General features: G+C 39.7%; 109 protein-coding genes, 1 tRNA gene, 1 other RNA gene and 1 pseudogene (2 of these 112 cut by a window edge). 60 read left to right on the forward strand and 52 right to left on the reverse strand.

Annotated elements, in window-relative coordinates:
* Both GJS41_RS07575 and glpE read left to right on the forward strand, forming a co-directional pair.
* On the forward strand, positions 1–593 hold the 3' portion of the coding sequence (locus GJS41_RS07575) for a rhomboid family intramembrane serine protease (RefSeq protein ID WP_154246673.1). It extends 10 nt beyond the left edge of the window; the window shows 593 of its 603 coding nt (coding positions 11–603); its start codon lies beyond the left edge, outside the window; the stop codon is at positions 591–593.
* Positions 593–907 (forward strand): thiosulfate sulfurtransferase GlpE, encoded by a 315-nt coding sequence (glpE, locus tag GJS41_RS07580; protein ID WP_154246674.1) that lies wholly within the window; start codon positions 593–595, stop codon positions 905–907. Before GJS41_RS07575 ends, glpE begins: the two co-directional genes overlap by 1 nt.
* Here glpE and GJS41_RS07585 read toward each other — a convergent pair.
* Positions 883–1,110 (reverse strand): DUF2007 domain-containing protein, encoded by a 228-nt coding sequence (locus GJS41_RS07585; RefSeq protein WP_154246675.1) that lies wholly within the window; start codon positions 1,108–1,110, stop codon positions 883–885. The two genes, glpE and GJS41_RS07585, sit on opposite strands and share 25 nt — an antisense overlap.
* A 94-nt stretch (positions 1,111–1,204) precedes the next feature.
* On the opposite strand from GJS41_RS07585, the gene GJS41_RS07590 reads away from it, so the two are divergent.
* Both GJS41_RS07590 and ubiA read left to right on the forward strand, forming a co-directional pair.
* The gene (locus tag GJS41_RS07590) at positions 1,205–1,738 is read left to right on the forward strand and encodes a chorismate lyase (protein WP_370515656.1); all 534 of its coding nucleotides are present in this window, start codon (positions 1,205–1,207) and stop codon (positions 1,736–1,738) included.
* Entirely contained in the window at positions 1,729–2,622 is an 894-nt protein-coding gene (ubiA, locus tag GJS41_RS07595) for a 4-hydroxybenzoate octaprenyltransferase (protein ID WP_370515679.1), read from the forward strand. The genes GJS41_RS07590 and ubiA overlap by 10 nt, the downstream gene beginning before the upstream one ends.
* Here ubiA and plsB read toward each other — a convergent pair.
* From plsB to GJS41_RS07610, 3 genes are read right to left on the reverse strand one after another with little or no spacing between them, the layout of a single operon-like run.
* Complete coding sequence (plsB, locus tag GJS41_RS07600; RefSeq protein WP_154246677.1) at positions 2,619–5,111, reverse strand: glycerol-3-phosphate 1-O-acyltransferase PlsB; 2,493 nt, start codon at positions 5,109–5,111, stop codon at positions 2,619–2,621. The two genes, ubiA and plsB, sit on opposite strands and share 4 nt — an antisense overlap.
* A 9-nt stretch (positions 5,112–5,120) precedes the next feature.
* Positions 5,121–6,368, reverse strand: coding sequence for a pyridoxal-dependent decarboxylase, exosortase A system-associated (locus GJS41_RS07605; RefSeq protein WP_227551268.1), 1,248 nt, complete (start codon positions 6,366–6,368; stop codon positions 5,121–5,123).
* A 5-nt stretch (positions 6,369–6,373) separates the two neighbouring features.
* Positions 6,374–7,942, reverse strand: a complete 1,569-nt coding sequence (locus tag GJS41_RS07610) for an acyl-CoA ligase (AMP-forming), exosortase A system-associated (protein ID WP_154246678.1) — start codon at positions 7,940–7,942, stop codon at positions 6,374–6,376.
* 114 nt (positions 7,943–8,056) lie between these two features.
* Here GJS41_RS07610 and GJS41_RS07615 point away from each other — a divergent pair, with 114 nt between their 5' ends.
* The 5 genes from GJS41_RS07615 to GJS41_RS07635 all read left to right on the forward strand — a co-directional run bounded on the left by GJS41_RS07615 (position 8,057) and on the right by GJS41_RS07635 (position 11,699).
* Positions 8,057–9,193 (forward strand): VanZ family protein, encoded by a 1,137-nt coding sequence (locus GJS41_RS07615; protein ID WP_154246679.1) that lies wholly within the window; start codon positions 8,057–8,059, stop codon positions 9,191–9,193.
* Positions 9,194–9,311: 118 nt separating this feature from the next.
* A complete protein-coding gene (gene rpe, locus GJS41_RS07620) occupies positions 9,312–9,983 on the forward strand; it encodes a ribulose-phosphate 3-epimerase (RefSeq protein WP_154246680.1) in 672 nt (223 codons plus the stop codon).
* A 9-nt stretch (positions 9,984–9,992) separates the two neighbouring features.
* The gene (locus GJS41_RS11660) at positions 9,993–10,946 is read left to right on the forward strand and encodes an aminodeoxychorismate/anthranilate synthase component II (protein ID WP_154246681.1); all 954 of its coding nucleotides are present in this window, start codon (positions 9,993–9,995) and stop codon (positions 10,944–10,946) included.
* A gap of 97 nt (positions 10,947–11,043) precedes the next feature.
* The gene (locus tag GJS41_RS07630) at positions 11,044–11,481 is read left to right on the forward strand and encodes a hypothetical protein (RefSeq protein ID WP_154246682.1); all 438 of its coding nucleotides are present in this window, start codon (positions 11,044–11,046) and stop codon (positions 11,479–11,481) included.
* Positions 11,482–11,483: 2 nt separating this feature from the next.
* Complete coding sequence (locus GJS41_RS07635) at positions 11,484–11,699, forward strand: helix-turn-helix transcriptional regulator (protein ID WP_154246683.1); 216 nt, start codon at positions 11,484–11,486, stop codon at positions 11,697–11,699.
* Positions 11,700–11,767: 68 nt separating this feature from the next.
* On the opposite strand, the gene crp is transcribed toward GJS41_RS07635, so the two are convergent.
* Positions 11,768–12,403, reverse strand: a complete 636-nt coding sequence (gene crp, locus GJS41_RS07640; protein WP_154246684.1) for a cAMP-activated global transcriptional regulator CRP — start codon at positions 12,401–12,403, stop codon at positions 11,768–11,770.
* A gap of 129 nt (positions 12,404–12,532) precedes the next feature.
* On the opposite strand from crp, the gene GJS41_RS07645 reads away from it, so the two are divergent.
* Both GJS41_RS07645 and GJS41_RS07650 read left to right on the forward strand, forming a co-directional pair.
* Complete coding sequence (locus GJS41_RS07645) at positions 12,533–12,931, forward strand: OsmC family protein (RefSeq protein ID WP_154246685.1); 399 nt, start codon at positions 12,533–12,535, stop codon at positions 12,929–12,931.
* A 21-nt stretch (positions 12,932–12,952) separates the two neighbouring features.
* Entirely contained in the window at positions 12,953–13,369 is a 417-nt protein-coding gene (locus tag GJS41_RS07650; RefSeq protein WP_154246686.1) for a VOC family protein, read from the forward strand.
* A gap of 91 nt (positions 13,370–13,460) precedes the next feature.
* Here GJS41_RS07650 and aroE read toward each other — a convergent pair whose 3' ends face one another.
* Together aroE and GJS41_RS07660 are read right to left on the reverse strand one after the other, a co-directional pair.
* Positions 13,461–14,237, reverse strand: coding sequence for a shikimate dehydrogenase (aroE, locus tag GJS41_RS07655; RefSeq protein WP_154246687.1), 777 nt, complete (start codon positions 14,235–14,237; stop codon positions 13,461–13,463).
* A gap of 4 nt (positions 14,238–14,241) precedes the next feature.
* The gene (locus GJS41_RS07660; RefSeq protein WP_154246688.1) at positions 14,242–15,612 is read right to left on the reverse strand and encodes a Na+/H+ antiporter NhaC family protein; all 1,371 of its coding nucleotides are present in this window, start codon (positions 15,610–15,612) and stop codon (positions 14,242–14,244) included.
* 56 nt (positions 15,613–15,668) lie between these two features.
* On the opposite strand from GJS41_RS07660, the gene GJS41_RS07665 reads away from it, so the two are divergent.
* Entirely contained in the window at positions 15,669–15,872 is a 204-nt protein-coding gene (locus GJS41_RS07665) for a YheV family putative zinc ribbon protein (protein ID WP_154246689.1), read from the forward strand.
* Between the two features lie 23 nt (positions 15,873–15,895).
* Here GJS41_RS07665 and GJS41_RS07670 read toward each other — a convergent pair whose 3' ends face one another.
* From GJS41_RS07670 to cyaY, 7 genes are all read right to left on the reverse strand, one after another.
* Complete coding sequence (locus tag GJS41_RS07670) at positions 15,896–17,086, reverse strand: heme biosynthesis HemY N-terminal domain-containing protein (protein WP_154246690.1); 1,191 nt, start codon at positions 17,084–17,086, stop codon at positions 15,896–15,898.
* A complete protein-coding gene (locus tag GJS41_RS07675) occupies positions 17,086–19,200 on the reverse strand; it encodes a uroporphyrinogen-III C-methyltransferase (RefSeq protein WP_154246691.1) in 2,115 nt (704 codons plus the stop codon). The genes GJS41_RS07670 and GJS41_RS07675 overlap by 1 nt, the downstream gene beginning before the upstream one ends.
* Before the next feature lie 2 nt (positions 19,201–19,202).
* Complete coding sequence (hemC, locus tag GJS41_RS07680) at positions 19,203–20,132, reverse strand: hydroxymethylbilane synthase (protein WP_154246692.1); 930 nt, start codon at positions 20,130–20,132, stop codon at positions 19,203–19,205.
* A 94-nt stretch (positions 20,133–20,226) separates the two neighbouring features.
* Positions 20,227–20,925, reverse strand: coding sequence for a LytTR family DNA-binding domain-containing protein (locus GJS41_RS07685; RefSeq protein ID WP_154246693.1), 699 nt, complete (start codon positions 20,923–20,925; stop codon positions 20,227–20,229).
* 10 nt (positions 20,926–20,935) lie between these two features.
* The gene (locus tag GJS41_RS07690; protein ID WP_154246694.1) at positions 20,936–21,976 is read right to left on the reverse strand and encodes a sensor histidine kinase; all 1,041 of its coding nucleotides are present in this window, start codon (positions 21,974–21,976) and stop codon (positions 20,936–20,938) included.
* A gap of 49 nt (positions 21,977–22,025) precedes the next feature.
* A complete protein-coding gene (locus tag GJS41_RS07695; RefSeq protein WP_154246695.1) occupies positions 22,026–22,703 on the reverse strand; it encodes an alpha/beta hydrolase in 678 nt (225 codons plus the stop codon).
* A gap of 67 nt (positions 22,704–22,770) precedes the next feature.
* The gene (cyaY, locus tag GJS41_RS07700; RefSeq protein WP_154246696.1) at positions 22,771–23,106 is read right to left on the reverse strand and encodes an iron donor protein CyaY; all 336 of its coding nucleotides are present in this window, start codon (positions 23,104–23,106) and stop codon (positions 22,771–22,773) included.
* Positions 23,107–23,232: 126 nt separating this feature from the next.
* Between cyaY and GJS41_RS07705 the strand changes: the two genes are divergently transcribed.
* The 7 genes from GJS41_RS07705 to GJS41_RS07735 all read left to right on the forward strand — a co-directional run bounded on the left by GJS41_RS07705 (position 23,233) and on the right by GJS41_RS07735 (position 27,613).
* The gene (locus GJS41_RS07705) at positions 23,233–23,367 is read left to right on the forward strand and encodes a lipoprotein (RefSeq protein ID WP_154246697.1); all 135 of its coding nucleotides are present in this window, start codon (positions 23,233–23,235) and stop codon (positions 23,365–23,367) included.
* Positions 23,368–23,369: 2 nt separating this feature from the next.
* Positions 23,370–24,212, forward strand: a complete 843-nt coding sequence (gene dapF / locus GJS41_RS07710) for a diaminopimelate epimerase (protein ID WP_154246698.1) — start codon at positions 23,370–23,372, stop codon at positions 24,210–24,212.
* Entirely contained in the window at positions 24,209–24,886 is a 678-nt protein-coding gene (locus tag GJS41_RS07715; RefSeq protein ID WP_154246699.1) for a DUF484 family protein, read from the forward strand. Before dapF ends, GJS41_RS07715 begins: the two co-directional genes overlap by 4 nt.
* 45 nt (positions 24,887–24,931) lie before the next feature.
* Positions 24,932–25,831: a tyrosine recombinase XerC gene (xerC, locus tag GJS41_RS07720; protein ID WP_154246700.1), complete on the forward strand. Its 900-nt coding sequence runs from the start codon at positions 24,932–24,934 to the stop codon at positions 25,829–25,831.
* On the forward strand, positions 25,828–26,484 hold the full coding sequence (locus GJS41_RS07725; RefSeq protein ID WP_154246701.1) for an HAD-IA family hydrolase: 657 nt from the start codon (positions 25,828–25,830) through the stop codon (positions 26,482–26,484). Before xerC ends, GJS41_RS07725 begins: the two co-directional genes overlap by 4 nt.
* 82 nt (positions 26,485–26,566) lie before the next feature.
* Positions 26,567–27,010: a YHS domain-containing (seleno)protein gene (locus GJS41_RS07730; protein WP_154246702.1), complete on the forward strand. Its 444-nt coding sequence runs from the start codon at positions 26,567–26,569 to the stop codon at positions 27,008–27,010.
* A gap of 72 nt (positions 27,011–27,082) precedes the next feature.
* Positions 27,083–27,613 carry a YHS domain-containing (seleno)protein gene (locus tag GJS41_RS07735; protein WP_154246703.1) on the forward strand — a complete coding sequence of 177 codons (531 nt, stop codon included), beginning with the start codon at positions 27,083–27,085 and terminating at the stop codon, positions 27,611–27,613.
* 10 nt (positions 27,614–27,623) lie between these two features.
* On the opposite strand, the gene GJS41_RS07740 is transcribed toward GJS41_RS07735, so the two are convergent.
* Together GJS41_RS07740 and GJS41_RS07745 are read right to left on the reverse strand one after the other, a co-directional pair.
* Entirely contained in the window at positions 27,624–28,577 is a 954-nt protein-coding gene (locus GJS41_RS07740) for a D-2-hydroxyacid dehydrogenase (protein WP_154246704.1), read from the reverse strand.
* 6 nt (positions 28,578–28,583) lie between these two features.
* Positions 28,584–29,330, reverse strand: coding sequence for a 2-keto-4-pentenoate hydratase (locus GJS41_RS07745; protein WP_154246705.1), 747 nt, complete (start codon positions 29,328–29,330; stop codon positions 28,584–28,586).
* Positions 29,331–29,371: 41 nt separating this feature from the next.
* On the opposite strand from GJS41_RS07745, the gene uvrD reads away from it, so the two are divergent.
* From uvrD to GJS41_RS07760, 3 genes are all read left to right on the forward strand, one after another.
* On the forward strand, positions 29,372–31,546 hold the full coding sequence (gene uvrD, locus GJS41_RS07750; RefSeq protein WP_154246706.1) for a DNA helicase II: 2,175 nt from the start codon (positions 29,372–29,374) through the stop codon (positions 31,544–31,546).
* Positions 31,547–31,842: 296 nt separating this feature from the next.
* Positions 31,843–33,651 carry a S8 family serine peptidase gene (locus GJS41_RS07755; protein WP_154246707.1) on the forward strand — a complete coding sequence of 603 codons (1,809 nt, stop codon included), beginning with the start codon at positions 31,843–31,845 and terminating at the stop codon, positions 33,649–33,651.
* 204 nt (positions 33,652–33,855) lie between these two features.
* Complete coding sequence (locus tag GJS41_RS07760) at positions 33,856–34,974, forward strand: S8 family serine peptidase (RefSeq protein ID WP_154246708.1); 1,119 nt, start codon at positions 33,856–33,858, stop codon at positions 34,972–34,974.
* Positions 34,975–35,042: 68 nt separating this feature from the next.
* Here GJS41_RS07760 and GJS41_RS07765 read toward each other — a convergent pair whose 3' ends face one another.
* Positions 35,043–35,750, reverse strand: coding sequence for a 2OG-Fe(II) oxygenase (locus GJS41_RS07765; protein ID WP_154246709.1), 708 nt, complete (start codon positions 35,748–35,750; stop codon positions 35,043–35,045).
* A gap of 90 nt (positions 35,751–35,840) precedes the next feature.
* On the opposite strand from GJS41_RS07765, the gene GJS41_RS07770 reads away from it, so the two are divergent.
* Complete coding sequence (locus GJS41_RS07770) at positions 35,841–36,959, forward strand: TRAP transporter substrate-binding protein (protein WP_370515657.1); 1,119 nt, start codon at positions 35,841–35,843, stop codon at positions 36,957–36,959.
* 233 nt (positions 36,960–37,192) lie between these two features.
* Here the strand turns inward: GJS41_RS07770 and murI are convergent, their stop codons facing one another.
* From murI to GJS41_RS07785, 3 genes are read right to left on the reverse strand one after another with little or no spacing between them, the layout of a single operon-like run.
* Entirely contained in the window at positions 37,193–37,984 is a 792-nt protein-coding gene (gene murI, locus GJS41_RS07775) for a glutamate racemase (RefSeq protein ID WP_154246710.1), read from the reverse strand.
* The gene (locus tag GJS41_RS07780) at positions 37,985–39,370 is read right to left on the reverse strand and encodes a TRAP transporter large permease subunit (protein WP_154246711.1); all 1,386 of its coding nucleotides are present in this window, start codon (positions 39,368–39,370) and stop codon (positions 37,985–37,987) included.
* Positions 39,363–39,947, reverse strand: a complete 585-nt coding sequence (locus GJS41_RS07785; protein WP_154246712.1) for a TRAP transporter small permease subunit — start codon at positions 39,945–39,947, stop codon at positions 39,363–39,365. Before GJS41_RS07785 ends, GJS41_RS07780 begins: the two co-directional genes overlap by 8 nt.
* Positions 39,948–40,357: 410 nt before the next feature.
* Here GJS41_RS07785 and GJS41_RS07790 point away from each other — a divergent pair, with 410 nt between their 5' ends.
* The gene (locus tag GJS41_RS07790) at positions 40,358–42,016 is read left to right on the forward strand and encodes a serine hydrolase (RefSeq protein WP_154246713.1); all 1,659 of its coding nucleotides are present in this window, start codon (positions 40,358–40,360) and stop codon (positions 42,014–42,016) included.
* 50 nt (positions 42,017–42,066) lie between these two features.
* Here the strand turns inward: GJS41_RS07790 and GJS41_RS07795 are convergent, their stop codons facing one another.
* The gene (locus tag GJS41_RS07795; protein ID WP_154246714.1) at positions 42,067–44,955 is read right to left on the reverse strand and encodes a DUF2339 domain-containing protein; all 2,889 of its coding nucleotides are present in this window, start codon (positions 44,953–44,955) and stop codon (positions 42,067–42,069) included.
* Positions 44,956–45,047: 92 nt separating this feature from the next.
* Positions 45,048–46,616 carry a YdiU family protein gene (locus tag GJS41_RS07800; protein ID WP_154246715.1) on the reverse strand — a complete coding sequence of 523 codons (1,569 nt, stop codon included), beginning with the start codon at positions 46,614–46,616 and terminating at the stop codon, positions 45,048–45,050.
* A gap of 86 nt (positions 46,617–46,702) precedes the next feature.
* Here GJS41_RS07800 and GJS41_RS07805 point away from each other — a divergent pair, with 86 nt between their 5' ends.
* From GJS41_RS07805 to polA, 3 genes are all read left to right on the forward strand, one after another.
* Positions 46,703–48,166, forward strand: a complete 1,464-nt coding sequence (locus GJS41_RS07805; protein ID WP_154246716.1) for an NAD(P)/FAD-dependent oxidoreductase — start codon at positions 46,703–46,705, stop codon at positions 48,164–48,166.
* 13 nt (positions 48,167–48,179) lie between these two features.
* The gene (locus tag GJS41_RS07810; protein ID WP_154246717.1) at positions 48,180–49,061 is read left to right on the forward strand and encodes an alpha/beta hydrolase; all 882 of its coding nucleotides are present in this window, start codon (positions 48,180–48,182) and stop codon (positions 49,059–49,061) included.
* A gap of 112 nt (positions 49,062–49,173) precedes the next feature.
* Entirely contained in the window at positions 49,174–51,915 is a 2,742-nt protein-coding gene (gene polA / locus GJS41_RS07815) for a DNA polymerase I (protein ID WP_154246718.1), read from the forward strand.
* A gap of 269 nt (positions 51,916–52,184) precedes the next feature.
* Here the strand turns inward: polA and GJS41_RS07820 are convergent, their stop codons facing one another.
* Together GJS41_RS07820 and yihA are read right to left on the reverse strand one after the other, a co-directional pair.
* A complete protein-coding gene (locus tag GJS41_RS07820) occupies positions 52,185–52,598 on the reverse strand; it encodes an MmcQ/YjbR family DNA-binding protein (protein ID WP_154246719.1) in 414 nt (137 codons plus the stop codon).
* Positions 52,599–52,607: 9 nt separating this feature from the next.
* Complete coding sequence (gene yihA / locus GJS41_RS07825) at positions 52,608–53,210, reverse strand: ribosome biogenesis GTP-binding protein YihA/YsxC (protein ID WP_154246720.1); 603 nt, start codon at positions 53,208–53,210, stop codon at positions 52,608–52,610.
* Between the two features lie 139 nt (positions 53,211–53,349).
* Between yihA and GJS41_RS07830 the strand changes: the two genes are divergently transcribed.
* The 7 genes from GJS41_RS07830 to fba all read left to right on the forward strand — a co-directional run bounded on the left by GJS41_RS07830 (position 53,350) and on the right by fba (position 64,994).
* Positions 53,350–53,976 (forward strand): c-type cytochrome, encoded by a 627-nt coding sequence (locus GJS41_RS07830; protein WP_154246721.1) that lies wholly within the window; start codon positions 53,350–53,352, stop codon positions 53,974–53,976.
* A 123-nt stretch (positions 53,977–54,099) separates the two neighbouring features.
* Positions 54,100–54,678 (forward strand): DsbA family protein, encoded by a 579-nt coding sequence (locus GJS41_RS07835; RefSeq protein WP_154246722.1) that lies wholly within the window; start codon positions 54,100–54,102, stop codon positions 54,676–54,678.
* Positions 54,679–54,784: 106 nt separating this feature from the next.
* Complete coding sequence (locus tag GJS41_RS07840) at positions 54,785–59,356, forward strand: EAL domain-containing protein (RefSeq protein WP_154246723.1); 4,572 nt, start codon at positions 54,785–54,787, stop codon at positions 59,354–59,356.
* Between the two features lie 142 nt (positions 59,357–59,498).
* Positions 59,499–61,511, forward strand: coding sequence for a transketolase (gene tkt, locus GJS41_RS07845; protein ID WP_154246724.1), 2,013 nt, complete (start codon positions 59,499–59,501; stop codon positions 61,509–61,511).
* 55 nt (positions 61,512–61,566) lie between these two features.
* The gene (gene gap, locus GJS41_RS07850; protein ID WP_154246725.1) at positions 61,567–62,568 is read left to right on the forward strand and encodes a type I glyceraldehyde-3-phosphate dehydrogenase; all 1,002 of its coding nucleotides are present in this window, start codon (positions 61,567–61,569) and stop codon (positions 62,566–62,568) included.
* A 131-nt stretch (positions 62,569–62,699) separates the two neighbouring features.
* The gene (locus tag GJS41_RS07855) at positions 62,700–63,896 is read left to right on the forward strand and encodes a phosphoglycerate kinase (protein WP_154246726.1); all 1,197 of its coding nucleotides are present in this window, start codon (positions 62,700–62,702) and stop codon (positions 63,894–63,896) included.
* 33 nt (positions 63,897–63,929) lie between these two features.
* On the forward strand, positions 63,930–64,994 hold the full coding sequence (gene fba, locus GJS41_RS07860) for a class II fructose-bisphosphate aldolase (protein WP_154246727.1): 1,065 nt from the start codon (positions 63,930–63,932) through the stop codon (positions 64,992–64,994).
* A gap of 43 nt (positions 64,995–65,037) precedes the next feature.
* On the opposite strand, the gene GJS41_RS07865 is transcribed toward fba, so the two are convergent.
* Together GJS41_RS07865 and serA are read right to left on the reverse strand one after the other, a co-directional pair.
* Positions 65,038–65,430, reverse strand: a complete 393-nt coding sequence (locus tag GJS41_RS07865; protein ID WP_154246728.1) for a hypothetical protein — start codon at positions 65,428–65,430, stop codon at positions 65,038–65,040.
* An 11-nt stretch (positions 65,431–65,441) separates the two neighbouring features.
* Complete coding sequence (gene serA, locus GJS41_RS07870) at positions 65,442–66,674, reverse strand: phosphoglycerate dehydrogenase (protein WP_154246729.1); 1,233 nt, start codon at positions 66,672–66,674, stop codon at positions 65,442–65,444.
* A gap of 184 nt (positions 66,675–66,858) precedes the next feature.
* On the opposite strand from serA, the gene GJS41_RS07875 reads away from it, so the two are divergent.
* The 4 genes from GJS41_RS07875 (at position 66,859) to GJS41_RS07890 (ending at position 70,539) form a co-directional block, all read left to right on the forward strand.
* Positions 66,859–67,122, forward strand: coding sequence for an acyl carrier protein (locus GJS41_RS07875; RefSeq protein WP_154246730.1), 264 nt, complete (start codon positions 66,859–66,861; stop codon positions 67,120–67,122).
* 109 nt (positions 67,123–67,231) lie between these two features.
* Positions 67,232–68,698 carry an XrtA/PEP-CTERM system histidine kinase PrsK gene (prsK, locus tag GJS41_RS07880; protein WP_154246731.1) on the forward strand — a complete coding sequence of 489 codons (1,467 nt, stop codon included), beginning with the start codon at positions 67,232–67,234 and terminating at the stop codon, positions 68,696–68,698.
* A gap of 25 nt (positions 68,699–68,723) precedes the next feature.
* A complete protein-coding gene (gene prsR, locus GJS41_RS07885) occupies positions 68,724–70,076 on the forward strand; it encodes a PEP-CTERM-box response regulator transcription factor (RefSeq protein ID WP_154246732.1) in 1,353 nt (450 codons plus the stop codon).
* On the forward strand, positions 70,060–70,539 hold the full coding sequence (locus tag GJS41_RS07890) for a hypothetical protein (RefSeq protein WP_154246733.1): 480 nt from the start codon (positions 70,060–70,062) through the stop codon (positions 70,537–70,539). The genes prsR and GJS41_RS07890 overlap by 17 nt, the downstream gene beginning before the upstream one ends.
* 36 nt (positions 70,540–70,575) lie before the next feature.
* On the opposite strand, the gene rpiA is transcribed toward GJS41_RS07890, so the two are convergent.
* From rpiA to GJS41_RS07915, 5 genes are all read right to left on the reverse strand, one after another.
* A complete protein-coding gene (rpiA, locus tag GJS41_RS07895) occupies positions 70,576–71,247 on the reverse strand; it encodes a ribose-5-phosphate isomerase RpiA (RefSeq protein WP_370515680.1) in 672 nt (223 codons plus the stop codon).
* Positions 71,248–71,296: 49 nt separating this feature from the next.
* Positions 71,297–71,905, reverse strand: a complete 609-nt coding sequence (locus GJS41_RS07900) for a 5-formyltetrahydrofolate cyclo-ligase (protein ID WP_154246735.1) — start codon at positions 71,903–71,905, stop codon at positions 71,297–71,299.
* A gap of 3 nt (positions 71,906–71,908) precedes the next feature.
* Positions 71,909–72,089: non-coding RNA, 6S RNA (gene ssrS, locus GJS41_RS07905), on the reverse strand.
* A gap of 18 nt (positions 72,090–72,107) precedes the next feature.
* Positions 72,108–72,434 carry a cell division protein ZapA gene (locus GJS41_RS07910; protein WP_154246736.1) on the reverse strand — a complete coding sequence of 109 codons (327 nt, stop codon included), beginning with the start codon at positions 72,432–72,434 and terminating at the stop codon, positions 72,108–72,110.
* 15 nt (positions 72,435–72,449) lie between these two features.
* Positions 72,450–72,659 carry a TIGR02449 family protein gene (locus GJS41_RS07915; RefSeq protein ID WP_227551269.1) on the reverse strand — a complete coding sequence of 70 codons (210 nt, stop codon included), beginning with the start codon at positions 72,657–72,659 and terminating at the stop codon, positions 72,450–72,452.
* A 164-nt stretch (positions 72,660–72,823) separates the two neighbouring features.
* Between GJS41_RS07915 and GJS41_RS07920 the strand changes: the two genes are divergently transcribed.
* The 12 genes from GJS41_RS07920 to GJS41_RS07975 all read left to right on the forward strand — a co-directional run bounded on the left by GJS41_RS07920 (position 72,824) and on the right by GJS41_RS07975 (position 88,669).
* Positions 72,824–73,378 carry a UPF0149 family protein gene (locus GJS41_RS07920; RefSeq protein WP_227551270.1) on the forward strand — a complete coding sequence of 185 codons (555 nt, stop codon included), beginning with the start codon at positions 72,824–72,826 and terminating at the stop codon, positions 73,376–73,378.
* A gap of 9 nt (positions 73,379–73,387) precedes the next feature.
* On the forward strand, positions 73,388–74,692 hold the full coding sequence (locus GJS41_RS07925) for an aminopeptidase P N-terminal domain-containing protein (RefSeq protein WP_195758357.1): 1,305 nt from the start codon (positions 73,388–73,390) through the stop codon (positions 74,690–74,692).
* Between the two features lie 11 nt (positions 74,693–74,703).
* The gene (ubiH, locus tag GJS41_RS07930; protein ID WP_154246737.1) at positions 74,704–75,903 is read left to right on the forward strand and encodes a 2-octaprenyl-6-methoxyphenyl hydroxylase; all 1,200 of its coding nucleotides are present in this window, start codon (positions 74,704–74,706) and stop codon (positions 75,901–75,903) included.
* Positions 75,900–77,081 (forward strand): UbiH/UbiF/VisC/COQ6 family ubiquinone biosynthesis hydroxylase, encoded by a 1,182-nt coding sequence (locus GJS41_RS07935; RefSeq protein WP_154246738.1) that lies wholly within the window; start codon positions 75,900–75,902, stop codon positions 77,079–77,081. Before ubiH ends, GJS41_RS07935 begins: the two co-directional genes overlap by 4 nt.
* Positions 77,082–77,215: 134 nt before the next feature.
* Positions 77,216–79,498, forward strand: a complete 2,283-nt coding sequence (locus GJS41_RS07940; protein ID WP_154246739.1) for a PKD domain-containing protein — start codon at positions 77,216–77,218, stop codon at positions 79,496–79,498.
* A gap of 11 nt (positions 79,499–79,509) precedes the next feature.
* Positions 79,510–79,845 carry a hypothetical protein gene (locus GJS41_RS07945; protein ID WP_154246740.1) on the forward strand — a complete coding sequence of 112 codons (336 nt, stop codon included), beginning with the start codon at positions 79,510–79,512 and terminating at the stop codon, positions 79,843–79,845.
* Between the two features lie 148 nt (positions 79,846–79,993).
* Positions 79,994–81,049 (forward strand): extracellular solute-binding protein, encoded by a 1,056-nt coding sequence (locus tag GJS41_RS07950; protein ID WP_370515658.1) that lies wholly within the window; start codon positions 79,994–79,996, stop codon positions 81,047–81,049.
* 3 nt (positions 81,050–81,052) lie between these two features.
* Positions 81,053–82,696 carry an iron ABC transporter permease gene (locus GJS41_RS07955; protein ID WP_154246741.1) on the forward strand — a complete coding sequence of 548 codons (1,644 nt, stop codon included), beginning with the start codon at positions 81,053–81,055 and terminating at the stop codon, positions 82,694–82,696.
* A gap of 91 nt (positions 82,697–82,787) precedes the next feature.
* Positions 82,788–83,894, forward strand: coding sequence for a glycine cleavage system aminomethyltransferase GcvT (gene gcvT / locus GJS41_RS07960; protein ID WP_154246742.1), 1,107 nt, complete (start codon positions 82,788–82,790; stop codon positions 83,892–83,894).
* A gap of 171 nt (positions 83,895–84,065) precedes the next feature.
* A complete protein-coding gene (gcvH, locus tag GJS41_RS07965) occupies positions 84,066–84,455 on the forward strand; it encodes a glycine cleavage system protein GcvH (RefSeq protein WP_154246743.1) in 390 nt (129 codons plus the stop codon).
* A 174-nt stretch (positions 84,456–84,629) separates the two neighbouring features.
* Complete coding sequence (gene gcvP, locus GJS41_RS07970; RefSeq protein WP_154246744.1) at positions 84,630–87,497, forward strand: aminomethyl-transferring glycine dehydrogenase; 2,868 nt, start codon at positions 84,630–84,632, stop codon at positions 87,495–87,497.
* Between the two features lie 77 nt (positions 87,498–87,574).
* The gene (locus GJS41_RS07975) at positions 87,575–88,669 is read left to right on the forward strand and encodes a hypothetical protein (protein WP_154246745.1); all 1,095 of its coding nucleotides are present in this window, start codon (positions 87,575–87,577) and stop codon (positions 88,667–88,669) included.
* A gap of 17 nt (positions 88,670–88,686) precedes the next feature.
* On the opposite strand, the gene mutH is transcribed toward GJS41_RS07975, so the two are convergent.
* A complete protein-coding gene (gene mutH / locus GJS41_RS07980; protein WP_154246746.1) occupies positions 88,687–89,343 on the reverse strand; it encodes a DNA mismatch repair endonuclease MutH in 657 nt (218 codons plus the stop codon).
* A gap of 72 nt (positions 89,344–89,415) precedes the next feature.
* Between mutH and rppH the strand changes: the two genes are divergently transcribed.
* Positions 89,416–90,072, forward strand: coding sequence for an RNA pyrophosphohydrolase (rppH, locus tag GJS41_RS07985; RefSeq protein WP_154246747.1), 657 nt, complete (start codon positions 89,416–89,418; stop codon positions 90,070–90,072).
* A gap of 68 nt (positions 90,073–90,140) precedes the next feature.
* Here rppH and GJS41_RS07990 read toward each other — a convergent pair whose 3' ends face one another.
* The 3 genes and pseudogenes from GJS41_RS07990 to GJS41_RS08000 all read right to left on the reverse strand — a co-directional run bounded on the left by GJS41_RS07990 (position 90,141) and on the right by GJS41_RS08000 (position 92,201).
* Entirely contained in the window at positions 90,141–90,749 is a 609-nt protein-coding gene (locus GJS41_RS07990; protein WP_154246748.1) for a carbonic anhydrase, read from the reverse strand.
* Between the two features lie 45 nt (positions 90,750–90,794).
* Positions 90,795–91,394, reverse strand: a pseudogene (locus GJS41_RS07995) (DUF938 domain-containing protein).
* 12 nt (positions 91,395–91,406) lie between these two features.
* On the reverse strand, positions 91,407–92,201 hold the full coding sequence (locus GJS41_RS08000; RefSeq protein ID WP_154246749.1) for an NRDE family protein: 795 nt from the start codon (positions 92,199–92,201) through the stop codon (positions 91,407–91,409).
* A 14-nt stretch (positions 92,202–92,215) separates the two neighbouring features.
* On the opposite strand from GJS41_RS08000, the gene GJS41_RS08005 reads away from it, so the two are divergent.
* The 5 genes from GJS41_RS08005 (at position 92,216) to GJS41_RS08025 (ending at position 95,717) form a co-directional block, all read left to right on the forward strand.
* Positions 92,216–93,034, forward strand: coding sequence for a sulfite exporter TauE/SafE family protein (locus tag GJS41_RS08005; RefSeq protein WP_154246750.1), 819 nt, complete (start codon positions 92,216–92,218; stop codon positions 93,032–93,034).
* 9 nt (positions 93,035–93,043) lie between these two features.
* A complete protein-coding gene (gene lgt, locus GJS41_RS08010; RefSeq protein WP_154246751.1) occupies positions 93,044–93,862 on the forward strand; it encodes a prolipoprotein diacylglyceryl transferase in 819 nt (272 codons plus the stop codon).
* 86 nt (positions 93,863–93,948) lie between these two features.
* Positions 93,949–94,743 (forward strand): thymidylate synthase, encoded by a 795-nt coding sequence (locus GJS41_RS08015; RefSeq protein ID WP_154246752.1) that lies wholly within the window; start codon positions 93,949–93,951, stop codon positions 94,741–94,743.
* 25 nt (positions 94,744–94,768) lie between these two features.
* On the forward strand, positions 94,769–95,290 hold the full coding sequence (gene folA / locus GJS41_RS08020) for a type 3 dihydrofolate reductase (protein WP_154246753.1): 522 nt from the start codon (positions 94,769–94,771) through the stop codon (positions 95,288–95,290).
* Between the two features lie 106 nt (positions 95,291–95,396).
* Positions 95,397–95,717, forward strand: coding sequence for a heavy metal-binding domain-containing protein (locus tag GJS41_RS08025; RefSeq protein WP_154246754.1), 321 nt, complete (start codon positions 95,397–95,399; stop codon positions 95,715–95,717).
* A 618-nt stretch (positions 95,718–96,335) separates the two neighbouring features.
* Here the strand turns inward: GJS41_RS08025 and GJS41_RS08030 are convergent.
* The 3 genes from GJS41_RS08030 to GJS41_RS08040 all read right to left on the reverse strand — a co-directional run bounded on the left by GJS41_RS08030 (position 96,336) and on the right by GJS41_RS08040 (position 99,528).
* Positions 96,336–96,908 carry a class GN sortase gene (locus tag GJS41_RS08030; protein ID WP_154246755.1) on the reverse strand — a complete coding sequence of 191 codons (573 nt, stop codon included), beginning with the start codon at positions 96,906–96,908 and terminating at the stop codon, positions 96,336–96,338.
* A 13-nt stretch (positions 96,909–96,921) separates the two neighbouring features.
* A complete protein-coding gene (locus GJS41_RS08035; RefSeq protein WP_154246756.1) occupies positions 96,922–98,928 on the reverse strand; it encodes a marine proteobacterial sortase target protein in 2,007 nt (668 codons plus the stop codon).
* A 192-nt stretch (positions 98,929–99,120) separates the two neighbouring features.
* A complete protein-coding gene (locus GJS41_RS08040; RefSeq protein WP_154246757.1) occupies positions 99,121–99,528 on the reverse strand; it encodes a YccF domain-containing protein in 408 nt (135 codons plus the stop codon).
* Between the two features lie 116 nt (positions 99,529–99,644).
* On the opposite strand from GJS41_RS08040, the gene GJS41_RS08045 reads away from it, so the two are divergent.
* Positions 99,645–100,502: an aspartoacylase gene (locus GJS41_RS08045; RefSeq protein WP_154246758.1), complete on the forward strand. Its 858-nt coding sequence runs from the start codon at positions 99,645–99,647 to the stop codon at positions 100,500–100,502.
* A gap of 40 nt (positions 100,503–100,542) precedes the next feature.
* Here the strand turns inward: GJS41_RS08045 and GJS41_RS08050 are convergent.
* From GJS41_RS08050 to GJS41_RS08065, 4 genes are all read right to left on the reverse strand, one after another.
* Positions 100,543–100,618 (reverse strand) — tRNA-Phe (locus GJS41_RS08050).
* Positions 100,619–100,687: 69 nt separating this feature from the next.
* Positions 100,688–100,957: an oxidative damage protection protein gene (locus GJS41_RS08055; protein ID WP_154246759.1), complete on the reverse strand. Its 270-nt coding sequence runs from the start codon at positions 100,955–100,957 to the stop codon at positions 100,688–100,690.
* A gap of 4 nt (positions 100,958–100,961) precedes the next feature.
* A complete protein-coding gene (gene mutY, locus GJS41_RS08060; RefSeq protein WP_370515659.1) occupies positions 100,962–101,990 on the reverse strand; it encodes an A/G-specific adenine glycosylase in 1,029 nt (342 codons plus the stop codon).
* 6 nt (positions 101,991–101,996) lie between these two features.
* Positions 101,997–103,826: an SLC13 family permease gene (locus tag GJS41_RS08065; RefSeq protein WP_154246760.1), complete on the reverse strand. Its 1,830-nt coding sequence runs from the start codon at positions 103,824–103,826 to the stop codon at positions 101,997–101,999.
* A gap of 198 nt (positions 103,827–104,024) precedes the next feature.
* On the opposite strand from GJS41_RS08065, the gene trmB reads away from it, so the two are divergent.
* Positions 104,025–104,750 (forward strand): tRNA (guanosine(46)-N7)-methyltransferase TrmB, encoded by a 726-nt coding sequence (trmB, locus tag GJS41_RS08070; protein WP_370515660.1) that lies wholly within the window; start codon positions 104,025–104,027, stop codon positions 104,748–104,750.
* 167 nt (positions 104,751–104,917) lie between these two features.
* Here trmB and GJS41_RS08075 read toward each other — a convergent pair whose 3' ends face one another.
* From GJS41_RS08075 to GJS41_RS08115, 9 genes are all read right to left on the reverse strand, one after another.
* Positions 104,918–105,358, reverse strand: coding sequence for an SRPBCC domain-containing protein (locus GJS41_RS08075; protein ID WP_154246762.1), 441 nt, complete (start codon positions 105,356–105,358; stop codon positions 104,918–104,920).
* Positions 105,359–105,386: 28 nt separating this feature from the next.
* Positions 105,387–106,580 carry a radical SAM family heme chaperone HemW gene (gene hemW / locus GJS41_RS08080; protein WP_154246763.1) on the reverse strand — a complete coding sequence of 398 codons (1,194 nt, stop codon included), beginning with the start codon at positions 106,578–106,580 and terminating at the stop codon, positions 105,387–105,389.
* 10 nt (positions 106,581–106,590) lie between these two features.
* Positions 106,591–107,208 (reverse strand): RdgB/HAM1 family non-canonical purine NTP pyrophosphatase, encoded by a 618-nt coding sequence (rdgB, locus tag GJS41_RS08085; RefSeq protein ID WP_154246764.1) that lies wholly within the window; start codon positions 107,206–107,208, stop codon positions 106,591–106,593.
* A 118-nt stretch (positions 107,209–107,326) separates the two neighbouring features.
* A complete protein-coding gene (locus GJS41_RS08090) occupies positions 107,327–108,055 on the reverse strand; it encodes a spondin domain-containing protein (RefSeq protein WP_154246765.1) in 729 nt (242 codons plus the stop codon).
* 22 nt (positions 108,056–108,077) lie between these two features.
* A complete protein-coding gene (locus GJS41_RS08095; RefSeq protein WP_154246766.1) occupies positions 108,078–108,788 on the reverse strand; it encodes a spondin domain-containing protein in 711 nt (236 codons plus the stop codon).
* A 175-nt stretch (positions 108,789–108,963) separates the two neighbouring features.
* Positions 108,964–109,404: a DUF4426 domain-containing protein gene (locus tag GJS41_RS08100; RefSeq protein ID WP_154246767.1), complete on the reverse strand. Its 441-nt coding sequence runs from the start codon at positions 109,402–109,404 to the stop codon at positions 108,964–108,966.
* Between the two features lie 53 nt (positions 109,405–109,457).
* Positions 109,458–110,027, reverse strand: coding sequence for a YggT family protein (locus GJS41_RS08105; protein ID WP_154246768.1), 570 nt, complete (start codon positions 110,025–110,027; stop codon positions 109,458–109,460).
* 16 nt (positions 110,028–110,043) lie between these two features.
* On the reverse strand, positions 110,044–110,913 hold the full coding sequence (proC, locus tag GJS41_RS08110; RefSeq protein WP_370515661.1) for a pyrroline-5-carboxylate reductase: 870 nt from the start codon (positions 110,911–110,913) through the stop codon (positions 110,044–110,046).
* Positions 110,906–111,604: a YggS family pyridoxal phosphate-dependent enzyme gene (locus tag GJS41_RS08115; RefSeq protein ID WP_154246769.1), complete on the reverse strand. Its 699-nt coding sequence runs from the start codon at positions 111,602–111,604 to the stop codon at positions 110,906–110,908. The genes proC and GJS41_RS08115 overlap by 8 nt, the downstream gene beginning before the upstream one ends.
* A gap of 35 nt (positions 111,605–111,639) precedes the next feature.
* On the opposite strand from GJS41_RS08115, the gene GJS41_RS08120 reads away from it, so the two are divergent.
* Together GJS41_RS08120 and GJS41_RS08125 are read left to right on the forward strand one after the other, a co-directional pair.
* A complete protein-coding gene (locus GJS41_RS08120; protein WP_154246770.1) occupies positions 111,640–112,674 on the forward strand; it encodes a type IV pilus twitching motility protein PilT in 1,035 nt (344 codons plus the stop codon).
* Positions 112,675–112,686: 12 nt separating this feature from the next.
* Positions 112,687–113,826, forward strand: coding sequence for a PilT/PilU family type 4a pilus ATPase (locus tag GJS41_RS08125; protein WP_154246771.1), 1,140 nt, complete (start codon positions 112,687–112,689; stop codon positions 113,824–113,826).
* A 31-nt stretch (positions 113,827–113,857) separates the two neighbouring features.
* On the opposite strand, the gene GJS41_RS08130 is transcribed toward GJS41_RS08125, so the two are convergent.
* A protein-coding gene (locus GJS41_RS08130) for an EAL domain-containing protein (RefSeq protein WP_154246772.1) crosses the window boundary here: on the reverse strand, positions 113,858–115,343 show its 3' portion. 722 nt of this gene lie beyond the right edge of the window; the window shows 1,486 of its 2,208 coding nt (coding positions 723–2,208); its start codon lies off the right edge, out of view — the gene reads right to left on this strand; the stop codon is at positions 113,858–113,860.

Here is a 115,343-nt window from a genome sequence, read left to right on the forward strand (position 1 = left end):
GGCAACATTTTTTAAATAGAGCAGGTAAGGTCACCATAGCCTTAGTGGCTATTAGCGTGATTGTGAGTTTGCTCACTTGGTGGGGAACCAATCAGCACACCTATTGGGTTTATTTCGATTGGCAGCTCATTACCCAAGGACAAATCTGGCGTTTAGTTTCGCCAATATTCCTACATTTTATGATTGCAGGATTACCGATTCACTTATTATTTAATATGATGTGGTTATGGGACTTGGGAGGCTCGATAGAAAAAGCCAAAGGCGCTAATTATTTATTAGCGGTTGTATTAATTACAGGCGTTGGCTCTAATTTAGCCCAGTATTTTAGTTCTAGTTTATTCGGCAATGGTTTCAGCTTCTTTGGTGGTATGTCTGGAGTTGTTTATGGATTGCTGGGTTTTATTTTTGTCCGTCGTCGTTTTGACCCTTTTTTCCCTTTGCGTTTAAATGATGCCATTATGAACTTTATGCTCATTTGGTTAGTGTTAGGGTTTACAGGGCTAGTGGGGAGTGTCGCTAATGCGGCGCATTTATCTGGTTTAATTATTGGTGCTGGCTTAGGTTACTTAACGGCAAAAACAAAGCGGTTCTAATGTTTAAACATATTTCAGTAGCAGATACCGCAGAAAAATTAAAACAAAAAGCAGTCACAATTGCGGATATTCGCGATCCCCAATCGTTTAAAGCAGGCCATATTGCTGAGTCATTTAATATCAATAATCAAAATGCAGCAGAGTTTATTGAGCAGCAAGAAAAATCAAAACCTTTGATAGTCGTTTGTTACCACGGCCATAGCAGTCAACCAGCCGCACAGTATTTTGCCAGTCAAGGCTTTACAGAGGTTTACAGCCTCGATGGCGGCTTTGAGGTTTGGAAATTAACTCAAGCAGTTGAAGAGTCTTCTTGAGAGAATTTTTCGTTTAGAATTTGTTGAGCTTCCTCTAATGAATCAGCGTTAACCATTAGCGGAACTTCGCCAAGGGCGAAAGAGTAAGTAGAGTGGAAATGTTCGTGCATAACATTAGCCCGAATACCGTTATTCTCGAGAAGCCCTTTAGCAATATGTGCAAGCATAGTATTTGGGAAAGTTGCTACTGTTGAAAGTCCCATGGTATATCCTTTAGAATTTATTAATGCTAATTAAAGCAATTTAGCCATTAGTAAATGATAAAAGCAATCAAATAACAATTCATGGTAATTATTTGTGAACAAGTGGCAGAAAACATCTGACGAAGTTATCAAAACCTTACCCTACTCGGTCGCCGAGTGGTTATTAGAGTATGGCTCCTTAACTGAAAAATTAGAAGCTCGCATTGGGCAAAAAATTAATATTAAGGTACTACAAGAGTCAGTTTCGGAAGCGAATAGCAAAGAAGCCGAATTACTAAGTCTTGAGCGCGGTAACGAAATTTGGACAAGAGAAGTGTTGCTTTATGGTTCTGAAAATCCATGGATTTACGCTAAAACAATAGTGCCCATGAATAGCGCTTTTTTAATCGAGTCTTTAGGTGATAAGCCGCTTGGAAGTATTTTATTTTCTGAAAAAGAACTGCAAAGGCAAATGTTACGTGTGCGACAGTTAGATCATAAGCATCATTTATTTCAGTGTGCTAAAACTAATTGTGATTTTGAAATTGAAAAGCTTTGGGCTAGACGCTCTTTATGGCAGAATTCAAAGCACAAGGAGCTAGAGCTTTTAGTCTCAGAAGTATTCTTGCCAGACTCACCATTATATTAGGCATAATAAAAACAAAAATGAAGCAGACAAAATTTTATAGCTATTTTCAATTAATGCGCCTGGATAAGCCCATCGGGATCTACCTGTTGCTTTGGCCAACTCTGTGGGCTTTGTGGATCGCGGCAGAAGGAATTCCAGAATCTTGGACGCTTTTGGTATTTTGCTTAGGGGTTTTGATTATGCGTTCAGCAGGATGCATTATTAACGATTATGCTGATAGAGATTTTGATGCACATGTAACAAGGACTAAACAACGTCCTTTAGCACAAAATAAAATCAGTACAAAAGGCGCCTTGCTTTTATTTTCAATATTAATTGGAATCGCTTTTGCTTTAGTCTTAACGCTCAATAGCCTAACGATTAAATTAAGTTTTATCGCTGCAATGCTCGCTTCTTTTTATCCTTTTATGAAACGCTATACATACTTTCCGCAAATGATACTGGGTGCGGCCTTTGCATGGTCTATTCCCATGGCTTTTGCTGCAGTACAAAATCAAGTGCCATTAATAAGCTGGATAATATATCTTTCGACACTCTTGTGGGTGTTGGCATACGATACTTTATATGGAATGGTCGATAGAGATGACGATTTAAAACTAGGCTTAAAATCAACCGCAATTTTATTTGGTGATGCTGATTTAGTGATTGTTACTTGGATCCAGGGGCTATTTCTTGCAGGAATGTTTTTACTGGCGCAACAATTAGAGCTTGGAATCTACTACTATATAGGCTGGGCAGTAGCGGTAGCTTTAGTTGCATGGCAACTGTATCAATGCCGCTCTCGAAAAACAGAAGTATATTTCAAATCATTTTTACAGAATAATTATGTAGGGCTGGTATTATTTCTAGGAATAGCAGCCCATTACTATTTCGAACAAATTTAATCTTCAGAAACAGCTTCAGGAGAAGCATGCTTTAAACTTCTGGCAGCTAGCTGTAAACCCTGCTGTACAGGAATAGATAAAATTTCCATCAGTTTTTGATGCAGTTGATGAGATTTATCGGTGGCTTTAATACCCATGCCTTCTTGATGAATGATATAACCCTCTTCTTTTAAGACCTTAACTTGATTCTTAAATAGATTTTTGTCAGAAAATTCTGGAGCATTAATGCCATAAAGCGCAGAAATACGTTGTGCCAGTTTTTGGCTTTCTTGCTCGAGTTGGACTCGACGTAAGGTGGTTTTATCAGCAAAAGATTCAAGGATCGTTAAAGTTATTGCATAACGCTGTAGTGCTGGCTGAATAGCTTCTGATAAAAGGATTAGGCGTGTCCACTGCGGTGTATCAGCATGCGGAACGCAGTAATTTTTTGCGCCCATATTTAAAAGACCTTGATCGAGCATAGTCTCTAGTAAAAGCTCAACTCGCTCAGCTAATTCGTTTTTATGCCAATGTATATAGAGTTCTTTTTGCAAGAAAGGATAAAAAGCTTCTACATAGCTAATAATTTTTTCTTTAGAGATATGATTATGACGCTGGAATAAAGAGGCAATCAAGGATGGGATAGCAAAAAGATGCAAAATGTTATTACTATAATAAGTCGAAAGTATTCGCTCATCGCCTTCGATGGAAATAACATTACCGGCTGGGTCATTAGTTTCGTATGCCATACCTAATTTTATGGCGGTGCTCACCAGTTCTTCAGCACTTTCAGAGGCTAAATTAGTGTATGAGCTATAAGGCGCTGCAGTAAGCAACGCTAGTAAGGCATTAAGTTGTGCGATTAATTCGGCTTTGTCCATGGCTTGTCTGGGTGTGCCCAATAAAGCCATGCTGACAAGACAGACACTGTTGACACTTACAGCGGCGTTAATTCTTCGGTTAATTTCATCGCCTAAATGCAGCATTTGAGAATTAACCCAATCGGCTTTTTTATCTGAATTTAGGTACTCACGCCAATCATTAACGTTTTGATCTAAGTAATCATTCAATTTAAGCGGTTCACCAAAATTCAAATAAACCTTACCGTAAAAACGTTTTAAAGCTTTGCGAACGCCTAACAGTTGACCAAAAGACTCTTGCTTCTTTTCTTGGCCGCGCAATTCTCCCACATAGCTTTTACCCTCAAACATTTTTTCATAGCCAATATATACGGGTACGAAAACAATAGGTTTACGAATGCCTCGCAACATACCTTGCACGGTCATTCCAAGCATCCCAGTTTTAGGCGACAACAAACGGCCTGTTCTACTTCGACCGCCTTCTTGGAAATATTCCACAGGAATACCTTTATTGAGTAAACGGTAAAGATATTCATTGAACACAGTAGAATAAAGTTTATTTCCTTTAAAGGAACGTCTTAAGAAAAAAGCACCACCTTTACGCAAAATAGATCCAATTGGCCAGAAGTTTAAATTAACGCCAGCAGCAATGTGCGGAGGTGCTAAGCCTTCGCGGTAAAGTTGATACGAAAGCAAAAGGTAATCGGTATGGCTACGATGGCAAGGAACATAGATCAATTCGTGTTCTTGCGCTAGTTCGCGAATATTTTTTATGTTATTAACTTCGATGCCAGTGTAAATCTTGTCCCAAAGACGACTTAAAGCAGACGATAGAAAGCGGATCATTCGCGGACTATAGCTAGCGGCGATTTCTTTAACGTATTTTTCGGCATCGGTTTTTACTTTAGCAATACTTTTATTAGTTCGAGACGCTTCTTCAATAATGACATTCTGTACGTCATTCGATGCAACGATACCAGCAACCAACCCTCGACGGTTTTCACTACGAGGTCCCATAGATGCAACCCAATGACGATTAAAATAAACGCGAAGGATACGAGAAATTTTATGCGAAGTCTTAGAAGTGTCTTGAGTAAGATTTACGGCTTTAGAATTTAGACGGATAGGCTTGCCATATTGGATAAAGCATTGTCGCCCCAAAAACAGAATAATAAGTAACTTACCTAAACGACCTGTTTCTTCCATATTTGAAATAAAATAGCGTAAAAAGGATTTTTCTTTGCCAGGATTACGCCCCCAATAAATGGAAACAGGGACTAACTTATAATTTTTATTCGGATTTTGCTTTTGCTGATCTAATAGATTGGCAATATAGGCTTTGTGTTCGGTGAGTTTACGCTTATAACTGAACCATTTAGGTCGATTATTGATAAATAAACAGGCACCAGACTCCGGTGACTGTTGATCATTGTAATGTGCAGCAGGTAACTTTAAATCTTTAGTCTTTTGCTTAAGAATTTTTATTGTAGAGATAGATTTTGTTCGAAGCACATACACAATATGATCATCTGCATCCAATGAAAACTCTTGCTTTGGATCCGCTGGAACATGATGTGCTTTGACTAGCCAATTAAAAGGGGCTTTAAATAGCGATAATGTAAAACGACTAATAGTATCTGCTAATGACATAAAGTTCTCTTAAAGTAATAATTCGATAGGATGCGAGTGACTTAGAAAGTCACGTGGGCTGGCAGTATAACCGTAGGCACCGGATTGATGAACCGCGATTAAATCGCCAATAGTCGCATGTGGTAATTCCATTTTACTGGCAAGTATATCTAAAGGAGTGCATAAAGGCCCGACTACATCGACCAGTTGCGTATCGGAAGAATCCATTTTATTAGCGACGACAACAGGATAATTCTTTCTGATGATTTGTCCAAAATTACCAGAAGCAGCAAGATGATGATGTAAGCCGCCATTGGTAATTAGATAAGTTTTATCACGCGATGTTTTTTTATCAGTGACTTCACATACATAGAGTCCAGCATTGCCAACAATATAACGACCCAGTTCCAATATAATTTCACAATCGTTAGTGATGTCTTGGTATTCGTTAAAAAGCTTTTTAAGATTATCAGAAATTTCGGTTAGCTCTAGATGTTTATCCCCTGGAAAGTAAGGAATGCCTAAGCCGCCGCCAATGTTCAAATGCTCGAGTGTAAACCCGTATTGCTTATGTAATCGTTGTACTAAGGCAAAAATATTATCGTGAGCAGAAATTATAGATTGCGGATTAAGGTTTTGTGAGCCGGTAAAAATGTGCAAACCTATCAACTGTAGATGTGGGTCTTCTAATAAAGTAAAAACAGGACCCAGCTGCTCTACATCTATACCAAATTGCTGTGAGCCACCACCCATCTTCATGCCCGAAGATTTAAGTTCAAAATCTGGATTGATTCGAAGTGCGATATTGGCTATGGCATTAGTAGCTTCAGCAATATTTTTTATTCGTTCAAGCTCTGTTAATGACTCAACATTGATAGTAATGCCGCTGGCAATTGCCATCGCTAATTCTTGCGGATTCTTAGCAGGGCCAGCGAAACTGATTTTTTCTGCCGGCATATCGCTTGCTAAAGCAATATTTAATTCTTTACCGGAAGCCACATCTAAACCATCAACTAAATTAGCAATATAAGAAACTAATTGCGGCATTGGATTAGCTTTTATCGCATAATGTAAACTAACTTGCGGGAAATATTTCTTTAAGCGGTCGATATTCGTTTTAATTGCTTCTTTGGAATAAATATAAAAAGGAGTTTGCCCTGCGATAGTGGCAATTGTACTGATGCTACAGCCGGCAATATTGATTTCATTATCTCGTACAGCAAATTGTGTCATGCTGGCATGCTTGATTTGCTTTTTAGGTTTTTTTAAATCACTCATTAAAATTATTGTTCCAAGTGTTTAAACTGTTGCTTCAGTTGCTTGCGATCAATTTTACCATTAGGATTGCGCGGTAATTTTTTGACCAGCTCAATGTATTTAGGCTGCATAAAGTTTGGTAAATTTTTCATGCAGTATTTTTTGATGCTAGCTTCTTCAATTTGTGCGTCAGCATTAATTACTAACATGACAGCTTGACCTAGTTGGTCATCGGCGATGCCTAAAGCTGCAACTTCTTTAATGCCATCCATTAAAAATAGAGTGTCTTCGAGCTCGCTAGGACTTATGCGATAACCTGAGCATTTTATCATATCATCTGCTCTGCCGATAAAGTATAAAAAGCCATCTTTATCACGGCGCACCTGATCGCCTGACCAAACTGCAAGCTCTGTTAGATAATTAGATGATTTACCGATAGGTCTAAAACGCTTGGCAGTTTTTTCAGGTGCATTCCAATAGCCTAAACTGACATGACTGCCTCTATGAACTAACTCGCCGGGCTCTTCATCATCGCAAACAGATCCATCTTCCCTTAGTACTAGAATTTCAGCATTAGGAATGGCTTTACCGATCGAATCAGGTCGTTTTTCAATTTCATTAGGATCTAAATAGGTAGAACGAAACGCTTCTGTCAGTCCATACATTAAATACGGACTGGTGCCTGGCAACTCTTTTTGTAAAGCGGTTAAGGTCGCTTTGGGCATAGCGCCGCCACTATTGGTAATGTAGCGTAGGCTTTGCTGACAGGACTCCGGCCATTCCAATTGCGCCAATTGAAACCATAAAGGCGGCACTGCGGCTAACCCAGTGACATGATGCTTTTCTACTTGGCGGATAACGTCTCTTGGCAGCAGATATTCCATTAAAATTACGGTTGCACCCACTAAGAGGCTGGTAGTAATTTGGCTTAAACCATAATCGAAACTTAAAGGCAGCACTGCAAGTATAATGTCGTCACTCGTGTTTTTTAAATAAGAGCTAACGCTTTGCGCACCAGCGATTAAGTTACGGTGAGAGAGACAAACACCTTTAGGATTTCCAGTTGAGCCAGAGGTATAAAGAATCGCTGCTAAATCTTGATCGATACGTTGGCGGCGTGCCAGTGTCTTAGAGTCATCATTCAGTAAACTATTCCAAAAAGAAATAGAAAGATGTTTAACTAAATCTGTATCGAACTTGTCATCTACTAAAACCAAATGCTTTAGCTCTTTAGCATTGCTATATATCTCAGCTAATTGTTTACTCCGCGGCCCACTGGTAACCAAAAGTTCTACATTACAATCTTGTAGAATATAGCTGACTTGATGTGGTTTTAATAAAGGATTGACTGGAACAAAAACCAAGCCGGCACGACTAGCGGCAAGTTTACTGACTACGGCTTCAATTTGTTTCGGCAGATAAATGGCAATGCGACTACCAGCGGCAAGCCCTAATTGAATTAACCGATCCGCGAAGATTGAGACTTGTTGCTCAAGAGTTTGGTAATCGAGTTGTTGCTTATTATCATTTAGCGCAACTTTTTGCGGAAATTGCAAAGCAGTTTGCGTTAGAATTTTATCTAGCTGACTATACATCCGTTATTATAGCATCTATAAACTTTGCTGATATTGTAGCTTTTTCAATCAGTTGCGTCAGCTTTATAGGCTAAAACTCTAATAATTATTAAAGTAAGGATTTAAGGATATCCGATGCGACTTATTTGGTTGACCGTTATCATTCTCATTGCCTATGGCTCGCTGTATCCGTTTAACTTTGATTTTAACCGCTCATTGCCAACTGATTTAGTCGCCTGGTTGCAGAATTGGGAACAAAGAACCATCCGCAGTGATTTGATCGCCAATATTTTGCTTTTTATTCCATTTGGGTTTTTAGGAGCTTTAAATATACAGCAAGATGGGCGACGTTCACCGCTTTTGTCAGCAATATGGTTGGTTTTTATGGGTGTTGGCTTCGCATTGTCATTGCAGATTTTACAGTTTTATTTGCCCTCTAGAGTGCCTCATGCAGCCGATGCGCTGGTTAATAGCATTGGGATCTTGTTAGGAATTTCGGTAGCAGCCTATACCAATAGCCAGCGTATTCGACGCTTGATCCCACAGCAATTCCAATTCCATTTAACTCCGGCACTGTTGGTTTTATGTTTATGGTTAGGCTGGGCATTTTTCCCTTATATTCCAGTTTTTGAAACAAAACAAATCGGTATAGGCATAGAGTCCGTTTATAACAGCCAATGGTATTGGCAGGACTGGTTGAAATTTATTCTCTTCTGGTTAATGTTTTATCTGAGTTTTAGCCGCGTTATGAATCGAGATTATTCAATCAATGTTTTGCTTGTTGTAACCATTTTTATTTTAGCAATAAAGCTCAGCATGTTTTGGAGTCAAATCGGTTGGAGTGAAATTAGTGCCGTACCTTTGGCGGTAATTTTACATCGAAGCCTCTCTGGTCAATTTAAGTTTATGATGATTGCCTTATTAGCAGCGTTAATCTTGTTATTAGAATTTGTATTTCCTTTTCAGTGGATCACAGATCTTGGAACCTTAAATACGATCCAATGGATCCCGTTCAAGAAATTCTTAGGCGGTAGCACCTGGTTTCATTTGAGTAATTTATTCCAATATTCTTTGCTGGTGACTTCTTTGGGTTATGCGTTAGCACGTTGGTTTAGCAGCTATCGCTTGGCATTTCTATTTGTGATGTTACTGATCTTGCTGTTAAGTACTTTACAGTTATTCTTACAGGGTCAATCACCAGATGTGACCGACTGGATTTTAGCCCTAGTGTTAATGACCTTCTTGGAAAGAGTAGATTCTATTAGGCGCTAGTTTCTACTCATGTAATTTCTGCGATGCCTTATTACCGAAGCACAGCTAGATAGGCTGTTATATAAATCCGGCATTGGGTACAATAGAAACAATTATCGACAAAGTGGTACGAATTCTTATGAAAGATCTTCTAATTGCACCATCAATTTTATCAGCTGACTTTGCACGTTTAGGCGAAGAGGTGGAAAATGTTCTGGCTGCGGGCGCAGATTGGGTGCACTTTGATGTAATGGACAATCACTATGTTCCAAATCTAACTATTGGTCCAATGGTATGCCAAGCTTTACGTGATTATGGAATTAAAGCCCCAATTGATGTGCATTTGATGGTAAAGCCTGTGGATCGAATTATTCCAGACTTTGCTAAAGCGGGCGCCACTTATATTAGCTTCCATCCTGAAGCCACTGAGCATCTTGATCGAACCATCGGTTTGATTAAAGAGCAGGGTTGTAAGGCAGGCCTTGTGCTTAATCCAGCAACGCCACTTGATTGCTTAGAATATGTGATGGATAAATTGGACTTAATTTTATTGATGTCAGTGAATCCAGGTTTCGGCGGGCAGAAATTTATCCCTTCGACTTTAGAGAAAGCCAAGAAAGTACGTAAGCTTATCGATGAATCAGGTTACGACATTCGTCTTGAAATTGACGGCGGAGTCAAAGTAGATAACATTGGCGAAATTGCAGCTTGTGGGGTTGATACTTTCGTAGCGGGTTCGGCAATTTTTAATACTGACGACTACCAAGCGACTATTAGCCAGATGAAACAAAATGCTAAGGCGAGTCGTTAATTTTAAGCGATGCGCAAACTAGTATGGCTACTAGCCATCTTATTAACCTTCGGGCTCATTGCTCATTATTTTAATGATCAAACCGCTATAAAAAACTGCCTAGAACAAGCGGGCAGTTTCAATTATCAAACTGACTTTTGTTCACTTAAAGAAACTTATCAAGGCTCTGATAGTTTTATTCTCAATCACTTGCCCTTTGTTTTAATGTGGCTGATCGCAACGGTTATTGCGGTCATGAGTGTAGTAATGGGTATTGTTAAAACGCCTGTGGAATATGAAGAGTTTTTAAAGAAAAAGTTAAATAAAGATTTGCTCGCGGAGACTTTAGGCGAAAAAAAACGGCTGTTAATGATCGATAATTACGATTCGTTTACCTATAACTTGCTCCAGTATTTTGGTGAGATCGGCTTAGAGTTAGAGCGGCAACCTAAAGATGGGATGTATAGTTTAGAGCTTATTGTTAAGCGTAATGATGAAATAACACTCGAACAAATAGCAGAATTAGATCCTGATTATCTAGTGATATCGCCGGGACCTTGCACCCCGAATGAATCTGGTATTAGTTTAGAAATCCTAAAAAAATATGCAGGAATAAAGCCAATACTCGGAGTTTGCTTAGGGCATCAAGCGATGGCTCAAGTTTATGGTGCAACTATTATTCGTGCGGAAAAAGTGATGCACGGAAAAACTTCCGATATTTATCACAATGGACAAGGTGTCTTTAAAGATGTACCAAATCCATTCAAAGCAACACGCTACCATTCTTTGATCATTGAGCAAACAAGTTTGCCAAATGAATTTGAGATTACTGCTTGGACGCAGGACTCAGTAGGGAATCTTGAATATATTATGGGTATTCAGCATAAAGACTTATCAATGCAAGGAGTCCAGTTTCATCCAGAGTCGATACTTTCTGAGAGTGGACACCAAATCTTACGCAATTTCTTAAGCAGAACTGCCTAGTCTCAGTATAGCCTCAAAACTCAATGTTAAAAATTTTTGACATTGATTGGTTGATTAATGCATAATGATGTTAAATATTATTAACATCGAGATTTATATGACCTTTAATGAAAAATCTGCTTGGGTGATGGTTTTAGCACTTCTAATCGGAACTGGGATATTGGCGTTCCTGATCAACGGTACTATGGAGTACCATTCACAAATACCTTCTGAAGCTAGTAGGATGATTGTTCTTGGTCCATTCGTGGTGTTTATTATTGCTCTAATCTTTATGTCGATATTTGGTCATATTGTTATAGCTTTATTTGCTCCAAAAGATGCCAATAGCAGCGATGATGAAAGAGACAAGTTAGTAAAGTTACAGGCGTCAAAATATTCGGCGATAGTTCTTGGTGTAATGCTTAATCTATTGCTCGTGAGTTACTTTATTTGGGATTTCAATGGTCTGCTTTTTTATGGAATATTGGTTTCTTTAATCGTTAGCCAGCTAACAGAATATATCCTTCAATTAATTTTTTATAAAAGAGTCCTGTAAATATGACAAAGCGCTTTCCAATTAATAATAAGGTGCGTGAGCTTAGAGAACAGCATGGACAGCTCTCTCAATCGGAACTGGGTAAAATTGTGGGAGTCACTCGGCAAACCATTGCAGCAATAGAGCAAAGACGATACTCACCGTCACTGGAGGTTTCTTTTAAGATTGCTAATTATTTTAATTGCGACATTGGAGAAGTGTTTCAATGGGAAGAATAAAAAAGCCTGAGATTAACTCAGGCTTTAAAGGATTTGTATTTTCTACAAAAAAAGGAAAATAAAAAAAGCTATCGTGCCCCAAAGATGACCATGGTTTTACCTTTGACATGAATATGACCTTGCTCTTCCAGTGCTTTTAAAACTCGGCCAACCATTTCACGAGAACAACCAACAATACGACTTAGTTCTTGACGAGTGATTTTAATCTGCATACCGTCTGGATGAGTCATAGCATCTGGCTCTTTAGCAAGTTCAAGTAAAGCATGTGCCACACGTCCAGTAACATCTAAGAAAGCTAAATCACCTACTTTACGACTGGTTTTTTGTAACCGTATAGCTAGTTGAGTGGATAGCTTAAACAAGATATCTGGATTATCTTTAGTGATTTGACGGAAGCGCTCATAACTGATTTCTGCGACTTCACACTCAGTCTTGGTACGAACCCAGGCGGTACGATCATGCTCATCAGTGAATAAGCCCATTTCACCAAAAAAATCACCAGGATTTAAATAAGCTAAAACTAATTCGCGTCCTTCGTCATCTTCAATTAATACTGAAACTGAGCCTTCTAATAAGAAGTACAAAGTATTGGATGAATCACCAGCATAAATTAAAGTGCTTTTAGCAGGGAAGCGTCTTCGCTGACAGCTGTCTAAGAAGCTTAAAATAGTTTCATCTTGCGCCAAGTGAAAAGGTAAAGGCATCTAACAATCCCGAATTATGATATTTATGCATTAAATACTAATCTTCTACCTGACCAAAAGCAAATTAACGATTAAACTATAAGTCTTGATATATTAACTGGGTCACAAAAAGACCGTTGGGTGAGATAGATGAAAGTAACTGTTGATTGGATAGAAGGTTTAAATTTTGTTGGCGCCAATGAAAAAGGACAAAGAGTAACTTTTGGTGGTGAAGGCGACTATGTTTCACCTATGGAAACTTTGTTGATGTCGGTTGGTGCCTGTGCTTCTATTGATGTGGTGATGATTTTAGAGAAAGCTCGTCAGAAAGTTACAGGCTGTCGCTGTAAATTAGAAGGAGGCCGTGCTGAAGAGCCACCAAGAAGCTTTACCGGACTTAATTTACACTTTGTGGTTGCGGGTAGTGATTTATCAGTAAAGCATGTGACTAAAGCTATAGACCTATCAGTAGAAAAATATTGTTCAGTGATGCACTCTTTAGATAAAGAAATGCCAGTGAGCACTAGTTTTGAAATAGTACCGGTGTAATTAGCGGAATATAACAGAGGGATGAGTAATTTGAAAAGACCTGACAATCATTTAGGCATGCGTCATTTGGCACTATTTGTCGAAGAGTTTGAAGCTACTGAAAATTTTTATGTGGAGCTGCTGGGAATGGAGGTTGAATGGCGACCGGATGAAGATAATGCTTACTTGACTTCAAAAGGTCATGACAACTTAGCGCTGCATCGTAAACGGTCAGAACTGGATACCTCTGGTGGTCAAAAGCTCGATCATTTGGGTTTTATTATGAATACAGCAGAAGAAGTTTATGAATGGTATGAATTTTTGAAGATTAATGACGTGGAAATTTTTACCAAGCCAAGATTGCACCGCGATGGTGCTACGAGTTTCTATTGTGCGGATCCGGATGGGAATCGAGTGCAAATGATTCACCACCCTCCAATATCGAGTAAGAGCTCCTAATTGTTAACAATACTTTATATATTGTTATTTAAATATGCTCATCTATAGTTATAGGGTTTGCAGTAGATATTTCTATATTGCTTTAAGGCGATTAGTTGAATTTAATCTTTGAAGTATCCGGATGTTTCCCTGTCCATAACCCAAAAGATTCAGCTCCTTGTTCGATGAGCATGCCGAGGCCATTTATTTGTTGAGTGGTAAATTGTTTGGCATTAGCTAAAAAGATTTCTGCTTTTTCACCATAGTTTAAATCATAAGATTTAGCATCAAGATCAAAGTAAATATCTTTTAAATAATGCTCACCATTTTTGCTTACCGAATTAACCACTAAATCGATATGATCTTCTTTTTCATAAACTTTAATATGACCAAGATGCTTTAGATCTTCTGCTAGTTGCTGCGCTTTAGATTGAGTTCGATTGATCAAATAAACTTCAAAACCATCGAGTAATAAAGAAGAGGCGATACAGCGGGCGACAGCGCCAGCACCAAGCAAAACAGCGCGCTTATTATTAAAATCGATTTGCTTATTATAAAGATCTCGAAGAAAGCCCATACCGTCAGTGCTATCACCAAGAATACCATCTTTAGTCATAACTAAGGTGTTAACACTGTTGGCATCTTCCGCACGCTGAGTGATCATATGGGCATAATCGAGTGCCTGAAGTTTAAATGGCGCAGTAACGTTTAACCCTTTACCGCCGCCTTGAAAAAAATCATTCAAAACACGATTGAAGCCTTTGCTAGTGGCACAGATTTTTGAATAACGAATATCCAAAGCAAATTGTTTAGCAAACTGTTGATGTAGGTTTGGCGACAGACTGTGGGAAATAGGATTGCCGATAACCCCATATCGTAATTTGCTCATAGGCCTACCCAATCACACCAGCTATTAGATAAAAGACAATGGTGATTGAGCCAGCGAATAAGGCATAAGGCAATTGAGTTTTAACATGCTCTAATAAGTCACAACCTGCGGCCAGAGAAGAGATCACGGTGGTATCGGAAATGGGTGAAGCATGATCGCCAAACACGGCTCCGCCCAAGACAGCACCTAACAGTAAACTCGGATCGATACCAAGTTGTAAAGCAATAGGCATAACGATACCGATTAAGATGCCAAATGTGCCCCAAGAAGTACCGGTGGTAAAAGCAATAAATCCAGCGAGCACAAAGGTTAAAGCTGGAATAGACCAAACCGGTAAATTATCACTGATGGCTGAGGCGACAAACTCGCCAGTTCCTAATGCTTTCATAGCAGAAGATAAAACAAAGGCAAGTAACACTAGGGTCACTAAGGGCAAAAGTTTACCCATACCGGTAAAGCACTCTTCAGTTAATTGCTCGGTGGTTTTATTTCCATTAAAACGAAGTAATACAACAGCTACTAAAATCGCGATAATAATCGCCCATAGTACTGAAGAGGAACCTGAGCCTTGGGTAATGTTGCCATTACCTGTGATATACATAAAAATTAATATGCTCGCTATCATGGTCACTAAAGGGATCATCATAAACCGCTTTTTTGTAGCACTGATACTTTCCGCAGGAATGCTGGTTTCAACAGCTTTAAGTTCTGCGGTTTTCATAGGACCATAAACTTTAGTGCTAATGACAGTATAGAAAACAATGGCTAAAGTAATTAAGGCGTAAAAGTTAAAGGGAATACTGCCAAAGACAACCGCATTAGCATTTTCAACAGGAGTGTCGCTAACATAACCAAGAATTGCGGCTCCCCAACCATTGATTAAAATTAAAACACTAATAGGCGCGCAAGTAGAGTCGATAATATAAGCTAAACGAGCGCGACTCATCTTGAAACGATCGAATAAGCTTTGCGAAGAAACACCGGCGGTCAAAACGCTCATATTGGTATCGATAAAAATACTAGAGCCTAAGATCGCAGGAAGCAAACCAGCACGTCTTTGGTTATGTACATATTTTTTTGAGGTCAACCAGTGTACTAAAGCGCCAACACCACCCGATTGCTGGATCAGATGAATCAAAGCACCGATTAATAAACTAAATAATAAGACCTTAGTGCTATAGCCACTCGAGAAAATACCGACAGTTCTATCAACCATTTGCACAAAAGCACTGAAAGGATTGCCGGCTGTCAGCAATAACTCAGCAGAGAAGATAGCAACAACGAGTGCTAAAATAACGTGGCGTTTCCAGATAGCAATGATAATTGCTAAAATAGGTGGCAAGATAGTGAGCCAGCCGAGTTCTGATAGTGGCATAATGTTATCGAATTATTGGAATAAGCAAACCATAAATCAAAGCTAAACTAATTACAATGACGATAGAGCAAAGTAAAAAAAAACAATTTATTGCCGGAGCAAAATGCCCCCAATGCGGTGAAATGGATGCATTGGTTTTTTATCGTGAAAAGGATAAGCCGGTGCGCGAATGTGTTGAGTGTGACTTTATTGAAGTTCTAACCGAAGAAGAAAAAGAGCAGCCTGATGCCGCTCTTAATATAAAAATTATTGAATTGTGATAGTTGTAATTAGAAACCAATAATTAAGAGTTTGCAGCTAATTTTAAACCTTTCTGATAGGTTTCCTGTGCATTTATTGGATGGCCAGATTGCTCATAAGATTGAGCTAAAGCGTAAAAAGCTTTTGCACTGGCTGAAATTTCGATGCTTTGCTCTAGATAATTGCTGGCTTTGCCCCAAAGTTTTGATTTTAGAGATAAGTACCCAAGGCAATACAAAAGCTCCGCATTTGCAGGATTAGCCTTTAACCATTGCTCGGCGTGACTTAGTAGTTTACTCGGATTGTTACTATTAATAGTGGCATATAGTGAAACTAGCTCGTTATCCCATTCCTGCTTTAGACTTTGCTTAATGGTTTGCTCGGCTAAATCGGTTTGTTCATCTTCTAATAAAGCAGTGACATACACTTTGACTATACATGGATCTTTTTTCAAAGAGCGATGTAGCTCTTCCCATAGACCAAATATCTTACCATTGCCTTTAGTTTCAGAAGATTTTGCGCGATTAAAGCGTTGTCGCCAAGCTTCTAATTCAAGCTTCTGAAAATATTCTTCATCAAAAACACCATGTTTTTTTATCTTAGGCAAGATTTCTATAATGGCTTTCCAATCGTTAAGGTTTACGTAAACTTTGTGCAGTAATTTCAATACAAAAGGATGGTTTGCATTAATGGTTTTAAGATGATTTAACCCAGCCAATGCGCTTTCGTATTCTTTACTGCCAATTTGCAACTCAACTTGTGTAAGGCCAACCGCCATTTGAGCTTCGGGTTCGGAGTTGGCGGCTAATTTTAAATAATGGTCGCGCTGTTTAATATCTCCTTGATATTGGGCAGCCCTAGCAGCGCCGAGGTAATTAATAAGTTTGGTATTGTTAGCCGAAGCGCTTTTACTAAGTAAACCTTCTGCCGTTTTCCAATGACCCTCAGATAAGGCAATCATGCCATCGATAGTTTGTTGACGCGCTTTTAAAGATTTTCTACCACCAAACCAACCTAGGGTTTTATTGCTAGTGGTCAGTAAATAACGAATTAAAATCCAACCTAGCCATAAAACTAATGCGGCGATAATTAATACCGTAACTGCAAAATAGTTTTGGAACTCGATAGCAGTTTTGTCAAATAAAATATAAGTAGAACCTTTTATGTTTCTAACAAATGGAACCGATAGTAAACCAATGAAAAGGCCTGCCAATAAATACCAACGCAATTTCATTATTGTTCTCCGTCCTTTTTAGAGTCATCAGACGTTTTTTCTAAACGCTCTAAAGTGTTTTTTATCTTAGCGTCGATATTACCGCTTTCACCTATTTCATCGTCTTCTACAATATCAGTGGCGGTTGATGCAGCAGGAGATTCTAATGGTGAGCTTTGTAGCCATTGATTTAATCGTTCTTGATTATTCGATTTAATAAAATCCAACGATTGAAATTTATTCGGAAGTTGCACAGATACTTTGGCTTTAGCCAACTGTTGCAATTGTTCTTGAACAAAATTGGAAGCGCTATCTTTTTGATAGTATTCATTAATCCAGCTGGCCACTTCAGCGATAGAGCGATCATAACTTTGCTGTTGATGACGCAATGCTGATAGTTGAGCAGTTTGCAGACTTAACAAAATATTCTGCTGTAATAAATCCGATTGTTGTGGGCTAATAAATGGTTTAACGGATTGGTCGTAACTATGCACTTTGTAATAGTCACTAAAAGTATTTTTAATATTGCCTTTAAAAGTTTGCCATGCAGAATCTTCGGTGATTTCGGTTTCGATGAACTCGCTGGAAGCTGCCTCTTCAAATTTTACGCTGGCTAAGGTTAGGTCTTTAAGTTGTGACTGAATCGTATCCAGTTTAACTAAAATACCGTCGATGTCGATGCTAACATTTGATTTGATTTGCCCAATGTCTTGACTAATGGCGCGGCGTAAACCTAGCAAATTAGTATCACCACTGGCTAATATTTGTTGGTCAGCGGCTTCTAATAAAGCAATGATTGAAGCAGTATCGTCAGAGTAGTGGACTTTTTGGGCAGCTTGTCTAATTAAATATTCAGCTTCGGCAACTTGCCAGTCACGAGCTTGAGTCGCAGCGTCCGCACTTAAAGATTGGAATTTACGCTGACTGGCGACCAATTGCTGTTGTAATGATTCTACCTGCCTTGCTAACTCTTGCTTTAGTTCGTCATTGGATGCACTTTGCTGATTATTTGAGTTGAGTAGATTCTCAATTTGTAGGCTTTGAGATTTAAGCTGTTTTTCGAGAGCCACAATACGGCTGAGTTCATTATTAGTTTCAGTGTTGCTAGCAGTGCCACTAAAATAATCTTGATTCCATAACCAATAGCCGCCATAACCTATTGCTGCTAACAACAATAACCAAAAAACGGTTTTCAGCATGCCGCCTTTTTTTGCAGGTTTCTGATTGTTATCTTGTTCCTGATCAAGCTCTAGGGCTTCGATGATTTCATTTTCGTGTTGATCCGATTCACTCATGGTATCACTCTGCTGTGTAAGGTTTTGTTCTGTAAAGTTGGCTTGAATAATATTGTCGTTAGCCTGAAGCTGTAAACGCCAATTGATCGCTGCTTCCAACATGTCTTCATTCGAAGCACTGGCGGCAACTAAAGTATTTTTGATTCCAAGCTCTTTAGCGCTATGCTCTATTCTGCTACTTGCACAAATAAACACAACCGATTGTAGCAAAGAATTTTCAGTTGTTTGCATTTGTGGCGTTTGTTGCAAAGACAGTTGATGGGCACTTAAACTCAACAATTGCTCGCTGGTAGCCAATACTGCTGTCTTAGTAGGATTGTTAATTGAAGGAAATGTTTGTGCAATGGCAACTCGTTGGTAGACTTCCAGTCGCTTAACGGTATGTTCAATGGCAAGTTCTGCTTCAAGAAGTTTTCTGCCTTGATTACCACAAACTAACAGAATATTCGCTGGTTGCTTTGAATCGAGCAAGCTTGAAAGTAACTCTAAAATACCTTCGCTATCCGCAGTGAGAGGAGTTTTGGATTCTAAATTAAAACCCGAGATAACCTTTTGAGTAGCTTTGCCTACGGCAATAATGCCTGATCGTTTAATTGTTGAAACTTGCTGTTTGTCGAGTGGCTGCAAGAAAAATTGCGCAGCTTGTTGGCTTATGAAAATAATGTAGTCGTAACATTCTTTCTCATTGAGCCAGTTAGATAGATCTGGAGTATCATTTTCAACAAATTCGATTAAGGGGCAGTTTTCGACATGAAATTGATTGGCGATAAGTTGATCGCAAAGTTCGTCGGCATAAGGTTGTGGCCTAGTGACTATGATCAATTCATCGCAATCAGACATGGTTACTGCTCGTCAATATAAGCTTGCATCAATTGATGTGCGCCTTGAACCACCAATTTTTCAGCAGCTTGATTACCCAAAGTGACGGCTTCCTGCTTATGACCGCTGGCTTCAGCCCATATCATACTATTATCACTCGCGCCCACTAGAGCTTTTAATTGCATATGATCGTTATCTAAAGTCGCAAAAGCAGCGACAGGAACCTGGCAACTTGCCTCGAGAGTTTCGGTAATGCGGCGCTCAGCTAATACTCTTAATTGGGTATCGCTATCGTTCAATGGCGCTAGAATCCGATCAAGTGCTGGGTCATTGCTTCGGGCTTCAATACCAACGGCTCCTTGCCCTGGAGCGGGTAGCATTTGTTCAGGACTGATGCTAGAAGCAATTCGCTCTGATAGTTTTAAGCGCTTAAGCCCAGCTGAAGCAAGAATAATGGCATCGTATTCACCGTTATCGAGTTTAGATAGGCGGGTACCTACATTTCCGCGTAAATCTTTAATTAACAGATCGGGTCTTAGCGCCAGAATTTGTATTTTACGGCGCATGCTAGAAGTACCAACAATCGCGCCAACAGGCAATTCATCTATATTATTATAGCGATTAGAAACAAAAGCATCGGTTGGATCTTCTCGCGGGCAGATGACTTTTAATTCTAGTCCTTCTGGAAATTTATAGGGGACATCTTTCATTGAATGAACCGCGATATCGGCTCGACCATCTAACATGGCCTGCTCAAGTTCTTTAACGAATAGTCCTTTACCACCGATTTTAGTAAGGGGTGTGCCAAGAATTTTGTCACCTTGAGTGGTCATAGGTACCAGCTCAACTTTAAGCTCGGGGTGGTGTTTTTTGAGTTCTGATTGAACGTATTCTGCTTGCCATAACGCTAACGGGCTTTGGCGGGTTGCGATGCGTAAAGTGTTGGTACTCATGTATTACTTTTGAGTGATATTCAATAAGCAAATCTTATCATAAATAAAGCCTTTAATGCCTGCTGATCTATTGAATTAATTCAACAATCAAAAGTTAGACTTTAAGGAAATTGCGTATATCGGCCTGGTGGCGTCGACTAACTTCGGGTTTGTTGTCAGTTTCATTGAGTAAAGCCAGCATGGTTTGTCGATGCTGCTCTACTCCTTGTAGAAATTTTGGATTGATAAGACTTGAGCGATGTATGCGCAAAAAAATGTTAGGGTAGGCATGTTCAAAATCTTTAAGGCTGTCATTGGTTAGGTAAGTTCTTTCTTTGGTATGTATTTCGGTATATTTTTGATCTGCATGTAACCAGATAATGTCCTGAATATTTAGCCGATAAGTGGATTGGCCATCTTTGATGCTATAAAAAGTAGTCGTTTCAGGGATTAGTTTTTGTACGGCTTTTTGTAAGCGTTCGCGTCTGATCGGTTTTAGCAGGTAGTCAGTAGCATTGACGTCAAAGGCTTCTAGTGCATACTCGTCATAGGCAGTGGTGAAGATGATTTTTACCGCTGGATATTGCTCGGAAAGCCAGTTGGCCAATTGAATACCATTCATACTAGGCATCGAAATATCTAAAAATACTAAATCTGGCTGTTGCGCTTGTATTTCCTTGATGGCGGTTTCTGCATTCTCAGCCTCGCCGATGGCATTGAGTATATCAATCGAACTAATAAGACGTTGTAAACGTTGGCGAGCAGGAGCCTCATCATCGACAATTAAAACGGATAGCTGGTTTAAGTGATGCATAAGATCCTTCTTACTCGAAATTAAAACTGGCTTTTTTAGGCACTTTTATAATGCAGTAAAAAGTGTCTGCTGATTGATGATAGTTTAATTCTGCACGACCTTGATAGAGCACTTCTAAGCGTTGACGAATATTCTTTAAGGCCAATGAATTGCCCTTATGAATAGACTCGGTAGAACTAGGCAACGGATTGGTAATTTCAAGTTGAATATGCTGTTTGGTACTTAAACCTTTAATTAAAATTTTGCCGCCATCGGTGCGATTTTGCACCCCATGATAAACGGCATTTTCAATAATGGGCTGCAATAATAAAGGTGGAAAAGGTACTGAGTCGCGAATAGTATCCGTTTGCCACTCATACTCAAGCCTTTCTCCAAGTCGCTGCTTCTCTAGCTGTAAGTACTGATTACAAAGCTGTTTTTCATCTGCAAATGGGATCAATTTATCGGAACGTTGCATACTGGCACGAAAAATATCCGCTAAATCTAAAATAGATTCTTCGGTTTTTTGCGAGTCCACGGGCGCTAGATTGGCCAAAGTATTTAAGCTATTGAATAAAAAATGTGGGCGTATTCGCGATTGTAATGCTTGTACCCTGGCTTCCGCTTCTGCTTGAATTTTTAACTGATTGTATTGCTGTAAGTAGTAGTAGCGGAAAAAAATACTACTGACGATAAAGGCAATAGCGGTATTTCTAAACAGAGTCCAAAGATTAATTTCACCAGTGAGATAAGTCATCAGGAGCAAGCTGTATATAATCGCAACTAACACGGTAGTGATAAGAGCGACTAAAGAAAACTGTTGTAAATTAAGTTCGGCAAAACGTTTTTTTATGAGGCATAAAATACCGACGCTGGTTAAAGCGGTCCATAAATTAAACAGTGCAAAGCTGGATAGGTTTAGCCAAAAGCTAAGGCGCCAATTATCAATAACCAATGCCATGAGCAAGGCTAATAACAAGCAAGCAATAACAGTGAGATACAAAATGCTCACCTGACAAAAATCAGGGAGCTCTGACATGGTAGGTAAAACTTTGGTGGTATCCTTGCTCATTTGGCTAATAGTCGCTGATTTGAAGCAAAAAAGCCAATAAAATCAAGACTCAATCAGTTAATTGACGCTGAATGTATTGACTAACTGCGGTGATTTCAGGGGGGCAAACCGCATGTGGCATTGGATAGTCTTGCCATAAAACTTGAAAACCACTATCCGTTAGCGTTTTAGCGCTAAATTGAGCGCGCTGCATAGGCACCACTGGATCTTGTGAGCCATGAGCCATAAAAATAGGAGTGGCAAGGTTGGCGTCAGCTTTCTCTTCAGCTAAGTGATCAGCCATGGTTAGGTAGGTAGATAAAGCAATCACTCCAGCGATTTTAAAGTCTAAGCGAGTGGCCAAGTGTAACGTCACTGCGCCGCCTTGAGAAAAGCCTGCTAAGATAATTTTATCTGCAGGAATACCGTTATCCAGTTCTGCTTGGATGAACTCCATTATAAAGCCTGCTGACTGTTTGACTCCTTTTTGGTCTTCTCTTTGCGCCAAATCGGCATTACGAATGTCGTACCACGCTCGCATAGGATAACCATTGTTAATGGTTACTGGAATAATCGGGGCATGCGGAAAGATAAATTTGATCCCTAAAGATTCAGGCAGTTGTAGCTGTGGCACAATCGGTTCGAAATCATGACCATCGGCACCAAGACCGTGCAACCAAATAACAGTCGCTTTGTGCTCCGATTTAGGTTCAAGGATAACGCTGTCTAATAATTTAGATTCTGACATAGGCATAGTTACTTCTAGAGTTTAGTGGTTACGGTAATAGATATTAAAGGTAAAGCTCAGACGAGCTTTAATAATCAAACTGGAAGTTAGCTTTAATACCAGTTTGCTCAGTAAAGACACGGTTAAATAGGTCATGCAAAGACTCATGATCACGATCGCTATACCAATCATCATTTTTCCAATCTAGGTGATAGCCACCACTTTTAGCAGCTAACCATAATTGCTGAACAGGGGCTTGGCGATTGAGGATTAATTTGCCGCCTGCACCTAAACTGATAGTTAGAATCCCGGAGCTGGTTTCATAGTCCAAATCCATATCGGTCTCTTGAATCAATGCTTCTATCGCATCTTCAATAACTAATAAGGTGTCGTCAATTTTTTGATTAAATTCGCTCGAGTTCATTGGCTGTATAAGTCTCAGGCTTAATTGGGTAAGGTTTTAATCCTTAGATTGTAAACTTATCTTGCAGATATTGCCAAGCTGATGCAAGATATTGAGCATTCAAATTAAGCGAATTGCTGGCCTGTTATGAAAAAAATCCAACGTCTTGGATCTGGCATTATCATTGCCTGTTTTGTGACCACTATTTTAGCCGCATGCGGACAAAAAGGTCCGCTTCGCCAACCTGAACCTGCTCCACAAGCAGTCACAGAGCGTCGATAAAGATGTTATTGCACTTTAGTAAGATGCACGGGCTTGGCAATGACTTCATGGTCATCGATGGTATTAATCAATCGGTTTTCTTAAATCAGGCACAAATTAGCCGCTTAAGTCACCGAAATTTTGGGATTGGTTTTGATCAATTAATATTGATTGAGGCGCCACAACATCCTGAAACAGACTTTCACTTTAGAATTTTTAATTCAGATGGTAGTGAGTCAGGACATTGTGGCAACGGGGCTCGGTGTGTGGCGAAGTATGTTCGCCAGCGCGGTTTAAGCTGGAAAAAACAATTACGTTTATCCACTAATACCGCAACCATGCAAGCCGAGCTTGAAGATAATGGTTTAGTCTCTATTAACATGGGAGCCCCAAAATTTGAGCCAGAGCAAATTCCGTTAAGGTATGCGCAAAAAGCACTGAGTTATGGGCTGGAAGTTGAAGGTGTACGCTATCAAACTGCGGCTCTGTCTATGGGCAATCCGCATGGTGTGATAACAGTGCCAGATATTGAAAAGGCGACGGTCGAAAAAACTGGACCAGCTTTAAGTCAGCATAGCTATTTTCCTGAGCAGGCAAACATTGGTTTCATGCAAATTATGGATAGGGAAACTATCAAGCTCAGAGTGTTTGAACGTGGAGTTGGCGAGACGCTAGCATGCGGAACCGGTGCTTGTGCAGCAATGGTGGTGAGTAGACTACAAAACTTAACGGAAAAGCGGGTGAAAGTAATACTACCAGGTGGTAGCCTATGGATAGAGTGGGGGGGCACTAGTCAAAATCATAGCGATGAAGTAAAAATGACTGGGCCGGCGAAATGGGTATTTGAGGGGCAAATTGAACTATGAATCCGGATAAGAGACTTCCGAGAAATGGCATCATTGAACAAAAAGTTGTCGAGTATTTAGAAAAAAACCCTGATTTTTTTCATTACCATGATGAGTTGCTCAATAAAATTAAGTTGAACCACAATGTTTATGGTTCTGTATCTTTGGTAGAAAAGCAAATTTTGAATTTGCGAGAGCGTGAGCAGCAGTTAAAAGCACAGTTAAAGGTGTTGATGCAAACGGCAAATGACAATAGCGAGCTCTTGTTAAGAGCCAGCAATCTATCAGTAAAGTTGATTTCTGCTCGCTCAGAACAGGAATTGGTAGATTCACTACAACATCAAATGATCAATGGTTTTGGTTTAGATGCATGTCGTATTTGGTTGTTTGATCCTAGTGGTACTTTAAATCACGTTAACTACGGTGAGTTAGCAACCATTCAACAATTATCCGATCAAAGGTTTATTACTGAAGAGCCTGCTTGTGGTCGAGTCACAGATAGTAGCGTACAAATTTTTGATGGCGAAAAGTCCATAGAGTCATATGCCCTAATTCCGTTAGGAGAAGGCGCGCAAATGGGAATTATAGCTTTAGGATCTAAGGATGCTAATTTATTTACTGCCGATTTAGGGACCTTGTTCCTTCGCTTGATTGGCGATGTGATGTATTCTTGTATGGAGAAATACCAAGAATAGCGAGAGTTGAAAGTACCGAGAATCAATCGAGGCAATACTAAAAGTATGCAAAATGATATTGATGCCTATTTAGATTATTTAAGTCATCAGAGGCATTACTCCGAGCATACGATTTCTAATTACAGGCGACAATTAATGCGTTTACAAGATTTTTGTGAACGTAAATCCTTAGTCAAATATTCTTCAATTCAATCGCAAGACATGCGTATGCTGGTGGCAGAAACTCACAGGAAAGGAGCTTCTGCGCCAACTATTGCTTTAATGCTATCTGCTATTCGTAAGTTTTTTGATTATCTGATTGCTAATAAAATAACTCTGGATAACCCTGCTAAAGGGGTTCGTGGCCCAAAAAAGGCAAAGCGTTTGCCGCGAAATATAGATGTAGATTCATTGAGTCAATTGCTCGATACAATGCCAACGAATACAGTGTTAGAAATTCGAGATAAAGCCATTATGGAATTGTTTTACAGCTCTGGAATTCGCTTAAGTGAATTGGTGGGAGTTGATCTGGCTGATTTGGATATAGCAAATACAGAATTGAGGGTATTAGGTAAGGGTAAAAAAGAACGACAGGTCCCTGTAGGTGCCACTGCCATTAAAGCCATCAAAAGTTGGTTGAAAGAGCGCTTTACTTTACTCAAAGATGAGTCGCAGCAAGCCTTGTTTTTAAATAAAAATGGCGATAGGTTTGGCCAACGTGGCATCCAACAAAGGTTAGCTCACTGGGGAAAAGCTTTAGGGTTAAATGATCGATTGCACCCGCATAAGCTTCGCCATTCTTGTGCAACCCATGTCTTAGAGTCATCAAGTGATTTAAGAGGAGTACAAGAGCTGTTAGGTCACGCCAGTATTGCCACCACCCAGGTGTACACACATTTAGATTTTCAGCATTTAGCCAAGACTTATGATGCTGCTCATCCGCGAGCCAAGAAGAAGAAAGAATGACTAGCACAATAGAATCAATCGAGTGGCATCAAATAAAAGTTATCAGCTTTGACCTCGATGATACGCTATGGGATAACTCTGGAGTTATAGAAAAGTGTTTAGCAGAGTCGTATCAATACCTCTGTCAGCGCGAGCCTTTAATTAAGAAGCACTTTACGATTGATTCAATGGAGCGAATTACCGAGCAATTAATAGAACTGGAACAGCCTGAATATGAAAATATGACGGTTTTACGAAAAGCAGTAATTAAGCAGGTACTGCAAGAAGTTAATGGCGACATATCTTTAGTGAATCCTGCCTTTGCAATTTTTTATCATTGGCGTAATCAAATAGTAATTCCAGAAACAACACACCGAGTACTAGAGTATTTAGCCAGGAAATATACTTTGGTGGCGACTAGCAATGGTAACTCGAATTTAAAAAAAGTTGGGCTAAGTGATTATTTTGATCGGCACTTGATCGCAGGTATTCATGGTCGGGCTAAGCCCTCGGCGGAAATGCTCAGTAACTTATTAGAACATTACCAAATAGATGGGGGGCAGTTAGTACATATTGGCGATAGCATTTTAACCGATGTAATGAGTGCAAAAGCGGCTGGGGTTCAATCATTAGAAATGAGCATTAAAGAAGTACCTCAATTGTTGGAAATTTAAAAATTTGTAAACTGAGAACTGACGTTGTAACAAAGCTCAAAACTATGTTTCTATTACACGAAGCTTATATTTAGGAATTATTATGAAAAAATTATTAGTTATATTTACCTTGTTATTTTCAACTTCTGTAATGGCCAAAGAAGATGCGGTTTATTCGAGTTTTTTTGGTGGTGCCATTGATGGCTATGATGCTGTTGCTTATTTCACGGAAGGTAAGGCGGTAGAGGGCAGTAAAAAAATTACTTTTGAGTATAAAGGTGCTAAGTGGCGATTTGCTTCAGAAGAGAATCGAGAATTATTCAAGGCTAATCCGGAAAAATATGAACCGCAGTATGGCGGCTACTGTGCTTTTGCAATGTCTGCCGATCGATTCGTATCGGTTGATGGAGAGGCTTGGCATATCGAAGATGGCAAACTTTATTTGAACTACAGTAAGTCGGTACAAAAACATTGGTTGGAAGATAAGGCTGCGCTTATTCTAGAAGCAGACGATAATTGGAAAAACTATTGGCAAGAAAACCAATAATTTTAAAAGGCTATGTAACATAGCCTTTTTTATTGACTCAATTATGTATTAGTAAATGAGAGGTCATTAAAAATGAAATATGTAATTGGTTTATTGTTAGTTTTATTTTCTGTAGAAGCGTTTGCAAAAGATCGCTTTTATCAAGGGCGCAGTTCAGGCGCTATTCGTGGCTATGATGTTGTGGCTTATTATACTCAAAGTGATGCGGTACGTGGTAGTAAGAAAATTACTCATAAGTATGGCGGCGCTGAGTGGCGCTTTGCCTCGGAAGAGAATCGTGATTTGTTTAAAGCGGATCCGGAAAAATATGTGCCACAATACGGTGGTTATTGTGCAAAAGCCATGTCTGGCGATCGTTTTTTAAAAATTGATCCTAAAGCTTGGACCATCATTGATGATAAGTTGTATTTAAATTACAGTTCAAGAACTCGTGCCACCTGGAGAACGGAGCAAGGAGATTTGATCGCGCAAGCTGATGGCTATTGGGAGAATCACCTAGTAGAAACTTTTGGCGAAACTCCAAAGGCATCTGAGCCCGCTAAAGCGATTGCAACTGAAAAAGTGAAAACAGCGGAGCCAAAACTTCAGCAACTAGTTAATTAAATTTAATGAGCTAAATGATAGCCTCAAGTTGAAGTTTGATTTTAGCTATTAAACGTTGTTTAGCTTCTTGTGAAGCCCAAGCAATGTGTGGAGTGACTACCAGATTAGACAAATCTTTTACTAGCAACGGATTGTCTTTTTCTGGAGGTTCTTGAGATAGGACGTCCAATGCCGCTCCAGCAATGATTTTTTTCTCTAAAGCGCTAGCTAAATCTTCTTCATTAATAATTGGACCTCTGGCTGTATTTATTAAATATCCAGAGGTTTTCATTTTCTGCAAAAAACCACTATCGACCATCTGATAAGTATCATCAGATAAAGGGCAATTGAGGCTAATAAAGTCGGCTTGTTTGATAGCATCTTCCAATGAAACTTGATTGTCACGCTTTGGACGATTTGGCAATTGAGCGAACTGCACATTCATTTGAAATGCTTGTGCCATTTTAGCTAAATTTTTGCCAATATTACCTTGCCCAATAATCAATAAATTTTTGCCAGCAACTTCTATAGTCGGGTAATTGGTTAAAGTGAAAACGCGGCTTGTTTGCCAAGCTCCAGATTTGACTAATGCATTATGCTCAATGGTGCGAGTCGCAAAATTCAGAATAAATTGGAAGGCCAACTGAGCGACGGTAAAGCTTGAATAGTCTTCGACGTTGAGTGCTGTAATACCTAATTCTTTACAGGCCTCTAAATCTACATTATTCATTCCAGTTGCTGTTAGTTGAATGATTTTTAACTCAGGTAATTGCTCTAACAAGGCTTTGTCTAAGATCACTTTATTGGTGATGATAACTTGCGCATCTTTACAGCGCTCTAGGCGTTGTTCCGGAGAGGTTAAAGGATAAGCTTTAAAGTGGGTAAATAAATTGGCCATTGGCGACAGGTCAACAAATCCTGGATCGCTTTCATTCCCTTGCCAGTTGCCCAAAGTATCGGCGTCTAAAAGAACTGCTGTCGTCATGAATAATTACCTAATAGAAAAAGAGAGTTGGCCTAATGGACCAAAATCGGCATCGTACTGGCCAACTTGTGCTGGGATCATGCTGCCCAAAGCGCCAGTGATTAAAATATCCCCTTTTTTAATACTATAGCCTGATTTTATTAATCGATTCAGCAGCCACTGCAAAGCGATTAATTGATCACCCATGGCATCTGTAGCCTGACCTTGAATTAAGGTTTGTCCGTTGCGTAATAATTGGGTTTGAATAGCATTTAATTGAATATCGCCAAGCGGCTGTTGTCTACCAATTAATATTTGGTTAGTAGCAACATTGGTTTTTATTAATGTTAATCCTGTTACTTTGCTTAGATCAGGATAGGCTAAATTTGGTAATTCAATCACTGGAAAAACTGTGTCGATAATCTTGTGAAGCTGTTCAGGTTTATTGATCGAATGGTTTAAATCAGAATTAAGGGTAAAGCCAATTTCTGTTTCCAACATAAGTTTTTGGTAATGAGCTAATTGGTAGGCTTGTCGGTTAGTGGACAAACCCGATTTGAATAAAACACCGGCTACTGGCTCAGTAACACCAAACTTAGCTTGCCCTACTTTTGAGGTGAGCCCTGCTTTATAGCCAATAATGGTTTTATTAGAGTTTTCGACTAATGATTTTTGTTGGACATAAGCTAGTGAAATAGAATCTTGATTTTCAAATTTAATAACTGAAGAACAAGAAAATAACGAAAAAGCTAATAATGCTGTCAGTTTTTTCATAGAATAGTTAACACTGAATATTTTTAATAAGCATAACTCAAATGGATGCCGCTAGCATACTCGATTCCTTAAACGATCCGCAAAAAGAAGCGGTTACTGCGCCGAACAAGGCTTTGCTAGTTTTAGCGGGAGCAGGCTCTGGTAAAACTCGGGTATTGGTGCATAGAATCGCGTGGCTGGTTCAGGTGGAGCATGTTTCTGCTCATAGCGTCTTGGCAGTAACTTTTACTAATAAAGCCGCGCACGAAATGCGTGGACGAGTTGAAGATATGCTAGCAATGCCTGCCAGAGGAATGTGGATAGGTACTTTTCATTCGATTGCTCATCGCTTGTTACGTGCTCATTACAAAGATGCTGGTTTACCCGAAGGGTTTCAGATCCTTGACTCACAAGATCAATTACGAGTAATTAAGCGAGTTATGAAAGAGCTTAATTTAGATGATAATGAATGGCCACCAAAGCAAGCCCAATGGTATATCAATGCTAAAAAAGATGAGGGATTAAGGCCGGGCAGTATTCATCATCATGGTGACTTTTTTATTAGCACTATGGTTAAGATCTATTATGCTTATGAAGAAGCTTGCAAAACGGCTGGTTTAGTCGATTTTAATGAGCTGTTGCTAAGAGCCTATGAGCTGTGGGCAAATAACCCAACTTTATTGAAGCATTACCAAGATCGTTTTCAGCATATATTAGTCGACGAATTTCAAGATACTAACCATATTCAATATGCCTGGATCAGGCTACTGACCAATGATAACAATCGGATAACGATAGTGGGTGATGATGATCAATCGATTTACGGTTGGCGTGGTGCCAAGATAGAAAACATTCGGCAATTTGAAAACGATTTTCCAGATTGCAAAGTTTCTCGACTTGAGCAGAACTATCGTTCTACCTCTACCATTTTGCAGGCGGCCAATGCCGTTATTGCTAATAATAATGATCGCATGGGTAAAAATCTTTGGACGGAAGGAAATCAAGGTGATCCTATTTGTTTATATGCAGCCTTTAATGAGCAAGAAGAAGCGCGCTTTATCGCTTCACGAATTCAGGACTGGGTAGAGCAGGGTGAATCCTATAACGATATTGCTATTTTATATCGCTCAAATGCTCAATCGAGAATTTTAGAGGAAGCCATGCTGCTCAAAGGTATTCCTTACAGAATTTATGGCGGTTTGCGATTCTTCGAACGTGCAGAAGTTAAAGATACCTTGGCGTATTTACGTTTAATGACTAATCGCGATGATGATGCTTCTTTTGAGCGAGTAGTGAATCAACCAGCGCGTGGCTTAGGGCAAAAATCTGTGGATTCGGTTCGAGAAGTTGCACGTGCAGAGCAAATTTCGTTATGGCAGGCCGCTACCAAAATGGTAAGTGAGCAGTTGTTAACTCCAAGAGCAAGAAATGCTCTGGAGGGATTTATTAAGTTAGTAGATGAGCTGGACTCGGATACGCAAGAACTAGAGCTAGGAGAACAAACCGAAATTGTGATTGAGCATTCTGGCTTGCTTGAAATGTATTCCAAAGAAAAAGGTGAAAAAGGACAGGCGCGCAAAGAAAACCTGCAAGAATTGGTCAATGCTGCTAGAGAATTTGATCCCGATGAAATGGTACCAGAAGAACTTCCTGATATGAGTGAATTAACCGCATTCTTATCGCATGCTTCATTGGAAGCTGGAGATAATCAAGCGGAAGAGTATCAAGAGTCGGTTCAGATGATGACTTTACACTCAGCAAAGGGCTTGGAATTTCCTTTAGTCTTTATCGCCGGTGTTGAAGAGAAATTATTTCCACACCAGATGTCAGTTGATGAGCCCGGTGGATTAGAAGAAGAAAGGAGGCTCGCATACGTTGGCATTACCCGAGCTATGAAGCAGCTTTATTTAACCTACGCGGAGAAGCGTCGCTTATTTGGCCGGGAGTCTTACCCCCAAGTATCACGATTTGTACGTGAAATACCTTCAGAACTCCTGACCGAAGTGCGTCTTAATACTCAGGTGCAAAGACCGGTGTTTGTTAAGGAATCACCTATCCGCAAGAAAGGCCCGGAGGGTTTCTATTTAGGGCAATTGGTAAAACACCCAAAGTTTGGCAAGGGTATCATCATTAATTATGAAGGCGATGGCCCCCAAGCCTCGGTCCAGATTAATTTTGAAAGCGAAGGCTTGAAAAAATTAATGGTGGCTTATGCAAAGTTAGAACCTATCAATTAAATTGTGTAAGAATATAAAAAAATCCGACCCTAAAAAAATTATTTAACGATTTCAAATACTGGTCAAAACTCCGACCAGATGATTCCATATTTTTTAACTAATTGATTTGTATTAAGTTTTTATATTAGAAAAAATAATGCTTCGAATTATTAAAAATAATGATTGATTTTTATGTAATGAATTGTAAAAATCAAAGCGTGATGTAGATCACAGGTCAGACCTCATTGCTATAAAGCTTAGAAGTTTTATAGCAATGAGGTTTTTTATATAACAATATTTCATTCGTTGGGGTAACTATGAAATTTAAAATGAAATTAGCATGTGCTGCTTCTTTATTAGCACTAGGCACAGCTGCTCATGCAGAGCGTATGATCGTAACGCACGATGGTAGTAATGGTAATGGTCTTAAAAATGGCCACAGCGTAAAAGCTGAAGGTAATGGCTGGTTCGCGGTTGAACTGGATGAAAATGGCAAAAGCGCAATGCGTGGCAAGAAAGGCTTCAAGAATATGGAAGTTGACGCAAAGCGTTTTCCAATGAGCTTTTCTGATAGCGCCGGCAATCCTAACAGTGTTCAGGTTCTTCCTTACAACTACTTGCAAGTTGAAGGCGACCAATTAACATTAGACAGAAATGCTGGCATGAAGGTTTGTGTTATCGATTCTGGTTTAGCGCGTGATAATGGCGAAACTGGTGGTCGTAACAACGATTTCGATTTCTCAAGAATTACGGGTGACAACGATTCAGGTACGGGCGATTGGTTCCGTGACGGTGGTGCTCACGGTACTCACGTAGCGGGTACTATCGGTGCAGCAGACAATGGCGTAGGTATTATTGGTGTTGCTCCTGGTGTTGACATGCACATCATCAAAGTATTCAACGCAGCAGGTTATGGTTACTCTTCAGATTTAGCTAAAGCGGTTAACCTATGTGGTGCAGCTGGCGCAAACATCATCAATATGTCACTGGGTGGCGGTGGTGCTAACTCTACAGAAGAAAATGCAATCCAAAACTTCGTAGACAATGGCGGTATCGTGTTAGTAGCCGCAGGTAACGACGGTAACACTACTCGTTCTTACCCAGCAGGTTATGAAGCTTCTATGATGGTTGGTGGCGTAAACAAAGACAACGAGAAATACGCAGCTTCTCAGTTCCCTTCGTGTGAACAGACTTCTGGTCGTGGCAAAAACCGTACAACCGTAACTAACGAAAGAATTTGTGTAGAGATTTCTGCAGGTGGCCAAGACGTATTATCTACAGTACCTTCGGGCACTGGCGTTTCTGCAGGATTGACAGTAGATGGTACACCGGTATCAGTTGCTTCTACCTCAAATACTGGTAGCGTAACCGCTGATACATTCTTTATGGGTACAGCAGAAGCTACTAACTCTGGGGCGAATGGTAAAGTTTGTATCATTGACCGCGGTAACATTTCTTTTGCAGATAAAATCAACAACTGTGCAAATTCTGGCGGTGTTGGAGCAGTAGTAATCAATAATGTAGCTGGCGAAGGTCCTGTAAACATGGACATCACTGGGGCAGAAGGTACAGTTCCAGCAGTAGGCGCAGCATTTGAAGATCGTGCAGCTATCGTAGGTGCAGCTTCGGCAACTATTGAAAGCGGTGCTGGCGACTATGCAGTATTCTCAGGTACTTCAATGGCGACACCAACGGTTGCAGGTACAGCAGCATTAGTATGGTCAAATCACCCAACTTGTACAGGTGAAGAGATTCGTGAAGCACTAAAAGCGGCAGCGCAAGATGTTGGCCCAGCTGGTCGTGACGTAGACTTCGGATATGGTATTGCTAAAGCAAAAGCCACTAGCGATTACCTAACTGCTAATGGCTGTAATGGTGGTCCGGTTGACCCTCCAGGTGGAGACGCTACTTTAACTGGCAACACTTCTAAAGGTGGTCGCCAAGCTAATATTAGCTGGAGTGGTTTGAATGGTTCTAGCGTTGACGTATTCATCAACGGTAGTAACAACGGTTCAACTGCGAATGATGGCTCAGCTTCTTACAGCGTATCTAAAGGTTCTTCAAATACCTTTAAAGTATGTGAGTCTGGTTCTACAACGGCATGTACTAACGAAATAACTCTATAAGTAATAAAAATTAGAGTAAGAACCCCGCTTTATGCGGGGTTTTTTTTAGGAATGACTAAAGCGGATAAAAATTATAATGGTGTCCTGGTTTGACCATTAATTTTATTAATGAGTTTGAATTGTTCTGAACTGAAGAAATTGGTATAAAGTTAATGCTCATGTTTCATGAGAAATAACAATTCATTAATACATATGGGGTAGGAAATGAAATTAACATTAGTAGCCGGTGCAGTTTCACTGGCGGTAGCCAATGTGGCTATGGCAGATAAACCAACATTCGGTGGCGACACTGATTTGTTAAATGTACAGAATCGTTGTATCGTTCAATTGCAAGACAGCATCGACGGTAATCAAGTAAAAGGCTTAGCCAATGCATTAACAAGACGCGGTAATGCGTCTGTTCGCGATGTCTATAAGCATTCAATAAAAGGATTCACCGCTAATATGCCATGCCATGCGGCACAAAAAGCTTTTGGTGATGACGCTAGCGTTAAAGCCATGTATCCAGATGGCATAGTAACCGCTTCCTTCAAAGGTAAGCCTGGCGGCGGCGATGGCGGTGGCGGAGGCCAGCAAGTTTCTTACGGTACCACTCGAGTTGGCGGCACTGTAAATGGAGTTGGTAAAACAGCTTGGATTGTAGACTCCGGGATTGATTTAGATCACCCTGATTTAAATGTTGATGCAAGCCAAGGTTTCGTAGCCTCTGGAATTAAGGGTGGTATGGAAGATCAAAATGGTCACGGTACCCATGTTGCTGGAACAGTAGCTGCTATTGATAATGGTATTGGTGCATTGGGTGTAGCGCAGGGTGCTACGGTAGTACCGATTCGGGTTTTAAATCGTCGTGGTTCTGGCTCTTACTCAGGTATTATTGCGGGAGTTGATCATGTTGCGGCAAGAGCCGGATCAGGTGATTGCGTGAACATGAGTTTAGGCGGACCAGCAGACGGAGCTGTTAATGCCGCGGTTGAGGCTGCAGCGAGAAGTACTAATGCGCACTTTGTGATTGCAGCAGGTAATGATGCTCGCAACGCAAGTGGTTTCTCACCAGCAAGTGCCAATGGTAATAATGTTTATACCATCGCTGCAATGGGGCAAGGTGATACTTGGGCATCGTACTCTAACTATGGTAATGATGTTGATTATGCAGCACCAGGTTCGAGTATTTTCTCATTATGGAAAAGCGGTGGCACTAACACTATTTCAGGTACTTCAATGGCATCTCCGCATGCTTGTGCAGTATTGATGATGGGAAGTTCAAGAACCGATGGCTCAGTGAGTGATGGCCGAGGCGGTTCTTATCCAATTATTGTGCTTTAAATATAGCGCTTAAATATAGCTAGAAAAAAAGCGCTCTTTAAGAGCGCTTTTTTATGGTAGAGAAATGATTATTTCGATTCGCCGTACATATCTTGCGCACGGTTATATAAGACCCAGCTAGTAAAAATGTATTTGTCATTAGATACAGGTTTTTGACCACGATGAGTATGGGTAAAATCACCCGGGAAAATGACCAGGGAACCTTGTTTTGGTTTGCTTTTAAATTTTTGGTAAAAGAATTCAGTTTCACCACCTTCGTCAACATCATTCAAATAAAACATCCAGACTAAAGTTCTATGCAATGAATCTTGATGTGGATCTGTTGGGTGCGGGTAATGCTCAGAATGCCAATGAAAATAACCGCCTTCACCTTTATGATACTTTTGTAGATTTACAGAGCCTAGGCGATAAACAGCGCCGATAAAATTACCTAAAGCTTCGTCATCCATTTGCTCAACATCAACATAACTTAATTGCTCCATACCACCGTCTTGGTTTTGATACATAAGCGAAACAGCGCCAGCTAAAAGGAAAGGATTTTGTCGAACATAATGAATCAAGCCTTTTAATACAACTTGCTTAACATGTTGCATCTCATCATTCCACTCGTCAGGGAAGTTGGTGCAAGTTAAATCTAAGCTGTTCTTTTTGATTTTATCAACACCTTGGCCAGTCTCACCTTGATGTTTGTTTGAACTTTTCTCAAATTTATCGATGCAGGCACGACAAAATTCTGGCGACAAAGCATTCTCGTAAATATTGATGAAACTAGACATTGAAAAGCCTTTTATAAATTTGTAATAATTTGCCATAGCCTATTATAGTAGGTACATTGTTGCCAGTAGTTTTTGAGGGATATTTGACCCGTGAAAAGAAGAAAATTTATAAACACCTTAGGTCTTTCGGCTGCTGCAGTGGGATTGACAGCTTGTGGTCAAGGTGAGCAACAAGAACAAACTAAAGTTAACAAAACTTCTACTAAGAAAAATTATAAAGGTAAAGTTATTGAATGGACCATGGTTACCACCTGGCCAAAAAACTTTGCTGGTTTAGGTGAAGGAGCTGAATATTTAGCGCAGTTAATTAATAGTATGAGTGGCGGTCGCATGCAGGTGAAAGTCTATGGCGCGGGGGAGCTAGTGCCAGCTTTGCAAGCATTTGAATCGGTAGCAATTGGTGCTGCGCATATGGGACATGGCGCAGCCTATTATTGGCGCGGTAAACTTAATATGGCCCCTTTCTTTGCTGCAGTGCCTTTCGGTTTAAATGCGCAAGAAATGAATGGCTGGCTATTGCATGGCGGCGGTCTAGAGTTATGGCGAGAGCTGTATGAGCCAGTAGGTTTAATACCTGAGCCTGCCGGTAATACTGGCGTGCAAATGGCGGGTTGGTTTAACAAAGAAATTAATTCTTTAGGCGATGTGAAGGGGTTAAAAATGCGTATTCCTGGCTTAGGCGGTGAAGTGTGGAAGCGCGCTGGAGGCATCCCAGTATTAATGCCAGGTTCAGAAGTTTTTACCTCACTAGAGACCGGTGTGATAGATGCTGCTGAATGGGTTGGGCCTTATAACGATTTAGCCTTTGGTCTATTTAAGGCAGCGAAATATTATTATCATCCAGGTTGGCATGAGCCAGGAACTACTTTAGAAGCCATTATTAATAAAAAGGCCTATGAAGAGCTCCCTGAAGATTTACAGCAAATTGTGACTAATGCCTGCCGTACTGCTAACGCTGATATGCTTTCACAATTTACAGCGCGTAATAATGAAGCGTTACAAACCTTAGTGGAGAAGCATGGCGTTATATTAAAAGAATTGCCGCAGGATGTGCTAAACGAATTAGCGACGATTTCTGATGCAATGCTGGCTGAGCAAGCTAAAACCGATTTAGATAAAAGAATTTTAAATTCATTTATTAAGTTTAGAGATGAGGCGCGTCAATGGCATAAAATTTCTGAACAAAGCTATTATGGTGCTCGAAGTTAATGCTGCTATTTTGGATAACACTGGTTTTGTTTATTATAGTTTTATCGGTTGGAAATTATTTATATTTTAATCGTGTATTACCCGCAATTAATAAAACATCTGAAATAATGCCTAGAGAGCAAGGTAAACAAATTGAAAATTATTTAAATACATTAGCAGCGGAGCAAAGCAAAGGCTTGGCTTATGTATTTCTTAAATATTATCAGCACATTCAATCGCTAATGGGGTTGCTTTTAATCTGCAATATAATTTACATGAGTGTTTTTTAATAATAAATCGGAAAATACACTTGGTAATGTTTTTGAGTTAGAGCTGGAAAAAAAAGCATCCGATTCATGAGCGTGTAAATTTAATAGACCTAGCTCGGTTAAGACGCGAGTAGCTTGCAATGAAACAGCATTGGCATTATCTATAATAGTTAATGGGTGTTGGCCAGCAACTAATTTAATGGTCTCGCTTAAAAAAGGATAGTGTGTACAGCCTAAAACTAAGGTATCAATATTATTATCTAGCATTGGCAATAAGTATTGCTCGATTAAGCCAATGGTTCTTAAAGAATCGAGTTCACCTTTTTCAACCTGTTCAACAAATCCTTCGCAAGCCGATTGGTAAATAGTTTTATCTTTCGCGAAACGTTTTAACAAGGAGCGGTAGCGCTCACTATTTAAAGTATGTTGTGTTGCAAAAACACCAATGGTATTAGTTGTTGTGATCTGAGCAGCCGGCTTTATCGCAGGTTCAATAGCAATGATAGGGATATCATATTCAGCCCTTAACCATTCTGCCATTAATGCGGTGGCAGTGTTGCAAGCAACCACCATCGCCTTAGCATTTTTTTGAATGAAAAAATCAGCAATAAATAAGCAGCGCTGTTTTAATATTTTTTCATCCAGTTCACCATAAGGCGCGTATTGAGAGTCTGCAAAGTAGAGTAAATTTTCATTAGGCAAGTGTTGTTTGATAACCTTGAAAATAGAAAGGCCACCTACACCTGAATCAAAAATACCTATAGGTTGTTTGGACATCTAGCTCATCACCATAGGAAGCCAAGTGGCAAGAGAGGGCCAGGCAGCGATTAAAATTAAAACTAAGATTTGAATAATAATAAAAGGAATAACGCCCCGATAAATATGCTGGGTGGTCACTTCTGGTGGGGCAACTCCGCGTAGATAAAATAGGGCAAAACCAAACGGAGGTGTTAGAAATGACGTTTGTAAATTAATCGCAATTAATACCCCTAACCAAATAGGGTCTGCACCCATTAATAATAAAACCGGCCCCACTATAGGCACTATCACAAAAGTAATTTCGATAAAGTCTAAAATAAAACCGAGTAAGAACATAACGATCATGACGATCAATAGTGCTGTAAAGAGTCCGCCGGGGAGCTGGCTAAAGAAATGATGAATCATCTCATCACCACCTAACAAGCGAAAGACTAAAGAAAAAATTGAAGCGCCAATTAAAATCAAAAAGACCATGCTAGTGGTTTTAACAGTGCTGCGCATAACATCCTGTAATCGTGAAAGAGAAAATTGCTTGCGGCCAATGGCTAATAAAATTGCGCCTAAAGCGCCAATAGCTGCTGCTTCAGTTGGGGTCGCATAACCCTTCAAAATGGAACCTAGTACAGCGACGATGAGTATCAACGGCAAGCTTAAATTTTTAAGCGCAGCGATATAAATTTGGCGAGTGCTTATCGATTCGTCTTGCTTAATTGCTGGCGCCCGTTCTGGGTGACGCCAAGCAGTGAAAGCCACATAAATCATGTAAGAAATAACCAGTAGCATGCCTGGAATGATTGCGCCCATAAATAGATCGCCAATAGAGGCTACTTGGTCGGTTTTCAGCCCTTGTCCTTTAGCTTCAGTCATGGCGTTAGCTAGTACATCGCCAAGCAGGACTAAGACAATTGAGGGTGGAATAATTTGTCCTAAAGTACCAGAAGCACAAATAACACCAGTGGATAACTCTGGCTGATAACCGCGTTTTAACATAGCGGGTAAGGACAATAAGCCCATGGTGACAACTGTAGCGCCGACAATACCAGTGCTGGCAGCGAGCAACATGCCAACTAATGTTACAGCAATGCCCATGCCGCCGCGCAACTTACCAAATAAGGTAGCCATCGACTCTAAGAGATTTTCGGCAATTTTAGCCCGCTCTAGCATCAGTCCCATAAAGATAAAGAGTGGAATAGCGATTAAGGTGCCGCGCTCCATTATTTTGAATAAACGGCCACCTAAGAAATTAAAGCGGGTAGGCTCGATCACTCCTAAGAAAACGCCAAGTGCGGCGAATAGTAATGAAACCCCGGCTAGACTGATGGCTACTGGGTAGCCAAATAAAAGCACCAAACAAACAGTGGCGAATAATAATAGCGGCAAGATATCAATCAATAGTTCAAACATGACCTTGCTCCTGAATATTAGTTTGGGTGCTAGTATGCGAGCGCTTATGCGGGTTATCGGCTTGGTCTAATAAAAATAATAGGTTCCGTAAGGCATTGGCAAAACCTTGTATGAAAAGACTTAGCGGCAAAATAAGTAATAAACCCATCAGTACATATAGGAAGGGGATTCCGCCAGGATCATTAGAACCGGTTTTTAACGCCCAGTTAAAAATGACTGTATGGTAAGAGTAGTAATAGATAAACCAAGACACTGGCGTTAATAGAAATAGAAATCCTAAGATTTCAACCCAAGATTTTTTTCTAGGGCTAAATTTTTGGTAAAAGACATCAACTCGTACATGCTCATCATGCTTTAATGTATAAGCAGCCCCAAGCATAAAGACGATGGCGTGCATATAAGTTACTGACTCTTTAAGTGAAATGGCACTAAGGTCGAAGCCATGACGCAAAACCAGAACCGTTACAATGGTTAGCACCATAAACAGTGTTAACCAAGCAATGATTTTGCCAGCCCATTCGATTATCCAATCAATGGTAGTAATAAGCGCTTTAAGAATAAGAAAAAGTGTTTGCATTATGATTGTTTAGGAAATGCACAAAGAGGCTTTTCCACAGGTTGAAAGTGCACAGGAGCATATTTTGACTTCATAAGGAGCTTTCAGTTGATTTTCTAACCATTTGTTTTTAAAGGCTTTATTTGCTATTTAACAAGGCTCCAGGGTGCATTCTTTCCTTCAGACTCCAATTATTAGTAATTTTTTAAATTTTTTATCACAGAGTTATCCACAGAAATTGTGTCTGTGTGGATAATCCATTGATCATGGACTCCCAAGATACTGAAAAAAGGGTAAATGATCCAATGAATTGCACTATATCGAGAACAAACCACTGAAAACATCTTTTGAAACATTTTTGGTGGGGAATAGGGAATTTCTTTAATACTTTTTCGTTATTATTAATAACAGTTAACGAGAAGGATACAACAATGAAAAGAAAATTATTATCAATATTGCTAGTCACAACCTTATCTTCGGTTTCGTATGCCGATGGCAGCTTGAGCACAGAATCGTCTGATAAACAAAGTTCAGTAAGTACAATCACTAATAACTATAAGCAACTAGATCAATACTTTGAAGTTTTGGCAGAAAAAGAGAGGGTACTTGGATCTTTCGCAATTTATCAAAATGGCAAAAATATTTACAGCAAAAATTATTTAGCGGTAGATGGCAAAGTAAAAGAAGAGGAGCTTGGCCATCGATATAAAATAGGCTCTATAACAAAAACTTTTACTGCAACGTTAGTTTTGCAATTAATTGAAGAGGGCAAGCTGACGTTAGATACTAAACTGGCAAAGTTTTTTCCTGAAATAAAAAATGCAGATAAAATTACCATTGAAATGATGCTCAACCATCATTCAGGGATTTTTAACTATACCAATCATGAAGAGTTTTTAAGTTATTACCAGCAGACTCAGTCAAATAAAGAAATGGTAGAGAGGATTAAGACTTATGAACCTGTGTTTGAACCTGGTGAGCGTGGTGAATACAGCAACAGCAATTATTTATTGCTAGGTTATATTCTAGAGGTAATTACCGGCAAAGATTATGGCGTTTTAGTTGCCGAAAAAATAGCGAAACCCTTAAATTTAAAAGCTACCTATTTAGAAGAAAAAACAGAACCTGAAAATAATGAAGTCTTTTCGTATCAAAAGTCAGGAAGTTTGGTTGCAACAGAGCAATGGAATATGTCTACAGCTGATGCAGCTGGAGCAATAGTATCAACAACGCATGATTTAAATCTATTTTTTAAAGGTTTGTTTGATGGGAAATTAATCTCTAAAGAATTATTGAATAAAATGATTGAAGTTACAGATACTTATGGTTATGGAATTTTCAAGAGGACGATTGAGATAGATGATAAAGAGTACGTAGGTTATTGGCATAACGGACGTATTGAAAGGTTCTCTTCAGGTATGATGTACTTTCCGGAGCAAAAAATTGGTGTAGCCAGCTTATTAAATGCGGATCTGTATGATGGCAGTAAAATTTTTAGAAGTATGACTAACGCTGCATTTGGTAAAGAGATAGCGATTCCTGAATTTAAAGTTATTAAATTGACTGAAAAAGAATTGCAGCAATATGTTGGAGATTACAGTAGCGATACACACCCTTTAGGGATCAAAGTCATGGTTGAAGATAAGCAGTTAAAGGCTCAAGCTGATGGTCAAGGTGCTTTTCCATTGACAGGAATTGATAAGGATAAATTTGAGTTTTCTGCTGCAGGAATTGAAATAGAGTTTGATCCTAGTAGCAAGCAGTTTGTAATTAAGCAAGGAGGCCGTGCAGACATCTTTGTGGAAAAATCTAAAAAAAGATCTGAGAAAAATTTTAACGTGCCCGAAGATACTTTGAAATTGTATGTTGGAGTTTATAAATCAGATGATTTTCCTTTAGATATTGAAGTTTTTATAAAGGATGAAAAATTTCAAGCACAAGCTACAGGTCAGCCTGCTTTTCCGTTAACGGCTGTATCTGAAACAGAGTTTAAGTTTAAATTAGCAGGCATAAGCATAAAATTTGATGCAGAAAAAAATCAGCTCGCAATAACTCAGCATGGTAATACTAATATCATGACGAAAGAATAAGCGATAAAAATAATGCAAAAAAAGGCCTCTTTATTGAGGCCTTTACTTTCCTACACTTTTTCCTGCTCGCGTTCTTTCTCTGGGGGCAGTGGCACGAAATAACCAATCGCCAACATAATGGTACCAACAATCAAGAAAGATAAAATGCGGGCTAGCGTACCAGAGTCAGCCATATCAAACATAATGAGTTTGAGTAATATTGCTACTAACAAAGCTGCCCCTGTGAACCAAAAAGTTCGAGATTGTTTAGCTTTTGCAAAATACATGACAACAATTGCTAATAGTGACCAGATAATCGTTAATGTTAGTAAAAAATTCGGTGACTGCATCAGATCAATTATAGTAAAAGGTGTTTCTGTATAATGATGATAGCTACGTGCTACTAGCATATTTATACTGATAAACAATGCTGCTGGTAAAACATACTTGATCGGGGGGGATTTAATGGATCGCACAAGATTATTATCGGGAGCGGAGGTAATCACTTTATATATGAGGGTCATGATAACGATATGACTAATATCAAGCGGATTCAAGATGCTCACAAAGAGTAAATTTTCAGGATGTATAACACTAAAGGTGCTAACAAGTAGCCATAAACCAACATAGGCCATTAAAATCTTAGAAGAAATATTAAAAGGCATTCTTCCAACGTCATCTATTGTAAGCTTTTGACTTTTTAGATGACATAAATACAAGCACGCAGCAGGAATCAGCCCAAACATAATTGGATACCAATCACCATTAACGGATAGGTGTCGGGCAAAAGCAGCTATCACCCAGCTGATAATAAATGAAGTGGCGACAATTAGCATGATCAAAAATAATTGATAGAAATTATTATCGATTAATTTAAGATTAACAGATACCTGGCAGAAATAATAACCACAAAAAATTGCAATTGGGAACGAGATATAGCCAATATGCATTAAGGGATTTTGATAGGGATCATTAACGAATAGAGCAACACTTACTACGGCCACTAGCGGGATAATGGCAAGTGATACATTACTGAGCTGTTGCCAGTTAATGGCACGAGCGGAAAAAAAATAAATGCTTGAAAGTGCAGCAACAAAAAGGGTAAAGCCGTTAAGTAGAATAGCAGTCTCGTTGATGCTTTGAAGCTCAAAAAATCCTAGTAGAGCTATAAAGAAGCTGAAGAATATCAGTAACAGCAAGGAAATTAATGCCGCGTTTTGCTGAATAATATCGCTTTGCTCTCCATCGGCTTTGTGAACAATGACGTTGTGATAAAAATAACCAATGGTTAGAGCTGAAACTGTCAGTATTAGCCCACTGAGAAAGCTGGCATTTAGGAATGGATTAACTACTAAATATTGAGAGTAATTTTCAAAATATAAGACAGTAGATAAAGCAATCAGTACTAGCCCGGCTAACTTAGGAAGCCACTCTTTTTGACGTAGACCGAGCCAAGTCAGGCCCACAGCTTCTAATGACCATAAGATCGAGGTAATGTCTTGTTCAAACAAATAGAAAACAAAGATGGAAAAGAAAATAACGCCTATCGCGATATAAGAGGTTAATAGATTTTTACCTTCTGGTTCAGATTTATTCTTAAGATTATAGATAACAAAGCTGGCAATGAAATAACAAATTGACCAACCAAGAGCTGAATAAGTATTGCCATTAATAAAATCTCGAACCAAGTAGAGCTGTAATAAAAAACTGATGGTCGGTAAGGCAAACACTAAACTCGTTTGGACAATTGGTTTTTCTGGAGCGTACTTTTTGCGTAGAAACAGAATGGGAATGCTGAGATAAAGTATAAAGTGGAATAACAGAAAAGGTTCTGTAGTTGAAAAGTATTCCAGCTGGTAAGACTTATAGCCCCACAAGCTACCGATCACGAAAGTAAAAATAAAACCCAACCAGCATAAATATCGCCATGATTTGAATAGGCTAATAATTAATATTCCAACATTTAGAACAGCATAGTAACTAAATAGTTTTATGTAAGCATTGCTACCACTAGAGGTGAGAATTGGGGCTAAGAAGCCGCCAAAAACCGCAATGATGGCTAGAGACGGAGAGTCTTGCTTGATGGCAAGTAGTGCGCCAACTATGGCAATTATTAACAGTAAGGTAAAAGTAACGGGTAGCGGGATTAAAGAATAAAGTCCACTGGCAGCATAGCTGGTTAAATACAGGACACCAATACTTAAGCCTTGAATTATTAGTCCATATTGACGATTTTTTTTGGTTAATTTTATTCCCCAAATCAATAAACCGACCGAAACTAATGCAACACATATTAGACGCCATTCGATTGGAAAATAATTTTGCTCAGCAGCATATTTTAATAGAAAAGCAACACCAAAGAATAAAACGATACTGGCTACTTTAACAATGGGGTTCCCTTCTGAGAAAAATCTTTTCACAAAGCCAATAACTGCAGGTTGTTCAGCTTGTTTGCTAGGTTTTGTCGGCGCGGTTTCTTTTTGTTTATTAGGATCTGATTGATGGGACGCGGCACCTAGATTGTTATTCAATTCATTCTCGAAATGAACTGTAGAATTGGTTTTGGGCGTTACTTGCTGTGACTTAAGCGGTATTGGTGCTGGTGACCCCTGATCGTAGTCTACAGAAATATCAAAGGAAGCCTCCTTCTCTTCGGTAGGGCTTTCTAGCTCTGTAACTTTAGAGGGTAACTCTGAATGAAGAGGTTGAGGAATTTGCTCAGGTTGCGTGTTTAGAGGAGGGGTTTGATTAATATCAAATTGGTGCCTTTCATAATGTTGACTTAGGGTTTTGAATTGTTTGTCTAAAGTTGAGTGTTTTTTTGACAGTTCTTCATAACGTTGCTTTAACTGAATCAGCATTCCAGTGATAAAGCCTAACGCGCTGCCGAAAATTGCCCCTGGGATATAGCCTATAGAGGCTCCGATAAAAAGACCAATTAATATAAAAATTATTATCATTGTTGTTAATCCGCTGATTCGTTAAATTAAGAATAAAGCAGAACGCTTAGAATATCTAAAAAAGTTTCACATTGAGCTCTAAAGGTTTTTGCTTAAGAGCTACAACTGAGCATTGAACAGCCTGCTTTATGGCGTGCCCATTCGGGACGTTTTTGATAATAATCTTGGTATTGAGGCTGTTCAGCGTAAGGGTTGCGCATTATCTCTAGCAGTATTTCTATTTCCGAGCAATCACCAGCATCGGCTTTATCAATCGCAACTTGCGATAAAAAATTACGTAATAAATATTTTGGGTTAGTTCTATTCATTAAAGCTATTTTTTCAGCCTCGGTAATTGAGTTTTGTTGCAAGCGAGCGCTATAAGCAAAAAACCATTGATTGCGGGCTTTTAAATAATCATTAGATAGAGACTGAGGATTATAGTAAGCGGATTCTGTAAGTGAATTAACCGAGTCTAATTGGCCGTCAAACTTTGCTAGTTCCCGATAGAAAATGGTCATATCCGTTTCTGCCATGGCGAGTAGCTTTTCGAGATCTTTAAACAAGCTGGAATCTTGTTCTGAAACAGTATCAAGCCCAAGCTTATGGGCCATCATGTTTTGCCATTGATCTTCATAATATTGTGGAAATTGATTTAAAATATCTTCTAAAGGTTTCGTATCTTCTATTAAAGGATAAATGGCTTCTGCGAGTTTGACTAGATTCCAATGAGCTATATAAGGTTGATTGGCATAACGATAGCGCTTGCCTTGTGCGTCAGTGGTATTCGGCGTCCAGTCGGGATCAAAATTATCTAAGAAACCATAAGGCCCATAATCAATGGTTAAACCATGAATAGACATATTGTCGGTATTCATCACGCCATGCACAAAGCCCACTCTTTGCCAGTGCACAATCATATCAGCAGTATTATGACAGATTGCACTAAACCAGGTGATATAAGTCTCTTTAGTAATAGAGCCTGATTGCGGTATCAGGTGTGAAAAATAGTTGCGAATAGTAAAGTCAGCGAGCTGCTTTAAAAGATCCAACTCTTGGTAGGCGGCATGGATTTGGAAATTGCCAAAACGGATAAAGGAAGGCGCCACGCGGCAAACAATAGCGCCAATTTCTTTTTCTGGATGGCCATCATAAAACATATCGCGGGTAACGCTATCGCCACTGGCCATCAGTGACAAAGCACGAGTCGTTGGGATCCCTAAGTGGTGCATGGCTTCGCTACATAAGTATTCACGAACTGAAGAGCGTAAAACGGCAAAACCATCACCTGCGCGAGAGTAAGGCGTCGGGCCAGCTCCTTTGAGTTGCAGCTCTAAAGGTTGGTTATTGACGACTAGATTACCAAGGTTTATGGCGCGCCCATCACCCAGTTGTCCTGCCCAGTTACCAAATTGATGCCCCGCATAGCGCATGGCAAAAGGTATTGAATTTTCTGCCAGCTTTGCGCCAGCTAAAATAGCTTGCCATTCTGCTGATAAAGAATTGGAAGTATTGATTTGTAGTAAATCTGCCACTTCCTTTGAATAGCTTAATAGCTTAGGAGCTTTTGGTTGCACTGGATGACAATAAGAAAAATTGGCTGCACTAACCTGCCGTATGAAATTTTCTGATTCTGTATCAGCGGTTAATTCTTTAGTAAATAAGTCAGAAAAAACAGGCATATGGCTGGTGATTTATAAAAATTAATCCTAGTATAACCTAAGAAAATCAATAAGTAGTGATAGATAATAAAGAGAATGGCAAATCAATGAAAAAATTTGAAAGCTTAATTATCGGCAGTGGCTTTAGTGGGATCGGGTTAGCGATTAAGCTAAAGCAGGCTGATCGACATGATTTTGTCATTCTAGAAAAAGCCGACTCTGTAGCTGGCGTTTGGAGGGATAACAGTTATCCGGGCGCAGCTTGCGATGTTCCTTCGCATCTATACTCTTTTTCATTTGAACCAAATCCAAATTGGTCACGTCGATACTCGCCTCAATCTGAAATCAAAAATTACTTAGAAAATTGTGTAGTGAAGCATCAACTAAAGAAACATATAGAATTTAAGCATGAAGTGGTTAGTGCCAAGTTTGATCAGGATAAGGGCGTCTGGGATGTGATCACAAAATGCGGCACTCAATACCAAGCGACATATCTGATACCTGCTATGGGGCAGTTGAGTTTACCAGCTATTCCGTCCATTGACGGTCTAGAAAACTTTAAAGGTGATAGTTTTCATACTGTCCATTGGCCTGATGATTACGACTTTACCGATAAAAGCGTAGCAATGATTGGAACAGGGGCTAGCGCAATCCAATTAGTTCCTGAAATAGTTAAAGAAGCTAAACAGGTACATTTATTGCAACGAACCGCGCCTTATATTTTGTATAAATCGGATAAAGAATATAGTCCAAGCCAGATAAAAAGATTTAACCGTTGGCCTTGGCTTTTAAAACTATCCCGACTATCGGTTTATCTTATCCATGAATTTAGATCGATTGCTTTTGGTGGTCAGCAATGGATGCGGAAACTGCCGCAGCTGCAATGGAAAATGCAAATGCAGAAAATAATCAAAGACCCTGCTTTGAGGAAAAAGTTAACCCCTAATTACCAGATAGCCTGCAAAAGAGTGTTAATTAGTGATAACTATTATGCTGCGCTGAATTTACCCAATGTTAGGCTAAGTACAGAAACTATCGATACTCTTAGTAATGATGGCATAAACACCAGCGATGGCGAGTCGATAAAAGTGGATACGATTATCTATGCCACGGGATTCAGGACTGAAGATTTTTTAGCTCCTTTGAATATTCAAGGCTTAGGGAATAAAGATTTGAATCAAAGTTGGAGGGATGGAGCTGAAGCTTATTTAGGCATGGCTATTAGCGGCTTTCCCAATATGCTAATGATGTACGGCCCTAATACCAATAGTGGTCATAATTCAATCATTTATACTTTAGAAGGGCAAATGGATTATATCTTGCAGTATATGAACTCTAAAGAAAAGTCCGCTGCTGACTACTTGGATGTTAAAGCTACAAGCCAAAAAAACTTTAATAGCAAAATCCAAAAGAAGCTCAAAAGTACTGTTTGGAATACTGGCGGTTGCAATAGTTGGTATCTCACCAAAGAAGGTAAAAATACCAGTAATTGGCCGGGTTTTAGTTTTCTATATCGCAAGGCAGTGAAGAAATTCAATTTATCGGATTATGATGCTAAAAAAAGCAAATGAATAAGAGTAGCTGATGAAATTAAATTTACCTGCCAATCTATTAAGAAATATAAACCGCTTGGTTTCCTATACTATTTTAAATAATTGGATGCCGATCATTATTCAGCGAGGCGTATTAAATCTGTTAGGTGGATTTGCTCCTATACCTAATGGGTTGATTTGTAAAAAAATCGAAATGGGTTTAACCAAAGGTAGAAACTTTACTCCAAAAGAAACATCTGATTCAGTTATTCTTTATTTTCATGGTGGTGGCTATGCCATTGGCTCATCGCGCTCGCACAGAGATCTTTGCTCGCATCTGTCGGATTATGCGAGCGCAGAATTAATTAGCGTTGATTATAGGCGAGCACCAGAAAATCCTTATCCTACGGCATTAGAAGATTTTGAAAGCGCCTATCAATGGCTGTTGGGAAATTATCCAGAACATAAAATTATTCTGGCAGGTGATTCCGCAGGTGCGGGAATAGTAGTAAATGGCTTACAAAAAATCTGTGGTAAAGTTAAAAATACGCCAGTGGCTTTGTATTTAATTTCGCCTTGGCTGGATATTGAAAAAAATTACAGTCACACAGATTGGAAAAAATCCAAAGATCCTTTATTGAAACCACAATGGCTACATCGATTGGCTAAGCTATATATGGCTGGCAATAAAACCGCCAACCCTTTAGAGCAATCGTTTGAGCAATTTCCTAGAACCTTAATTCAAGCGGGTGAACAAGAAATACTATTAAAGGATAGTCAGCAACTGTTTGCTAAGTTAGAAGCAGATGGTGTAGATGTAGATCTACATATTGAAGAACAGCTTTGGCATGTGCATCAATTCAATCCTTCATTATCAAAAGCCGCCAGATCATCTTTAGAGCGATCGGCAGACTTTATTAAAGCGCTCAATTAAGAGAGCGCTTACTCTTGGTAATTGAAAAGCGACTACTCTATAGAGGTTTAAATTGTGCCAAACTTAAAGCATGAGTTACACTAAGCCTAATCAATAAAAAAGAATTTATGTAATGTCAGATAAAAAGTCCCCATTTATCCTAGTCGATGGCTCTTCATACCTTTTTCGAGCTTTCCATGTGCCTCAATTACAACGTATGACCAACTCGAAGGGCATGATGACTGGCGCTGTGTTTGGCGTTATCAATATGCTGAAGAGTTTAATCAATGAATATCAACCAAGCCATATGGCGGTAGTGTTTGATGCTAAGGGTAAGACTTTCCGGAATGAACTTTATCCAGAATATAAAGCGAATCGCCCACCCATGCCTGAAGAATTGCGGGAACAGATAGCCCCTATCCATGAGATTGTAAAAGCTATGGGCCTGCCGTTATTGGTGATTGATGGAGTCGAAGCGGATGATGTGATTGGGACTTTGGCCGATCAAGCCAGCCGATCTGGCATAGAAACTATCATTTCTACCGGCGATAAAGATATGGCACAACTGGTGACAGAGCATGTAACCCTGATTAATACCATGGATAAGAATAACCCTATTACTGATCGGGAAAGAGTGATCGAAAAATTTGGAGTAAAGCCTGAGCAGATTATCGATTACTTAGCGTTGGTAGGCGATAAGGTCGACAATATTCCTGGGGTTGATAAGTGTGGTCCGAAAACTGCGGTTAAATGGTTAGCTGAATACGAGAGTATGCAGGGTGTTATCGATAACGCAGATAAAGTAGGCGGAAAAATTGGCGAAAATTTACGCTCGGCGTTAGAGCAGTTGCCGCTTTCTTATGAACTAGCGACCATAAAGTTAGATTGTGAGTTAGAAAAAACTCCGCAGGAATTGCAGATCGAAGAGCCTGATTTTGAAGAGTTAAAAGCGCTTTATGGCGATATGGAGTTTAAGCGTTGGTTAACTGAGGTGCTACAGGCAAAAGGTGAGCAAAGCGATGAAAGTGCTGCAGAAGAAAATAGCCTGCAAATTGATCGTTCAAAATATGAAACAATTTTTGATAAAGAGCATTTTGCCAAATGGTTACAAAAGTTAACGAAGGCCGAACTGTTTGCTTTTGATACCGAAACTACCAGCTTGGATTATGTGGAAGCAGAATTGGTCGGTATGTCTTTTGCCTTTGAGAATGATAAAGGCGAGACAGAAGCAGCTTACTTACCTGTGGCCCACAGTTATATGGGCGCTCCAGAACAGCTAGAGCGAGACTGGGTTTTATCAGAAATGAAACTACTACTGGAAAGCGAAGAGCATAAAAAAGTGGGGCAAAATTTAAAATATGATAAAAGTGTTTTAGATAAATACCAAATTAAACTTGGCGGGATAGAATTTGATACCATGCTGGAGTCATACTGTTTAAATAGCGTAGCTTCTCGTCATGATATGGATACTTTGGCACTGCATCATTTAAACCATGCCAATATTAAGTTCGAAGAAATTGCAGGTAAGGGTAAAGCCCAATTAACCTTTGATCAAATCGATCTAGAACAGGCCTCTCCTTATGCCGCAGAAGACGCCGATATCACTTTAAAGCTGCATCAAAAATTATGGCCAGAATTAAAAGCAGCAGAAGGTCCGAAGCAAATTTTTGAAGAAATTGAAATGCCGCTATTAAAAGTCTTGTCTGATATCGAATTGAATGGCGTATTAGTTGACGGCAATTTATTGGGCGAAAAAAGCCATCAGTTTGGAGAGCGGTTAGTTGAGTTAGAACGTGAAGCTTATGAGATTGCTGGCGAAGAATTTAATTTAGGTTCGCCAAAACAATTACAAGCGATCTTTTTTGAAAAGCTAGGTTTGCCAATCATTAAGAAAACGCCAAAAGGACAACCGTCTACCGCTGAAGAAGTGCTGCATGAACTGGCTTTAGACTATCCATTACCAAAATTGATTTTAGAGCATCGAAGCTTGTCTAAACTAAAGTCTACTTATACCGATAAACTGCCAAAGATGATCAATGCCACTACAGGTAGAGTGCATACCTCTTATCATCAGGCGGTGGCTGCCACAGGCCGTTTGTCTTCTAAAGATCCTAATTTGCAAAATATCCCTATTAAAACCAAAGAAGGGCGTTCCATAAGAACTGCTTTTGTCGCTCCTCAGGGTTATCAAATTTTAGCGGCGGATTATTCGCAAATCGAATTAAGAATTATGGCCCATTTATCGCAAGACGCAGGTCTACTTAATGCATTTGCCAATGATTTAGATGTGCACTCGGCAACGGCAGCTGAAGTTTTTGATGTTGCAATTGATGAGGTAACGACAAACCAAAGGCGGAATGCTAAAGCAATTAACTTTGGTTTGATTTATGGCATGTCAGCGTTTGGTTTAGCAAAACAAATCGATACCGATCGCAATACTGCTCAGGATTACATCAATACTTATTTTGCACGTTATCCTGGGGTAGAAACTTATATGGAATCTACTAAGGAAAAGGCAGCTGAGCTTGGTTATGTTGAAACTTTATTTGGCCGTCGTTTGTACTTGCCTGAAATAAACTCAAAGAACGGGCTGCGTCGAAAAGGCGCTGAGCGAACGGCAATTAATGCACCAATGCAAGGTAGCGCAGCTGACATTATTAAATTAGCAATGCTCAAGGTTGGTGAGTGGTTACAAGCACAACAAGGTATCAAGATGATTATGCAGGTGCATGATGAATTAGTATTTGAAGTTAGAGATGATTTGATCGAAATGGCGAAAGAAAAGATCCCAGCTATCATGGGTTCAGTCGTTCAATTATCAGTACCATTGATCGCTGATGTTGGGGTAGGTGACAACTGGGATCAAGCACATTAAACCCGATCTGCAAAAGGAAAGATGAGAGTAAAGTCTTGATTTTACAATGGTGATACAACTCTTTACAAAAGTCTTACAAAAAATTTGAAACGTTTTTCCAGGTTGAACAGTCAGTATATATAAGGGCAATGAATGCCCTTCCCGCGACTCCCTCCTTCTTGCGGGTATTACAGTTTGACCTCCCCAAGTCGACTGTCTTTTTAGGGGCTCTTTTTGAGCCCCTTTTTTAATTCATGTAAATAATCTTTATTAGCAGTCGGTAATCGAGTTTAAAGATATAAATCTTCTTTGCTGTAATGTAGTTCCAGTAGTTCGCGTTCTGATTTTTTAAGACTTCTGACAATCAATGAGTAGGAATGGTTAATCATGTTCTCGATTTCTGCATTGGGAATTGAGCCATCGAGTATCACGGTGTTCCAATGAGTGCGGTTCATATGGTAGCCCGGAATTACTGCAGGAAAGATAGAGCGAAGAGCATCCGCGTGATCGGGTTTGCATTTTAAGTTCATGCACCAATGACCAGCCATTTTACCTTGGGTATTTTTTTCGTTGCCAGTTCCAAGCGCTAAGGTTGCAAACATTTTGCCCTTGATTTTGAAAACCGCAACTTCAGGACCGAATGGAAAATCTTCTATCGCTTCGGGTTTACTAAGGATGAATTGCTTGGCTTGTTGACGATTCATATTTAACAACTATTCCAACATGGGTGGCTCATACCAATTATCCAATTTAGCAAAAAGCTGATCGAGACCATCGCGCTTAAGAGAAGAGAAGGTTTGTACGCTAGCCTTGGGATGAATAGTCTTGAGCTGTTTTTTGCATTGCATCAAGGCTTTAGACTTAGCACCAGATTTTAATTTATCTGCTTTACTCAATAAGCAATGTACCGGTAAGGCTACACTTGAAGCCCATTCTAACATTTGTACATCAGTATCTTTTAAAAAATGGCGAATATCCATGAGCAGGACTAGGCCATGCAAGCACTTGCGAGTGCGGAGATATTTGCCAAGTTCAGCTTGCCACTGCTCTTTCATGGCTTGCGGAACCTTGGCGTAGCCATAACCAGGTAAGTCAATTAAGCGTCTACCTTCATCTAATGTGAATACATTAATTAGCTGGGTACGACCAGGCGTCTTACTGGTTCTAGCTAGGCTTTTTTGTTGAGTCAGGGTGTTAAGTGCACTGGACTTGCCGGCATTTGAACGACCGGCAAATGCGACTTCAATTCCAATGTCTTCTGGAAGTTGATGAAGTTTTGCTGCGCCTAAAAGGTATTTAGCTTGCTGGTAATTCATATGAGTCATTTTTTGAAGTCAAAGATGGCATTTTACTGGTTAGTTCCCTATAATTCACCGAACTTTTGTATTTTCCTCAAGATTTTTGGTCATTCAAGCAATAAAAGCTTGGCCGTTTTTGTGTTTTTGAAGGTGTGTAATGAAAAAAGTAGCATTTTTAGCTTTATTATTAGGTTCGAATTTAGTGCTTTCTAGCTCAGTAGTAGCTGGCGATGCGACTGCAGGTGCACAAAAAGCTGCACAATGTGCCGCTTGTCATGGTAAAGATGGCAATAGCGTTAACTCTGATTGGCCAAAATTAGCAGGTCAAAATGAAAAATATCTAGTGAAACAAATCAAGGATTTCCGTTTAGGCGCTAAAGAAGCAGGCAAAGGTCGAACTGGCGCTCAAATGGCAGCTTTGTGGGGCAATGTTAGTGAAGAAGATGCAGCTGACATTTCGGCATTCTTTGCAGCCCAACAGACCCAACTTGGTGGTGTTGATGAAGAATTTTTAGCGCTCGGCAAAAGACTTTATTTCCAAGGTGATGCTGAGCGTGGCGTACCAGCTTGTGCGGCTTGTCATGGCGCTACAGGTCAAGGTTTGAATGCTGCTGGTTACCCTTCGGTTTCTGGCCAATTTCCTGAGTATGCAGCTAAGCAATTAAAAGCTTTTGCTTCAGGCACGCGTAATAATGACGACAATGCAGTAATGCGTGATATAGCTGTTCGTATGTCGGATAAGCAAATTGAAGCAGTGGCAAACTTTATGCTAGGTTTGCATTAATAGTTATTGAATTTACGTATTATTCTTTCAAAAGGTAGCCTAAGGTTACCTTTTTTTATGCAATAATATTTTTTGATAACCATATAGTGTATTGATAATTTGGATTCTTGAGAGACAAAAAGTATGGAATTGAATAAAGCTATTGTCGGCCTAATTGTATTTGCCTCGACATTATTTTCTGGAGTAATAATTGGGGCAACATATTGGGAGCTAACACCTGAAAATGAGGTAAAAGAAAGTGATAACCTTTATTTTACCTGGTTAGGCTGTGATTCGTGCCTAATGATCGAGCAGGAGATAGATGATTCCGATTATAAAACGTTACCCTTGATTGCCCGTAGTGATTGGCGACCAGCTGCAAAAATATTACTAGCTTTGCAATTATTGGCTGTGGAGCTTGAGTTACAACAGAAATTTAGACAATTGCTATTGGATAAGAAACTAGATCCAACTGATTTGAGTGCGATGACTGCAGCATTGGTTGAGCTCGGGGTTAACAAGGAAGACTTAGATAGCACTTTAAAATCTAAAGAGCTGTTTACCGCTGTGCAGCGATCACAAGAGTTGGCACGCTATTATCAAGTTAAGTATGTGCCGACATTTATTGTAAACGGAAAGTTTGCAACAGATGCTAAAAGCAACAAAAGCATTAAAAAATTAAAGGCCACATTGGCGACATTACAGACGAAGCAAATTAAATAATTGGTTTTTAATTAAAAAGCTTGTATATACCTTTGATTTTTATTGGAAATTGTTTAAAACTGTATAGCCTACCAAACAGAATAATAACCCTAATCAAAGAGGATTGATGAAGGCTCTATTGTTTTCACCCATCGTGCGTGCTGCGCTAATGTTTTTGTTGCTAGTTGGTATGGGCTGGCAGAGCACTTATTCTGTTTATGCTCAATCGGGTTCGTTGAAGGTCTTTGAGATCGAAAGCGAGCTGTCACACAGTATCATTACAGATATTATTCAAGATAATAAAGGCTATATTTGGGCTGGAACTGCTGCCGGGTTGAATCGTTATGATGGTCATAGTAGCCAACAATTCTTTAAACGCACTGACAATTTAAGCTCTGATGATATTAGGATATTAGAAACAGATTCTTACGGGAATGTTTGGATTGGGACCGATAATGGGTTGAATGTTTATTGGCAAGAACAAGGCGTGTTTGAAAGTTTTTTTCATAATCCAGCAAATCAGCAATCCATTAAAGGAAATCAGATTCTAAGTATAGCAAAAGCTTATACTGGAGACATGTGGATTGGGACTGAAAATGGAGTTTCATATTTTCAAGCAGATACTAAGAACTTCTTACCAATAGAGTTAACCAATGCTATTGATATTCCTTTAGCGAATAAAGAAGTTTCAGCACTGATCAATACTAAAAGTCACACTTTATTAGGCACTAGTGGTGGCAAAATAGCGATTTTAAATGATAAAGGTTATTTTCAACAGATCGATAATAAGAATGTTATCGGTAACATCAAGCAATTTGCACAAAAATCCGAAACAGAAGTTTATGTTCTAAGTAATAGCGGTTTATATGTATGGAATATTTCTGAGCAAGAATTGAGTTTAGTGGATGTTGCCAGTTATGGGATTGATGAGCCGTTTCTGGAGATTAGCAGTATTATTGAGGGCAATGATAAAACCTTATGGCTTGGAACTGAGCGGAAAGGTTTGTTCCATATAGAGCTGGATACAGTGAATAGTCATTCGTATTTTAGCCGACGAGGAAAAGATGGTCTTGAAGGTGTGGAAAGAATTAATACCCTGCTGAAAGATCGAACCGGCATTGTATGGATAGCAACAGATGCTAATCTTCATCACTTAAATCCTAACCTTATTGAGTTTGATTTCTTTTCCCATCATGGTGACAGTGACTATAGGCTGACAGGAGACTCGGTATTTTCAGTGATGCAAGATGCTGACGGCTGGTATTGGTTTGGAACTGAATTTGATGGGTTAAATGTATTTAAGCCGGGAGTAGATGGTTTAGTTTACGCAGAAGAGATTCAATTACCTGATGTAAGTGGAAATGCAATTAATGAGATCATTGAAGGGGCTAACGGTCAGATTTGGATTTTTGCAGCGGATAGCGTTTGGACTTATGACAAAAATACTGAGGAATTCAATAAATTAAATGCCCAACAGCTGGAGCCCGCAACTTTGTATGCGGCGGAATATTACAGAGGTGAAATTTGGATTGGTACCGATTTTGGTTTGTGGCGTTTAGATCAGCAAGGTAAGTTAAAGCAATATTTATTGGATAGGCAGCAATACAGTTTGATTAATAAAGTTGTTGCATTAGACATCGACGAAAAAAATAAAAAAATTTGGTTGGGAACGGAGCAAGGTATTGTTCAGTTTGATATAGCTACTGAAAGCTTAAAGAATCTAAATGAATTGATTAGTCCATTGCCAACAGGTATCACCGGCTCTATTTATGATGTTTATCAAGATATTCATCAGAGACTTTGGGTCGGTACCTATCAAAATGGACTCTATAAAGTAGATTTTGCGACGCAAAAAATTTCGGTTTTAAATAATGCTACTTCAATGCTAAACAATACCGTGTACTCTATTATGGCAGATAAAAATAATTTCTTATGGGTGGCAACTGCTAGAGGATTATTTCGTTTAGATGCAAATGAGAATAGCCTCACTCACTTTAGTTTAGCTCAAGGCCAGCCAATTCGTGATTTTAACTTAGGAGCTAAAGCACTTGATAACAAAGGTAAAGTGTTATTAGCAGGCATTAATGGCGTGATTCATTTTGATTCAAACTCTTTCCAAAAGGATCCTTATCTGGCAATACCTATAATTACCAATATTCTAATAAATGGCGAGGTAGCCAAAGTAGGTTTGGAAGATGCACATATCAACAAAGCGATCAGTTCAACTGAAGAGTTAACTCTGTATCACGATGAAACGTCTTTATCGATTGCTTTTTCTGCTATGCATTACGCGAGTCCGAAAAACAATCGTTTTCGTTACCAACTTGAAGGTTTCGATAAAGATTGGATAGAAGTAGATGCCAACGATCGTCGGGCAGTATATGGAAAGTTAGAACCTTCTGATTATCAATTTAAATTATTAGCTTCGAATAAGGATGGTGTTTGGAATAAAGAACCAAGGTTGCTGAACATCAAAGTTTTGCCTTCACCTTACTTTTCTAATTTTGCCCTATTGTTTTATACCATTTTATCCTTATTAGCCATGCTAACGATTTTCGCATTGTATCAAACTAGGGCAAAGGAGAAGAAGGCAGCTAGTCAGAAACTCGCTGAATCAGAGGAACGGTTAAAGTTGTCGTTGTGGGGAAGTGGTGATGAGTTGTGGGATTGGAATATTCAATCAGGAGAATTATTTTTATCCAATGAGTGGAACATGGATTTCCCACGCGACGGTATGCGCAGTGGCTATACAGAAAGTAATTCGAATATTCATCCCAATGATTTACCGTTTGTAAAACGGGCTCTTCAAGCGCACATCAATGGCAAGTCAGGGCACTTTGAAAGCACTTACCGCATTAGCGATGAAAAAGGCAAATGGCTCTGGGTGTTAGATCAGGGGAAAATTGTAGAGTCCGACGGTAATCGAGCAGTCCGGATGGCTGGCACACTTAAGAATGTTTCTGATTTAAAAGAAGCTGAGCAGAAACTTAGCATTATTGTGAAATCATTTGAAAATATTTCTGACGCAGTTTGGATTTTGGATGCTGAACTAAAGTATGTGGCCATTAATCAGGCTTTTGAAACCATCACTCATTACAGTGCCGAAGAAGTTGTTGGCGCTCCTATGCAAGAAAGTGCGATTAAAGACATGAATGATGGCTTTTATGCGCGCTTGATGAAGTTACTGGATGAGAAAGGTAGTTGGCAAGGCGAATTAGAAGCCATAAGAAAAGATGGCAGCGTTTACCCCATTGATATTAATATTGATGTGGTGCGAGATAATGATGGGAACATTACTAACTATGTTGGGGTTTTCTCTGACATTACTTACCGTAAGATTGCCGAAAAAGAGTTACGCCGATTAGCGACTACCGATCAATTAACGGGTTTGCCTAATCGAAATACATTCCGAGCAGAAGTAGAAACTATTTTGAGTCATTCTTCTGAAGGTAAACAACATGCTTTATTGTTTGTAGATTTGGATAATTTCAAACAAGTAAATGATTCTTTAGGACACAGTGTTGGAGATGAACTTTTAATAAAAGTTGCAGAAAATCTCATTGAGGTGTTGGGTAATAGCAAAGGAACTATTGCTCGTTTAGGCGGGGATGAATTTATAATGTTTCTTGAAGATGTAGAAGTATGGAATCAGCCAGCCGAGATTGCGCAAGCTGTATTAGATAAATTTACTCACAAGCTTGAATTGAGTGAAAGTCGAATTTTAGTGTCCCCTAGTATAGGAATTGTAATGTACCCGGAAAATGGAGCTTCGGCGGATAAATTACTGCGCAATGCCGATACAGCGATGTATTATGCTAAGAAGAAAGGTAAAAACACTTTTCAGTTCTATACTAGGCAAATGAACGAGCAAGCAAAGTTGCGCTTAAATTTAGAAACAGAGTTAAGAGCGGCAATCGAGAAAGATGAGTTCGTGGTGTTCTACCAGCCTAAGGTGAGTTTGGCAAGCGGGAAAATTACTGGCTTTGAGGCTTTGATTCGATGGCGTAGTGAGAAACGCGGCTTGGTGATGCCAAATGAATTTATACCATTAGCGGAAGAAACGGGTTTAATCATTCCTATCAGCCAGCAGGTCATTGAAAAATCTTGTATTCAAGTTAGGGACTGGCAAAAGCGGGGGATTTTTGATGGAAAAATGGCCATTAATCTGTCTGCGATTCAGTTTTATCATGAAAACTTATGGGAAACCGTTAAGAATGCTCTGCACTTAGCGAATGTGGATGCTAGCAGTATCGAGTTTGAAATTACTGAAGGTATGGTTATGCAAGATTTAGCCCATTCGATTCAGCAGATGCACACCTTGAAGGATATGGGGGTATCATTAGCCTTGGATGATTTTGGTGTGGGTTATTCTTCGTTAGGTAATTTGAAAGACTTCCCTATTGATACCTTAAAGGTTGATAGGTCGTTTGTTTGGGATCTGGATGATTCTGAGCGAGACAAGAAATTAGTGGCATCGATTATCACCTTGGCGCATAACTTAGATATTAAGGTTGTGGCTGAAGGGGTGGAGACCATTAAACAGGTTCAAGCGCTTGAAGAAATGAAATGTGAAGAAATTCAAGGGTTTATCTACAGTCGTCCCTTACCAGCTTTTGAAGTAGAGAAGCTCTTAATCGACAAAGGTGCTACCTTAAGCCGAGCGTTAAAAGAGGCTCATGAAGATGAGATGAGTGATTAGTAAATAACGAGCTCGCAAGATTTAGAGTTTTCATTACCCGATAAGCGAAAAATTGTTTTAAATTTGGGCAAATCATTTGCTTGGCTGTAAAGGGTTTGAGACAATATGCGCCTTAAAAATACCCTATCTAATTGGAGATTCGATGTCTGCATCAACGCCAAGTCGTTTTGAGATGGCAAACGCCATTCGTGCATTAAGTATGGACGCTGTGCAAAAAGCCAAGTCTGGTCACCCTGGCGCCCCAATGGGCATGGCAGATATAGCCCAAGTTCTTTGGAACGATTTCTTCAAACACAACCCAACCAATCCTAACTGGGCTAACCGTGATCGCTTTGTGATGTCCAATGGTCATGGCTCTATGATGGTGTATTCTGTATTGCATTTGACTGGCTATGATGTGTCAATCAATGACATCAAAAACTTCCGCCAAATTCATTCTAAAACTCCTGGGCATCCAGAATATGGTTATACTCCAGGGGTTGAGACTACTACCGGTCCATTAGGTCAAGGTATTGCTAATGCGGTAGGCTTTGCTTTAGCTGAAAAAACTTTAGCTTCACAATTTAATCAACCCGGACATGAAGTTATTGATCATAACACTTATGTCTTTATGGGTGATGGCTGTTTAATGGAAGGTATTTCTCACGAAGTCTGCTCTTTAGCGGGAACTTTGGGTTTAGGTAAGTTAGTTGTTTTTTGGGATGACAATGGCATCTCCATTGATGGCGAAGTTGAAGGCTGGTTCTCTGATGATACGCCGAAACGTTTTGAAGCTTACGGCTGGCAAGTTATTCCAGCAGTGGATGGCCATGACCCTGAAGCAATCAAAGCAGCGGTAGCAGAAGCTAAAGCGGATGCAAATCGTCCGACCTTAATTTGTTGTAAAACGGTGATTGGCTTTGGTTCGCCAAATAAAGAAGGTAAAGAAGATTGTCATGGCGCACCATTAGGTGAAGACGAAATCGTTTTAGCACGTAAAAAATTAGGTTGGACTGCGCCGGCTTTTGAAATTCCAAATAGCATTGCCGATGCTTGGAATGCGCAAGAGCAAGGTCAAAAGTATGAAGCTGCATGGAATGAGAAGTTTGCTTCTTATCAAGCAGCGCATCCAGAATTAGCTTCAGAATTAACTCGTCGCCTTGCGGCAAAATTACCAGATACCTTTGCCACAGAAGCGCAAAAGTATATTGAAAACTTACAAGCAGAAGGTCCAACGGTTGCATCGCGCAAGGCTTCGCAAATGGCACTTAATGCTTATTCACCATTGCTACCTGAAATGGTTGGCGGCTCTGCAGATTTAGCGGGTTCAAACTTAACGATTAGTAATACATCTAGAGGGATTGATGCAAAGGACGCATCAGGTAATTACCTTTATTATGGTGTTCGAGAGTTTGGTATGTGCGCCATTATGAATGGTATGACGCTACATGGCGGTTTAATGCCTTACGGCGGTACTTTCCTAATATTTATGGAGTACGCCAGAAATGCGGTGCGAATGGCTGCTTTGATGAAGCAACAAGCAATTTATGTGTTCACTCACGATTCGATTGGTTTAGGTGAAGATGGTCCTACCCATCAACCGGTAGAGCAATTAGCCAATATGCGCTTAACGCCAAACTGTTCGGTGTGGCGTCCATGTGATGCAGTAGAAACTGCTGTAGCTTGGAAAGCTGCGATTGAAAATCGTAACGGACCAACGGCTTTGAGTTTAAGTCGTCAAAATTTGCAGCATCAAGATCGTAATCAAGAGCAGTTAGCAAATATTGCAAAAGGTGCTTATGTTATTAAAGATACGGTTGGCACACCGGATGCTATTTATATCGCAACTGGTTCTGAAGTTGAATTAGCAATTGAAGCTGCCAATGAAATGGCAAAACTAGACAAAAACATACGTGTGGTATCAATGCCATCGACTGATGTTTTTGATGCACAAGATGCAAGTTATAGAGAGTCAGTTTTACCAAGTGCTGTAAGCAAAAGAGTGGCGATAGAAGCTGGTATTGCTGATTACTGGTATAAATATGTTGGTTTGAATGGTGCTGTTGTCGGTATGACGACTTTTGGTGAGTCGGCACCAGCAGGTGAGTTGTTCAAACATTTTGGTTTTACGGTTGAAAATATTACTGCTAAAACTAACGAGCTTTTTAAAGATTAGAGCTAAAGATTTATCAAATTTATTTTACGAACTGTAGTATTTCGGAGATTTTAAAATGACAGTTAAAGTTGCAATTAATGGTTATGGTCGTATTGGCCGCACAGCACTTCGCGCAATCTATGAGCACGGTTATCGTGATCGTATTCAAGTAGTTGCAATCAATTCATCGCACCCAGCGGAGACTACTGTACATTTAACTAAGTATGATACTACCCATGGTCGTTTCAATGCAGATGTGTCTACAGACGGCGAACACATGATGGTTAATGGCGACAAAATTAAATTATATGCCGAACGTAACCCGGAATTAATTCCTTGGGGTGATCAAGAAGTTGATGTGGTTTTTGAGTGTACTGGAGTATTCAAAGATCAAGCCGGTGCTGCTAAGCACTTTAAAGGCGGAGCGAAAAAAGTGTTGATCTCAGCACCAGGTGCAGCTGATGTTGATGCAACTGTAGTATTTGGTGTGAATGATGATATTTTAAAATCTGAGCACCGTGTTGTTTCTAATGCTTCTTGCACTACTAACTGTTTAGCACCGTTAGCAAAAGTATTAAACGATACAGTTGGAATCAAATCAGGTTTGGTTAACACTATTCACGCTTACACCAACGATCAAAAATTAATTGATAATCAACATAAAGACTTGCGACGCGCTCGTGCGGCAGCACAAAGCATTATTCCAACTAAAACTGGTGCAGCTAAAGCCGTTGGTTTAGTGTTACCAGAACTGAATGGTGTGATGGATGGCTTTGCGATGCGTGTTCCAACCATTAACGTATCCTGTGTTGATTTAACTTTTGAAGCAGGTCGTGATACGTCGGCAGAAGAAATTAACGAAATTGTAAAAAAAGCAGCAGATGATCATGTGCTTTGCTACAACGATGAGCCATTAGTCTCTATCGATTTTAACCACAGCCCAGCATCTTCTACTTTTGATGCAGGTCAAACACGAGTTATGAATGGTAACTTGGTTAAGGTGGTGACTTGGTATGATAATGAGTGGGGTTTTAGTAATCGCATGTTAGATGTTGCTATAAAAATGATGTCTGTTTAGGTTCTTTTTCTTGTATTGCGAGAAAAATCTTTCTAACCGAGAGGGATTTATTTAGGTAATTTAAAAGGCTTTTTTCGGAAAGTCTTTTGCGTTTTAACTATTGTAGTTTTATTGATAAAAGGTTCTAAAACATGAATGTTTTAAGAATGGCTGATTTAGATTTAAATAATAAGCGTGTGCTTATTCGTGAAGATCTAAATGTTCCTGTTAAAGATGGAAAAATCACCAGTGATGTACGTATTCAAGCATCAATTCCGACCATTAAGTTAGCTTTAGAAAAGGGTGCTAAAGTAATGGTGATGTCGCACCGTGGTCGTCCTACAGAAGGGGTTTTAACTGAAAAAGACTCCATGAAAATTGTAGTGGATTACTTAAACGAGCAATTAGATGTCCCTGTTCGTTTGGCTACTGAATACTTGAATGGAATTGAGGTTGAGCAGGGCGAACTAGTCGTTTTTGAAAATGTTCGCTGTAATGTTGGTGAAAAAGCTAACGATGATCGCCTTTCAAAAATGTATGCTGATCTTTGCGATGTATTTGTGCATGATGCTTTTGGCACTGCACATAGAGCTCAAGCTTCAACTCATGGTGTAGCTAAATTTGCTCCAGTAGCTTGTGCGGGTTTACTATTGGCAGGTGAGTTAGAGGCTTTAGGTAAAGCTTTAGATAATCCAGCGAGACCGATGGTTGCGATTGTCGGTGGTTCTAAAGTTTCTACGAAATTAACGGTATTAGAAAAACTATCAGGAATCGTTGATCAATTGATTGTCGGTGGGGGTATTGCGAATACATTTATTGCTGCTACCGATAAAAATGTTGGCAAATCATTGTATGAAGCAGACCTAATTCCTGAAGCACAACGGTTAATTGCACAGGCAAAAGCTAGTGGCGGTGAGATTCCTGTACCAGTAGACGTGGTTACTGGTAAAGAATTTTCTGAGTCAGCAGCAGCAGAAGCTAAGTCTGTTTCTGAAGTGCAAGATGATGATATGATATTTGATATCGGGCAAGAGTCTGCAGAGTATTTGGCAAAGATTTTGGCTAATGCAAAAACTATTGTTTGGAATGGACCAGTAGGGGTTTTTGAATTTGATCAATTTGGTAAAGGTACGGAAATAATTTCCCGGGCAATTGCCGATAGTGATGCTTTTTCGATTGCTGGTGGTGGTGATACCGTTGCGGCAGTTGATAAATACGGAATTAAAGAACAGGTCTCTTACATCTCAACTGGTGGTGGAGCATTTTTAGAATTCTTAGAAGGTAAAGAGTTACCGGCGGTGGCAATTCTTGAGCAAAGAGCTCAGGAAACTGCAAAAGAAAGCGCTTAATAAAAATTATAGGATTAGGTAAAGGTAAAAGTTATGGCATTAATTACATTAAGACAATTATTAGATCATGCAGCAGAGCATGGTTACGGTATTCCAGCGTTTAACGTTAATAATTTAGAGCAAATGCGTGCAGTAATGCAGGCAGCTGATGAGACGGATTCTCCGGTAATCGTTCAGGCTTCTGCCGGAGCACGCAAATACGCAGGATCGAATTTTTTACGCCATTTGATCTTAGCCGCTACCGAGGAGTTTCCGCATATTCCAGTATGTATGCATCAAGATCATGGTGCTTCGCCGGCAATTTGTCAGCAATCGATTCAACTGGGTTTTAGTTCGGTAATGATGGATGGCTCCTTAGAGGAAGACATGAAAACACCAGCGTCTTACGAATACAATGCGCGAGTAACTAAACTGGCAACAGATATGGCGCACGCTTGCGGTGTATCAGTTGAAGGTGAGTTAGGATGCTTAGGTTCTTTAGAAACTGGCATGGCTGGTGAAGAAGATGGTTCTGGCGCTGAAGGTATTTTAACTGAAGATCAGTTACTTACAGATCCTGAAGAAGCAGCACAGTTTGTCAAAGACACGGGAGTTGATGCGCTAGCAATTGCTATTGGTACTTCACATGGTGCATATAAATTTACGCGCCCGCCTACAGGCGATGTTTTATCAATTCAACGCATTAAAGAGATTAATAAGCGTATTCCCGATACGCATTTAGTAATGCATGGTTCTTCTTCAGTACCGCAAGATTGGCTGGCAGTCATCAATGAATATGGCGGTGATTTAGGCGAAACCTACGGCGTACCGGTTGAAGAAATTCAAGAAGGTATTAAGTATGGAGTTCGTAAAGTTAATATCGATACGGATTTACGTTTAGCCGCAACCGGTGCTGTACGTAAATTTTTAAAGCAAAATCCAAAAGAATTTGACCCTCGTAAATATAACAAAGTTGCTCAAGATGCAATGCAATCTATATGTAAAGCACGATATGAATCTTTTGGAACGGCGGGTAACGCTTCAAAGATTAAGCCAATTAATATGGAACAAATGGCAATAGATTATAAGGCTGGAAAATTGGATCCGAGAGTTAACTAATTTACTAATAAGAGAATGAAAAAACCGGCATGAGCCGGTTTTTTCATTCAAACACATATGGACATCCGTCATATTCATTATGTTTGTCATCCCATCGTCTAACATCATTTGCTCTCCGCCATCTTGAGTGAAAGAATTCCATTAAACAATTACCCTGTTCTACTTGCACTAGAAAAGTATCAAATTCCTCTACTTGCTCATAAGTTGGATATTGCTTTCCTTTTCCCCAAGTCAGACCTCCATTTCTTTCGGCATAGGCAAGCCAAAAGTCTTCTACTGCTAGCCACTGCTTAGTTTCGCTATTCCAAGCTTTAAGTTGCTCATCGATACTTTTAATATGGCCATCATAAATTTGATCAGTTGAATTACTATCGCTAGTTTTGCTAACGCCGCAAGCGGTTAATAAAAAAAATAATAGTATTGATAATTTACGCATAGTTTTGTCCATTAATATAAAATTCTGGCTCGAATAGTCCCTTCGATTTTACGCATTTGTTCTAACGCAATTTTACTTGAGCTTTCGTCAATATCGGTAACAACATAACCAATTTGATCTTTAGTCTGCAAATATTGCGCTGAGATATTCACATTATTATCAGCCAAAATATGGGTGATCTGGGATAAGACACCGGGCTGATTTCTATGAATATGTAAAATCCTATGGGTACCAGTATGAGCCGGTAAAGCTGCCTCTGGGAAGTTAACAGACGAAACAGTGGAGCCATTGTTACTGTATTTGATCATTTTTTCGGTAACTTCGATGGCAATGTTTTCTTGTGCTTCTAAGGTCGATCCGCCAATATGAGGAGTCAAAATAACATTATCAAACTGCCTCAATGGAGATTGAAAAGTTTCATTGTTAGATTTTGGCTCTGTAGGGAAAACGTCTAGTGCCGCACCGGCAATGCCTTTGTTCTCTAAGCATGAAACTAAGGCATCAATATCAACCACAGTCCCGCGTGAGGCATTTATTAAAATAGCATGTTTTTGCATTTGAGATAATTGAGACGAAGAGATGAGCCCTTTGGTTTGAGGGGTTTCTGGAACGTGCAATGAAATGACGTCAGATTGAGCTAATAAAGTATTAAAGTCTGCTTCTTGTTCGGCATTGCCAAGAGAGAGTTTGTTTTCAATATCGTAGAAACGAACTTTCATACCAATACCCTCAGCCAGAATACCGAGCTGAGTGCCAATATGGCCATAGCCAATAATACCTAAAGTTTTACCACGTGCTTCATTCGAGTTGGTGGCGGACTTTTGCCATTCGCCACGGTGGGCAGCGGCATTTTTTTCAGGGATTCCACGTAGCAACATAATCATCTCGCCCAAAACCAGCTCGGCAACACTTCGGGTGTTGGAATAAGGAGCATTAAAAACAGGAACGCCTCTAAATTGAGCAGCATCTAGGTTTACTTGGTTGGTGCCGATACAAAAGCAACCGATGGTGACTAATTTCTCTGCGGAATCTAACACGTCTTTAGAAATTTGCGTCCTTGAGCGAATACCCACAAAATGGCTATCAGAGATTTCTTGCTTTAACTCATCTCCCGATAAGGCAGTGCTATATTTTTTGATGTTATTATAGCCATCATGGCGAAATAACGCTTCTGCTTGAGGATGAACGCCTTCGAGCAATAAGACTTTTAACTGATCTTTATTAAATGAAGTTGGGTTTGCCATAACAAATCTGGTTTGACCATTTGTACCTATTTAACCAAAAGCGTGAGCTTGATAAAAGGGGAAAATTGCAATTGTTAAAGATGGTGAAAAAAGTAGCAGTTTTAGGCGATTTCAAAGAATCTTCCTGATACAATGTGCGCCGCTTGGCTGCGACTTATCCGTAATGTAATTTTAAGAGGTTTAGATGTCTGTGAGCCCAAATTTAGACAAATTAATAGAAATTCTTAGTGAAACTTTGTCTATTGATGCTGAGGAATTTTCTTCAGATACATTATTGCTAGGAAATTTCCCAGAGTTTGATTCAATGGCTATTGTTTCTATATTAATGGAATTGGAAGAGCAATTCTCTATTAGTGTGGCTGAAGATGAACTTACGGGTGATGCGTTTGAGTCAGTGTCAACACTCTTGGAATTTATTGACATTCAGCAGGCAGCAACTGCAATCTAAAATATCTATCAAAGCTGCTCACAACTTCTCAGTGAATCATTGGCTTTTTTATAAAAATTCTTTTATAACAATAAGATAATCAACTTATAACATCTTTAAATAGAATTTAATGGAATTTGTAATAGCATTGGGATTGCTGCTAATTGTAATTTCTATCCTTGCTTTGCGTAGGCGTTTACCTAAATATATTAGGTTATTTACTCCTGCCTTGGCATTGCTCTTTGGTGTTTATTGGTTACTGCACAAATGGCCGTCCTTATATAATAATTTTACCCTTCTAATAATAATATTACTGCTGGCTTTATTATTAGCCTTAGCAATACTCTGGTTTAGTCTCAATCAAAGAGCCCGCAGTCAATTAAAGGTCAAGATAGCTAAGGCTTTTTCTCTCTATAAATATGACTATCGCGAATCCTGGCTGGGTTTTAATAGTGCTCTGGATTACGCTCATCAAGAACAAAACTTTTATCCAAAAACTATTCAAGCTTTAGCTGAAATGGTGACTAGTCCAGGCGGTAAGTTATGGGCAAAAAATGCGGGTCGATTTGGTTATGTTGACCATTGGAACTCTCCTCTTACTAGCGAACAAAATTATCGATTGCCATCAGAATTAATTGAGTTTGTTGATCGCTATAATTGGGTTATCGATGTAACTGAATATCAAAAAGATCCGAAAATTTATAACAATCTAAAATTAGACCTGAGTCAGTTTGATAAAAGTGCTATAAAAATTTTTGTACCTTTGAGGCGGAAAAAAGAGCTAGTAGCCATTGTTGGATTGAAACGGTTAGATGATACTCCTAGTCTAAACTGGGAAGATCATGATTTGTTAAAAGCTGCAGGCCAACAAATGGCCAGTTACTTAGGTTTATATGAGGCAACTTCCAGTTTGTATGAACAAAGAGAGTTTGCAGCCTTTAATAAACTGTCAACCTTTGTAGTGCATGATCTAAAAAATGTATCCGCCCAATTGGAATTAATTACCCAAAATTCACATAAATTTGGAAGTAACCCTGAATTTATAAACGATAGTTTTGAAACAGTTAAGAGTGCACATAATCGTTTAGGTAAAATGTTAAAACAGTTACGACGCAAAGAATCATCACAGCCAGGTTATAGCAAAACTTACTTACCAGATTTAGTGGAAGAGGTAATTGCAAAAGATATTAAGGTACAATTTGATAAAGAAATTCCTATGGTTTTTGTAGCTGGAGCTCAAGAGCAATTGCTGAATATTATTTTACATTTAGAAGAAAATGCGCAAGAGGCAGTCAAAGCAAAAGAAAGCATCGAGCTGGCAGTGGCAAGCGCTAAAGTGAAGCATAAAATCAAATTACAAAATGATGGACTCTATTGGGATATTATAGATGAGGGAATAGGTATGAGTGAAGAGTTCATGCGAGAAAGCTTATTTAAACCTTTTGAAACCACTAAGGGTAATGCAGGTATGGGAATCGGCGTTTATCAATGCCGCTATTTGCTCAGAAGTAATGATGGTGATTTAATAATACGAAGTCGTTTAGGACGAGGTACTCACTGTACCATGATAATGTCTTTGGCTGCGCAAGAGGAATAAAAGACGATGATAGATGGAGATAAAAATGAGCCAAAATAAATTGGAACTACTGATCGTTGAAGATGATGAAGGGTTGCAGAAACAATTGAAATGGACCTTTGATGATTACAATGTCATTTTAACGGATAGCCACACTAAGACTATTGAAGAGATTCGTAGATTTGAACCTAAAGTCGTAACTTTAGATTTAGGACTACCGCCTGATCCAGCCAATGCTTCTGTAGGTTTAGCTTTGTTGGAAGAAATCTTACTATTAGCACCGGCAACGAAAGTTATTGTTGTAACGGGTAACGACCAGAGGGATATAGCACTTAAAGCTGTTGAGTTGGGTGCTTATGACTTTTACCAAAAACCTATTCAGGCAGAAGAACTTTCTTTAATTGTCAAAAGAGCGTTTGATCTAGCTAATTTAGAAGAAGACAATCGTAATTTATTTAAACGCCAAACTGACAGTTTTCATGGCATTATTGCCAGTAGCCCAGAGATGCTGGGGGTTTGCCAAAAAATTGAAAAAGTTGCACCAACAGATGTTAGCGTTATGTTGCTAGGAGATAGCGGTACCGGAAAAGAGTTGTTAGCTCGAGCTATTCATGAAATAAGCCCAAGAAATAATAATAAGTCAGTCGCTATCAATTGCGCCGCGATTCCAGAGAATTTGTTAGAAAGCGAATTATTTGGCTATGAGCCTGGAGCCTTCACAGGAGCAAACAAGTTAACTATTGGTAAAGTTGAAAGTGCCAATGGAGGTACTTTATTTTTAGATGAGATTGGTGATATGCCAATGCAATTACAGGCAAAGATGTTACGCTTTTTGCAAGAGCGACAGGTGGAAAGGATTGGCGGCAGAGAGCAAATTGAAGTTGATGTGCGAATTGTTGCAGCTACTCATCAGCCGCTGAGTGAGTTGGTAGAGCAAGGGAAGTTTAGGGAAGATCTATTTTATCGTTTAAGTGAAGTAAGTTTAACTATTCCATCGTTAAAGGAACGGAACGGTGATGTGGTACTAATCGCTCGTTCTATGCTGGAGAAATTTAACCGACAATATTCTCGCAATTTTAGAGGTTTTACCTCTGAAGCTGTGCATGCGATGGAAGCTTACGAATGGCCTGGCAATGTTCGCGAATTAGAAAATAAAGTCAAAGCTGCAGTGGTTATGTCAGAAAGTAATCAGATAGGGGCCGAAGAATTGCAGTTAGAACAAAATCAATTAAGAGAAATGCCGCTAAATTTAAGGCAGGTTCGTGAAGTATCGGAGTCAAAAGCTATTCAGCGAGCGATTGTTTTATCTAATGGTAATATATCAAAGGCCTCGAAATTACTTGGTGTAACTAGACCAACTTTATACAGCTTGATGGATAAATATGGAATTCAACATTAAATTTTTTGCATTAATTATTTTTGTGTTGATTTTATCTGCTTGTGATCCTGACCCGCAAGCAACGGCGCTTAAAGAACGTTGGCAAAATCATGACTGGTCTAATAATCAACCAGAAATTATGCTTGATATCAACAACGATGGAGAGCAGGAGCGAGCTCTGCTAGGAGTAAGTGATAAGACTGTTATTGTCAGTGTTTTTTTACAAGATGATGTGACTAAGATAGATTTCATAGAGTTATTTGTAGATAAAGCCAATCAGAAAAATTCTATCTGCGGCACGGAAGCAACTTTAACAGTGGAAAGTCAAAAATATCCCATTCGCCAGAAAGTTAGCCCTACACCAAGAGGCTATCAATATTGTCCTGAATGCCGAGGGCTGCGCGTAACGGATAAAAAAGATTGCGATCCTTTCCATATTTACTGGGATCACAGTAACCAAAGATTAAGTTGGTGGCGAAATTAAACTTATGATTAGCTATTTCTAATACGATTGCTATCGTTAGTTTCGAGCAATGGTTTCGACTTCACCATGACTTTTAGCTATGAGTAAAACATCCGCTGAGCGCTCTGCAAATAGTCCATTGGTAACAACGCCAACCAGACTATTTAAGATGCTCTCCAATTTCATTGGCTCATTTATTTCTAAGCCATGCACATCCAAAATAACATTGCCATTATCAGTTACAAAACCAGCTCTATAGACAGGATCGCCGCCAAGCTTAACAATTTCTCTTGCGACGTAACTTCTCGCCATTGGTACCACTTCTATCGGCAGCGGAAACTCTCCAAGGCGACGAACCAGTTTAGACTCATCCGCAATACAAATAAATTTTGTCGATACTGCGGCTATAATTTTTTCGCGAGTTAAAGCGCCGCCACCACCTTTGATCAGTGCCAACAAATGGTTTGACTCATCAGCACCATCGACATAGACAGGTATTTCAGAAACTTGATTGAGGTCAAAAACTTCTATGCCATGATTTTTTAATCTTTCGGTTGAAGCTTCAGAGCTGGAAACTGCGCCTTTAATTTTATGTTTTATTTTGGCAAGTTCATCAATAAAAAAATTAACAGTAGAGCCGGTTCCAACACCAACAATAGTGTCTTCTTTAACATATTCTACGGCAGCTTTGCCAACCAGGGCTTTCAATTCGTCTTGAGTCATAGTGATTCTGATTAAATTAACACCTGACTATTGTAGTCGATGAGGTGAGAAAATGTTAGCTGTCTGAAGCGGTAAATCGTCTGAAGTAACTGGGGGTAGCAATTGAATCAATTTTTTGGTCCCACTTTTGTATAGGTAAATTAGTTGTTTGTTGAAAATTGTATGCTAAGCCAATCAATTCAGGTCGCTTCTGATTAGAGTTAAAGTTCTTAAGTGCGGAATCATAATAGCCTCCGCCCATACCAAGACGGTTGCCTTCTGTATCATAAGCAACAAGAGGCATAAAAATAACGTCGAGCTCACTGGGCCGAATGGCAGAGGAAATTTTTGCCGTCGGCTCTAAGATGCCAAAAGATCCCTGCTGAATGGTGTCTTTGCCAGTATAGGGTAAAAACCACATGCCTCTTTTTTTATTGGGAAAAACCTTAGGTATAAAGCACTTTTTTTTCAACGATAAGGCATACTCAATCAGTGGCCAGCAACTTATTTCACCACGGGTTGGTAAATAAAAAGCAATATTTTCAGAAGTTTCAATAATTTGTGCGGTAGATAAGTGGCCTAAAATAGCGAGAGCGGAACGCTCCATAAAGGGTTTAGTAAGAGTGCTTCTTTGATGTTTAATTCTTGTTCGCAGAAGCTGTTTCTGCGACAGCGCTTTATTCATTAATAAAAACCCAGACTGCCGTTGTAGGTAGAGGCCCTAGAACCCAAAGGTTCAGGGGGGAGACCAGGAGGATGATCAGGCTTTCCGATCGAAACGGACTTGCACAACACTTCCTACGAAGGAATCCCAAAAAAAGTATTATCGGCTCAAGAACGTTCGCTACTGACGAACAGTCCAGGAACCTGAATTATAACATAAATAATTAACCGTTAGTGAGCTCGATTTGTTTGCTACTATCCAGTGAGGATTCAATTTTATCGCTCAACTGTTGCATCTTATTGTTTATTATAGATATTTGTTCGGGGTTAGTGTCGGACTTATTTAACAATTCGTAACTAAGATTCAGTGCCGCCATGACAGCAATTCGTTCAATGCCTAGAACTTTGCCCGACTCACGAATCTCTCGCATTCTCTTATCTAAAAAGGTCGCAGCTTGTAATAGTTGCTGATGCTCGTCTTCTGGGCTAGCAACTTGGAATTCTTTGCCTAAAATGGAGACATTGACAGGAATAATATCGGATTTTGCCATAATTAGTTAAACTCTTTACATGCTCTTTAAGCGCTTGATCATTAGATCAATTTGCTGACGAGCGGACTCATTTTTGTTGATAAGTTGTTGCTTTTCATTACGCATATGATTGATTTGACTGCGTAAATCACTGTTTTCACTGTTTATTTTTTCAAACTGCAACAAAAGCGAGTCAACTTGAGATTCTAGAAGCTCTAATTGATTTTGTGGATTTACCATATTCATTAAACAGTTAGGTTTGATAATTAAAGTATACTATAAGGATATGCGTTATGTTGGTCAATCTTTGTCCAATTAAAATATTATTGTTATTAAATTGGTAGCTGGACTAGGCATTCTTTAGGGCAAAGGTTAAACTTGTTTTACTATTGTTAGCAAGAGTTTTCCCTTTGATCCATTATTCACAAATCAATGAGTTATGCCTACATTATTTGCCAGATCTGGCTGCATCCCAACTAGCAGGAATGCTGCATGGATTAGTCGCACACGGTTACGTTCCAGAACAAGGCAATTGGCATCAGCAACTAGCTGAGTTTTTAAATTCAGGCGATCCACTGCCAACTGAGGCTTTTTCAGGATTAGAGCAATTATTAGCATTTACCCAAAAGGATTATCAAGTTGATTCATTTAGTATCGACTTAATTATTCCTGAAGATGACTATCCATTGGCGCACCGCTTAACTGCTCTGGGTGAATGGTCGCAAGGTTTTCTAACGGGGTATGGTTTGATTAAACAAGAAAAGCCATTAAGCGAGGATGCAGAAGAGGCTATGCATGATTTGGCACAAATTGCCCAGCTGGATAATGAAGCAGAAGAAAATGAAGAATTAGAGCAAGCTTATGTGACTATCTGTGAGCATGTGAAAATGTCTGCACAGATTATTTTTATGGCAAATCAACCAGAAGCAACTCCACACAATCAAGAAAACTCTTCAGTACATTAGGAATTCACATTGCAAAAGATAAATTTTGCTGCAAGAAGAAAGCGATTAATGCAATGGATGGGGGATAACTCCATTGCAATTTTGCCAGCTGCCAATGAAAAAGTTAGAAGTCGAGATGTTAATTTTCATTTCAGGCAAGATAGTGATTTTTGGTATCTGACAGGGTTTGATGAGCCCGAGGCTGTGGTTGTGATTATCCCTGGCCGTAAACATGGAGAGTTCATTCTTTTTAATCGAGAAAAAGATCCAATCCAAGAAACATGGCATGGTGTTAGGCTAGGTCAAGAAGGAGCGATAGAAACTCTTGGAGCTGACGATGCGTTTCCGATAACCGATATTGATGACATTTTACCAGGTTTGATGGAGGGTAAAGATAGAATTTATTTTGAGCTAGGAGTAAATCCTGAATTCGATCAGCAAATTTTAGAGTGGCGTAATCAATTGACTAATGCGCAACATAAAGGCGAATCCCGTCCAGGCGAAATGATTGATCTTAAACATCATTTACATGAGATGCGTTTAATAAAAACGCAAGCTGAGATTCAGCGCATGCGTTATGCCGCAAATGTTTCTGCTAAAGCTCATATAGCATTAATGAAAGCTTGCGCATCTGGAAAAAACGAGCGTCATATGGAAGCAGAGCTAGAGTACCATTATGCATTGAATGATTGTCGACATGCAGCCTACCCCTCCATAGTTGCAGCAGGTAATAATGCTAATATTTTGCATTATGTAGAAAATGATAGTGAGTTAGAAGATGGCGATTTATTGTTAACTGATGCAGGTTGTGAATTTGAATATTATGCCTCGGATATTTCTAGAACTATCCCAATTAATGGCCGCTTTTCAAAAGCACAGGCAGAGCTTTACGATTTAGTGCTAGCAGCACAAGAGGCGGCGATTGAAATGGTTAAACCGGGTAATCACTGGAATGACATTCACGACAAAGCGGTGGAAATCATTACCCAAGGTTTGATTGATTTAAAGATTTTAAAGGGTAGTTTAAAAGTCAATTTAATTAAAGAAACCTATAAAGAATTTTATATGCATAAAACCGGTCATTGGCTCGGCCTGGATGTACATGACGTTGGTGATTATCAGGTGCATGGACAGCCAAGATTATTGGAGGCAGGCATGGTATTAACCGTCGAACCAGGTCTTTATATCAATAAAGATAATACTAGGGTGGCCAAAAAGTGGCGTGGGATTGGCATTCGCATTGAAGATGATGTAGCGGTAACAAAAACGGGTTACGATGTTTTGTCAAAAGCGGCGCCAAAAGATCGGGAAAAGATTGAGCAGTTAATGCAATAATTTTAAATTTTATGAAAACTAAAAAGAATCATTATCAGATTGTTATTGTCGGTGGGGGCTTGGTCGGTGCTACCTTGGCGATTGCGTTAGATGCGATTGGTATTGATTTAGTTGTTATCGAAGCATTTCAAGAAAGATCCAATTCACAACCTAGCTTTGACGATAGAAGTGTTGCGTTATCGCTTTCATCTTTAAAAATATATCAACGGCTTGGGCTTACTCAAATGATAAATAGCGCTGAGCCAATAAAAAACATTCACATTTCCGATCAAGGACGTTACGGCTTTAGCCGATTGGAATGCAGCAAATTGAATCAGCCTCAGCTAGGCGCCGTTATTGAAAATAAGATTTTAGGCTTGGCATTAATGTCTGAGGTAAGAGAGCGGGGAATAGAATATTGTTGTCCAGCTAAAGTGGTTTCTGCAAAAAAAATAGTAAAAAACGATAAAAATGTTATGCAGATCGAGTTAGAAGGTATCAAGCAATTTATAAATTGTGACTTGCTAATTTTAGCAGAAGGTTCTCGTTCTAATCTTAAATCGCAGCTGGGGTATCAGACAGAAGTCACCGATTTTAAAAAGTCAGCTCTGGTTTGTAATATAACAACACAAATACCGCATAAAAACTGGGCTTACGAGCGCTTTACGAACAATGGCCCTTTGGCGTTATTACCATTAAGTGATAACCGCATGTCGATAGTCTGGTCAAACACATCTGAAAAAAGCAAAGAGCTTCACGAAATGTCCAAAATATCGTTTGCCAAAGAGCTAGAGGTAGCATTCGGTTCTAGATTGGGTCGAGTAAAAAAAATAGGCAAAAGAAATGTTTTCCCGTTGATGCAATTGGTGACTTCTAAGATAGTGAGCGACCAATGTTTATTAATCGGAAATACCGCGCAACAATTGCACCCGATTGCTGGCCAAGGACTCAATTTGGCGTTAAGAGATATTGAAGCTCTGAGAAAAAAAATTCAAAAATTGTGTTTAGATAAAGAATCAAAATTAGATTCTAAAAATTGGCTTGATGAATTTGAGAATGAAAGAATGAGTGATCGCTTTGAAACTATTGAAGCAACTGAGGCGCTAGCGCGGTTATTTTCCAACCCATCTACAGCTTTATCCTTAAGCAGAAATCTTCTCATGAAAATTATGGATGTTACTCCAGCTATAAAAGAAGTCTTTGCTATGAAGGCAATGGGATTTAAAGCATGAAGCAATACGATATTATTGTCGTAGGTGGCGGTATGGTAGGCCTTGCTTTTGTAGCAGGGCTTAAAGGCACGAGTTTAAAGATAGCCGTTATAGAGCCGCAAGAAGTTCAGCAGGAATTTGATAAAACAAGTATTGATATAAGAGTCAGTGCAATTACTCGACAATCCGAAAAGTATTTTCGTGAAATAGGTGCTTGGCAATATCTTGATAAAAGCAGTTTATCTTCTTATGGGAAAATGGAAGTTTGGGATGGAGAATCAACTCATGGCGCTGTGGAGTTTTCTGCTGATGCAATCGGAGAGGAAAACTTGGGGCACATTATTGAAAATAGAGTCATTCGAAAAGCCTTGTTTAATACGGTCAAGGATAAAAATAATATAGACTTTTATTTCTTAGAACACTGCGAAAAGGTTAGTTACCAAAAAGATTATGCAGAAGTGATTTTAAATTCTGGTAAAAGTTTTAAGGCTTCATTGTTAGTTGCTGCGGACGGGCCTCTTTCTTGGCTAAAGAAAGCGTCGGGTATTGGGACTCTGCAAAAACCTTATAAACAAAAGGCTATTGTCGCCACCGTAAAAACTGAGTTAACTCATGAGGCGACAGCCTACCAACGGTTTGACCATTTTGGGCCTTTAGCATTTTTACCTTTAAAGGAATTTAATAAGTGCTCAATAGTCTGGTCGCAAGATGAGAGTAAATGTGCTGAGTTATTGCAATTATCCGAAGAAGATTTCTTAGTACGCTTGAAGCAAACATTCGAAAGTAAATTAGGAGCTATTTCTTTATTAAGTGATCGAGTTGCATTTCCAATAATCGAGCGCACGGCAGAAAGCAATATTCAGCACCGTTTGGCATTAATTGGCGACTCTGCTCACACCATTCATCCATTGGCTGGGCAAGGGGTGAACCTTGGCTTTGCTGATGCTAAAGAATTAGTAAAGGTGATAAAAAATTCTTATGCAAAGAAACGAGACATAGGCTTGCAGATAAACTTGCGCCCCTATCAAAGAAATCGATCGAGTGATATCTTTTTGATGCAAAAAGCCATGCAGTTTTTTAAGAACATCTTTGCACACCAATCTAGTTCTATTCAACTTTTACGCGCAGTTGGTTTAAAGGCTGTAAATGATACTGGTTTAATTAAGAATCTATTAGTTAAGAAAGCACTTGGGATTTAGTCGCTAAGTTATTTATTTTTTAGTATCAATAAGTATCTAATTGTATAACTTTAATACCGTTTCACATTGATTTACTTTCTATTCTGACAATCCTAGTTATACTATTGAGTAGATTAGATTAAGTTGGTGATATTATGAAAAAGGTTTTATTTAAAGTTAGTAGTGTAGCCATGTTAGTGGCAGCTTCTTTCACAACACATGCATCCATAGCTTCAAATGAGCTTCCCTTAACCCATGCAATTAAAAATATTCCGGCATCTCCTGTGTTAGATATTCCTGCATTGGATATGAAAAAAGTAGCAGCAAAAGATGCAACCTTTAGTAAATTTGAGAAAACCTATCGGTTTGCAGTGCCATATCAAGCCAGAGAATCCTATACCGATTTAGGCCAGTGGTTAAGCTCGGCAGGCCAGTCAATTTGGCGATTGAAAGTTAATGCAAAAGATACCAATAATTTGAGTTTTGGCTTTAAAGATGTATTTTTACCTGCAGGTGCTCAGTTATTTGTTTATAACAAAGATTATTCAGAAGTTATAGGCCCATTTACCCAAAAAGATAATAATGGTTTTCAAGAGCTATGGACGCCACTAATCAAAGGTGGCGAAGCAATCATAGAAATTTCTGTACCAGATAACATGAAGAAATATTTAACATTTGATTTAACTAATATTAATCAGGGTTATCGTGGGATTGATAAAGTTTCTATAGCTAAATCCGGTAGTTGTAATATTGATGTTGTTTGCCCGGTTGCAGATCCTTGGGAGTCAGAAGTTCGTTCCGTCGGTCACTATTCGTTTACCACAAGTCAAGGTAGCTTCGTTTGTACGGGCTCGTTAGTAAACAATGTGGCGCAAGATAGAAAACCTTATTTTTTAACCGCGAATCATTGCGTTTCAACGCAAGCAGTAGCAAATACGGTAGTTGTTTATTGGAATTTTGAAACTTCAGTTTGTGATGGCACGCCTGATGGTAGTCGAAGTCAATCGCAATCAGGAACGACTTTGAGAGCAACCTGGACTGGTTCAGATTTAACTTTATTAGAATTAAACTCTGCTCCAAGCTCAAGCTTTAACGTGCACTGGGCTGGATGGGATAATACTGCTCCGGCACCAACCTCCTCGGTTGCTATTCACCACCCAGCAGGTGACGAGAAGCGTATTAGCTTTGATGATGATGCTGCTACTTTAACTAATTACACTAGTAATGTTGAAAATGCTAATGGCTCGCATATTCGTATTGGAGCATGGGACCAAGGGACTACCGAAGGCGGGTCTTCAGGTTCTGGTATTTGGAATGCTAATAGACATATCGTAGGTACTTTGCATGGTGGTTTTGCTTCTTGCCAGGCGCCCAATGATCCAGATTGGTACGGCCGTGTATCTGAGCAGTGGGAAGGTGGCGGAACCGCTGCTAGTCAATTAAAAGCATGGTTAGACCCTGCGGATTCTGGAGCGACAACGTTAGATGGAACTGACGCTTGTACAGCACCTACGGCAGCCATTGCGACTATTACCCCAAATCCAGCGCAAGTTGGTGAAACGGTGAGCTTCTCTTCGTCAGTATCTGGTGGTTCCGGTACTGGTTATACATACAGCTGGGATTTCAATGGTGACGGAACAGAGGATAGCACTCAAGCTAATCCTTCTTATAGCTATAATGATGCCTATTCTGGAAACGTTAATCTAAGCGTGACTGACTCAGCAAGTTGTTCGCGCTCAACCACTGCGGCAATTGTAGTTGAGTTTCCAAATAGAGCGCCATCAGCAGATGTTGGTTCAGGTAGCATGACTGTTAATGAAAATACCAATGTAACGCTTGATGCTAGCGCTAGTAGTGACCCAGATGGAGACACTTTAACCTATGCTTGGGCGCAGACTTCTGGCCCTACTGTTAATTTATCTGGGGCAGCTTCAGCTAGAGCTAATTTCACTGCACCCGATGTGGCTAGTCAGACAGCTCTTGAGTTCCAGGTAACAGTAACCGATCCTGATGGATTGCAATCTTCTGCAACCGTGACCGTCAATGTGGAAGTGAATCAAGCGCCAACTGCTCAAGTTGCATCAAGTTCGTTAACTGCGGTTGAAGGTGCTACAGTAAACTTGAATGCTAGTAATAGTAACGACCCTAACGGCGACCCTTTGACTTTCTCTTGGGCACAGACGTCAGGTCCTGCGGTTACCATTAACAATGGCTCTAGTAGTACTGCTTCGTTTGTAGCTCCACAAGTGACTGGCTCTGCTACCCTTGGCTTTGAAGTAACAGTAACCGACCCTTCAGGGGAAACATCAACAGCAGCTGTTTCAGTGACAGTGAATGACGCTCCTGAATCTTCAGGTGGCGGTGGTGGCTCTGCAGGTTTAGGCTTGTTGGTTTTATTGGCAGCACTGGGTTTAAGAAGACGAAAAGTTTCTAAATAGGGATAAAGATTATGAGTAAATTATTGGGTGTTTCGTTAGCAATTTTGTTAATTATGGTTTTGGTGGCATGTAAGCAAAACGCAAAAGCAACCATTTATAATGATAAAACCGAAGTGCTTAAAGTCATTGATGAGAAAAGTGCTGTGGTTGAAATCGTTGATGCATGGAAAGTGAAAGAGCGCGCTCTAGAAAAATTGATGCCTCTTTTTGAATATAAAATTGAAATGGAGGTTGATGGCGAAACTCAAATGTGGCGATTCAATAAGGCTGGTTACTTAATGAAAGAGGGTGAGTCAGTCTTATATAAAACGTCGAAGAAAGACGTGTTCGCTAAGCATCTAAAGTAAGTTTTTAGTTGTTCTGTAAAAGCTCCCAATAGGGAGCTTTTTTTATGCTTAGTCCTTGAAGGTAAAAGTCATTGCATTTATTAATGAGAACCATTATCATTTAGCTAGATTTAATAAGGCACCCTAATTTAGGCATCATATGAAATTTGTGAGTAAAACAATCGTTCTAATATCCCTATTAATGTTAACCGCATGTTCGGAAAATACTGGGCAAGAAAAAAAGCAAGCAAAAGACTCAAAAAGCACGCAAGCAGTAACAGAGGAAAAAGCTCAGAAAATTGTGGTTTACTCCTCTCGTAAAGAACACTTGATTAAGCCATTTTTTGAAGAGTTTACAGCTAATACCGGTATTGATATCGACTATATAACCGATAAAGCGGGACCATTAGTGACTCGATTAAAGGCTGAGGGAGCAAGAACGCCGGCAGATATTTTTATGACGGTGGATGCAGGAAACCTTTGGTTGGCCAAAAGAGAAGGGGTTTTGCAATCGGTCACTTCTGCAACGCTTGAGAACAACGTTGCGCAAAATTTACAAGATCCAGATAACCAATGGTTTGGTTTAACCGTTCGCGCAAGAACTATGGTTTATGATAAGAATAAAGTTAAACCTGAAGAATTGAGTAGTTATGAAGACTTGGCTGATCCAAAGTGGCAAGGTCGTTTGTGTTTGCGCACGTCTAAGAAGGTTTATAATCAATCATTGGTTGCCATGTTGATAGCGCGTCATGGTGAAGTAAAAGCGGAGTCGATTATAAAAGGTTGGGTCGACAATTTAGCCACAGCTCCATTTTCTAATGACACTAAAGTAGTGAAGGCGATAGAAGCTGGTCAATGTGAAGTAGGGATTGTAAATAGCTACTATTTCGGTCGTTTAGAAAAGGAAAATCCAGATATTTCTGTAGCACTTTATTTGCCTGAAAATTCTGAGCAAGGAGTCCATGTGAATATTTCAGGAGCAGGTATTACCAAGCATGCTAAAAACCCTAAAGCCGCTTTACAGTTAATTGAATGGTTATCATCAAAATCTGCACAGCAAATGTATGCGGGCTTAAATCTTGAGTATCCAGCAAATACTGCTGTGAAATCTATTGAGCAGGTGCAAGCTTGGGGTGAGTTAAATGCTGATACTATGAATTTGTCGAAAGCAGGTGAATTACAACCTGCAGCAGTTCAGTTAATGGACAGAGTAGGTTACAAATAAGCTTTGCAAATCACTCCAACACAGCAGTCTACAGTTCGCCATGTCGATAAAATTCGGCATGGCTTTTTAATATCTAATTTAGGTTGGTTTGCCCTAGCTATTATTGCAATAGCAGTCTTATTGCCGGTTATCCCGCTGGTTTTTTCATGGTTAACAGTAGACGCCGGTTTATGGAGCCACCTTTGGCAAACTCAGTTATCGGGGTTATTAGCAAATACATTAATCTTATCTGTGTTTGTTGGAATAGGGGCTTTTGTCTTAGGAGTTTCTTTAGCCTGGCTAGTAGTGATCTACGAGTTTCCAGGAAGAAAAATTTTGCAATGGTGTTTGATGTTGCCAATCGCGATTCCTCCATATATTTTAGCGTTTGTGTTGCTTGGATTTACTGATTTTGGTGGCGCTCTAGAACAGATTTTTAAAAGTGTTGGTTTATCCTCATCCTACCTGCCAGATATTCGTAATTCTTTGGGTGTCTCACTGGTATTTATCCTGAGTTTGTATCCTTATGTTTATCTTTTAACTCGAGCGAGCTTATTAAAAAAAGGTCAAGCCAGTTATGAGAGTGCTCGTACTTTAGGCTATAGCAAGCAAGCTGCATTTTGGAAACTGATCATCCCTATGACAAGACCTGCATGGATGGCAGGTTTGGCATTAGTATTAATGGAAACACTTGCGGATTTTGGGGCTGTCTCAATTTTTAATTACGATACTTTTACTACTGCAATATACAAATCTTGGTTTGGATTATTTAGTTTAGAAACTGCGGCACAATTGGCTTCTATTTTGTTATTGCTAGTATTTCTTGCTTTATTAAGTGAGCGCTTTAGTCGAGGTGCAGCAAGCTACCAAGAAAATGGACAAGAGTTTAGCAAATTCAGAAAACCCTTATCTGGAATCAAAGGAACCTTAGTTCAATTGGCCGCATGGCTGGTGTCTTTAATAGCCTTCATATTACCTTTGATCCAACTTATCTATTGGAGCCTAACCACGTCTGGATATGGCCAAACGATTATAAATTTATTGTCCAACACCATACAGTTAGCTTTTGTTGCCACAGCTATTACTTTAGTCGTTGCCATGCTATTGGTCTTTGCTCAACGATTCATAAAAAATCAAAAAGCTAAGCAGTATGATGGCAGTTTGTTGACAGAAGTTAGCCTTAGCGGTTATGCATTACCTGGAACCGTACTAGCAGTTGGAGTCGTCATAAGTTTCAATGCTTTTGAATCATGGTTGGGTTTGGAGCAATGGCTGACCGGTGGGATTTTCGCTTTATTATTTGCTTATGCAGTTCGTTTCATGCGAATTGCTCATGGACCGGTAGATAACGCCATGGGACAAATAAAACCTAGCATTATCGAGGCTTCCATGAGTCTTGGCGCTAACTCAAAAGAACGCTTATGGCGGGTTTATATTCCTTTATTAAGACCGGGAGTATTAACAGCTATGTTGATGGTTTTCGTTGAGGTCATGAAAGAAATGCCGGCGACACTACTGTTAAGGCCTTTTGGCTGGGATACTTTGTCTGTACGAATTTATGAACTAACTTCAGAAGGCGAATGGCAATTAGCCGCGCTACCGGCAGTATTGCTAGTTATGGTTGGTATTATTCCGGTGATTTATTTGATTAAAAAGAGTGAAAACTAACTGGTTAGACTTTCTATACTTTGCTTCTCCTCCTTAACAATCCCGAGTATAATCTTTCACCAATTTCTTAGGTTTAACTTGGACTCAATCAATGGCTAATAAAACTCCTTTATATCAAGCGCATCTCGATGCGAACGCTCGCGTAGTGGACTTCGGTGGCTGGGATATGCCTCTTAATTATGGCTCACAAATTGATGAGCATCATGCCGTTCGCCAAGATGCAGGTATGTTTGACGTATCGCACATGACTGTAGTTGAAGTTACCGGTGCTGAGGCGAAACAGTACTTACAATATTTACTAGCCAATGATGTAGCTAAATTAACTGTTGCTGGAAAAGCGCTCTATAGCGGAATGCTTAACGAAAATGGCGGCGTTATTGACGACTTAATTGCCTACTATTTGACGGATACTCACTATCGAGTGGTGGTGAACGCTTCAACTCGTGATAAAGATTTGGCTTGGATGGAAAACGTTGCGCAACAGTTTAATGTATCGGTAGAAGAAAAAACCGACGTTGCCATGATCGCAGTTCAAGGTCCTAATGCCATCGAGAAGGCGAATTCAATTATGAGCGCCGAACAACAAGCCGCTGTTGCAGAGATTAAACCTTTTGTGGCCGTGCAGGCAGCTAGCTGGTTTGTGGCAAGAACGGGTTACACTGGCGAAGATGGCTATGAGATTATGGTTCCAGATGAAGCTGGTATTGGTGTTTGGAACCAGCTAGCAGCTGCTGGTGTGAAGCCTGCTGGGCTAGCGGCAAGAGATACTTTGCGTTTAGAGGCAGGCATGAATCTTTATGGACATGATATGGATGAAAATGTTTCGCCATTAGCTGCCAATATGGGCTGGACTATTGCATGGGAGCCAGAAACAAGAGATTTTGTTGGGCGCAAAGCATTATTAGCGCAGAAAGAGCTCATCGCTACTAAGAGTGCTGAAGCTCCACATAAGATGATCGGGCTGATTTTAGAAGATAAGGGTGTTATGCGAGAAGGGCAAGAAGTTGTGGTTGATGATAAAGTGGTGGGCGTTATTACTTCTGGCACCATGTCGCCAACGGTTGGCAAATCTATCGCTATGGCTCGTGTTAAACGTGACCTAAATCAAGAGTCTGTATTGGTTCAAGTACGCAAAAAACAATTGAATGCCAAGGTCGTCAAACCAAGTTTTGTGCGTAAGGGTGAAGTTCTAGTTTAGGCTTTTGAAAAGTCGATTTGCTAGCTTTTTCACGACTCCTTTTGAAACTGGCTTTCGAGTCACTTTTTAGGTGCAGTTTTGCTTGGGTAATGCAGAAGTTTCGGCTAAAATAACGCCAGTTTATAAATTTAGGTCAAATCTTTTTGAGATCAAATTAGGGGTATCTAGACCATGAGTCAAATTCCAGCAGAGTTAAAGTATGTATCAAGCCACGAATGGATCCGTCATGAAGGTGATGGCTTAGTAACCGTTGGAATTACTGATCATGCGCAAGAGTTATTGGGTGATGTTGTTTTCGTTGAAGCGCCTGAGCTAGATGAAGAGGTGTCTGCAGATGATGAAATCGCCGTGGTTGAATCTGTAAAAGCAGCTTCGGATATTTATGCACCTATTGACGGTACTATTACAGCAGTTAATGAAGAGCTTGAAGATTCTCCTGAATTGGTTAATAGCGATCCTTATGGTGATGGCTGGATGTTTAAAATGCAACTTGCTGATCAAGCAGATCTAGATAAGTTGTTATTGGCGGAGCAGTACGCAGAAGAAATCGCTGACGAATAATCTGGCTGACTATCGCGTCGTAAAATGCGTTGATGCGACAGTTGATTTGCTTAGCACTAGATAATTCAGATAGTTAGACTTAGCCTCGAGTTTGCTCGGGGCTTTTTCAATTTTATAGATGAGCTAAGATTTTAGTTTTTTAATCAAATATCAAATAGTTAAGGTATTTTAGCAATGGCTGAACATGCAAGTTTGAATGAATTACAGCAACATGATGATTTTATTCGTCGTCACTTAGGCCCGCGTGAAGATGAAATTCAGGCGATGTTGCAGGAGTTAGGTTTAGAATCATTGGATGATTTAATTGAGCAAACCGTTCCTCATAAAATTCAGATAGAGAAGCCACTGGCAGTAGATTCGTCAATGTCTGAAGCTGAAACCTTAGCTTATTTAAAGTCATTGGCCGATAAAAATACCGTGGCTAAGTCATTTATTGGCATGGGCTATTATGACACAGTAACTCCAACGGTTATTTTAAGAAATGTTTTAGAAAACCCCGGCTGGTACACAGCCTATACACCATACCAACCAGAAATTGCCCAAGGCCGTTTGGAAGCGATTTTAAACTTCCAACAAATGACTCTAGATTTAACTGGTATGGAGTTGGCGAGTTCATCATTGCTAGATGAAGCGACCGCGGCGGCAGAAGCCATGGCATTAGCTAAGCGCTCTTCCAAAAACAAAAAATGCAATGTCTTCTTTGTAGATAAAAATGTATTTCCGCAAACCATTGACGTGATTAAAACTCGTGCTGAACATTATGGTTGGGATATCCATGTTGGTGACTTGGCAGAGCTAGAAAATTTAGATGTGTTTGGTGCTTTATTGCAATACACCAACATTACTGGGCAAATTACCGATCTGGAATCACACATCGAGAGTCTGCATGCGAAAAAAGCTATTGCTTGTGTCGCTGCTGATATAATGAGTTTGGTGTTATTAAAAGCACCGGGTGAAATGGGGGCCGACGTGGTCTTTGGTTCCGCTCAACGTTTTGGAGTTCCGATGGGCTTCGGCGGCCCGCATGCAGCTTTTTTTGCAACCCGTGATTCTTTTAAGCGTTCTTTACCTGGGCGCATTATTGGTGTCTCTAAAGATACTAGAGGTAATCAAGCCTTCCGTATGGCAATGCAAACTCGCGAACAACACATCCGTCGTGAGAAAGCTACTTCAAATATTTGTACGGCTCAAGTTTTGCTTGCCAACATTGCAGGCTTTTATGCGGTTTATCATGGCCGTAAAGGCTTAACCAATATTGCCAATCGTATTAACCGTTATGCATCAGTTGTTGCTGCTGCGTTAAAGCAAGCGGGATTGCAACTCCTTAACGATACTTGGTTCGACACTATTTCATTTATTAGTAAAGATATTGATGCCATTAAGCATAGAGCAGAAGTAGCTAATATGAATCTTCGTTATCATGGTGAGCAAGTCGGTGTTTCAATTGACGAAGCTAAAACGCAAGCCGATATCGAAGCTTTGATTCAAGTGTTAACAGGTGAAACGTATAATTTAAATGAGTTGAATAATGATGCCGAAAGCTCAATTCCAACAAGTTTAATTCGAACGTCGGATTTCTTAACGCACCCAACATTCAATAACTATTATTCTGAAACCGATATGCTTCGCTATTTGAAGCGTTTGGAAAATAAAGACTTCTCATTAGCGCATGGCATGATCCCGCTAGGTTCTTGCACTATGAAGCTCAATGCAACTTCAGAAATGATCCCTGTGACTTGGCCAGAGTTTGCCAATATCCACCCGTTCGCGCCAGAAGAGCAAACGGTTGGATACCTTGAAATGATCAAAGAGTTAGAAGCAGATTTGGTGGAAATTACCGGCTATGATTTTGTTTCTATGCAACCTAATTCAGGTGCCCAAGGTGAGTACGCAGGTTTATTAGCCATTAAAAAATATTATGAATCTATTGATGAAAGTCATCGTAATATTTGTTTGATTCCAAGCTCAGCACACGGTACAAATCCGGCGTCGGCACAGATGGCAGGTATGAAAGTTGTGGTCACTAAATGTGATGAGAATGGTAATGTTGATGTTGCCGATCTAGAAGCTAAAGCTAGTGAATTAAAAGATAACCTTGCTGCTTTGATGGTAACTTATCCATCCACTCATGGTGTGTTTGAAGAAGAGATTAAACACATTTGCGATATTATTCATGACAATGGCGGTCAGGTGTATATGGATGGTGCCAACATGAATGCTCAAGTTGGCATTTCCAAGCCAGGCGAGATTGGTTCTGATGTATCGCATTTAAACTTACATAAAACATTTGCTATTCCACATGGCGGTGGTGGTCCTGGTATGGGGCCAATCGGAGTTAAATCGCATTTAGCGCCTTTCGTTTCTGGGCATAGTGTGCGTAAAGTACATTCGGTCGAAGCAGAGGGTGGTGCGGTAGCAGCAGCACCTTATGGTTCAGGTATGATACTCCCAATTTCTTGGTCCTACATAAAAATGCTAGGGCGTGAAGGCTTACGCAAATCAACCGAAGTTGCACTGTTAAGTGCGAATTATTTAAAGAATAAATTAGAAGGTCACTATCCAGTTCTATATATGGGTCGTAACGATAAAGTGGCTCACGAGTGCATTATTGATTTGCGTCCGATTAAAGCAGAAACGGGTATTAGCGAAGTTGATTTTGCTAAGCGTTTAATGGACTACGGATTCCATGCGCCGACTATGAGTTTTCCAGTAGCTGGAACCTTTATGATTGAGCCAACTGAATCAGAATCTAAGTATGAATTGGATCGTTTCATTGAAGCGATGATCTCGATTAAAGAAGAAGTGGATAAAGTTGCTTCAGGTGCGTGGGATGCACAAAACAACCCGCTAACTAATGCGCCTCATACTCAAGCAGATCTGAGAGATTGGGATAAACCTTATTCGATACAAGAGGGCGCTTACCCGTCGCAGGCAACTATTGACGGCAAGTTCTGGCCAATGGTTAATCGAATTGATGATGTTTACGGTGACAGAAATTTGATCTGCTCTTGCCCCAGCATCGAATCTTACCAACAAGATTAATCGATTTGAGTAAGATTATAAAAAAGCCAGCGTTTGCTGGCTTTTTTATAAATGAGATAATGTGCTAATATCGAGATATGAAAAAGATTGCTCAATTAATATTCACTCTAAGCTTATCGCTTAGCTGCACCTCACTTTGGTCTAAAACCTATCAAGAGCAGCTCGATTATATAAAATCCATTAGCACTCATGATATCTCAAAGGCAAAAGCGCTACTGGAAAGCTTAGAGCCGAAATTGGAGAAATTTAGTACAAAAGAGAAAGCACTATATTATTATTTGCAAGCTCATTCTTATTCAATTCGAGGTTTCTATCAAGAAGCTTGGGAGTTAGCCGAAAAAGTTTCAGACCATTCAAATGATAAAGATTTAGCTGCCAGAACTGAATCACTTAAAGTGTCTATTCTGAGTCATCAAGGAAAATTTCAACAGTCATTCATGACAACTTATCAATTACTAGATGGACTGGAGCAGCTGACTAGTAATGAATTGAAAATGGACATATTGCTTGATGCTGTAACGTTACATACCTATTCTGAAATTCTGGATAAAGCGCAAGACTTAGCTTTGAGATCAATGGCGTTTATAAATAAAGAGAAGCTAATCAAGCATAAATGCAATCTATCCGTCGAAATGGGCTTGCTTAATATACGATTAAAAAAATATCAAAAGGCTGCAGATTATTTTGAGCAAGCAGAAAGTGAATGTTCAGATAAAACACAGGCAAGTTGGTTATTAATCGTTAAAACTCAAAAGGCAAAAATCTTAATGCTTAATGAGCGGCATGAGATGGCTGAGCAATCCTATCTGAAAGTTTTTGATGAACTCGTTTCATTTGGATGGAGTGGTCTATTAGTAGACACCCAAATAAGAATCGCAGAGCTTTACTTGAAAATGGAAGCGTTTGATAAAATTGAAGCTTATGCCTTACCTGCTTATCAATCAGCAAAAAAGAATAACCAGTTGAATGATTTATCCGATGTGAGTTTTGTTCTAACTAGATTTTACGAAGAGTCAGGAGAGCATAAAAAAGCTCAAGAATTTCGTAGAGTGTATATTAAATCTTCAAATGAATTGAAGTCACTATTGCAAAAACGTCGGCTTGCTTATTATCAAGCGATGAATATTCGAAAAGAGTTACAGAAGTCTTCCTTAGTAACGAGAGAAGAATAAAACTTCGAAGAATGAGTTTAAAAACTATTCTTTAGGATTTGTGCGGTAAACTGCGGGCGAATATAAAAGCCTCTTGGCAAGGTTTGAATTTTTTCACCATCAGGACCGATTGAATGAGTTAAGGCTTTATTGTTTGCTGCCTTAGGTCTTACCTGCAATATCTCGCCAAAGCGCGCATCGATTTTATCAATCTGGCCTAGCCCTATCATCTCGATAGCTTCCTCAAAGTCATTTTTTAGTATTGCGAGTTCATCGCTTGTGGCTCGCCATAGAAAAGGCATGGCAAGGGTACGCTCTTCTACTGGAGTTTGCTTATCCGCAATGATTGGCACCCACAAAACATGATTAAGCTTTTGCTGCACCACTGAGCCTTGCCACTGAACTAGGTGTAAGTCGGTTAATGGAACAACACTCACGTAAGTGGATTCCAAAGGTTTACCATTTATGTCAATTGGGAGGGTCTTCATCTCAACACCAACCTCTGGAAAATCCGGTTGAGCTAATGATGCAGATTGAGCGCCAAGCAGATACTCTAAAAATTGACCTATCCAGCCTTTTTCTCGGAGTAAATTTTGTGGCACTTGGGCGCTAAACTTTTGTGCCAATTCACCTAAAGTAAAGCCTGCCAATGATTGAGCCTTCTCTAGCAATTGTTTTGGTGTGTCGTAAGCCATTGATTAAATAATGATTGTCGAGATCCGTTTCTAGTGGCACAATGATACCAAAGTTTTTTATTGGAAAGATAGATGATCGACGCAGAAGGCTTTCGAGCCAACGTCGGCATCATCATATGTAACAAGCAAGGCCAGTTGTTATGGACTCGACGCTATGGACAGACGTCTTGGCAGTTCCCGCAAGGCGGTGTGCACCCGGGAGAAAGTGCCGAACAGACCATGTACCGAGAATTATTTGAAGAAGTCGGCCTTGAAAAAGATGATGTCCGTATTCTAGGGAGTACGCAGCATTGGTATAAATACCGATTGCCACCAAAGTTAATTCGTCAAAATTCTAAACCCTTATGTATCGGGCAGAAACAAAAATGGTTCTTGCTTGAGCTGACGAGTGACGAAAGTAAGATCGATTTTAATGCCACGAGTCATCCTGAGTTTGATGATTTTATTTGGGTAAACTATTGGTACCCTGTTCGTCATGTGGTGAATTTTAAGCGTGAAGTTTATCGTTTAGCGCTTAGCGAATTAATTCATTCGATGTTCAAGTTTCAATTGCATGGACAGGCTTCGCACCAAAGCCGCAGGCACAATTCGAATAATCACTCGCATGGTTCGCATAAAAAGCATGGGCATAAGCAGCATTCACATGCTCAGCAAAATAAAAAAGCTAAGCGAAAGCCAAGGCATCCTTATCGTTCGCATGCCAACCAAGATAAAAACCAAGCAGACTAACTAAGCTTTTTGAGTTTTGCATAAAAAAGGGAGCTTCATCGGCTCCCTTTTTTATTGATAGTAATATACTATAGAAACTTAACTTCGCCAGTTTCTAATGAATACTCAGCGCCAACTATTTGTAAGCGCTCATCTTCAATGGCTTTTTGTAAAACAGGCGACTCGTTTACTAAATCTTGCATCGAAGTTTTGACGTTAGCGGATACTCCAAGCTGCTTTACTTCGGCATGATTAGAATTATCATTTTTGAGTAGCGGTTGGACACTTGGAGCAATACGCTTTACTAAAGCTGTTAGACTATCACTCTCAAATGGCACATCACCTTTGGCCATAAAGTCGACAGTTGCATTAACCGCCCCACAATTAGTATGTCCCATAACGACCACTAAAGGCGTGCCAAAAGATTCTACTGCATACTCAATACTGCCTATTTGGCTAGCGGCAGCAATATTGCCTGCTACTCGCACCACGAAGAGCTCCCCAAGCCCTTGATCAAAAATCAACTCCGCAGGTGTTCGCGAGTCTGCACAGCCTAAAATAATGGCAAAAGGGGCTTGTGAAGCAGCTTTTGCTGAACGAGAGCTCTGATCAATTTGCTCTGTGGCTTTGAACTGACAATCGACGAAACGTTGGTTGCCCTGTTTAAGTTTAGCTAATGCTTCTTGTGATGAGATCATAATGATTGGTGTGTCAGTGAAATTCCTAGAATTTTATCACAGCCATTAGAAACTGGCATTCTTTTGAAACACCAGCAACATATTATTAGCAGGCATGGTATGTCGTTCGACGAAGCTTAATCCGTTATGGCGGCCATGACTTAGCATATCCTCATAATCTCGAATTTCAGACTCTGGATTCTGCGCTTTTAGATGTTCATTAAATTGCTCATTAGACTCTGAAGTAAAATTACCACCGACTTTAAATGGGCCATAAATCAAGAAGTGACCACCAGGTTTTAAATTTTCGCCAACGCCTTTGAACATGGATTTCACATTATCCCATGACATTATATGTGCGGTATTGGCAGTAAAAACCGCATCGATTGGCTCAATGTCCCAATAACGACGGCTAACATCTAAACTAAACGGCTTCTTTAAATTAGGTAATTCAGCCTGTTAAATCCAGGCAATGATAGAAGGGTGATTGTGTCGCAAGTCGCTGGTTTGCCAAGTGAGGTGGGGTAATGCTCCCGCAAAGTAAGCCGCGTGTTGACCAGTACCTGAACCAATTTCTAAAACCGACTTGCTGTAATTTAGGTAAGACTTAATAACACTTAAAATGGGGTCTTTATTTCGCTCACAAGCTTCGCTGTGTTGGCGCATGGTTTGTCCTTTTTATTCTGGAGTTAGCTGCATAACAAATTGCTTTTCTGAAACCACTTTTTGCATATCATTGAGTTGGATTTCGTAAAAAGTCGCTTTCAAATCATTATTCACCGTGATCAGTGCCTGACTGCGAGTACCATAAGATTGATTATTGATTTCAAACGTCGGTATAAAGGCACGCGACAACTGTTGTTCAAAATCAATGGGAGCGCCGGTTACTGGTAAAGCATGATCATCTAATGGTTTTTGGTGACGCAATACCGCAAGAAGATCATCCCGTTTGAATGGTTGTTGAATGGCTTTAATAAATCGATCTTGGGTATTAGTGACTTTTTGCCAACGGGCACTTAGAGTGCCATTGCTAATACCGTGAATCCCCGTTCCAACTGGAATGATTTGTTGATCTTTATTATTAGAATAAGTTAAATCAGTTTTATTATTGCTATTAATACTGCCAACGAATAAGTTATAGCCGCTATATTTATTGGCATTGGCACTAACTTGATTGCTGTAGCTTTCTGGGCTTAGACTAGATTTTAAAAAGTCGCTCACTAAAGCGCCGCGTGACAAGCTAGCTGGAGTTTGCGGAAATTGACGGATATTGGTTAAGGCCGAAAAACGTCCAGTTTTAGTGATTCCGAGCCAGGTACCTCCAGCAACTTGATCCCTTCCCGCTAAAATGTTGTTATCATCATGCCAGTGATGCACCGCTTGAGTTGGTCGTTCGAAAAACTCGTCACGATTGGCAGCGATAATCAGTGGGTAGCGTGGGTGACTATTGACCGAAAAAACAACTAAACACATAAATTGGCAAATTAATGATCATTGAATGGCACTTTATCATTTTATTATTAGCATTAGGACTACTAAATGGAGTTTTGGCTGGCTTATTAGGCATTGGTGGCGGTATGGTCATTGTGCCCGCGATGATTTGGTTGCTGCCTAAAGTTGGAGTTTCCGACGAAAATCTAATGCATATGGCACTGGCCACTTCGATGGCAACTATTTGCTTTACCGCGATTTCCTCATCATATGCGCACCATAAACGAGGTTCAATTTCCGTTAACTCGCTGAAAGTGTTAGTGCCATTTATCGCGATTGGTGGTTTATTAGGTGCTTATATCGCTGATCTGATAAATTCGGTTTGGCTAGGACGAATTTTTGGGGTTGGCGCTATTATTATGGGCGTCCAGATGGCGATGGATAAACTGCCTATATCCAAATCTGCAGTAGCCGGCGGGGTATTAATACCAGTCAAAGTGGCACCAGCTGGGATAACGATGGGGGCTATCTCTTCATTGCTCGGTATCGGCGGGGGCTCAGTGGTAGTGCCCTATCTGCTATACCATAAAGAAAAGTTAGTGAATGCCATAGGGACTGCCGCTGCATGCGGTTTACCACTGGCAATTATGGCGACAATCGGCTATGTTGTGCTTGGTTGGAATCAAGTAGATTTGCCAGCCTATCATTTCGGTTATGTCTATCTTCCAGCAGTGCTCGCCATTGCTATTGGCTCAGTCATCAGCGCCCCTTTTGGAGCTTATTTGGCTCATAAATTGCCAACCGCTTTGATAAAGAAAATATTCGCTATTTTGATGATAGTGATAGGTGTAAAAATATTAATCAATAATATATAAGAGTAATAAATGATAGCTCCAAAAATTGATCCCGTAATCTTCTCGATAGATGCTTTTGAACTCTTCGGTTTCACTATTGGCCCAATCGCTTTGCATTGGTATGGACTGATGTATTTGTTGGGTTTTATAGCAGCGTGGTTACTAGGGAATTATCGTGCTAACAAGCCTAATTCCGGTTGGACCAAAGATATGGTTGCTGATTTTCTCTTCTATGCTTTTTTAGGGGTGATAGTCGGAGGTCGCTTTGGCTATGTGGTTTTTTACCATATGGATCTGTGGTTAAAAGATTTTTGGTACTTATTTAAAATTTGGGAAGGCGGCATGTCCTTCCATGGCGGTTTAATTGGTGTCGCTGTTGCTTGTTGGTATTTTGCGCGAAAAAATAAAATGGGCTTCTTTAAGATAACCGATTTTATTATTCCCTTGGTGCCGTTAGGTTTATTGTTTGGTCGTTTTGGTAACTTTATAAATGGCGAGCTATGGGGGCGACAAGCAAGTGAAGATTTTATCTTTGGAATGAAATTCCATACCGACCCTGAGCAATTAACCCGACATCCTTCACAGTTGTACGAATCATTCTTTGAAGGTTTAGTGTTATTTGTAATGGTTTGGTTTTACTCAGCTAAACCAAGACCTACTAAAGCGGTATCTGGCTTATTCCTACTAGGTTACGGCTTCTTTAGATTTATGATTGAATACTTCCGTGAGCCGGATGCGCATTTAGCCGCCGTGAGTGAATTTATTACTCGTGGCCAAGTGTTATGTTTACCAATGATCGGTATTGGCCTGTGGTTAATGATTAGCGCCTATAAACAAAAAGCAAAATAGCAAGTCAATGTCTCGAAAGTACGAAAATAGCATTAAATTAGATTCCCAACTGTATGGGAATAACATGAAAAGAAAGTAGTAACTATATGAAACAATATTTAGATATGATGCGCCATGTTTTAGAAAATGGCGAAGATAAAGGTGATAGAACTGGAACTGGAACCCGGAGTGTTTTCGGTCATCAAATGCGCTTCAATTTACAGGAAGGCTTTCCGTTAGTAACGACTAAGAAATTACACTTACGTTCTATTATGATTGAATTGCTGTGGTTCCTAAAAGGCGATACTAATATTAAATACCTGAAAGATAATGGCGTGCGAATTTGGGATGAGTGGGCTGATGAAAATGGCGACTTAGGCCCTGTGTATGGAGAGCAATGGCGCTCCTGGAAGAAACCAGATGGCACCACAGTCGATCAGATATCTAATGTTTTAGAGCAAATAAAAAATAATCCAAACAGCAGACGCTTAATGGTGGTAGCTTACAATCCAGGCGTAGCCGATGAAATGGCTTTACCTCCGTGTCATTCGTTATTCCAGTTTTATGTGGCTGACGGCAAGCTTTCTTGTCAGTTGTACCAGCGTAGTGCAGATATCTTTTTAGGCGTGCCCTTTAATATTGCTTCTTACGCCTTGTTGACTCATATGATGGCTGAACAGGCTGGATTAGATGTGGGCGATTTTATTTGGTCTGGTGGCGATGTGCATTTATACAGTAATCACTTTGAGCAAGCGAAAGAGCAACTCTCACGAGATACTTTGCCATTGCCAAAGTTAAAGATAAAGCGCAAACCAGATTCGCTTTTTGATTATGAATTTGAAGACTTTGAAATTGTAGGTTATGAATCTCATCCGCACATTAAAGCGCCTGTGGCCGTTTAAATTATTTTTTAAAGGTTCTAATGAGATGTCAAAAATAAGTTTAATCGTGGCTATGGCCAACAACCGAGTGATAGGTAAAGGCAATCAAATGCCTTGGCACTTGCCGGCTGATTTAAAACATTTTAAAGCAGTAACTTTAGGTAAACCTGTGATTATGGGGCGCAAAACTCATGAATCGATTGGCATGGTTTTACCCGGGCGAGAAAACATTATTATCAGCCGCGATGAAAATTACCGTTCTGAATTTTTTAATGATAAATGTCAAACGGTAACCAGCCTTGAAGCGGCGATGGAAGCGGCTAAAGCGATTGATAAGTCGGTAGATGAAATCATGATTATTGGCGGCGCAAACATTTATCAGCAAATGATCGATCAAGCAGATACCTTGTACTTAACCTTTATTGATTTAGATACTGACGGCGATGCTCACTTCCCTGATTGGGCTCATTTAGAGTGGCAAGAAGTTTCAAGAGAGTCGTATCAAGCGGATGAGAAAAACCCTTATAGTTATCAGTTTGTCACTTTAGAGAGAGCTGTTAAGAAATAATTAGTAACAGTTTTATCGCTTGAAATTTCTTTATAAAGAACCATGTTTATAGCATGGTTTTTTTATGGCCATGATAAAATATATACAGAAAATAAAGGGGACAAATATGATTATTTCTACTACTCCAAATATTGAAGGACGCGAAATTCGAGAATATAAAGGCGTGGTTGTTGGTGAAGCTATTCTTGGCGCAAATATTATTAAAGATTTCTTTGCTGGAATTAGAGATATTGTTGGTGGCCGCTCGGCTGCTTACGAAGAAGAGTTAGGAAAAGCCCGTAAAGTGGCTTTTGAAGAACTAGAACAAAGCGCTCGCCAATTAGGAGCTAACGCCGTTGTTGGCGTAGATCTAGATTATGAAGTAATTGGGCAGAATGGCTCTATGATGATGGTTAGTGTTTCTGGGACTGCAGTCACCTTATTATAATATAGTAAAAAATGAATGATAGTTTTCAAAGAAGGAAATATTAAAATCAGCTGTTAGCTCTGACTAGAAGTTAGTTATTTTTCGAAGTTTTTTTCTTAAAAACCGACAGCAACCAAAATATAGCCATTGAAAGAGATGCTAAAGCACTGCCGTATACTGAATTTTTAAATTCTAGAATATATCCCGCTTTAGTTATCTCTCCATTTTCAACTACTTGAGTTTGCGAGTGAAAGAGGGACTCGTACATATTCATAGAGCCAATCTTTAAAGTCATATACATCACAAACGTTACAATAAACATGACTAAGCAGTATTGCCATAACTTAGTCCACTTAAGCTTTGATAAGAAGAAATGAGAAATCCACGCCATCACAAGAAAAGTGATGTAAGCCATAAAGGTATTAATGCGAATCCAATTATAGAAAGCTGAGTGCTCGATTACAGGAGCTGACCAAACAATAACAAATACCAAAGGAGCTATTAAAATCCCAGCAATTATCCTAAAGATTCTCAATTTGAATACTAACCATTGAAGTATAAATTTAATTTTAGCAGTTTTAGTTAAAAGAATAAATTTTTAGGGGATTCAGTTTTAAATAGTTACATTTGTTGTGATCATTATGTAGTTAGCTTCTTAGCATGCACCAAGTACCTTAATGGCCCACCTGTTTCAATCGTGTTAAATGGATAGCAAGTGACTAGGGTTAATTGATCGGCACCTCTATCTATAATGCTATCCGTTTCAATATTATGCACTTCGGTTGCGGTAATTTGGTAGGAATGTTTTTCGCCGTATTTATCTTCAATTTCAATTTTTTGTCCAATGATTAGATCTTGCAAGAATTCAAAGTGGGTATCGCGATGACCACCAATAATGGTGTAACCTTTTCTTTCAGGCGAGTCACTGGAAAGTAAAAGGCCAGGGCCAAAAGCTAAGTTTCGCCCTGAAGCGCCGGATAAAACTAGCCGCTCAATATTGGTAGTTGGAATGGATAACTTTGCGATGGGGAAAGTATCTGCCCATGACCAAGGTTGATGAGGCTTTTGATCAATTAAAGTTTTTTCCCAAGCATCTTGTAATAAATATTGTGCTACTTGTGCCTTAGCTTGGATATAGGCAGCCTTGCCAAAGGCAAAGCTGCTAACCGTTAATAAAGCTATAATCAGTAGGTTCTTTTTGATAAATTTCATGTTGAATTACTCCTTATCTTCTTCTAAATAATATAACGCCACTAAGCAATAAACTGATTAAGCCAAGTAAGAACATTAACTGACTGTCGGTTCCACCTTGTGGGTAGCCATGAGTGCCTTTAGCGTTTGGCGCTTTCCAGCCGGCAGGTAAGCGATTAGCTAATTGTAATTGCTTAATTTTTTCCGAGACATTTACAGGAGTTTTATCAACCGCAACCAAACTGGTGTAATCACTCACAAGATGAAAGTTTAATGCCGTGTCGGTGATTTGCTGTTTGTATTCTTCAGCCTGGCGGTAATCGTGGGACATCTCATTGCGCAAAGAATCTATTTTCATAAGAGCCCAAAGTTTCGCGACACCTTTGTCTTTGCCACTAGTTGTATTGGGTAATTTAAAATCCCATTCGTAAGTATCGGCATAACCTTTAAGTTGCATTGAGCTGGCAGAGGCTAACGATTTATAGGTCGCGTAAAGTGGCTCACCAAGATATAAATCTCTTAAGTGTTTTGGTTGTAGCTCCATGCTATCTAATGCAGATTTAGAAACACCATTGGTATCTATACCTAGATTACTCAGCACGGGATAGCGCAACTTCTTAAATAGGTTGGCAAGTTCAGTTTGCACTTGTTCGATTTTATTGATGTAAGTAAAAGTGCCACGGCCTTCTTCAGCAGCTTTAGTCATAAAATAACTGTTAGGTGCCGAGCCAATACCGATGGTGAATAAGCGATTGTTGCCTAGCTTTTGGCGGATCATGCTAAAAATTTGCTGCTCATTGCCGATACTGCCATCGGTTAAAAATATAATCTGACGTAGTTTTTGACTGTCTGGTTTTACTAACGCGAGCTCAACGGCACTGGCGATATTAGTACCTCCATCAGCATTCATCCCATCAATAAAAATCTCTGCATCTAGCAATGTATCTTCAGTAATATTTCGCGCATCTTGAAATAAAATCTTGGCATTACTATCGAAATCAATAATATTGAAACTATCATTAGAGTTGAGCTGCTTGAGTGCAAAGCGCAAACCTGCTTTAGCTTGCTGCATCGACTCACCTGACATGGAACCAGACGAATCAACCACAAAAATAACTTCTCTTGGCTTTACCTGTTGTTGAACTAAATCATGTGTCGGCGGCAGTATCACCAGTAAATTATAAGTTTCATGACCAATAGTTTCGCTGAGCAAAGTTGCTTTAGGCTTATGTCCTAACTGCGGATGCCATTTCAGTATAAAATCGCGCTCAGCTTGAGCTGGATTATCTAAAGTAATCAGCTGTTTATTGCCTATGGGTTGAGTCTTCAACTGATGATGAGGACTATCGATTTTTGCTAACTCAAACCCTGCATTCAGTTCAATTTCAAAAATTACCGGTCTGTCGGGTTGGCTATTGGTATTAAAAGTTGTCACGACATTAGATAAAGCTTCGCTGTCGATGGTCGAGTCAAAGCTTTGCGAAATGGTTTGGGTGCTTGGTTGAAAGCGAGGAGTTACACCTAACGGCAGCTTATAAGTAAAGACAGTGCCGTCGATATGAATTAATTGTTGAAACTCAATTTGCACTTTAATGTCTTCATTAGGACCAATATTGGCTAACTTGGTAGTGAAAAGATTAGGTCTTACTTGTTTTACTAGACTGGCCCGCTTACCGGCTTTCTTAGCTGCTTGATAGGTTCTTTCAGCCTGTTGTTTCTCTTGGATTTCTCCTTCGATAATTTGCTCGCCAATGATCATCTTCAAAGTATCGACTGCCGCATTTTCAGGTAAAGGAAAACGATAAATGCCTTCTAGCCATTCTTCAGTTTGATTGGAAAAAGTATGAGTAATTTGAGTTCGAGCTACTACACCATTAATCGTAACTCTAACGTCTGTAGAAAGCGGCATTTGTTCATAGCTTTTATCGCTGTTGGTGGATTTAAAGCTAATGCCCGCATAATCGTCATCATAGTTGGATGACGCCTGTATCGTGGGTGATAGTGAAAATAACAAAATAATACTGAAAATGAATGGCTTCATAACTGCTCCTAGCAAATGATTTGATAGCAGTTATTTAACTCAATAAATCTTTAGATATTCTGGATGGATTAAGGATTAAAATTATTAAATGTGGCAAAAAAATGCGCTTGTCTCAATTTCTTAAGAAAGCGCAATTACCTTAGGAGTAAAAGTTAAAATATTAGGCAAGAATTTAGTTAAATCACTTACAAGTTAGGCCGTCGCTAAAGCCTTTGATTCATGCTTTGATACGATGACTGCGCCAAATGGCCAGATCCCAAGCTTCACCATCTTTAAGTGTTGTATACCAAATGGAATGCCGATAATGGTTAGGCACAACAGTAAACCCCAGAATAGGTGGTTTAGCACCACGAAAACACCGCCAAACAGTAACCAAATTATATTCAGTAAGACATTAATAACGCCGCCCATTGGCTGTGAGCCGCTCATACGGGTTTCTTGACCAAATGGGAAGATGGAGAAGATAGCCAACTTAAAGCATTGCACGCCCCACGGAATACCGACTATGGTGAAGCATAAGGCAATACCGCCAGCGATATAGCCGAAGAAGATGAAAATACCGCCAAAAAGCAGCCATAAAATATTAAGTAGTAGAGACAAATGGATTCTCCTTTGTTGCCTACTTATAGTCTAGATAATGACATGAGAAATCAGAACTAATAAAAAGCAACAAAATTGGCTAAACTGTTAACAGATGTAACAAGTGAGCACTCTCAATGATAAAAAATATCGCCATCGTCGGCGGCACCCATGGTAATGAATTTACAGGGATATACCTTATAAAAAAGCTGGAAGCAGAGTTAGCCATTGATAATTTAGATATCACTTATCTATTGGCAAACCCTAAAGCCTATCAAGCTGTGAAGCGCTATATCGATAGAGATCTCAATCGAAGTTTTAAGCAATCGGATTTAAACAATCCAGAACTAACTGGCTATGAAAATCTTCGGGCAAAAGAAATTAACCAACAGCTTGGTCCTAAAGGTAATGCCAAAACAGATTTTATTATTGATTTGCACACTTCCACGGCTCCAATGGGAATTAACCTGGTGATTACTAAAGCAGATCCTTTTCATTTGAAGCTAGCGGACTATGTGAAAAGCAGATTAGAAGGCGTGACCATTACTTGGGAAGAAATAGAAGATCATCATTTCTTAATGAGTGTTGCGGAAAGAAATATTTTGGTTGAAATTGGCGCCACTCCGCAAGGAGTATTAAGGCAGGATGTTTTTGATAAAACTCAGCAGACGGTTTTGGAAATTCTAGAGTTTATAAACTCCTATAATCAAGATAGCTTGCCAGAAAGCTCAAAAGAGCTGGAAGTCTATAAATACTTTTCTGTGGCTTATTTACCGCAGAATGAAAAGGGCGAAATAACCGGGATGATTCACCAGAATATTCAAGATAGAGATTTCCAGACATTAAGGAAAGGCGAACCTATTTTTAAACTATTTACTGGCGAAGAGATTGTCTATCAAGGTGACGAGTGCACCATAAGCTTTATTAATGAAGCCGCTTATTACGATGAAAAAAAAGCGTTTTCGATGTCAAAAAAAGAACTGCTTAAACTTTAGGCAATAAAAAAGCCCGAGCAATGCTCGGGCTTTTGAATAATGGTGGCTCGGGGCAGAATTGAACTGCCGACACAAGGATTTTCAATCCTCCGCTCTACCAACTGAGCTACCAAGCCAATGGACGCGTATTAAACCGATTCAGAGGCTTTTAGTCAAGCCTAAAATTGGATTTTTCTAGTAATTTTTTAGCTTTTTGGAGTATAGCCTTCTGGCTTTTCGTAATCTCCACCGAATAGATACAATTCCATCTGTTCTGCCAGGTATTTCTGCGCTTCTGGGTCAATTAAGCTGAGGCGCTTTTCGTTAATCATCATGGTTTGGTGATTAAGCCACATCATCCAAGCTTCTTGCGAGATCTCTTTAACGATTCGCTCGCCTAGTTCGCCAGGATAGGGCTGAAAGCTTAATGCTTCAGCATCTTTTTGAAGTTTTGTGCAGAAAATAGTATCAGCCATATTTTTACAAAGACTCTTTCAATGTATTTAGTAGGTTACTTACTGGTGTTGGTAAGCCTAAACTTTCAGGTTGAGTTAGCGAAAACCAATAAGTTAAATTGGACTCCATGATACTCATATTGGGCTTAGATTTCATTATTAAAGGTTGAATCTTAAGGTCGTAATGACTGAATTTATGCAATATCGGTTCAAGTTTCCGCTCAGTTTTAGGGGTATAGTCGGCTATCTCTATTTCTGGGATTGACCAAAGCCCACCCCAAATTCCGCTAGGAGGTCGTTTAGTCAATAATATCTTTTTACCTTGAAGATAAAGCTGCCAATAAACGCTTTTGCTTGGGCGCGCTCTTTTAGGTTTCTTATGAGGTAGTTCTTTGGTTCTATTTTGCAGTCTTGCCTGACATTTTTGAGTTAAAGGGCAGTCTAAACATTCAGGATTGGAGCGTTTGCAAACCACTGCGCCAATATCCATCATAGCTTGATTGTAGGCGGCGGTTTCTTTTTTTGGTGTAAGTTGCTCTGATAACCCCCAGAGTTTGTTTAAAACTTTAGTTTGGCCATACCAGCCTTCAATGGCAAAGCAACGTGCAAGAACTCGTTTAACATTACCGTCGAGAATGGCTGTTGGTTTATCATAAGCAAAAGCAGCAATTGCGCCTGCGGTAGAGCGACCTACGCCTGGCAATGTCTCTAGTTCGGACTGTGATTGCGGGAATTCACCATTAAATTCGTCGCGAACCATTTGTGCGGCTTTATGCAGGTTACGTGCCCGCGAGTAGTAGCCCAACCCGCTCCATAGGTGTAGCACCCGATCAACATCTGCATCTGCTAAGGAGGTAATTGTGGGGAACGTTTTAAGGAAATTTTGGTAATAAGGGATAACCGTTTTTACCTGAGTTTGTTGCAGCATCACTTCAGATAGCCAAATCCGATAAGCGTCTTTAGTGTTATGCCAAGGTAAGTCTTTACGTCCCTTAGCATGATAGTAAGTAATAACTTTTGAGGAGAAAGCTTGTGGTTTCCAACTATCTGTCACAAATAACTAGAATCCATACAGTAACGGTAAAACAATGGATAAGGTTACCCACATAATGATTACTAGCGGGACACCGATTTTAACGAAATCTGAGAATTTGTAACCACCAGCACTCATCACTAAAAGGTTAGTTTTATAGGCCATAGGGGTTGCGAAACTCATATTGGCACCAAATAAAACCGCGATAATAAAAGGCTCAGGCGGAAGGTTTAATTGGGTTGCCACGCTATAAGCAATTGGCGTACCAATAACCGCGGCCGCATTGTTGGAGACCACGTTAGTTAAAAGGGCGAGTAACAACATCAAGCCACTTAAAATAATCATCGGTGGAGTACCGTCTGTCGCCCAGACAAATATTTCAGCAATATATTGAGCGCCATCGGTTTCGGTCATGGCGATACCCAGCGCTAAACTGGAAGCAACAATCAAAACAACTTGTGCAGAAAGGGCATTTAAGGCATCCCGCCAACTAATGCAGTGAGTCAGAATCATCAATAGCGCACCAGTTAGGGCACTAATAGCAATCGGTAAAATACCAACGGCGGCGAAGAAAATTACCCCTAACATGATCCATAAAGCTCTAGGGGCTCGATGAGATCTGGGTAGATCGGAAGTCGCATCAAGAATAAGAATTTCACCGCGTTTCTTAAATTCTGCAATTTCTTTTTGTCCGCCTTGCACTAATAAAACATCACCAACATGCAATATGACTTTGCCTAGGCCTTTATTGTGCATATCTACCACTTTATCGGCTCGATGCAATGCTATGGCTACCAAGCCATATTCATCAATGAAGCGTACATCTTTTAAGGTTTTACCTGCCAGCGGAGAGCCGGGAGTCACCACTAGTTCAGAAAGCTGTTGGTTCTCTGCTGTGAGCGGATGGTCATCATCGACCTTTTGCCCAGACTTAAACAACTTGGCCCCTAAAATCTGCTCATATTCTTTTAATTTATCAGGGTTATCGACCACACGTAATTTATCACCAGCTCGGATGGTGGCGTCAGGCATTGGGACAATAGTTGCTTCTGAGCCACGCTGAATTCTTGCGACCTTCATCTGTCCTTCAGTTTTATTGATGACTTCAGCCAACGTTTTGCCATCCGCCCAACTGCCCTCAGCAATATGCAACTGGGCAGTAAATACTCTGGGTGAGGTATCTTTCATCACGGCTTGGCGCTCAGGGATAATCCTTGGCGCTATTAGCCATAAATACACAATGGCAATCGAGCCAGCGATAGCAGCAGGCAAGAAAAAATCGAACATACCGAATTTTTCTAATCCTAAGTCAGCAGCAACCGAAACCACTAAAAGGTTGGTTGAGGTGCCAATGGTAGTTGCCATACCACCTACTAATGTGGCGAAGCCCATGGGCATTAATAAGCTCGAAGGGCTGGTATTGGCGCGTACAGCGACACTAATCAAAATCGGTAAAAGTAAGACAACGATCGGCGTATTGTTGACAAATGCGCTTAAAATGCCTGCAATTAGCAGGGTTAGCAATAAGGAGAATAGAGGTGACGTTTTCCAGACTCGCCCTAAAAATCGACCAATGGGTTCAAGTGCTCCGGTTCTCACAAGACCTTGTCCTGCGACCATTAAGGCGCAGACAGCTATTAAGGCCTCATGTCCGAAGCCGGTAAAGAACTGCATCGGCTCTAGCAGTCCATTATGATTATGGAACTCTACTAGGGTAAAGCCTATGGTTAGTAGCAATAAAACGATGACGCAAGATGTTTCCAATGGAATGTCGTCACGACGGAATAAATATAAGGCTACTACCGTTAGAATCAGCACATAAAGCGCGTGATAATTGGGTAATTCAGGAAAAGGCATTCCTTAGCAAACCCCCGTTAAATCGTTCATCGTTATTTTTAGTCTTTTTAAACAGTCGAACTTCAAACTCTACTGATTTTGGATGCGCTAAGCAATGACTTTTATGCAAATACAATGAGTTAGTAAAGGATAGTGCTGAATCCTTTTTTAAGGATATGTTAGAATTGCGCCAATTATCGAAAGATGGAATTAATTCTAGTGAGTGAAAAATCAAACGTTGAAGCTGATATAGAGTTCAACCAAGAAGGTAAACGGGTTCGTAAGATAAAAAGCTTTGTCTTGCGTGAAGGGCGTTTAACCAAAGGCCAGCAAAGAGCTATGGATGAGCTTTTTTCTACCATGGGATTAGAGTTTCAGCGTGAGTTCTATGATTTGGATGAAGTATTCGAACGTGCGGCACCAAAAGTTTTAGAGATTGGGTTTGGCATGGGCAAATCTTTAGCAGAGCAAGCAAGTTGTGAGCGAAATATAGACTTTGTAGGTATAGAAGTTCATAAGCCAGGAGTTGGAGCTTGTTTATTATTAGCAGAAGAGTATGAGCTAACCAATTTAAAAGTTATCCATCATGATGCGGTTGAAATTATTGATTATGCCATTGCCGATCACTCTTTAGATAAAATTCAGATATTCTTCCCAGATCCCTGGCACAAAAAGAAGCATCACAAGCGCCGTATCGTGCAGACTGAGTTTTGCCAGAAGCTGCATAAGAAATTAAAGCCAGGTGGCGTCTTACATCTTGCAACAGACTGGGAAAATTATGCAGAATATATGCTGGAAGTTTTAGTGCCGATGGCTGAATACGAAAACCTTTCTGAGAATGGTGATTATGTACCTCGACCAGATTCGAGGCCATTAACCAAGTTTGAGCAGAGGGGGCATCGTTTAGGGCATGGGGTTTGGGATCTTCAATTTAAAGCAATTTAAACGATGGATTTGCAGTATTTCTGCGTTATACGGGCTTTTGCGTGTGCTCATTGGCGCAAGCCAACTGCGCTACTCAAAGCTCGAAAGCCTTGAACTACTACAAATCTCACGGCTTAAATATCTATTAATTAATGCCGCGAATTAAACGGAATCAATTAATTAAAATTTTAACTGTGATCGATTTGCACATCATTCGGGAAAGGCTGGCCTTGGCCTTTTTCTAAGAAGTCTTTCAAACTTAATAGAAAGACAGCCCACTTTAAATTGCAGTGCGCGTAGAACGGCGTTTGCTCTTCCCAATCAAATTGTTTGAAGTGAACGAATACTTGTTCTTCAGTAACTTCTAATTCAAAAGAAACATGAGTTGGCATCCAAGCTTCAGGCATCTCAGCATGATGCTTCCATAAAACTTTTTTATTGTGCTCTAATTCAAGGACCTGAAATTGAACCAAAATTTCATTAAAGCGAAAATTGATAATAGAGCCGATGTCACCAGCACCATCTGTGGTGCTGCTCCACCAACCGCTGAGACCTTCATCAGTGGTTAACGCATGATAAACATTCTCAACTGAACTTTTAATGCCGACTTTATGATAGATGGTGGCCATAATTGATCTCCTAAATGTTTATAATAGCTTATAACTCTTTAACAGAAATTTCGTTGACTGGGGTCTTGTCTAAAATAAATTTTTCTAATAATTCATTTAAGAATAAGCTACCTTTTTCCGTTGGAGTTATCCAATCAGAAACATCATTTAACAGCTCATCAGATTTTGCTTCGGAAATTATTTTTTTAATATCTTGTAATAATAAACCAGTTCTTTGTGAGTAGAGATTGGTTGGAACTCCTTCGCTTAAGCGCAAGGCATTCAACATAAATTCAAATGGCAATTCATGATTAGGAATAACTGAGCTACTAGCAACTTGCGACCAGTCTTGATTGAGGTAATCCTTGGGATGACGTTTTTTAGTGGTTCTATGGATTGCATTTAGATCGAGCCGTGTAATTTTGCCATGAGCCCCAGCACCGATTCCGATGTAATCACCAAACTGCCAGTAATTTAAATTATGCCGAGATTGCAGTTTTATATCTTTGCTGTAGGCGGAAATTTCATATTGCAAATAACCATTATCCACGAGTAACTTTTGCCCAGCTTCTTGAATATCCCAAAGTGTTTCGTCTTGCGGTAGCTTAGGAGGTTTCTGATAAAAATGAGTATTAGGTTCAAGAGTTAGCTGATACCAAGAAATATGCTGTGGTTTTAAATCTATCGCAGTTTGCAAATCGCTTAATGCTTGCTCAGTAGTTTGTTGGGGTAAGCCGTGCATCAAATCTAAATTAAAAGAATTAAAACCTGCCTTGTGGGCAAACTCTGCTGCAGCAACTGCTTGCTCAGGATTATGAACTCTGCCTAGTATTTCTAGGTGTTGGCTATTAAAACTTTGTACACCAATGGAGAGCCGATTGATTCCGGCCTGATTAAACCCTAAAAACTTTTCAGCCTCGAAAGTACCGGGGTTAGCTTCCATGGTTATTTCAATATCGTTTTCGAATGGTATTAATGCTCTTACACCGCTGATTAAACTATCAATTGCCTCGGCAGAAAATAAACTAGGAGTGCCGCCGCCGATGAAAATACTATGAAGTCTTCTGCCCCAAACGAATGGAACTTCTTGTGCTAAATCCTCAAGTAATCGTTGAACATATTGCTGCTCAGGAATTTCCTCTAAACTGTCTTTAATACCATGGGAATTAAAGTCACAGTAGGGACACTTTTTAATGCACCATGGGATATGGATATAGAGTGATAGGGGCGGGTTAGTTAGCATTTGTTTAGATTTATAAGTAATCGGGGAGCTTGTTCATAAGCTCTTTTAAAGCTTTACCACGATGGCTAATTTCTGCTTTTTGTTCTGCGCTAATTTGCGCTGAAGCACATTCATGTTCTGGACACCAAAAAAGCGGATCGTAACCAAAGCCATTCACACCAACTTCATTTTCTAAGATTCTACCATCCCAGCTGCCATGGCAAATTAGTGGTGTAGGGTCGTCGCCATGGCGCATAAAAACTAAGATGCATTGATAGCGCCCAGTTCGATGTTCGGTGGCTACACCAGTTAATTTTTCGACAAGTAAATCGTTATTGGCTTGATCCCAATCGCCATCTTCAGCGGTCACTCCATTCATTTTGGCAAAGCGAGCGGAATAAATTCCAGGCTGACCATTAAGGTAATCTATCTCGATTCCTGAATCATCTGCTATCGCAGGCAAACCGGTAATTTTTGCAGCATGACGTGCTTTGATAATCGCATTTTCCACAAAGGTAGTACCGGTTTCTGGAACATCTTCGATGCCAAATTCTTTTTGTGGGATAACTTGATAATTAAAAGCCGCGAACAGTTCTGTAAGCTCTTTAACTTTCTTTTTATTACCAGAAGCGAGGACAATCTTTTGCATGATGAGAAATAAAGAATAATGGTGCTGGACAGTATAACCAATATCTTACTGTAGGTATAAAAAACAGTCATAAAAAAAGCGGCCGAGGCCGCTTAAAGAGGAGCAAACTTAGGGGTAATTACTCAGTACGGTTAATTCTAATATTGATAACCGTGTTATCGATACGGTGATCTTGCGTTAAAACTGAATTAGTAAGACCATCATCAACCGAAACAACACCTGGGTGCATAGTGACCTGATCAGCGATATCGTCTCGAGCAGCATTAAAGCCTTCGCCGCCGTCAGCTGGTCCTGGAATAGTACCTGCTAACTCAGTGTTACGTTCAGTACCAGCATCGTAAGCAACTCCGCGAATTGACATGGAATCACCAACAGCCAAACCGCTAACGTCAATGTCGGCACGTCCGGTGATGGCATCGTTGGTGTTTACTAGCATGGTAACCACCGTCAAAAGATCAACCTCCGCCGCAGGAAACTGGATAGTAATAGTTTCGTTGCCACCAGGACCAATCGGTGCTGCTCCAGATGCTTGTTGATTAGAACCTGCTGCGTTAACTGCTTCTTGAATCAGGTCGGTATTTGAACCACCCTCGGCAAGATTTTCTAGTCCAACGCTGGCAGCTTGACCAATACTGAAGGCTTGATATGCATCGGTATGGCTAATGACAGCTATAGGTGACATTGGTTGCGCGTTGGTGAGATTGCTCACCGTTACCTCAAAGGTTGCCATAGCGACCGGTGGTGGCGGTGTTGGATTAACGTCTAGATCATTATCACTGCCGCACGCAGCTAGGAATAAACTTCCTAGAACTACAGCGCCAAGCGTTTTAAATTTAAAATTGTTCATGATTAACTCCTAATAGTTCGACTTATATTTCAACTGTGATAGTTGCTCTAACTACAGGGTTTAACCAGCGGTGAACGGTATTGTCTAAATCACTTTTGCCACCAGTATTGTCATCATCCCCTAGTGCGCCACGATGAATATGAACATTGGTGTTTGCATCAATAGTCGCTGCGCCTGTACCGCCAGTACCAGCGAAGCCACCTGGTGCTGCTGGAATGCCTGGAGTGCCAGGTGCGCCGCCACCATTAACGATTTCATCATTGGCTTCGGTACCAGCATCGTAGGCGCTTAAGTTGACTACATAGGTACCAGCTTCATCTGGAATTCTCCAAGAGTTTAAACCAGCAAATCCATCATTAGTCGGTAGTAACATAGCGACAATGGACAAGTATTCGTTAGTGGTTCCAGCGGTATCAATAACTGTGGTGGTGGTGGAGGCGCCAGGAGCTAATAAACCGCCTGCGGGATTTTCAACAACTTGACCAGATGCCGCTTGCACATCTGCAGATAAGCCGGCGATTGCACCACCTTCAGCCATCGCTTGTAAACTGGCCGACGCAGGTTGTCCAGTGGTAAATAAAGCGGTATTACCATCATGCGCCGCGACTAAAAACGGAGTGAAGGTAATACCATGGGTAAGATTTTGGATTTCTACTGTAACTCTTTGCGCAGAGCTTGCAAAACTAGTTGCCAAAAGTAGGCCGGTGGCTATTGCTAAAGGTGTTTTTTTCATTTTTTGTCTCCATTGAGAAGTCGTTAGTGTTTGACCAATGGAGGGGTAAAAAAAACTATTGTTACAGTGAAATTTTTAGCTTGTGAGAACCTTTGCAACTATACAAAATGATACGTAACAATTTACGTTTAACTGACTCTAATCGCCTTTTTTCAAAAGCAGTAAAGACTTAGCTCTAGTCTTTATAAAATTTTTGGTCGAATTCGATTTCAATCGGTTCCGATATTCCTGGTATTCTTACGATAAACCTAATGTCAGTTTCTTCTCGCGGCCTAAACTGAAAATCAGCCAAATAATATATGGCGTTTTCTTCTTTAATTTCTCGAAAAGACAGTTCTTGGTTTTGCGATAGCTGATTCCTTATGCGCCCTTGAACATTGGCTGCAATCGCATCAGGCAAACCTTTCTTATTAGCGTTATGAATAGAAATATTTAAAACGCCGGTAAAAGAAGTTCGCTGGATTTTATAGGCGGTAGCAACTTCTGGTTGTAGAAAAGAACTGTTAAAAGCATTGTAATAAATAATATGATCGCCAACTCGTTTTTCTTCTGCAGCCAATGAAAAAGGAAAAACAGTAGAAACAGTTAATAAAATAGCTACAAGCGAATATTTCATGGGTAACTCCAGTTTGCTGAGTCAGACTTCATTATAACTTACTTTGCTTGAATTTATTGTAAAAGCTGCATGCCTAAATTGATCAGAATCTTCTGTAAATAAATCAAAGCGAATAGAAAAATCATTGGAGTGATATCAATGCTACCACCTATTGGCGGAATGATTTTTTGTAATGGCGACAGTAGCGGCCTAGTGACTTGATGAAAAAAGATCATGGCGGGATTGTATTGCCCACCGGCTAAAAAACTGGTGACCATCAAGCCGATAAATAGTACTGTTAAAAGAGTCACGATATTCATGACTAAGCCAGCAAATGATGGCAGTCCAATTAGAGTTCCGATCAGCATGACATTGGCTGAAATATTGGCATTTAAAATTAGACTTATCAGGAATAACTTTATAGCCAATATCATCATCGCTACAAGTAACGAGGCAGAATTAAATTTCCCAAAGTCCGGAAAGATAGAGCGCAAGGGGTTAATCACTGGAAAAGTAAACTTATGTACAAATTGCGAAATTGGATTATTAAAATCAGCTCGCGCTAATTGTAGTAAAACTCTTACTAAAAAAATCATGCAAATTAGATTAGTAAGGTGCTCAATTAGTTGAACCATTAGATTCATATTATTCTCTTTTTGGTTATTTATGTGTTGTTTGTTTGGCTTTAGACGTTTGAGCTAATTCTTGCCCGCGTTTTACTGAAGCTTTCAAAGCTTGATTGATTATCTCAGCAAATTGATCATTTTGGAATGATTCAATTGCCGCAGCAGTGGTGCCACCGGGTGAAGTTACTGCTTGTCTTAATTGAGAAATGTCGGCGTCATGATTAGCTCCTGCCATTTTTGTTGCTCCTATGGCTGTCTGAACAGCAAGCTGTCTAGCCGTAGATGGATCGAATCCATGTAGTACAGCAGAGTCGATAACAGCCTCTAAGAAATAAAAGTAATGTGCTGGGCCGCTCCCGGAGATCGCGGTAACCCAGTCCATTTGTGATTCTTGCTTGATCCAAACGCTCTGTCCGACGGAATTGAAAATCTGCTCAGAGTAACTTCTTTGTATTTCTGAAACATTGCCCTTAGCAAATAACCCGGTTACCCCCTCACCTATGGTGGCAGGAGTATTGGGCATGGCTCTAACAATCGCCCCTTTGGAGTACAACAATTCATAGATGGTTGAAGTTTCAACACCTGCAGCTACGGATATCAAAAGCTTATCAGCACATAAATCAGTATTAATGGAGCTTAGAGCAACTGACAACATTTGCGGTTTAACTGCTAAAATGATGATGTCAGCCACCTCAAACACTTTATTGTTATCGGTAGTGGAGTTTATATCCGGATAAGCTAGCTTTAGAGCATTAAGTTTGCCTTGGCTAGGATTCGAGCAAATGATTTGTGATGCTGAATGGTCGGCGGCAATTAAACCATGGATAATCGCTTGCGCCATATTGCCAGCACCAATAAATCCAATCGTTAAATCAGCAATAGAGTGACAATTTTTGCTAGTCACGATTTAGCTCCTCTCTTGTCCCAAATAGACCGGTGCCAATACGAATCATGGTTGAACCTGACTTAATGGCAGCTTGATAATCGCCAGACATCCCCATAGATAAAGTATCCATTGTCGGCAATTGTTGTTTTAATTGTTGGTAAAATGCACTAATTTCTGCGAAATTACTAGCCTGCTTGTTAGGCTCGGTTTCTTTTGGTGGTAATATCATCAAGCCTCTTAGCCGTAAATTGGGCAATTCATTAATTGTTTGAGCCAATTCAAAAACATGGTTTGGTTCTATTCCTGACTTTTGGGGCTCTTTAAAGTAATTTACCTGAATGCATGCGTTAAGTGGAGACATTGACGTTGGACGGGCCTCATGCAATTTGATGGCCACTTTTTCTCTGTCGACCGACTGAACCCAATCAAAATGAGTTGCAATGACCTTGCATTTTTTACTTTGCAGCGTACCAATGAAGTGCCATTTTAATGATAAATCAGCAAGTTGGGACATTTTGTCCAAAGCTTCCTGCAATTGGTTTTCGCCAAAATCTATTTGTCCCTGCGCGGCCAAGTTTCGAATTTTTTCGACCGATTGCCTTTTGCTAACGGCTATTAATCGCACATTTTCTTGAAAAATCTGACCTTTAGCGCAGGTTTTTGCGATTTCTTGTTGCAGATCTTCTAGTGTAAAGGCTATTCTATTCATTGGTTATAAAAATTATCAAATATGGGGTCTAACATATGGATATTACAGAACTTTTAGCATTTAGTGTTAAGAATAATGCTTCTGATTTACACATATCGGCTGGGATGCCTCCTCTGATCCGTGTCGATGGCGATATACGTAAGATTAACTTACCTGCGCTCGAAGATAAGGAAGTCCATTCATTAATTTATGACATTATGAATGATAAGCAGCGTAAAGACTATGAAGAGTTTTTAGAAGCTGATTTCTCATTTGAGATTAAGGATGTGGCTCGTTTTCGTGTAAACGCCTTTGTACAGAACCGTGGCCGAGCTGCGGTATTCAGAACCATTCCTTCGCGTGTTTTAACTTTAGAAGAAATTAATGCACCTAAGATTTTCCAAGATATTTCAATGCATCCGCGTGGCTTAGTATTGGTTACAGGGCCTACTGGTTCTGGTAAATCAACCACGTTGGCAGCCATGATGAATTATGTGAATGAGCAAAAGCATGAGCATATTCTAACCATTGAAGACCCAATTGAATTTGTGCATGACTCGAAAAAATGTTTGGTGAACCAACGTGAAGTGCATCGTGATACTCATAGCTTCTCTAATGCACTGCGTTCGGCACTGCGTGAAGATCCTGATATTATTCTAGTTGGTGAGATGCGTGATTTAGAAACTATTCGATTGGCACTAACCGCGGCGGAAACAGGCCACCTGGTATTTGGGACTTTACATACGACTTCTGCAGCGAAAACGATTGACCGTGTAATTGACGTATTCCCTGAGGGTGAAAAAGGTATGGTTCGATCAATGCTTTCAGAATCATTGCAGGCGGTCATTGCGCAAACATTGCTTAAGAAGAATGGCGGTGGTCGATGTGCAGCACACGAGATTATGATTGGTACACCAGCGATTCGAAATCTTATTCGTGAAGATAAAATTGCTCAGATGTATTCTGCAATGCAAACCGGTATGTCTTTGGGTATGCAAACTTTGGATCACGGTTTAAAACAGTTAGTGCAAAAAGGTATTGTCTCGCGTGCTGATGCTCGATTGAAAGCTAAAAATCCAGACGATTTTTAAAGGATCTAAACTATGTTGATTGAACCATTACTAAAAGCATTAATGGATAACAAAGGCTCGGACTTATTTGTAACTGTGCATAGACCGCCGAGCATTAAAATCAATGGCAAGATTCGTCCTGCCTCAAAGTCCATGTTAACACCACATCAAGTGTCTGAGCTGATTCATTCTTCAATGACTGAAAAGCAGAGACAAGAGTTTGAAGAAACTAGCGAATGTCAGTATGCAATTAGTCTTGAAAACGTTGGTCGTTTCCGTGCATCAGCTTTTATGCAGAGAAACCAACCTGGCTTAATTGTCCGTCGTATCGAAACTAAAATCCCGACTACCGATGATTTGAAAATTCCAGATACTTTAAACGAATTAGTAATGAAGAAAAGAGGCATCATTATTTTCGTGGGCGCTACGGGTACCGGTAAATCAACTTCATTAGCGGCAATGATCGGACACAGAAATCGTAATTCAATGGGGCATATTATTTCGGTAGAAGATCCAATTGAGTATGTGCATCGTCATGATCAATGCATTATTACCCAGCGCGAAGTAGGTATTGATACCGAGTCATTTGAGATAGCACTGAAAAATACGCTAAGGCAAGCGCCAGACGTTATCTTAATCGGTGAGGTTCGCTCGCACGAAACTATGTCTAACGCGATCACATTTGCTGAGACTGGTCACTTGTGTTTGTGTACCTTACACGCGAACAATGCTAACCAGGCAATTGATCGGATTTTGCACTTCTTCCCGAAGGAAGAGCACACGCGCGTTCTTATGGATTTATCATTGAATCTTGAAGCAATTATTGCACAACAACTGGTTCCAACGGTTGATGGAAAAGGTAGACGTGCAGCGGTAGAAATCATGATCAATTCTCCACTAATGTCTGATCATGTTCGAAAGGGTGAAGTTCATTTAATGAAAGAATTAATGGCTCGCTCTCGTGAGCAAGGCATGCAAACCTTTGATCAAGCTTTGTTTGATTTATACGTGGATGGACATATTAGTTACGATGATGCCTTGTTACATGCTGACTCAGCAAATGATCTTCGTTTACGCATTAAACTACATGAAAAAGATGCGACAGCATTAGAAGACTCGACTGATGGATTAACTATGCAGGCAGATGACGACTCGGTTTCGTCAATGTTTTAAAAATGAACTCTTTGTTGTTAAAAAGCCTAGTTTAACTAGGCTTTTTTATTGCTGCAAAAGCTTCGAGCTCTTCCGCACTCATAGGTTTAGCAAATAGGTATCCTTGCATATGTGAGCAGCCGCATTTGTGCAAGAAGTCTGCTTGTTCAGAGTTTTCCACTCCTTCTGCTATCAGGTGTAAACCAAATTCTTTACTAATATCGATGATGGCTTTGCTGAGCGCTATATCGTGTTGGCTATTAGGCAAAGATTTAATGAAAGTGCGATCGATTTTGATGGTATTGATCGGTAATTGTTTAAGATAAGACAGCGAAGAGTAGCCGGTGCCAAAATCGTCGACGGATATCGAGACGCCAAGATCCCGTAATTGCTTTAGCGGATTTTGTCTTTTTGGAAAATGCTCTATCGCAACATGCTCGGTGATTTCAATTTCAAGTTGATTAGCATCAATTTTATGTTTCTTAATTAACTCAATGAATTTGCTGATAAATCTGGGGTTATGCAAGTTGTGACTGGACAAGTTTAGAGCATATTTTTTAAAGCTAATATTGTTATTTTGCCAAATACTAATTTGTATAAAAAGTGTTTTTGCCAGCCATAGAGAGAAATCATGAATAAGATTATTTTGTTCAGCGATTTGAACGAACTCCAATGGTGGAATAGTCTTGTTAAGAGCTTGACTGTTCCATCGACTTAAAACTTCTACGCCTTCTATTTCTTTATCGGGGAAGCTGAAAATAGGCTGGTAAACAAGTGAAAACTCATTATTTTTAATCGCCGTATTTAACGCTTGTACCAGCTTAGTTTCATTCGCCAGTTTGGACTTAGTGTGTTCAGTATAAGATTTGAAATTATTACCTTTATCTTGAATGGTAGAAAGGGCAATTTGTGCCTTATTTAAAATATCAAAAGAGCTGCCATCGTTAGGAATAGATGCGCTAGAAAATCTAAATTTAATGGTGATTAAATTATCATTGATCAAAAAATTATTAGTTAAAGATGCTTGTAGTTGCTCGAAGCACTTATCAATTTTTGAAATATTAGGCACTTGATTCATTGGCTTAAAGAAAGCTATTTGGTCGTAGGCGATTGAACCTTGAATAAGTTTTTTGCCATAAATTGATTGCACTCTTCGAATAATTTCTCGGTGAATTTCTCGAATTTCTTCGTTTGAATAATTAGACATTAACGCTGACATATCGAGATATTCAATTAATAAGCATACCCCACAGTGACTGCCATTGTTAGATAAGATTTGTATGCCTTCCAGAAAACTATTTTTGTTCGGCAAAGTCGTTTGCCAATCAGTTTGGAATTGTTTAATGATGGGTTTAAAGACGCGAGAAGAGTAGAGTCGCTGTAAAATATAAGTGCTGAATGCTAAGAAAATAAAGAGCAACAAAATATTTCTTAATTGCAGGTATACAGGCTGAAGAACAATGCTTTTATCGACTTCTGAAACTAACCACCACGTATTATGTTTTAAAGGATAAAAAGCATAAATTTTATTTTCAGTC

The organism is Kangiella sp. HZ709 (assembly GCF_009674675.1).
In the GTDB taxonomy this organism is placed as follows: Bacteria; Pseudomonadota; Gammaproteobacteria; order Enterobacterales; family Kangiellaceae; genus Kangiella.

What these genes read in the sequence shown, in the direction of transcription:
- fba (WP_154246727.1), top strand. Translation starts at nt 63,930, where the DNA reads ATGGCATTAATTACATTAAGACAATTATTAGATCATGCAGCAGAGCAT.
- GJS41_RS08055 (WP_154246759.1), bottom strand. Translation starts at nt 100,957, where the DNA reads ATGGCTGATACTATTTTCTGCACAAAACTTCAAAAAGATGCTGAAGCA.
- aroE (WP_154246687.1), bottom strand. Translation starts at nt 14,237, where the DNA reads ATGAGCAAATTACGATATGGGGTTATCGGCAATCCTATTTCCCACAGT.
- GJS41_RS07730 (WP_154246702.1), top strand. Translation starts at nt 26,567, where the DNA reads ATGAAAAAATTATTAGTTATATTTACCTTGTTATTTTCAACTTCTGTA.
- GJS41_RS07755 (WP_154246707.1), top strand. Translation starts at nt 31,843, where the DNA reads ATGAAATTTAAAATGAAATTAGCATGTGCTGCTTCTTTATTAGCACTA.
- GJS41_RS07875 (WP_154246730.1), top strand. Translation starts at nt 66,859, where the DNA reads ATGTCTGTGAGCCCAAATTTAGACAAATTAATAGAAATTCTTAGTGAA.
- GJS41_RS07795 (WP_154246714.1), bottom strand. Translation starts at nt 44,955, where the DNA reads ATGATAATAATTTTTATATTAATTGGTCTTTTTATCGGAGCCTCTATA.
- GJS41_RS07990 (WP_154246748.1), bottom strand. Translation starts at nt 90,749, where the DNA reads ATGATCTCATCACAAGAAGCATTAGCTAAACTTAAACAGGGCAACCAA.
- GJS41_RS11660 (WP_154246681.1), top strand. Translation starts at nt 9,993, where the DNA reads ATGCGCAAACTAGTATGGCTACTAGCCATCTTATTAACCTTCGGGCTC.
- GJS41_RS07790 (WP_154246713.1), top strand. Translation starts at nt 40,358, where the DNA reads ATGAAAAGAAAATTATTATCAATATTGCTAGTCACAACCTTATCTTCG.
- GJS41_RS07900 (WP_154246735.1), bottom strand. Translation starts at nt 71,905, where the DNA reads ATGAATAAAGCGCTGTCGCAGAAACAGCTTCTGCGAACAAGAATTAAA.
- tkt (WP_154246724.1), top strand. Translation starts at nt 59,499, where the DNA reads ATGTCTGCATCAACGCCAAGTCGTTTTGAGATGGCAAACGCCATTCGT.
- GJS41_RS07670 (WP_154246690.1), bottom strand. Translation starts at nt 17,086, where the DNA reads ATGAAATTGCGTTGGTATTTATTGGCAGGCCTTTTCATTGGTTTACTA.
- GJS41_RS07835 (WP_154246722.1), top strand. Translation starts at nt 54,100, where the DNA reads ATGGAATTGAATAAAGCTATTGTCGGCCTAATTGTATTTGCCTCGACA.
- gcvP (WP_154246744.1), top strand. Translation starts at nt 84,630, where the DNA reads ATGGCTGAACATGCAAGTTTGAATGAATTACAGCAACATGATGATTTT.
- GJS41_RS07610 (WP_154246678.1), bottom strand. Translation starts at nt 7,942, where the DNA reads ATGTATAGTCAGCTAGATAAAATTCTAACGCAAACTGCTTTGCAATTT.
- GJS41_RS07760 (WP_154246708.1), top strand. Translation starts at nt 33,856, where the DNA reads ATGAAATTAACATTAGTAGCCGGTGCAGTTTCACTGGCGGTAGCCAAT.
- GJS41_RS08000 (WP_154246749.1), bottom strand. Translation starts at nt 92,201, where the DNA reads ATGTGTTTAGTTGTTTTTTCGGTCAATAGTCACCCACGCTACCCACTG.
- GJS41_RS07780 (WP_154246711.1), bottom strand. Translation starts at nt 39,370, where the DNA reads ATGTTTGAACTATTGATTGATATCTTGCCGCTATTATTATTCGCCACT.
- GJS41_RS07660 (WP_154246688.1), bottom strand. Translation starts at nt 15,612, where the DNA reads ATGCCACTATCAGAACTCGGCTGGCTCACTATCTTGCCACCTATTTTA.
- mutH (WP_154246746.1), bottom strand. Translation starts at nt 89,343, where the DNA reads ATGGCTTACGACACACCAAAACAATTGCTAGAGAAGGCTCAATCATTG.
- GJS41_RS07830 (WP_154246721.1), top strand. Translation starts at nt 53,350, where the DNA reads ATGAAAAAAGTAGCATTTTTAGCTTTATTATTAGGTTCGAATTTAGTG.
- GJS41_RS08065 (WP_154246760.1), bottom strand. Translation starts at nt 103,826, where the DNA reads ATGCCTTTTCCTGAATTACCCAATTATCACGCGCTTTATGTGCTGATT.
- GJS41_RS07975 (WP_154246745.1), top strand. Translation starts at nt 87,575, where the DNA reads ATGAAAAAGATTGCTCAATTAATATTCACTCTAAGCTTATCGCTTAGC.
- GJS41_RS07675 (WP_154246691.1), bottom strand. Translation starts at nt 19,200, where the DNA reads ATGTCTGATTGCGATGAATTGATCATAGTCACTAGGCCACAACCTTAT.
- GJS41_RS07645 (WP_154246685.1), top strand. Translation starts at nt 12,533, where the DNA reads ATGAAAGTAACTGTTGATTGGATAGAAGGTTTAAATTTTGTTGGCGCC.
- rpe (WP_154246680.1), top strand. Translation starts at nt 9,312, where the DNA reads ATGAAAGATCTTCTAATTGCACCATCAATTTTATCAGCTGACTTTGCA.
- GJS41_RS08105 (WP_154246768.1), bottom strand. Translation starts at nt 110,027, where the DNA reads ATGAATCTAATGGTTCAACTAATTGAGCACCTTACTAATCTAATTTGC.
- GJS41_RS08005 (WP_154246750.1), top strand. Translation starts at nt 92,216, where the DNA reads ATGATCATTGAATGGCACTTTATCATTTTATTATTAGCATTAGGACTA.
- serA (WP_154246729.1), bottom strand. Translation starts at nt 66,674, where the DNA reads ATGGCAAACCCAACTTCATTTAATAAAGATCAGTTAAAAGTCTTATTG.
- GJS41_RS07735 (WP_154246703.1), top strand. Translation starts at nt 27,083, where the DNA reads ATGAAATATGTAATTGGTTTATTGTTAGTTTTATTTTCTGTAGAAGCG.
- GJS41_RS08035 (WP_154246756.1), bottom strand. Translation starts at nt 98,928, where the DNA reads ATGAAGCCATTCATTTTCAGTATTATTTTGTTATTTTCACTATCACCC.
- GJS41_RS07740 (WP_154246704.1), bottom strand. Translation starts at nt 28,577, where the DNA reads ATGACGACAGCAGTTCTTTTAGACGCCGATACTTTGGGCAACTGGCAA.
- polA (WP_154246718.1), top strand. Translation starts at nt 49,174, where the DNA reads ATGTCAGATAAAAAGTCCCCATTTATCCTAGTCGATGGCTCTTCATAC.
- GJS41_RS07715 (WP_154246699.1), top strand. Translation starts at nt 24,209, where the DNA reads ATGAATCCGGATAAGAGACTTCCGAGAAATGGCATCATTGAACAAAAA.
- GJS41_RS07935 (WP_154246738.1), top strand. Translation starts at nt 75,900, where the DNA reads ATGAAGCAATACGATATTATTGTCGTAGGTGGCGGTATGGTAGGCCTT.
- GJS41_RS07630 (WP_154246682.1), top strand. Translation starts at nt 11,044, where the DNA reads ATGACCTTTAATGAAAAATCTGCTTGGGTGATGGTTTTAGCACTTCTA.
- GJS41_RS07910 (WP_154246736.1), bottom strand. Translation starts at nt 72,434, where the DNA reads ATGGCAAAATCCGATATTATTCCTGTCAATGTCTCCATTTTAGGCAAA.
- GJS41_RS08120 (WP_154246770.1), top strand. Translation starts at nt 111,640, where the DNA reads ATGGATATTACAGAACTTTTAGCATTTAGTGTTAAGAATAATGCTTCT.
- GJS41_RS07765 (WP_154246709.1), bottom strand. Translation starts at nt 35,750, where the DNA reads ATGTCTAGTTTCATCAATATTTACGAGAATGCTTTGTCGCCAGAATTT.
- prsK (WP_154246731.1), top strand. Translation starts at nt 67,232, where the DNA reads ATGGAATTTGTAATAGCATTGGGATTGCTGCTAATTGTAATTTCTATC.
- xerC (WP_154246700.1), top strand. Translation starts at nt 24,932, where the DNA reads ATGCAAAATGATATTGATGCCTATTTAGATTATTTAAGTCATCAGAGG.
- GJS41_RS07800 (WP_154246715.1), bottom strand. Translation starts at nt 46,616, where the DNA reads ATGCCTGTTTTTTCTGACTTATTTACTAAAGAATTAACCGCTGATACA.
- uvrD (WP_154246706.1), top strand. Translation starts at nt 29,372, where the DNA reads ATGGATGCCGCTAGCATACTCGATTCCTTAAACGATCCGCAAAAAGAA.
- hemC (WP_154246692.1), bottom strand. Translation starts at nt 20,132, where the DNA reads ATGAGTACCAACACTTTACGCATCGCAACCCGCCAAAGCCCGTTAGCG.
- GJS41_RS07705 (WP_154246697.1), top strand. Translation starts at nt 23,233, where the DNA reads ATGAAAAAAATCCAACGTCTTGGATCTGGCATTATCATTGCCTGTTTT.
- GJS41_RS07635 (WP_154246683.1), top strand. Translation starts at nt 11,484, where the DNA reads ATGACAAAGCGCTTTCCAATTAATAATAAGGTGCGTGAGCTTAGAGAA.
- rdgB (WP_154246764.1), bottom strand. Translation starts at nt 107,208, where the DNA reads ATGCAAAAGATTGTCCTCGCTTCTGGTAATAAAAAGAAAGTTAAAGAG.
- GJS41_RS07745 (WP_154246705.1), bottom strand. Translation starts at nt 29,330, where the DNA reads ATGAAAAAACTGACAGCATTATTAGCTTTTTCGTTATTTTCTTGTTCT.
- GJS41_RS08095 (WP_154246766.1), bottom strand. Translation starts at nt 108,788, where the DNA reads ATGAAAAAAACACCTTTAGCAATAGCCACCGGCCTACTTTTGGCAACT.
- GJS41_RS08015 (WP_154246752.1), top strand. Translation starts at nt 93,949, where the DNA reads ATGAAACAATATTTAGATATGATGCGCCATGTTTTAGAAAATGGCGAA.
- ubiH (WP_154246737.1), top strand. Translation starts at nt 74,704, where the DNA reads ATGAAAACTAAAAAGAATCATTATCAGATTGTTATTGTCGGTGGGGGC.
- gcvT (WP_154246742.1), top strand. Translation starts at nt 82,788, where the DNA reads ATGGCTAATAAAACTCCTTTATATCAAGCGCATCTCGATGCGAACGCT.
- GJS41_RS07725 (WP_154246701.1), top strand. Translation starts at nt 25,828, where the DNA reads ATGACTAGCACAATAGAATCAATCGAGTGGCATCAAATAAAAGTTATC.
- folA (WP_154246753.1), top strand. Translation starts at nt 94,769, where the DNA reads ATGTCAAAAATAAGTTTAATCGTGGCTATGGCCAACAACCGAGTGATA.
- GJS41_RS07605 (WP_227551268.1), bottom strand. Translation starts at nt 6,368, where the DNA reads ATGAGTGATTTAAAAAAACCTAAAAAGCAAATCAAGCATGCCAGCATG.
- GJS41_RS07890 (WP_154246733.1), top strand. Translation starts at nt 70,060, where the DNA reads ATGGAATTCAACATTAAATTTTTTGCATTAATTATTTTTGTGTTGATT.
- GJS41_RS08125 (WP_154246771.1), top strand. Translation starts at nt 112,687, where the DNA reads ATGTTGATTGAACCATTACTAAAAGCATTAATGGATAACAAAGGCTCG.
- GJS41_RS08030 (WP_154246755.1), bottom strand. Translation starts at nt 96,908, where the DNA reads ATGAAATTTATCAAAAAGAACCTACTGATTATAGCTTTATTAACGGTT.
- GJS41_RS07855 (WP_154246726.1), top strand. Translation starts at nt 62,700, where the DNA reads ATGAATGTTTTAAGAATGGCTGATTTAGATTTAAATAATAAGCGTGTG.
- GJS41_RS07585 (WP_154246675.1), bottom strand. Translation starts at nt 1,110, where the DNA reads ATGGGACTTTCAACAGTAGCAACTTTCCCAAATACTATGCTTGCACAT.
- GJS41_RS07810 (WP_154246717.1), top strand. Translation starts at nt 48,180, where the DNA reads ATGAAATTAAATTTACCTGCCAATCTATTAAGAAATATAAACCGCTTG.
- GJS41_RS08025 (WP_154246754.1), top strand. Translation starts at nt 95,397, where the DNA reads ATGATTATTTCTACTACTCCAAATATTGAAGGACGCGAAATTCGAGAA.
- murI (WP_154246710.1), bottom strand. Translation starts at nt 37,984, where the DNA reads ATGTCCAAACAACCTATAGGTATTTTTGATTCAGGTGTAGGTGGCCTT.
- GJS41_RS07695 (WP_154246695.1), bottom strand. Translation starts at nt 22,703, where the DNA reads ATGTCAGAATCTAAATTATTAGACAGCGTTATCCTTGAACCTAAATCG.
- lgt (WP_154246751.1), top strand. Translation starts at nt 93,044, where the DNA reads ATGATAGCTCCAAAAATTGATCCCGTAATCTTCTCGATAGATGCTTTT.
- yihA (WP_154246720.1), bottom strand. Translation starts at nt 53,210, where the DNA reads ATGAATTACCAGCAAGCTAAATACCTTTTAGGCGCAGCAAAACTTCAT.
- GJS41_RS07650 (WP_154246686.1), top strand. Translation starts at nt 12,953, where the DNA reads ATGAGTAATTTGAAAAGACCTGACAATCATTTAGGCATGCGTCATTTG.
- GJS41_RS07940 (WP_154246739.1), top strand. Translation starts at nt 77,216, where the DNA reads ATGAAAAAGGTTTTATTTAAAGTTAGTAGTGTAGCCATGTTAGTGGCA.
- GJS41_RS07840 (WP_154246723.1), top strand. Translation starts at nt 54,785, where the DNA reads ATGAAGGCTCTATTGTTTTCACCCATCGTGCGTGCTGCGCTAATGTTT.
- plsB (WP_154246677.1), bottom strand. Translation starts at nt 5,111, where the DNA reads ATGTCATTAGCAGATACTATTAGTCGTTTTACATTATCGCTATTTAAA.
- GJS41_RS07665 (WP_154246689.1), top strand. Translation starts at nt 15,669, where the DNA reads ATGACGATAGAGCAAAGTAAAAAAAAACAATTTATTGCCGGAGCAAAA.
- GJS41_RS08115 (WP_154246769.1), bottom strand. Translation starts at nt 111,604, where the DNA reads ATGAATAGAATAGCCTTTACACTAGAAGATCTGCAACAAGAAATCGCA.
- crp (WP_154246684.1), bottom strand. Translation starts at nt 12,403, where the DNA reads ATGCCTTTACCTTTTCACTTGGCGCAAGATGAAACTATTTTAAGCTTC.
- glpE (WP_154246674.1), top strand. Translation starts at nt 593, where the DNA reads ATGTTTAAACATATTTCAGTAGCAGATACCGCAGAAAAATTAAAACAA.
- GJS41_RS07945 (WP_154246740.1), top strand. Translation starts at nt 79,510, where the DNA reads ATGAGTAAATTATTGGGTGTTTCGTTAGCAATTTTGTTAATTATGGTT.
- GJS41_RS07820 (WP_154246719.1), bottom strand. Translation starts at nt 52,598, where the DNA reads ATGAATCGTCAACAAGCCAAGCAATTCATCCTTAGTAAACCCGAAGCG.
- GJS41_RS07615 (WP_154246679.1), top strand. Translation starts at nt 8,057, where the DNA reads ATGCGACTTATTTGGTTGACCGTTATCATTCTCATTGCCTATGGCTCG.
- dapF (WP_154246698.1), top strand. Translation starts at nt 23,370, where the DNA reads ATGTTATTGCACTTTAGTAAGATGCACGGGCTTGGCAATGACTTCATG.
- GJS41_RS08090 (WP_154246765.1), bottom strand. Translation starts at nt 108,055, where the DNA reads ATGAACAATTTTAAATTTAAAACGCTTGGCGCTGTAGTTCTAGGAAGT.
- GJS41_RS07785 (WP_154246712.1), bottom strand. Translation starts at nt 39,947, where the DNA reads ATGCAAACACTTTTTCTTATTCTTAAAGCGCTTATTACTACCATTGAT.
- GJS41_RS07690 (WP_154246694.1), bottom strand. Translation starts at nt 21,976, where the DNA reads ATGAGCAAGGATACCACCAAAGTTTTACCTACCATGTCAGAGCTCCCT.
- GJS41_RS07865 (WP_154246728.1), bottom strand. Translation starts at nt 65,430, where the DNA reads ATGCGTAAATTATCAATACTATTATTTTTTTTATTAACCGCTTGCGGC.
- cyaY (WP_154246696.1), bottom strand. Translation starts at nt 23,106, where the DNA reads ATGAACTCGAGCGAATTTAATCAAAAAATTGACGACACCTTATTAGTT.
- gap (WP_154246725.1), top strand. Translation starts at nt 61,567, where the DNA reads ATGACAGTTAAAGTTGCAATTAATGGTTATGGTCGTATTGGCCGCACA.
- GJS41_RS07915 (WP_227551269.1), bottom strand. Translation starts at nt 72,659, where the DNA reads ATGAATATGGTAAATCCACAAAATCAATTAGAGCTTCTAGAATCTCAA.
- GJS41_RS08045 (WP_154246758.1), top strand. Translation starts at nt 99,645, where the DNA reads ATGATAAAAAATATCGCCATCGTCGGCGGCACCCATGGTAATGAATTT.
- rppH (WP_154246747.1), top strand. Translation starts at nt 89,416, where the DNA reads ATGATCGACGCAGAAGGCTTTCGAGCCAACGTCGGCATCATCATATGT.
- hemW (WP_154246763.1), bottom strand. Translation starts at nt 106,580, where the DNA reads ATGCTAACTAACCCGCCCCTATCACTCTATATCCATATCCCATGGTGC.
- GJS41_RS07685 (WP_154246693.1), bottom strand. Translation starts at nt 20,925, where the DNA reads ATGCATCACTTAAACCAGCTATCCGTTTTAATTGTCGATGATGAGGCT.
- GJS41_RS08100 (WP_154246767.1), bottom strand. Translation starts at nt 109,404, where the DNA reads ATGAAATATTCGCTTGTAGCTATTTTATTAACTGTTTCTACTGTTTTT.
- gcvH (WP_154246743.1), top strand. Translation starts at nt 84,066, where the DNA reads ATGAGTCAAATTCCAGCAGAGTTAAAGTATGTATCAAGCCACGAATGG.
- GJS41_RS07805 (WP_154246716.1), top strand. Translation starts at nt 46,703, where the DNA reads ATGAAAAAATTTGAAAGCTTAATTATCGGCAGTGGCTTTAGTGGGATC.
- prsR (WP_154246732.1), top strand. Translation starts at nt 68,724, where the DNA reads ATGAGCCAAAATAAATTGGAACTACTGATCGTTGAAGATGATGAAGGG.
- GJS41_RS08075 (WP_154246762.1), bottom strand. Translation starts at nt 105,358, where the DNA reads ATGGCCACCATCTATCATAAAGTCGGCATTAAAAGTTCAGTTGAGAAT.